Origin of the sequence: Streptomyces sp. NPDC002328 (assembly GCF_042890065.1) — a bacterium.
GTDB lineage: Bacteria > Actinomycetota > Actinomycetes > Streptomycetales > Streptomycetaceae > Streptomyces.
In genome coordinates this window covers 382303-479571 of record NZ_JBIARQ010000002.1, presented here as the reverse complement: position 1 = coordinate 479571, position 97269 = coordinate 382303, and the positions used below count along the sequence as shown (strand labels likewise).

Here is a 97269-nt window from a genome sequence, read left to right as displayed (position 1 = left end):
TTTGTTGTTGTTTGTGTTGTGGGTGGGGGGGGGGGGGGTGTTGGTGGGGGGGGGGGGGGGGGGGGGGGGGGGGGGCGGCCCCCCCCCCCCCCCCCCCCACCCGGGTGTGTCAGGACGTGGCGTACGAGGCGTCCTTCATCACGAAGCTGGCGAGCGAGGAGCCGTCGGCGGACGCCATCGCCGTGAAGGTGATGCCGAGCTGGGCCGCCGACTTGCGGGCCAGCTTGATGTCGTCCGCCGCCGTGACCTGGCCGCGCGGGATGCCGAAGCGGTAGGTCACCGCGGCGTCGTCGCCGGACCGGACGTCCGTGAACTCCAGGCCGAGGGCCCGCACGTCGGCGAACGGGCGGTCGGCGATGTCGTACTTGTAGACGCCGGTGGCACCGGTGACGGCCTCGACGTCGCCCCCGCCCATGAAGAACGGCAGCGTGGCCTCGTTGAACTGCAGCAGCGAGAACTTCAGGGTGAGGTCGCGGTCCGAGTACACGAAGTGCACCGGACTGACGGCCTGCCACACGTCGACCGGCTCCAGCTTGTCCTTCTTGCTGAAGGTGACGCCCTCGCCGGAGGTGAAGCCCAGGTCCTTCCATCCGGTCGCCCAGTCGTTGGCCGGGTCGGCGGAGAAGGTCGTCGGGATCTTGGTGTCGGCGGTGGCCACGTAGAGCCGGCCGACTCCGGCGATGCGGATCTCGGAGGAGTTGGTGCCTGCCATGGTTGGAGTCTCCTTATTGCAGAGGTGGTGCCTGGGGTGAGTGCCGTCCCGGCGGTGTCCGGGTACGGCGAAGGCCCCGCCGGGACGGCGGGGCCTTCGGTCTGTAGGGCGCGCTCGTGCGGGCCGGACCCGGCTGCGTCAGTGGACGTCCAGGTACACCTTGTGCACGCTCACGTAGCGGTTGGCCGCGGAGTAGAGGTAGTCGGGCAGCCAGCGCGGGCCGTCCTCCTCGACCACCTCGGTGATGAGGTTCGTGCCGTAGCGGTTGCCGGCGGCTGCCATCAGCGCGCGGCGGGCCGCGTTGGCCAGGGCGTGTGCGGCCTGCTTCGTCGGGCCGTACACCTCCATCTCGATCAGCGGCTGGTCGACGTGGAGTTCGCCGACCCAGGCGCCGCCGCGCCGGTTGACGAGGACGGCGGCGGTCGTGCCGTCGAAGCTCTCGGGCGGTTCGATGGCGACGAACGCCGAGGAGAGCGCGGGGTCGGCCTCCAGGACGTCGACGACCAGGGCCTCGACGTCCGGGAAGGCGCTCGGTGGGGTGGGTGTGGTCATGTGCCGGGGTCACCTCGCCGGGAAGAAGGGGAAGACCGCCGGGCGGGCGCCGCGAGGGACGGGGGAGGAGGCGGCGCCGCGGCCCGGCGTGCGGCGGCAGGTGCGGCCCGCGTCGCGGGCACAGCTTCGCCGCTGCACCAACTGTGACAGACGATCGTGCGCGCACGCAACTAATTCGGGAAGGTGATTGCGACGAGAGGTGCCAGAGGGATGGGAGCGCAGGGCGGGATGCCGGGATGCGCAAGGAGCGCCAGCAGGGCTACGGGTGCCCGTCGATCGGAAGCGTCCGCCAGGCGGAGCGCCGGTCAGTTGGTCGCGGGGGACGTGCCCGTCGCCGCCTTCGTCACCACTGACGCCCGTGCACCTTCATGCGCCTGGGCGGGGCCCGCGGTCACGGGTGCAGTCGCTGCCGCGGGCCTCGCTTCGGCTTCGGCCGGGAGGAACTGCTCCACGACTCTGACGAACATCTCCCGCCGGTCGGCGGGAACGCCCAGCAGGTCGGCCACCTCCTCCAGCGTCGGCCGGCGAGCGAATTCCGCGCTCGGGGCGGGGGAGGTCAGGTACTCGTGCGAATCGGCCAGTTCCTCGGCGGTCAGCCGACCAGAACGGATCAGCATGTCGCGGACCGGTACGCCCAGCACCCGCGCGAGGCGGCGTGTGGTTTCGAGGTCCGGCATGCTCTGGCGCTGCAGCAGGCGGGTGACGGCGGCGCGGTGGACGCCCGCCTCGTCCGCGATCCGGGACTTGCCGCCGCCGCGTGGACTGTCGATGTCGTAACCGCGTTCGCGCATGAGGTCTTCGACCCATGTCGCGAACGCGTCCAGGTCCTGGCTGGTCATCTCGGTGCTCACTTCCTTCGGGGGCGTCTGAGTTTAGCTTGCTTGCGCGCGCGGAATTACGCACTCTCGTGCAAGCAATTAGGAAAATCGGTGCGATATGACAGGGGGAAGATCCAAATTCGTTGCGAGCGCGCACGCAATATGTAAGCTGGGGGCCGTCCGTTGCCCGCACGGCTCGTCGCCGAACTTCAGGGGGTCCCATGTCCGTGGCCGACACTTGTCCACCGGCTCGCCTACGCCCGTCCCAGCCCCGCACACCGAGCGCCCGCCCCTCCGACTCGGCGGGCTGGCAGTCCGCGGCCGCCTGTGCCGGGCTGCCGCCGCGCGTGATCTTCTCCAAGAAGGCCAAGGAGGCTGCCCTGGCGCTGCGGGCCTGCGACGTATGCACTGTGCGCCGCGCCTGTGAGGAGGCGGTAGCCCCGGCGGAGAGCTGGTTCGACGGAGTCTGCGGGGGCCGCCTGTGGCGCTCGGGCCGCCCGGTCGCGGTGCCGGCTCCCCTCGCACCAGCACCTCGTCCGTCGACCGCCGCCCCGGGCACCCCGTCCTTCCTCCGGGGAGGTCCCCTTGGTTGACAACGACGCGAACACGAGCCGGCCGACCGCCGACCGAGTGCCGGTACCCCGTCCGACGACGAGCCGTCCGTCCGACGGTCGCCCGACAGCGGCCCACCCGACGGCAGCCCGCCCAGCCGCGCGTCACCCCGCCGACGGCGAATCCACGGCTTCTCGGCCGTCGACGAGTCGCCCGCCCGCCGCCGACACCCGGTCCTCCGGCGCGGCCCACCCGGCGGACGCCCACGGAGCCCGGAGTCACCCGACGGCAGCCCGCCCGCTCGACACCGACCGCGCCGCGCCCCGCCTCGACCGCACCGAATCTCGACCGGCCGACCTCCCGCCCACGTACCCCACTCCCACTGCCACCACCCAGTCCGCCCTCTGGATCACCCAGCTCCTCCAGCAGCTCCCCGAGTTGTCCGCCGAGCTCGTCCCTGGCCGCTCCGCCCCCGCCCACCGCCCGGCGCCGCCCCCGCCGCCCGCCGACCTCGCCGCGCGCCTGTCTGCGGAACGGGACGAGGCGCTGCTGCTCCAGCAGCGGAACGGTCTCGTCGCCCCAGGACACAGCGCCGCCCCCCTCCGTCTGTACGTCTCCGACGCCCTCCGGGACATCTCCGATGGTGTCGTCGAGCTTGAGGAAGCCGTCCGGGACCGGCTTGGACTGCCCCGCCCGCGCCGGGCGCCCGTGCCCGAGCGGCTGAAACGGATCTCCTCTCTCCTCCACGACATCGCCGCCGACCCCGTCCTGGCCGCGCATGTGCGGGACGAGACACGGCGGATGGCGCGCCGGTGCGCCCGCACGCTGGGGGACACCGAGACGGTCGTCCGGGTGTCCGGGCGCTGCCCCTGGTGCGACTCGGTGTCGCTGCGGGCTTTCCCCGACCGCGGGGCCGTCCTGTGCATCAACCCGGCCTGCCGCTGCCTGGAGCCGGGCTGCGGCTGCCACGACGATCCCTCCTACCGGCACACCTGGGACGAGGGCGAGTGGGAGGCGGCGGCCCGATGAGCAACCCAGACAACGGCTCCGACGGCTCCAACCGCTCTGCGAGCGGTCCCCGCAGCGGGGCGGAGCGGCCGGCGCTCATCCCTGGCCCGCTTGCCGCGCGGGAAGTCGGGGTGGCCCCGGCGACCATCCGCAAGTGGGTCCAGCTCGGTCACCTGAAGCCGGCCGGCAAGGCTGTCCGGGCTCAGCTCTTCCGGCTTGAGGACGTGTTCGCCGCCGAACGCGCGGCCCGCAGAGCGACCCGCCGGGGCCGGTGAGCGGCCCTGTCGCCACCTAGGTATCGATGGTTCAGGAGGGGGGAACCATCGCGGTGCGCCGTGCGTAGGTGAATGATGGAGGCATTCACGCCGTCCGGGGGAGGTGAGGGGTCCGTGTCGTATCCGACGCCATGGCAGCCGTGGCAGGGGCAGAGCAATCCGTCGATGCTCGCCTCGCATGCGGACCGGGAGCGCACCGTCGATGTGCTCAGAGCCGGTTTCGCCGAGGGACGCCTTCAGCAGGCCGAGTTCGACAGGCGGGTGACGCGGGCCTACGAGGCCCGTACGGTGGGCGAGCTGACCCTCGTCGTCGCCGACCTGCCGCAGGGGCCCGTGACGGCCCAGCCGGCCCTCCAGGCGTATCCCGTCCAGGTGCCGCGCACGTTCCTGCCCGCCCCGCCGCCGCCCACGAACGGCAAGGCGGTCGGCGCCATGGTCTGCGGCGTGCTCACCACGATGACGATGGGCATCACCGGCATCCCCGCGGTGATCCTCGGCCACACCGCCCGCGCGGAGATCCGCCGAACGGGCGAGGGCGGCGACGGCTTCGCCCTGGCCGGCCTCATCCTGGGCTGGCTCTCGGTAGCGGGCTGGGCCCTGTTCGTGATGTTCCTGGTCCTGGCGTCTTCATCGTCCTCGGGCTGAGGGACGCCTACGGCCCTCCCGGCTACGGGATGCCCAGTTCGAACATCACGTAGTGGGCGTACCAGCCCGATGCCAGCGCCACCGTCGTGAAGAAGACCGTCAGGCTGGGCCACTTCAGGCGGCTCATCGCGGCCGCGGGGCCCAGGAGGAGGGGGAAGACGGGGAGCAGGTAGCGCGGGGTGTTGCCGAACATCTGCTGGGTGCCCAGCACCGTCACGATGCTTGCCAGGGTGTACGCGACCAGTACCAGCGGCGGCTTCTTGCGCAGCATCAGGGCGATCAGGAAGGGCAGTGCCAGGACCAGCTGGACGGCGATGAGGTCGGAGGTGGTGAAGGCGAACAGGTACTTGTCGTGCCCGACCGCCACATTGCCCAGGACGTCCAGCGTGTAGGCGCCGAAGTCGAAGTAGTGCGCCCAGCCCTCCCGCTGGAGCGTGAAGTACGCCGTGAAGTCGCCCATGCTGAGGCTCACCCAGGTGATGTAGGTGATCAGGCCGAGCGGCGCCGCGAACATGGCGTACACCGGCCCCGCCACACCGTGCTCGCGTCTGCTCTCCCGCCGCGCCAGCGTCACCAGCGCGGCCAGTCCCACGGCCCCGATGAGCGCGGCGGACGTCGGCCGGTTGAGCCCGGCGACGAAGGCGAGCAGCCCCGCCGCCACCCAGCGGCGCTTCATCACGCAGTAGCAGCACCAGGTCGCGATCGCCACGAACAGCGACTCCGAGTACACCGCCCACTCGACGCCCGCGCCGGGCGCCACGGCCCACAACCCGGCCGCGATCGTGCCGGCCCGCACGCCGGCCAGCGTCGAGATCACGGCGTAGATCCCGGCCGCCGCGACGAAGGACGCGATCACCGAGATCAGGATCCCGGAGCCGAACAGACCGAGCCCCGTGACCTCGGAGACGCCCCTGATCAGGCCCGGGTAGAGCGGGAAGAAGGCCACGGAGTTCTGCTTCACCGTGAACAGCCCGCCGGGGTCGAGCCGCTCCAGGGGCTTCGGGTCGTACCCCTTCTCGGCGACCTGGAGGTACCACCAGCCGTCCCAGGTGCCGAGCACGTCCCACCAGTGGGCGCCGCCGCCGAAGCGCGGCTCCTTCTTGCGGAAGTCGTCGGCGGCCTCCAGCAGGACGGCGAAGACGGTGAGCCCGACCAGCTTCGTCACGCCGTACAGGAGCAGCGGAGCGAGGTACGGTCGTACACCGGCCGGCAGGGTGAGGCGGCGGAATCTCCCGGTCCGCGCGTCCTGCTCGCCGGGCACGGCGGGATCCGTCGCCGTGCTGCTGGAAGCCGTGCTCATGAGTGTGGACCCCCCTCGGCCCCGACCATCGGATCCCCGAGGAACCACTGTCCGGATGGTCGTAAGTGTCAGTCGTAAGATCACACCAGAGTCGCACATTCGCGCCGCAACCCGGGGGAGGGGCGGATGCCTGAAGCGACGGTCCTGTCGGTCGTCGTACCGATGTACAACGAGGAAGAGGTCCTTCCCGCGCTGGTGACACGGCTGCGCCCGGTCCTCGCCTCGCTCGGCGTCGCCTACGAGGTGGTCGCCGTCGACGACGGCAGCACCGACCGCACCGCCGAGCTGCTCACCGCGTTCCGGCTGGGCTGGCCGGAACTGCGGGTGATCGGCCTGCGCCGCAACTCCGGCCACCAGGCGGCCCTGACCGCCGGCCTCGACCGGGCGCTCGGCGCGTACGTCGTGAGCCTGGACGCGGACCTCCAGGACCCGCCCGAGAAGATCCCCGACATGCTCGCGCTCGCCCGCGGCGAGAACCTCGACATCGTCTACGGCATCCGCGCCGACCGGGCCAGCGACACCGGGTTCAAGCGCTGGACCGCCGGCCTCTACTACCGCCTGGTGCGCCGGCTGGCCGGGCCCTCGGTGCCCGCCCACGCCGGCGACTTCCGGCTGCTCAGCCGGGCCGCCGTGGACGCCCTCAAGGCCCTGCCGGACCAGCAGCGCGTCTATCGGCTGCTCGTGCCCTGGCTCGGCTTCCCCAGCGGCCGGGTCACCTACGAGCGCGCCCCGCGCCCGGCGGGCGTCAGCAAGTACCCGCTGGGCCGGATGATCCGGCTCGCCGTGGACAGCGTCACCGGCTTCTCCGCGGCCCCGCTGCGCATCGCGACCTGGCTGGGCGGCTTCGCCTTCCTGGTCTGCCTCGGGCTGATGGTCTACACCCTCGGCGCCCACGCCTTCGACCACACCGTCCCCGGCTGGACCTCGCTCTTCACCGGCGTGCTGTTCATCGGCGCGGTGCAGCTGATCTGCGTGGGGCTGCTCGGCGAGTACGTGGGCCGCATCTACACGGCCGTGCAGAACCGCCCGACGTACTTCGTGGGCCACGACACGGCCGGCGGGACCGGCGGGGCCGACACGCCCGGCAGGGCTGAGACGGCCGGTAGGGCTGAGACGGCCGACAGAGCCGGCGCGGCCGACGCGGAGACCCGTGTACCACAAAGATCATCCGGGCCGCGAACGTAACCGCGGCATGTCGGGCGTACTGCCTTTGTTTTGACCGGAGTGATTGCGCTCGGTACGCTCATACCTTGTGCCTGGGGTGTGCCCTGGCCCCCGTGCGTGCCTTCAACCGCAGCGGGGTCCGTGCGCGGCCACCGTGATCTGCGCCTCTTTCTGCCTCGCGGCGGAAGTCCGCGGGATTCGACACACCCGACCGCGTGGGTCGGCGAAGTTCCAGGTTAGCTGTACACATCGGCACACAGAAACCGGAGAAGTAGTGCCTACGATCCAGCAGCTGGTCCGTAAGGGCCGGCAGGACAAGGTCGAGAAGAACAAGACGCCCGCACTCGAGGGTTCCCCTCAGCGTCGCGGCGTCTGCACGCGTGTGTTCACGACCACCCCGAAGAAGCCGAACTCGGCCCTGCGTAAGGTCGCGCGTGTGCGTCTGACCAGCGGGATCGAGGTCACCGCTTACATTCCGGGTGAGGGCCACAACCTGCAGGAGCACTCCATCGTGCTCGTGCGCGGCGGCCGTGTGAAGGACCTGCCGGGTGTTCGCTACAAGATCATCCGCGGTTCCCTCGACACCCAGGGTGTCAAGAACCGCAAGCAGGCCCGCAGCCGCTACGGCGCCAAGAAGGAGAAGTAAGAAATGCCTCGTAAGGGCCCTGCCCCGAAGCGCCCGGTCATCATCGACCCGGTCTACGGTTCTCCTCTGGTGACCTCCCTGATCAACAAGGTGCTGCTGAACGGCAAGCGCTCGACTGCCGAGCGGATCGTTTACGGCGCCATGGAGGGTCTGCGCGACAAGACCGGTAACGACCCGGTCATCACGCTGAAGCGCGCCCTCGAGAACATCAAGCCGACCATCGAGGTCAAGTCCCGCCGCGTCGGCGGCGCGACCTACCAGGTCCCGGTCGAGGTCAAGCCCGGCCGCGCCAGCACGCTCGCGCTGCGCTGGCTCGTCGGCTACTCCCGCGCCCGTCGCGAGAAGACCATGACCGAGCGCCTGCTCAACGAGCTTCTCGACGCGTCCAACGGCCTCGGCGCCGCTGTGAAGAAGCGCGAGGACACGCACAAGATGGCCGAGTCCAACAAGGCCTTCGCGCACTACCGCTGGTAGTCGCTACCCACATCGAGACCGAGAGAAGACTGAAGCCTTATGGCTACCACTTCACTTGACCTGGCCAAGGTCCGCAACATCGGGATCATGGCCCACATCGACGCGGGCAAGACGACCACCACCGAGCGGATCCTGTTCTACACCGGCGTCTCGTACAAGATCGGTGAGGTCCACGACGGCGCTGCCACCATGGACTGGATGGAGCAGGAGCAGGAGCGTGGCATCACGATCACCTCTGCTGCCACCACCTGCCACTGGCCGCTGGAAGACGTCGACCACACCATCAACATCATCGACACGCCGGGCCACGTCGACTTCACCGTCGAGGTGGAGCGTTCGCTGCGCGTGCTCGACGGTGCCGTGACGGTGTTCGACGGCGTCGCCGGTGTCGAGCCGCAGTCCGAGACGGTGTGGCGTCAGGCGGACCGCTACGGCGTCCCGCGTATCTGCTTCGTCAACAAGCTCGACCGCACCGGTGCCGAGTTCCACCGCTGCGTCGACATGATCAGCGACCGCCTGGGCGCGCAGCCGCTCGTCATGCAGCTGCCGATCGGCGCCGAGGCCGACTTCAAGGGTGTCGTCGACCTCGTCACCATGAAGGCGTTCGTCTGGTCCGCCGAGGCCACCAAGGGCGAGATGTACGACATCGTCGACATCCCGGACACCCACACCGAGGCTGCCGAGGAGTACCGCGGCAAGCTCGTCGAGGCCGTGGCCGAGAACGACGAAGAGATCATGGAGCTGTACCTGGAGGGCGAGGAGCCTTCCGTGGAGCAGCTGTACGCCGCGATCCGTCGCATCACCATCGCGTCCGGCAAGTCCGCCGACACCACGGTCACCCCGGTGTTCTGCGGCACCGCGTTCAAGAACAAGGGCGTTCAGCCCCTGCTCGACGCGGTCGTGCGCTACCTCCCCTCCCCGCTCGACGTCGAGGCCATCGAGGGCCACGCCGTCAACAACCCGGAGGAGGTCGTCAAGCGCAAGCCGTCCGAGGAAGAGCCGCTGGCCGCCCTCGCGTTCAAGATCATGAGCGACCCGCACCTCGGCAAGCTCACCTTCGTCCGGGTCTACTCGGGCCGCCTGGAGTCCGGCACCGCCGTGCTGAACTCCGTCAAGGGCAAGAAGGAGCGCATCGGCAAGATCTACCGCATGCACGCGAACAAGCGTGAGGAGATCGCGTCGGTGGGCGCCGGCGACATCGTCGCCGTGATGGGCCTGAAGCAGACCACCACCGGTGAGACGCTGTGCGACGACAAGTCGCCGGTGATCCTGGAGTCCATGGACTTCCCGGCGCCGGTCATCCAGGTCGCCATCGAGCCCAAGTCGAAGGGCGACCAGGAGAAGCTGGGCATCGCGATCCAGCGCCTGGCCGAGGAGGACCCGTCGTTCCAGGTCCACTCGGACGAGGAGACCGGCCAGACCATCATCGGCGGTATGGGCGAGCTGCACCTCGAGGTGCTGGTCGACCGTATGCGCCGTGAGTTCAAGGTCGAGGCCAACGTCGGCAAGCCGCAGGTCGCCTACCGCGAGACCATCCGCAAGGCGGTCGACCGGGTCGACTACACGCACAAGAAGCAGACTGGTGGTACCGGCCAGTTCGCCAAGGTGCAGATCGCGATCGAGCCGATCGAGGGCGGCGACGCCTCGTACGAGTTCGTGAACAAGGTCACCGGTGGCCGTATCCCGAAGGAGTACATCCCTTCGGTGGACGCCGGTGCGCAGGAGGCCATGCAGTTCGGCATCCTGGCCGGCTACGAGATGACGGGCGTCCGCGTCACGCTCATCGACGGTGGCTACCACGAGGTCGACTCCTCCGAGCTCGCGTTCAAGATCGCCGGCTCGCAGGCCTTCAAGGAGGCCGCGCGCAAGGCCAGCCCCGTGCTGCTCGAGCCGATGATGGCCGTCGAGGTCACCACGCCCGAGGACTACATGGGCGAGGTCATCGGCGACATCAACTCCCGCCGTGGCCAGATCCAGGCCATGGAGGAGCGTGCGGGCGCCCGCGTCGTCAAGGGCCTCGTGCCCCTGTCGGAGATGTTCGGCTACGTCGGCGACCTCCGCAGCAAGACGTCGGGTCGCGCAAGCTACTCGATGCAGTTCGACTCCTACGCCGAGGTTCCGCGGAACGTCGCCGAGGAGATCATCGCGAAGGCCAAGGGCGAGTAACGCACTCCGTTCACACGCTTTAGGCTTGACTCCGGAGCCTCACGGGGCAAACAGCCGCATTCCCGGATGTTTGCCCCTGGGACCGGGCTTCCCAGCAAAGATCACCTGGCGCCGATGAAGTAAGGCGTACAGAACCACTCCACAGGAGGACCCCAGTGGCGAAGGCGAAGTTCGAGCGGACTAAGCCGCACGTCAACATCGGCACCATCGGTCACATCGACCACGGTAAGACGACCCTCACGGCCGCCATTACCAAGGTGCTGCACGACAAGTACCCGGACCTGAACGAGGCTTCGGCCTTCGACCAGATCGACAAGGCTCCCGAAGAGCGCCAGCGCGGTATCACCATCTCCATCGCGCACGTCGAGTACCAGACGGAGGCGCGTCACTACGCCCACGTCGACTGCCCGGGTCACGCGGACTACATCAAGAACATGATCACCGGTGCCGCGCAGATGGACGGCGCGATCCTCGTGGTCGCCGCCACCGACGGCCCGATGCCGCAGACCAAGGAGCACGTGCTCCTGGCCCGCCAGGTCGGCGTTCCGTACATCGTCGTCGCCCTGAACAAGGCCGACATGGTGGACGACGAGGAGATCCTGGAGCTCGTCGAGCTCGAGGTCCGTGAGCTCCTCTCCGAGTACGAGTTCCCGGGCGACGACGTCCCGGTCGTCAAGGTCTCGGCGCTCAAGGCGCTCGAGGGCGACGCCGAGTGGGGCCAGTCCGTCCTGGAGCTCATGGACGCCGTCGACAGCGCGATCCCGGAGCCGGAGCGCGACGTCGACAAGCCGTTCCTCATGCCCATCGAGGACGTCTTCACGATCACCGGTCGCGGTACGGTCGTCACCGGCCGTATCGAGCGTGGTGTCCTGAAGGTCAACGAGACCGTCGACATCATCGGCATCAAGACCGAGAAGACCACCACCACGGTCACCGGTATCGAGATGTTCCGTAAGCTGCTCGACGAGGGCCAGGCCGGTGAGAACGTCGGTCTGCTGCTCCGCGGCATCAAGCGCGAGGACGTCGAGCGCGGCCAGGTCATCATCAAGCCGGGTTCGGTCACGCCGCACACCGACTTCGAGGCCCAGGCCTACATCCTGTCCAAGGACGAGGGTGGCCGCCACACGCCGTTCTTCAACAACTACCGTCCGCAGTTCTACTTCCGTACGACGGACGTGACCGGCGTGGTGACCCTCCCCGAGGGCACCGAGATGGTGATGCCGGGTGACAACACCGAGATGAAGGTGGAGCTCATCCAGCCCATCGCCATGGAAGAGGGCCTGAAGTTCGCCATCCGCGAGGGTGGTCGCACGGTGGGCGCCGGCCAGGTCACCAAGATCACCAAGTAAGTTCCCTTGCTTGAGGGTCACTTGACCTGAAAGGGCCCGTACGACTCCGGTCGTACGGGCCCTTTCGCGTTGCCGGGGCCGACTTCACGGCGGTTGCGGCAGTCACGGCAGTAGGCCCCCGGCTGCGGGGTACGGATCGCGCGCTCGCAGCCCTCGCAGCTGTGGAGCCGTGCGGGGGCGGCGGGGTTTCCGTGGCCGGGCCGAAGGCCGCCGGGCTCAAGGGTGCCCGGCGATGGCGATGGCGCGGCCGGCGGCAGCAGCTCGGTGAGGCGGTGGGCGAGGAGGGCCGCCGGGTTGCGGAGGGGCTCGGGGAGATCCGCGGTCAGGGCATGGCGTACGGCCTCCGGGCGCGCGCCGCGTTCGAGCCAGGCGGCGACGGCCGGTGCGAGGTGCCGGACGGCGCGCTCGGCCAGGAGCAGGCGGGGGTCGCGGTGGTGGAGCGTGGCGAGAAGGGCGGTGGCGCTGCGCTGGCGAGCGAGGTCGGGATCGGGGGTGTGGGGCGCGGGGAGCGGGGGTTTGGACGGCTGGGGCTGGGGCTGGGGCTGGGGCTGGGGCGCGGTGTCGGGGGCTGCTTGGGGTGTGGGTGCGGGCGCGGGTGTGGGAGTTGGTGCGCGTGCTGGCGCGGGCGTGGGCTTCGGCCTGGGCGTCGGGGCAGATCCGGGCTCGGGCGTCGGGGTGGGGCCGGGCTGGGGGTGTGGGGCCGCGGGCGGTGGTGGTACGGCTGCGGCTGCCGGGCCTGGGGGCCGCTGGGGAGCGGGCGCGGTGTCGGGCTGAGGCTGTAGGGCCGCGGGTGGTGGCGGTGCGGCGGCTGTCTGGTTCGAGGGCCGCTGGGGAGCGGGCGCTGGGCCGGGCTGGGGCTGTGGGGCCGCGGGTGGTGGCGGTGCGGCGGTGGATGCCGGGTTCGGGGGCCGCTGGGGGGCGGGCGCGGGGCCGTTGGCGGGGTGAGCGGCCTGGGGCTGGTTGTACGAGACCGTGTGCGTCACGATGCGGCCGTTGGGGAGGCGTTTGCGGATCTGGGCCAGGTAGCCGTGGGCCTTCAGCTCGCGCAGGGCGGCGGCGATACGGGTCTCGCCCTCGGGGAAGCGGTCGGCGAGGGTCTTGATGTCGACGCGGGCCTGGTCGGGCAGCGACTGGATGTGCAGCGCGAGGCCCATCGCGACGAGGGAGAGCTGCCGGTGCTGGGCGAGATGGTTGCCGACGACCGTGTAGCGCGTGGTCTGCGCGGTCTTGATGTGGGTGATGCCGCGCGGATTGAGCGCCTGCGCGCACGAGGGCGCGCTAAGGTTCTGGGTATCCATCGGGAAGGTCTCGCTTCCTCGGTGGTCAGGCCCTCGCACTGGGATTGCCGTCCCGGCGGGGGCCGACGCATGTCTGCGGTGGTGTGATCGCGGCGAGCATATGCCAGCGAACCGGTCGGAAAGCCAGCCGAGTTGAGGATCATCACGGTATTCGTCCCGAAGTCATGGAAAAGCTTTGATCACGCGCCGGGCCGGTCGGTGGAGCACCGGGGCGTGGCGGGCCGCGATCCGGTGGGGCGGAACTCGACTTCGGCCCAGACGGTCTTGCGCGGGGTGCGGCCCGGGGCGAATCCCCAGCGGTCGGCGAGCGGCGTCCACGAGCAGGAGTCCCCGGCCGGACTCGCCGTCCGGCGCGGGCTGTTGAGCCCGGGGCATCCGGTCACCGCGTGTGTCGGTGACCTCGATGCGGAGCGTGTCGCCGATGACGTAGAGGGTGAGCCGGAAGTCCCTGCCGGGGACGCGGCCGTGGGTCACCGCGTTGGCGGCGAGCTCGGCCACGATGTGCTCCGCCGGGTGCGTCGGCAGCCCCCAGGACCGGAGTTGCTCGGTGGCCAGCAGGCGGGCGAGGCGGGCGCCGCGGGGGGTTGCCGACAGGAGCTGGGTGAAGTCACGGCTGCGGCCGTCGAGTTGGGCCGTGGGGGCAGCGGCGATTTCCTGATTCATGTCACTCAGCGTGGCTGGTTCCGCCTACCGTGATGAGTGACGATGCCATTGCGTACGGTTACTGTCCGAGGCTTGTCCGGTGGTGTCCGGGCTGTCGGAGCGGGGCGGACGGGTAGGGGCGTGGCGGACGGCGAGGTACGACGGAGGGGTTCGCGCGATGTCGGTGGACGCGGAGCCGGGGCGGCTCAGGACCGAGGCGGACGAGCCGGGCTGGGAGGTGGACCCGGACGATGAGTGGGGAGTCGCGGTCATCGCCACGGTGGGGCGGCAGTTGAGGCTGCGGCGCGAGGCGGCGGGGATGCGGGCGGCCGAGTTCGGGCAGGCGGTCGGGTACGGGGAGGACCTCGTCTACAAGATCGAGGGCGGGAAGCGGATTCCCCGGCAGGAGTATCTGGACAGGGCCGACGAGGTGTTGGACGCGGGCGGCATGGTCTCCGCGATGTGGGAGGACGTGAAGAAGGTCCGGTACCCCAAGCAGGTACGGGACTTGGCGCAGATGGAGGCCAGGGCGGTCGAGTTGGGCGTCTACGTCGGGCTCAGCATCCACGGTTTGTTGCAGACGCCGGACCACGCTCGTGCCCTGTTCGAGGCCTGGCAGCCGGCGTACTCGCCGGAGGAGGCGGAGCAGATGGTCGCCGCCCGCATGGCGCGGAAGGCCATTTTCGAACGCTCGCCTGCCCCGGCGCTCAGCTTCGTGCAGGAAGAGGCGGCGCTCCGTCGTCCGGTCGGAGGCACAATGGTGTGGCGTCGGCAGTTGGAACATCTGCTGGAGGTGGCGCGAATGCGCAACGTCACGCTCCAGGTGATGCCGACGAAAGCCGAGGCTCACCCGGGACTGAGCGGCAGGATCGAGGTTCTGAAGTTCGCGGACGGCGCTGCGGTGGGCCGTTCCGACGGGGCGTTCAACGGACGGCCGATCACCGATCCGAAGCAGCTGCGCATCCTTGAGCTGCGGTATGGCACCATCCGAGCGCAGGCTCTCACCCCACGGGAGTCGCTGGCCTTTGTCGAGCAAGTGCTGGGAGAGACATGACCCGCAAGACGTCCGCCGACCTGGTCTGGTTCAAGAGCAGCTACAGCGACGGCCCTGACGGCAACTCCTGCGTCGAACTCGCCCTCACTCCCGAAGCCGTCCACGTCCGTGACTCCAAGGTCGTCGAAGGACCCCAGTTCACGGTCGCCCCCACCGCATGGGCACGCTTCCTGCCGTACGTGTCCGAAGGCTGAGCCACCGCCGGCTCACGGCAGCAAGGTGAACGACGCGACGTGCGCGGGCCGCACCGCGCCGAAGTGCTTGCGGTCGACCGTGGCCACCTCCTCGACTCCGAGGCGCTCCGCGCAGGCGATCACCGAGGCGTCGACCATGCCCAGGGGGAGATCGACGTAGCGGGCGGTCAGCTCGGCGATGCGCAGCCAGTCGCCGGGATGGACGGGCTCGACGGTGAACAGGCCCTCCGCGAAGTCCTGGGCGAGCAGCAACTCGGCTCTGGGTCCGAGGCGGCGCTCGGCCAGGTGGGCCACTTCGGCGATGACGAGGCTGGGAACGAGGAGCGGGCCGGGATGCGATTCGAGGAGCCGGCGGCAGGCCGTGTGCCAGGAGTCGCGCCGGTCGAGCAGCGCATAGAGGGGACCTGCGTCGACGATCAGAGCGCTCATGCGCTGAGCCGTCGTCGGCCGGTTCCCTCCTCTTCGGCGACTATGTCCCGCCCCTCGGCGAGCCCGGCCAGCAGTTCCTCCATGCGCTCGGAGATGTCCGTGCGGCCGCTGTCACCTGCGCCCGCGGAACGGAAGGTCCGGCGCGGCACCGCTTCATGGCGGTCGTCCCCGCCCGGCAGATGGGCCGCGATGGCCTCCCTGGTCCACTCGGAGACCGTCATGCCCCGCCGCGCCGCCTCGTGGCGCATCCTCGCGTCGAGGGCGTCGTCGACCTTTACCGTGGTCCGCTTCACGTATGCCAGCATACCTCCGTCGACCGGGCCGGCTCAGGCGGTTTCGCCGCGTACGGAGGTCGGTCAGGTCCACCCGCCAGGTCCACCCGCGCGGTGGACGAGCGGATCGGCCGTCGGCTGGACGCCACCGCCAGGCGTCAAGGGAGCGCCTGTTTGACCTACGTCACCTTCGGGGTATTCTCTCCGGCTCGATTGGCGGAGGCCGTGTCCTGTATGGCAGACTAGCGGGGTTGCTCGGTCGAGTGTTGATGCTGCGCGCCTCCCGCCGGGAGGACCGGAAGCGAGTCCCACAGTACTCGTCGCCCCAACTGCCTTACGGCAGCGCTGGAGCGGACGTACGGGAATCTTTCGGGAAGTGTCAGTGCGGCACTGGCCAGGCACCCGGTGGGCCTCCGCCCCCGGCCTGCGGTTCCGGAAGGGCCGCGTTTCCCGGACGAGGGATGTTCGAACAAGGGGCATCTGTGTCAGCGGGGGCGCGACACACCCGACCGCGTGGGTCGGAGGAGCGGGTGACGGAACACCGGGTTCCAGAGCGTTAAACGAGACAAAGGACTACTGAGTAGCCATGGCGGGACAGAAGATCCGCATCCGGCTCAAGGCCTACGACCACGAGGTCATCGACTCCTCGGCGAAGAAGATCGTCGAGACGGTGACCCGCACTGGTGCGTCGGTCGCGGGCCCGGTGCCGCTGCCCACTGAGAAGAACGTGTACTGCGTCATCAAGTCGCCGCACAAGTACAAGGACTCGCGCGAGCACTTCGAGATGCGCACGCACAAGCGCCTGATCGACATTCTCGACCCGACCCCCAAGACCGTTGACTCTCTGATGCGACTCGACCTCCCGGCCGGTGTCGACATCGAGATCAAGCTCTGAAGGCCGGTGATCTGAGAATGGCTAAGCAGATCAAGGGCATCCTGGGCGAGAAGCTCGGCATGACGCAGGTGTGGGACGAGAACAACCGCGTTGTTCCCGTCACCGTCGTCAAGGCCGGCCCCAACGTCGTGACCCAGGTCCGCACGAACGACGCCGACGGCTACGAGTCCGTCCAGATCGCGTTCGGCGAGATCGACCCGCGCAAGGTGAACAAGCCCCTCAAGGGCCACTTCGCCAAGGCCGACGTCACTCCCCGCCGCCACCTCGTCGAGATCCGTACCGCCGACGCCGGCGAGTACACCCTCGGCCAGGAGATCACCGCTGAGGTGTTCGAGGCCGGCATCAAGGTCGACGTGACCGGCAAGAGCAAGGGCAAGGGCTTCGCCGGTGTCATGAAGCGTCACAACTTCAAGGGCCTCGGCGCCGGTCACGGCACCCAGCGCAAGCACCGCTCGCCCGGTTCCATCGGTGGCTGCGCCACCCCGGGCCGCGTGTTCAAGGGCCTCCGCATGGCGGGTCGCATGGGCAACGAGCGGGTCACCACCCAGAACCTGACCGTCCACGCCGTTGACGCGGAGAAGGGTCTGCTGCTCATCAAGGGCGCTGTCCCCGGTCCGAACGGCGGCCTCGTCCTGGTCCGCACCGCGGCCAAGGGGGCCTGAGGTAACCGATGAGCACTGTTGACATCCTTTCGCCTGCCGGCGAGAAGACCGGTAGCGTCGAGCTCCCCGCGGAGATCTTCGGCGTGGAGAAGGTCAGCATCCCGCTGATCCACCAGGTCGTCGTCGCGCAGAACGCGGCTGCCCGCCAGGGCACGCACAAGACCAAGACCCGCGGTGAAGTCCGTGGTGGTGGCAAGAAGCCGTACCGCCAGAAGGGCACCGGCCGCGCCCGTCAGGGCTCGACCCGCGCCCCGCAGTTCGCCGGCGGTGGCGTCGTCCACGGCCCGCAGCCGCGCGACTACTCGCAGCGGACCCCGAAGAAGATGAAGGCTGCCGCCCTGCGTCACGCCCTCACCGACCGGGCCCGCCACAACCGCATCCACGTCGTCTCCGGCGTGATCGAGGGCGAGACCCCCTCCACCAAGGCCGCTCGCACGCTGTTCGGCAAGATCTCGGAGCGCAAGAACCTGCTCCTGGTCGTCGACCGCGCCGACGAGGCCGCGTGGCTGTCCGCCCGCAACCTGCCCCAGGTCCACATCCTGGAGCCGGGCCAGCTGAACACGTACGACGTGATCGTCTCTGACGATGTGGTCTTCACCCAGGCCGCCCTGGAGTCCTTCGTGTCCGGCCCGAACAAGGCCAACGACACCGAAGGGAGCGAGGCCTGATGGCTACGCGTCACCCGAGCATTGCCTCCAAGGCCGCGAAGGCGGCCAAGGCCGCGCGCGTCGCCAAGGCGCGCCGCCACGAGGCCGAGGGCAAGAACACCGTCGTCACCGCGCCCAGCAAGGCGTACACGGACCCCCGTGACGTGCTGCTGAAGCCGGTCGTGTCGGAGAAGAGCTACGCGCTCCTCGACGAGAACAAGTACACGTTCATCGTCGACCCCAACGCCAACAAGACCCAGATCAAGCAGGCCGTCCAGGCGGTCTTCTCGGTCAAGGTCACCGGGGTCAACACGATCAACCGCCAGGGCAAGCGCAAGCGCACCAAGACCGGTTTCGGTCAGCGTGCCGCCACCAAGCGCGCGATCGTGACCCTTGCCGAGGGCGACCGTATCGACATCTTCGGCGGTCCGACCGCCTGAGGGCGGTCCGGATCGTCCGATATCGGACGAGGACTGAGAAATGGGAATCCGCAAGTACAAGCCGACTACGCCGGGCCGTCGTGGTTCCAGCGTCGCCGACTTCGTCGAGGTCACGCGGTCCACGCCGGAGAAGTCGTTGGTCCGCCCCCTGCACAGCAAGGGTGGCCGTAACAACTCCGGTCGTGTGACCGTCCGCCACCAGGGCGGTGGCCACAAGCGCGCCTACCGCGTGATCGACTTCCGTCGTCACGACAAGGACGGCGTGCCGGCGAAGGTCGCGCACATTGAGTACGACCCCAACCGCACCGCGCGCATCGCGCTGCTGCACTACGCCGACGGCGAGAAGCGCTACATCCTCGCCCCGCGCAACCTGTCGCAGGGCGACCGCGTCGAGAACGGCGCTGGGGCCGACATCAAGCCGGGCAACAACCTGGCGCTCCGCAACATCCCGGTCGGTACCACGATCCACGCGATCGAGCTCCGTCCCGGTGGCGGCGCCAAGTTCGCCCGCTCCGCCGGCGCTTCCGTGCAGCTGCTCGCGAAGGAGGGCTCGATGGCCCACCTCCGCATGCCGTCCGGTGAGATCCGTCTGGTCGACCAGCGCTGCCGCGCCACGGTCGGCGAGGTCGGCAACGCCGAGCAGAGCAACATCAACTGGGGCAAGGCCGGCCGCAAGCGCTGGCTGGGCGTCCGCCCGACCGTTCGCGGTGTGGCGATGAACCCGGTTGACCACCCCCACGGTGGTGGTGAGGGCAAGACCTCCGGTGGTCGCCACCCGGTCAGCCCCTGGGGTCAGAAGGAGGGTCGTACTCGTTCGCCGAAGAAGGCTTCGAACAAGTACATCGTCCGCCGCCGCAAGACGAACAAGAAGCGCTAGGAGCGGGTTTAGATGCCGCGCAGTCTCAAGAAGGGGCCCTTCGTCGACGACCACCTGATCAAGAAGGTGGACGCACAGAACGAAGCCGGTTCCAAGAACGTCATCAAGACCTGGTCCCGTCGCTCGATGATCATCCCGGCCATGCTGGGCCACACGATCGCGGTGCACAACGGCAAGACCCACATCCCGGTGTTTGTCACCGAGTCGATGGTCGGCCACAAGCTCGGCGAGTTCTCGCCGACGCGCACCTTCCGGGGTCACGTCAAGGACGACCGGAAGTCGAAGCGCCGCTAAGCGCGGGGTGGAATGACCATGACAGACACTGGAAGGACAACCATGGAAGCCAGGGCCCAGGCGCGGTACATCCGCGTCACGCCCATGAAGGCCCGCCGCGTGGTGGACCTCATCCGTGGCATGGACGCCACGGAGGCTCAGGCGGTCCTGCGTTTCGCCCCGCAGGCCGCGAGCGTGCCGGTCGGCAAGGTGCTGGACAGCGCCATCGCCAACGCCGCGCACAACTACGACCACACCGATGTCGACAGCCTCTTCATCTCCGAGGCCTACGTCGATGAGGGCCCGACCCTGAAGCGGTTCCGTCCGCGCGCCCAGGGCCGTGCCTACCGGATCCGCAAGCGGACCAGCCACATCACCGTGGTCGTCAGCAGCAAGGAAGGAACCCGGTAATGGGCCAGAAGGTAAACCCGCACGGGTTCCGGCTCGGCGTCACGACCGACTTCAAGTCGCGTTGGTACGCCGACAAGTCCTACAAGGAGTACGTCGGCGAGGACGTCGCCATCCGTCGGATGATGACGTCCGGCATGGAGCGCGCCGGCATCTCGAAGGTGGAGATCGAGCGCACCCGTGACCGCGTGCGCGTCGACATCCACACCGCGCGTCCGGGCATCGTCATCGGCCGCCGCGGCGCCGAGGCCGACCGTATCCGCGGCGACCTGGAGAAGCTGACCAAGAAGCAGGTCCAGCTCAACATCCTCGAGGTCAAGAACCCGGAGACGGACGCTCAGCTGGTGGCCCAGGCCGTCGCCGAGCAGCTCTCCTCCCGCGTCTCCTTCCGTCGCGCCATGCGTAAGAGCATGCAGTCGGCGATGAAGGCCGGCGCCAAGGGCATCAAGATCCAGTGCGGTGGCCGCCTCGGTGGCGCCGAGATGTCCCGCTCGGAGTTCTACCGCGAGGGCCGTGTGCCCCTGCACACGCTCCGCGCGAACGTGGACTACGGCTTCTTCGAGGCCAAGACGACCTTCGGCCGCATCGGCGTGAAGGTCTGGATCTACAAGGGCGACGTCAAGAACATCGCCGAGGTCCGCGCCGAGAACGCCGCTGCCCGCGCCGGCAACCGCCCGGCCCGTGGTGGCGGCGGCGCCGACCGCCCGGCCCGCGGTGGCCGTGGTGGCGAGCGTGGCGGTCGCGGTCGTAAGCCGCAGCAGGCTCCGGCTGCCGAGGCCCCCAAGGCCGACGCTCCCGCCGCCGCTCCGGCTGAGAGCACCGGAACGGAGGCCTGACCGAAATGCTGATCCCCCGTAGGGTCAAGCACCGCAAGCAGCACCACCCGAAGCGCCGTGGCATGGCCAAGGGCGGTACGACGGTTGCGTTCGGCGAGTACGGCATCCAGGCGATGACCCCGGCCTACGTGACCAACCGCCAGATCGAGGCGGCCCGTATCGCGATGACCCGCCACATCAAGCGTGGCGGCAAGGTCTGGATCAACATCTACCCGGACCGTCCGCTGACCAAGAAGCCTGCCGAGACCCGCATGGGTTCCGGTAAGGGTTCGCCGGAGTGGTGGATCGCGAACGTTCACCCGGGTCGGGTGATGTTCGAGCTGTCCTACCCGAACGAGAAGATCGCCCGTGAGGCCCTGACTCGCGCCGCCCACAAGCTGCCGATGAAGTGCCGGATCGTCAAGCGCGAGGCAGGTGAAGCGTGATGTCGGCCGGTACCAAGGCGTCCGAGCTGCGCGAGCTGGGCAACGAGGAGCTTCTGGCGAAGCTCCGCGAGGCCAAGGAAGAGCTGTTCAACCTCCGCTTCCAGGCGGCGACGGGCCAGCTCGAGAACCACGGTCGGCTCAAGGCCGTCCGTAAGGACATCGCGCGGATCTACACCCTGATGCGTGAGCGCGAGCTGGGCATCGAGACGGTGGAGAGCGCCTGATGAGTGAGAGCAACGTGACTGAGCAGACTGCAGAGGCCCGCGGCTTCCGCAAGACCCGCGAGGGTCTCGTCGTCAGCGACAAGATGGACAAGACCGTCGTCGTCGCCGTCGAGGACCGCGTCAAGCACGCGCTGTACGGCAAGGTCATCCGCCGTACCAACAAGCTCAAGGCCCACGACGAGCAGAACGCCGCCGGCGTCGGCGACCGCGTCCTCCTGATGGAGACCCGGCCGCTGTCCGCGACGAAGCGCTGGCGCGTCGTCGAGATCCTCGAGAAGGCCAAGTAGGTAATTCCCGCAAGGGAATTCCGGTAAGTACGCCTGCGGGCAAACCCGCAGGACGGTTCCGCCAGGCTCCAACGGGGCTGAGTGATCAGCCCCGTTGGGGAACCGGCAGACAAACAGGAGATAGACGTGATCCAGCAGGAGTCGCGACTGCGTGTCGCCGACAACACTGGTGCGAAGGAGATCCTTTGCATCCGTGTGCTCGGTGGCTCCGGTCGCCGCTACGCGGGCATCGGTGACGTCATCGTCGCCACCGTCAAGGACGCGATCCCCGGTGGCAACGTGAAGAAGGGTGACGTCGTCAAGGCGGTCATCGTTCGCACCGTCAAGGAGCGCCGCCGTCCGGACGGCTCGTACATCCGCTTCGACGAGAACGCCGCCGTCATTCTGAAGAACGACGGCGACCCTCGCGGCACCCGCATCTTCGGCCCGGTCGGCCGTGAGCTGCGCGAGAAGAAGTTCATGAAGATCATCTCGCTCGCGCCGGAGGTGCTGTAAGCATGAAGATCAAGAAGGGCGACCTGGTCCAGGTCATCACCGGTAAGGACAAGGGCAAGCAGGGCAAGGTCATCGCGGCCTTCCCCCGCGAGGACCGCGTCCTGGTCGAGGGTGTCAACCGGGTCAAGAAGCACACCAAGGCCGGGCCGACCGCTCGCGGTTCGCAGGCCGGCGGGATCATCACCACCGAGGCGCCGATCCACGTCTCCAACGTCCAGCTGGTCGTTGAGAAGGACGGCAACAAGGTCGTGACCCGCGTTGGTTACCGCTTCGACGACGAGGGCAACAAGATCCGCGTTGCCAAGCGGACGGGTGAGGACATCTGATGGCTACCACCACGACCCCGCGTCTGAAGCAGAAGTACCGCGAGGAGATCGCGGGCAAGCTGCGTGACGAGTTCAAGTACGAGAACGTCATGCAGATCCCCGGCCTCGTCAAGATCGTGGTCAACATGGGTGTGGGCGACGCCGCCCGCGACTCCAAGCTGATCGAGGGCGCCATCCGCGACCTCACCACGATCACCGGTCAGAAGCCGGCCGTCACCAAGGCCCGCAAGTCCATCGCGCAGTTCAAGCTGCGCGAGGGTCAGCCGATCGGTGCCCACGTCACGCTCCGTGGCGACCGCATGTGGGAGTTCCTGGACCGCACCCTGTCGCTCGCGCTCCCGCGCATCCGCGACTTCCGTGGTCTGTCCCCCAAGCAGTTCGACGGCCGTGGCAACTACACCTTCGGTCTCACCGAGCAGGTCATGTTCCACGAGATCGACCAGGACAAGATCGACCGCGTCCGGGGTATGGACATCACCGTGGTGACCACGGCGACCAACGACGCTGAGGGCCGCGCGCTCCTTCGTCACCTCGGCTTCCCCTTCAAGGAGGCGTGAGCGAGATGGCGAAGAAGGCTCTGATCGCGAAGGCTGCTCGCAAGCCCAAGTTCGGCGTGCGTGGCTACACGCGCTGCCAGCGCTGCGGCCGTCCCCACTCCGTGTACCGCAAGTTCGGCCTGTGCCGCGTGTGCCTTCGTGAGATGGCTCACCGTGGCGAGCTGCCGGGCGTGACCAAGAGCTCCTGGTAATCACCTAATTCAGGGATTACCCGGGCTCTCGGTAAGCATCTGGGTCGGCAGGGGCTCACCTCCGCATGCCTTAGGCTTGTGGGGTTGGGCGTCTGCCGCCCGTACGACTTACTACGCCGTAGGTCCACCGCGCCGCACCCGTCCCGTCTCGGATCGGGGAGAGGGATGGCGCACCAGGAAACCCCGGCGAGAGAGGCCACAGGCCAATTCATGACCATGACTGATCCGATCGCAGACATGCTGACGCGTCTGCGGAACGCGAACTCGGCGTACCACGACTCCGTGACGATGCCGGCGTCCAAGATCAAGTCTCACATCGCGGAGATCCTCCAGCAGGAGGGCTTCATCACGGGCTGGAAGGTCGAGGACGCCGAGGTCGGCAAGAACCTCGTCCTGGAGCTGAAGTTCGGCCCCAACCGTGAGCGCTCCATCGCGGGGATCAAGCGCATCTCCAAGCCCGGTCTCCGGGTGTACGCGAAGTCCACCAACCTGCCGAAGGTGCTCGGCGGCCTCGGCGTGGCGATCATCTCCACGTCGCACGGGCTCCTCACCGACAAGCAGGCCGGCAAGAAGGGCGTAGGCGGAGAAGTCCTCGCCTACGTCTGGTAGCAGAAGGGAACGGAGGAAACAGCTATGTCGCGCATCGGCAAGCTCCCCATCGCGGTTCCCGCCGGCGTGGACGTCACCATCGACGGCCGGACCGTGTCGGTCAAGGGTCCCAAGGGCTCGCTGACTCACACCGTCGTGGCACCGATCGACATCGCCAAGGGTGAGGACGGCGTCCTGAACGTCACCCGCCCCAACGACGAGCGTCAGAGCAAGGCCCTGCACGGCCTGTCCCGCACGCTGGTGGCGAACATGATCACCGGCGTGACCCAGGGTTACGTGAAGAAGCTCGAGATCAGCGGTGTCGGTTACCGCGTGACCGCCAAGGGCTCGAACCTCGAGTTCGCGCTCGGTTACAGCCACCCGATCCTCGTCGAGGCCCCCGAGGGCATCACCTTCAAGGTGGAGAACCCGACCCGTTTCTCGGTCGAGGGCATCGACAAGCAGAAGGTCGGCGAGGTTGCGGCCAACATCCGCAAGCTGCGCAAGCCCGACCCGTACAAGGCCAAGGGCGTCAAGTACGAGGGCGAAGTCATCCGCCGCAAGGTCGGAAAGGCGGGTAAGTAAGCCATGGCATACGGGCAGAAGATCCTGAAGGGCGACGCCTACAAGCGCGCCGCGATCAAGCGCCGTCACATCCGGATCCGCAAGCGGATCAACGGTACGGCGGAGCGTCCCCGTCTGGTCGTGACCCGCTCCAACCGCCACATCGTGGCGCAGGTGATCGACGACCTGAAGGGCCACACCGTGGCTTCGGCGTCCACGCTGGACACGTCCATCCGCGGTGGCGAGGGCGACAAGTCGGCGCAGGCCAAGCAGGTCGGCGCCCTGGTCGCCGAGCGTGCCAAGGCCGCCGGTGTCGAGGCCGTCGTGTTCGACCGTGGTGGTAACCAGTACGCCGGGCGCATCGCCGCCCTGGCGGACGCCGCCCGCGAGGCCGGACTCAAGTTCTGAGTCCTGGTTCCGTAGCTAGCGGAGACAGAGAGAGGTAATTCCAATGGCTGGACCCCAGCGCCGCGGTGGCGGTGCCGGTGGCGGCGAGCGGCGGGACCGGAAGGGCCGTGACGGCGGCGCAGCTGCCGCCGAGAAGACCGCGTACGTTGAGCGCGTCGTCGCGATCAACCGCGTCGCCAAGGTTGTGAAGGGTGGTCGTCGCTTCAGCTTCACCGCGCTGGTCGTGGTGGGCGACGGTGACGGCACCGTGGGTGTCGGTTACGGCAAGGCCAAGGAGGTGCCGGCCGCCATCGCCAAGGGCGTTGAGGAGGCCAAGAAGCACTTCTTCAAGGTCCCCCGTATCCAGGGCACCATCCCGCACCCCATCCAGGGTGAGAAGGCTGCCGGCGTCGTCCTGCTCAAGCCCGCGTCCCCCGGTACCGGTGTTATCGCCGGTGGCCCGGTGCGCGCCGTGCTCGAGTGCGCCGGTATCCACGACGTGCTGTCGAAGTCGCTCGGCTCCGACAACGCGATCAACATCGTGCACGCGACCGTGGAGGCCCTGAAGGGTCTTCAGCGTCCCGAGGAGATCGCGGCCCGCCGCGGTCTGCCGCTCGAGGACGTCGCCCCCGCGGCCCTGCTGCGTGCGCGTGCCGGGGCGGGTGCGTGATGGCTCAGCTGAAGATCACGCAGACGAAGTCCTACATCGGCAGCAAGCAGAACCACCGTGACACCCTGCGTTCCCTGGGCCTCAAGCGCCTCGGTGACGTGGTCGTCAAGGAGGACCGCCCCGAGTTCCGCGGCATGGTGCACACCGTCCGCCACCTCGTGACGGTCGAGGAGGTCGACTGATCATGGCGGAGAACAACCCGCTCAAGATCCACAACCTCCGTCCCGCCCCGGGCGCCAAGACCGCCAAGACCCGTGTGGGTCGTGGTGAGGCGTCGAAGGGTAAGACGGCCGGTCGTGGTACCAAGGGCACGAAGGCCCGTTACCAGGTTCCGGAGCGCTTCGAGGGCGGCCAGATGCCGCTCCACATGCGCCTCCCGAAGCTGAAGGGCTTCAAGAACCCGTTCAAGACCGAGTTCCAGGTCGTGAACCTCGACAAGCTGGCGGCGCTGTACCCGGAGGGTGGCGAGGTCACCGTCGAGGGGCTCGTCGCCAAGGGCGCGGTTCGCAAGAACAGCCTCGTCAAGGTCCTCGGCCAGGGCGAGATCTCCGTGGCGCTCCAGGTGACGGTCGACGCCGTCTCCGGTTCCGCCAAGGAGAAGATCACCGCCGCCGGCGGTACCGTCACCGAGCTCGTCTGAACACATCAGGCGTCTCGATGACTTGAGCGATCCCGACCGGGGATGCCCCACAAATGGGGTATCCCCGGTTGGTCGTTCCTAGGGCGGCTGTGTCGCCGGTAAGGTGGCCTGCACTGCCCACTTTCACAAGGTGCGCCCGGACGGGCACCTTGAGCGGCAGTCGCCCGTTACACATGTCGTTGTTCTTATTGGACCTTCAAGACCGTCACCCTTGACGCACTTGCGCGGGGGTCGCAGGAGGCACCGTGCTCACCGCGTTCGCCCGGGCGTTCAAGACGCCCGACCTGCGCAAGAAGCTGCTCTTCACGCTCGGCATCATCGTGGTCTACCGGGTGGGTACCCACGTACCGATCCCCGGCGTCGACTACACGTCCGTCCAGCGCTGCGTGGACGAGGCGTCCGGCAACCAGGGCCTCTTCGGGCTGGTGAACATGTTCAGCGGCGGTGCGCTGCTGCAGATCACGGTCTTCGCGCTGGGCATCATGCCGTACATCACGGCGAGCATCATCCTTCAGCTGCTGACCGTGGTCATCCCACGCCTGGAAGCCCTCAAGAAGGAGGGCCAGGCCGGCACCGCGAAGATCACGCAGTACACCCGTTACCTGACCGTGGCGCTCGCGATCCTCCAGGGCACCGGCCTGGTGGCCACCGCCCGCAGCGGCGCCCTCTTCTCCGGCTGCACGGTCGCGAGCCAGATCGTCCCCGACCGCGCGATCTTCACCACCGTCACCATGGTCATCTGCATGACCGCCGGCACCGCCGTCGTGATGTGGCTCGGTGAGCTCATCACCGACCGCGGCATCGGCAACGGCATGTCGATCCTGATGTTCATCTCGATCGCCGCGACCTTCCCGGCCTCGCTGTGGGCCATCAAGAAGCAGGGCACCCTGGCGGGCGGCTGGATCGAGTTCGGCACGGTCATCGCCGTCGGCCTCGTGATGATCGGCCTCGTGGTCTTCGTCGAGCAGGCCCAGCGCCGCATCCCGGTCCAGTACGCGAAGCGCATGATCGGGCGCCGGTCCTACGGCGGCACCTCGACGTACATTCCGCTGAAGGTCAACCAGGCGGGCATCATCCCTGTGATCTTTGCCTCCTCGCTGCTCTACATTCCGGCGTTGGTCGCGCAGTTCGCCGGTGGAACCGCGGGCTGGAAGACCTGGATCGAACAGAATCTCGCAAAGCCGGACGCGCCCGCGCACATCACGCTGTACTTCTTCCTGATCATCTTCTTCGCCTTCTTCTACGTGGCCATCTCGTTCAACCCCGAGGAAGTCGCGGACAACATGAAGAAGTATGGTGGCTTCATCCCGGGCATCCGGGCTGGCCGACCGACCGCTGAGTACCTGAGCTACGTGCTCAACCGGATCACCTGGCCGGGTTCGCTGTACTTGGGTCTGATCGCTCTCGTCCCGACAATGGCGTTGGCTGGTTTCGACGCGAACCAGAACTTCCCGTTCGGCGGTACCAGCATCCTGATCATCGTGGGTGTCGGCCTCGAGACGGTGAAGCAGATCGAGAGCCAGCTTCAGCAGCGCAATTACGAAGGGTTCCTCCGCTGATGCGAATCGTCCTCGTCGGGCCGCCGGGTGCCGGAAAGGGTACGCAGGCCACGCGCCTTGCCGAGAAGCTGCGCGTTCCGCACATCTCCACGGGCGACCTTTTCCGCACCAACATCAGCCAGCAGACGGAGCTCGGGAAACTCGCGAAGTCCTACATGGACGCCGGCGACCTCGTCCCCGACGAGGTGACCATCGCCATGGCCAAGGACCGCATGGGCCAGCCGGACGCCAAGCGCGGCTTCCTGCTGGACGGCTTCCCGCGCAACGTCTCGCAGGCCGAGGCGCTGGACGAGCTCCTCACCACCGAGGGCATCAAGCTGGACGCGGTACTGGACCTGGAGGCCCCCGAGGAGGAGGTCGTCAAGCGGATCGCCGGCCGGCGCATCTGCCGCAACGAATCCGCCCACGTCTTCCACGTGACGTACAAGAAGCCGGCGAAGGACGGCGTGTGCGACGTGTGCGGCGGCGAGCTGTACCAGCGCGACGACGACTCCGAGGAGACCGTGCGCACGCGGCTGGAGGTCTACCACACGCAGACCGAGCCGATCATCCAGTACTACGAGTCGCAGGGCCTGGTCACCACCATCTCCGCGATGGGCGAGGTCTCCGAGGTCACCCGCCGCGCGATGGCGGCCCTGCCCCAGCTGGAGGACTGAGCGCACTCGCACTGAGCGCCCGCGGTCCCGTAGTACCGAGGAACTCGAGGAACCACGAAGAGGCCCCCGCCGTCCACCGGACGCCGGGGGCCCCTTCGTTTCCCGGCGCTTCGGCGTGCGTCTGTGCGTGCGCGTATCCTGGAGGGCCGCGATACCAGTGGCCAGGAGGCGCAAGCGAGCATGGTGCAGATCAAGACCCCCGAGCAGATCGCCAAGATGCGTGCGGCGGGGCTGGTCGTCGCCGCGATCCACGCGGCCACCCGTGAGGCCGCGGTGCCCGGGGCCACGACGAAGGACCTGGACGAGGTCGCCCGCAAGGTGCTCGCGGAGAACGGCGCCAAGTCGAACTTCCTCGGGTACGGCGGCTTCCCCGCCACCATCTGTACCTCCGTGAACGACGTCGTCGTCCACGGCATCCCCTCCGACGAGGTCGTGCTGAAGGACGGGGACGTCATCTCCATCGACTGCGGCGCGATCATCGACGGCTGGCACGGCGACGCCGCGTACACCGCGTTCGTCGGCTCGGGGCACGCCCCGGAGCTGGTCGAACTCTCCCGGGTGACCGAGGAGTCGATGTGGGCCGGCATCGCGGCGATGAAGCAGGGCAACCGGCTCGTCGACGTCTCCCGCGCCATCGAGACGTACATCCGTCGCCAGCCGAAGCCCGGCGGCGGCCGGTACGGCATCATCGAGGACTACGGCGGCCACGGCATCGGCACCGAGATGCACATGGACCCGCACCTGCTGAACTACGTCGACCGGCGGCGGGGGAAGGGGCCGAAGCTCGTCCCCGGGTTCTGTCTCGCCATCGAGCCGATGGTCTCCCTGGGCACCCCCAGGACGGAGGTCCTCTCGGACGACTGGACCGTCATCACGACGGACGGCACCTGGTCCTCCCACTGGGAGCACTCGGTCGCGCTGACCGAGCAGGGTCCGCTCGTCCTGACCGCCCCGGACGGCGGCAAGGCCAAGCTGGCGGAGCACGGTGTGGAGGCCGCGCCGGATCCGCTTGCTTAATGATCTTCGTCGTGGGGCAGGCTTTCCCGATTCGTGTTTCTGGGGGCGCTGACGTAGACTGAATCGTCGGCTCTTGTGCACCCGCATGTCTGCATGCGCCCCTAGGGAATCCAACGGGAACGCCCAGGAGTCGATCAAGGTAGTCGATTCGAAGGGCGAAGCGTGGCCAAGAAGCAAGGTGCCATCGAGATCGAGGGCACTGTCGTCGAGTCTCTTCCGAACGCCATGTTCAAGGTCGAGCTCCAGAACGGCCACCAGGTCCTGGCACACATCAGCGGCAAGATGCGCATGCACTACATCCGCATCCTCCCTGACGACCGGGTCGTGGTGGAGCTGTCTCCGTACGACCTGACGCGTGGCCGGATCGTCTACCGCTACAAGTAGATCTTGCCCACGCCCCGTGCGCCTCTGGTGCCCGGGGCGCCGGCAACTGACCCGGAGAACCTCATCACATGAAGGTCAAGCCGAGCGTCAAGAAGATCTGCGACAAGTGCAGGGTGATCCGCCGTCACGGTCGGGTCATGATCATCTGCGACAACCCGCGCCACAAGCAGCGCCAGGGCTGATCGCACACTGATCACACCCTCTGCATCGATATCGCAGAGACTTCGCGCGACGCGAGCTGAATATGTTCATACGCAGGACCCAGGCGACCTCGACACTCGTCTGACACCCCCGGTTCGGAGGCCGGGGACCCAGTTCGTACCTGGTACGGCGGCTGGGAGCAGGTTCTGCGGAAGACCTCCGAAGATCACCAGGAGCCATTGAAATGGCACGCGTTTCCGGTGTTGACATCCCGCGCGAAAAGCGCGTGGAGGTCGCCCTCACCTACGTGTTCGGCATCGGCCGGACCCTCTCGCAGGAGACGCTGGCTGCGACCGGCATCGACCCGAACACCCGTGTTCGGGACCTGACCGAAGAGCAGCTGGTCGCCATCCGCGAGTACGTGGACAACAACATCAAGACCGAGGGTGACCTCCGTCGCGAGATCCAGGCCGACATCCGCCGCAAGGTCGAGATCGGCTGCTACCAGGGTCTTCGTCACCGTCGTGGTCTGCCCGTCCGCGGTCAGCGCACCAGCACCAACGCCCGCACCCGCAAGGGCCCGCGTCGCGCCATCGCCGGCAAGAAGAAGCCGGGCAAGAAGTAGTCCGCAGCGGACTCGCCGTCCAGCGGTCTTCGCTGTAGGACCGACCACCTCCAGTAGGAGTTTTCCACATGCCCCCCAAGGGACGTCAGGGCGCTGCCAAGAAGGTGCGCCGCAAGGAAAAGAAGAATGTCGCGCACGGCCAGGCGCACATCAAGAGCACGTTCAACAACACGATCGTGTCCATCACGGACCCGGCCGGCAACGTGATCTCCTGGGCCTCCGCCGGCCACGTCGGCTTCAAGGGCTCCCGCAAGTCCACGCCGTTCGCCGCGCAGATGGCCGCCGAGTCGGCTGCCCGCCGCGCTCAGGAGCACGGCATGCGCAAGGTCGACGTGTTCGTCAAGGGTCCGGGCGCCGGTCGTGAGACCGCCATCCGTTCCCTCCAGGCCACGGGCCTCGAGGTCGGCTCCATCCAGGACGTCACCCCGACCCCGCACAACGGCTGCCGTCCGCCGAAGCGCCGCCGCGTCTGACGCACGGCTCACGGCGGCTCGGCTTCCGGCTGGGGGTGTGGGGGTCGTCCCCCACATGTCGCAGTACGGCTGCCGTCCGCCGAAGCGCCGCCGCGTCTGACGCACGGCTCACGGCGGCTCGGCTTCCGGCTGGGGGTGTGGGGGTCGTCCCCCACATGTCGCAGTACGGCTGCCGTCCGCCGAAGCGCCGCCGCGTCTGACGCACGGTCGTCTCAGGTTTTTCCGGGTTGCGGGCGGTACGTCTCGTTCAAGGCGTACCGCCCGTACCCTTGCAGTACAGAGTCGGGCGTCAAATAGCGGGCGCCCCTGACTGAAGGACTCACATCCATGCTGATCGCTCAGCGTCCCTCGTTGACCGAAGAGGTCGTCGACGAATTCCGCTCCCGGTTCGTGATCGAGCCGCTGGAGCCGGGCTTCGGCTACACCCTCGGCAACTCCCTGCGTCGTACGCTCCTGTCGTCGATCCCCGGTGCGGCTGTCACCAGCATCCGGATCGACGGCGTCCTGCACGAGTTCACCACCGTGCCGGGCGTCAAGGAGGACGTCACCGACCTGATCCTCAACATCAAGCAGCTGGTCGTCTCCTCGGAGCACGACGAGCCCGTCGTGATGTACCTGCGCAAGCAGGGCCCGGGTCTGGTCACCGCCGCCGACATCGCGCCCCCGGCCGGTGTCGAGGTGCACAACCCCGACCTCGTCCTCGCCACGCTCAACGGCAAGGGCAAGCTGGAGATGGAGCTGACGGTCGAGCGCGGCCGCGGTTACGTCTCCGCCGTGCAGAACAAGCAGGTCGGCCAGGAGATCGGCCGTATCCCGGTCGACTCCATCTACTCGCCGGTCCTCAAGGTCACGTACAAGGTCGAGGCGACCCGTGTCGAGCAGCGCACCGACTTCGACAAGCTGATCGTCGACGTCGAGACGAAGCAGGCCATGCGTCCGCGTGACGCCATGGCGTCGGCCGGTAAGACGCTCGTCGAGCTGTTCGGTCTCGCCCGCGAGCTGAACATCGACGCCGAGGGCATCGACATGGGTCCGTCCCCGACGGACGCCGCCCTCGCCGCCGACCTCGCCCTGCCGATCGAGGAGCTGGAGCTCACCGTTCGGTCGTACAACTGCCTCAAGCGTGAGGGCATCCACTCCGTGGGTGAGCTCGTGGCTCGTTCCGAGGCCGATCTGCTCGACATCCGCAACTTCGGTGCGAAGTCGATCGACGAGGTCAAGGCGAAGCTGGCGGGTATGGGCCTGGCGCTCAAGGACTCGCCTCCCGGGTTCGACCCGACCGCCGCGGCGGACGCCTTCGGCGCGGACGACGACGCGGATGCCGGGTTCGTCGAGACCGAGCAGTACTGAGCGCTCCGCGGGGAGGCCGTACTACCGCTGCGGGCCGGTTGTGGCTGGTCGCGCAGTTCCCCGTGCCCCTTCGGGGGCGCGGACCCTCCAGGCGTCTGAAAAGGCGCCCGGATCTCCGACAGGCGGCCGCCTGCTCGGATACTGACTCCGGTACCTGACACGGCCGGGGCAGACACCTAGGAGAGACATCATGCCGAAGCCCACCAAGGGTGCCCGTCTGGGCGGCAGCGCCGCGCACGAGAAGCTGCTCCTCGCGAACCTCGCGAAGAGCCTCTTCGAGCACGGCCGTATCACCACCACCGAGGCGAAGGCCCGCCGCCTGCGCCCGTACGCCGAGCGTCTGGTCACCAAGGCGAAGAAGGGCGACCTTCACAACCGCCGTCAGGTGCTCCAGGTCATCACGGACAAGAGCGTCGTCCACACGCTCTTCACCGAGATCGGCCCGCGCTACGAGAACCGTCCGGGTGGCTACACCCGCATCACCAAGATCGGTAACCGCCGTGGCGACAACGCGCCCATGGCCGTCATCGAGCTGGTCGAGGCGCTGACGGTGGCGCAGCAGGCGACGGGCGAGGCCGAGGCCGCGACGAAGCGCGCGGTCAAGGAGGCCGAGGAGACCAAGGCCGACGAGACCGCCGAGGCTCCGGCCGAGGAGTCCAAGGACGCGTAAGGCGTCCGCGGAGTCCTGTTGAGGGCGTTGCGGGCCCGTTCCTTTCGAGGAGCGGGCCCGCTTTCGTGTCGCTGAGAGGATCTGTGCGTGAGTGATGAAGTGGCACCCGGTGAGGTCCGTGTCCGGCTGGACCTCTCCTACGACGGCTCCGAGTTCTCCGGGTGGGCCAAGCAGGCCGGCGGGCGGCGGACCGTGCAGGGGGAGATCGAGGACGCGCTGCGGACCGTCACGCGGTCCCGGGAGACGTACGAGCTGACCGTGGCGGGGCGGACGGACGCCGGGGTGCACGCCCGGGGGCAGGTCGCCCATGTCGATCTGCCGGAGGCGGTCTGGCGCGAGCACCACGAGAAGCTGCTGAAGCGGCTCGCCGGGCGGCTGCCCAAGGACGTGCGGGTGTGGGCGCTGCGGGAGGCGCCGAGCGGGTTCAACGCGCGGTTTTCGGCGGTCTGGCGGCGGTACGCCTACCGGGTCACCGACAACCCGGGCGGGGTCGACCCGCTGCTGCGGGGCCATGTGCTGTGGCACGACTGGCCGTTGGACGTCGACGCCATGAACGAGGCCGCGGGCCGGCTGCTCGGCGAGCACGACTTCGCGGCCTACTGCAAGCGCCGCGAGGGCGCGACCACCATCCGGACCCTCCAGGAGCTGAGCCTCGTGCGGGGCGACGACGGGATCGTCACGGCGACCGTCCGGGCCGACGCGTTCTGCCACAACATGGTGCGCTCGCTCATCGGGGCGCTGCTGTTCGTCGGCGACGGCCACCGGGGGCCCGAGTGGCCGGGCAAGGTGCTCGCCGCGGGCGTGCGGGACTCGGCGGTGCATGTCGTGCGGCCGCACGGGCTGACGCTGGAGGAGGTCGGCTATCCCGCCGACGAGCTGCTCGCCGCCCGTAACAAGGAGGCGCGCAACCGGCGGACGCTGCCCGGTGCGGCCGGGTGCTGCTGACCCCGGACGGGGTTCCGGGTCAGCGGATCACTGGTTCGCCGCGGCCGAGGCCTGGGCCGCGCCGCGGCGGCTGATCTGCTGGAACGCGAAGTCGGCGAGGCCGTCGCCGGTGGTGAAGATCTGCGCGTCCTTCTCCGTGACGTCCTTGCCGTCGGTGAAGCCGGTGATCGTGAAGTAGGCGTACCGGCCGTAGGAGTTGGTCGTCGAGCGGCAGATCGCGCCGTTGCAGAAGGGCTTGACGCCGTTGCCGGTGAGGGCCTTGACGATGCTGCCCTTGTCCGCCTGGCTCTTGGCCTTGAGGGCCTGCGCCTCGGTGTCGAAGACGGCCACGCCGACCGTGGCCGCGATGCCGTCCTTGACATAGGTGACGCGCATCACCCGGGTGCAGCCGTTGGCGGTGAGGACCTTGGGCAGGGTGCCCTGGACGGCGCCGGCGCAGGTGGTGGTGTCGGCCTTGGCGGCCTTCTTGTACACCGCCGAGCCCATCGTCAGCTGGGTGCCGGGGAAGAGGATGTCCGGGCCGTTGGGCGCCGTGTCCTTGGCCTTGCTGGAGACGAACTCCTTCGGGTCCAGCGGCGGCGGCGCGCTGGTCGGGGCGAAGGAGGGGGTGCCGGACGCGCTCGGCAGGCCGGCGCTCGCGGGCAGCGAGGAGGTCGGTCTGTTCGACTCCTCGCCGTCGTTGGCCGAGACCACGGCCATCGCCACGGCGGTGCCTATCGCGAGCGTCGCGACGGCGCCGCCGCCTATGAGGAACAGACGGCGGCGTCTGCTGCGCGTTTCGGACGCCTCGGCGAGCGCGGCCCAGTCCGGGGTCGGATCCGTGGCGCCGCTGGTCCACGGCTGCTCGGAATTCGGTTTCCAGGGATCCCACTGGGACTGAGGTCCCCCCTGCCCATAGCTCATGGGGCGCATCTTAGACGGGGCGCGGGCGGTGCTGTTCCGCCTCGGCGGGCTCCGCTGCCCCCGGCGTCCCAGGGGTGAGTGCGGGCAAAGGTGACATGTCCGGGTGGTTGGTGCGGCGTTCTCCCTGGTCGCCGAGGTGAGACGGTCATTCGGCCGGCGTACGGGTTTCCGGGAGGGCGGGGCCGCCCGGCGTCGGCAGGGCTCGTTTTGACCTGACTCCCGCGCCTTGGGTATCCTGCATCTTCGTTGTGTATTGGCTTGCTCATTCTCACGGGACGGGCCCTTACACCGGTCCACCGGGCCGATGACCAGCGACCTGCACGCGGTATGCGTCACCGCAGTGCGGTCTGGGCTGTCGTGATCGTCTTCGGTGACCTGTCAGGACCACTCACTCGAAGCGAAGGCTACGAACCGTGCGTACGTACAGCCCCAAGCCCGGCGATGTGACGCGCCAGTGGCACGTCATCGACGCTCAGGACGTTGTCCTGGGCCGTCTCGCCAGCACCGCCGCCTCCATCCTGCGCGGCAAGCACAAGCCGATCTACGCCCCCCACGTCGACACCGGTGACTTCGTCGTCATCATCAACGCCGACAAGGTGCACCTGTCGGGCAACAAGCGGACCCAGAAGATGGCGTACCGCCACTCCGGCTACCCGGGTGGTCTGCGCTCCGTCCGCTACGACGAGCTGCTGGACAAGAACCCCGAGAAGGCCATCGAGAAGGCCGTCAAGGGCATGCTCCCGAAGAACACGCTGGGCCGTCAGATGCTCTCGAAGCTGAAGGTCTACAAGGGTGACCAGCACCCGCACGGCGCGCAGCAGCCGCAGCCGTTCGAGATCACCCAGGTCGCGCAGTAACACCGGCCAGACCAAACCAAGCCAAGAGAATCTGAGGAATCACCGTGGCCGAGACCACTGCCGAGCAGCCGCTCGAAGAGCTTGACATCGACAGCTACACCACCGAGTCGGACGTGCCCGTCGAGGGCGAGTACACCTCGGAGTCCCTGGCGTCCCGCTTCGGCGAGCCGCAGCCGGCCGCCGGCCTGGGCCGTCGCAAGAACGCCATCGCCCGCGTCCGGATCGTCCCGGGCACCGGCAAGTGGAAGATCAACGGTCGCACCCTCGAGGACTACTTCCCGAACAAGGTGCACCAGCAGGAAGTCAACGAGCCGTTCAAGGTCCTCGAGCTCGAGGGTCGTTACGACGTCATCGCCCGCATCGCCGGTGGCGGTGTCTCCGGTCAGGCCGGTGCGCTCCGTCTCGGTGTCGCCCGCGCGCTGAACGAGGCCGACGTCGACAACAACCGCGGCCCGCTGAAGAAGGCCGGCTTCCTCAAGCGCGACGACCGTGCGGTCGAGCGCAAGAAGGCCGGTCTGAAGAAGGCCCGCAAGGCCCCGCAGTACAGCAAGCGCTAATCTCAGCTGCCTGCACGTACGTCGAACGCCCCGGCGGCACGCCATTGTGCCGCCGGGGCGTTCGTTTTATCGCAGACCTGGGCGTATAACGGCACAAGGTGCTCAAAGGCTTGTGTGATCGGATGTTCAGGGCATCAAATGCCTGGGTGCGGGAGCCGGCGCCGACCAACCGAGGCACCCGTGACGTACTACCGAAACTGAAGCTTCCTCAGGAGGACACGTGGGACGACTCTTCGGCACGGACGGCGTGCGCGGTGTGGCCAACGCGGATCTCACGGCCGAGATGGCGCTCGGCCTGTCCGTGGCCGCGGCGCACGTACTGGCCGAGGCGGGCTCCTTCGCGGGCCACAGGCCGACGGCCGTGGTCGGACGGGACCCGCGCGCGTCCGGGGAGTTCCTGGAGGCCGCCGTGGTGGCCGGCCTGGCGAGCGCCGGCGTGGACGTGCTGAAGGTGGGCGTGCTGCCCACGCCCGCGGTGGCGTACCTGACCGGCGCGCTCGGCGCCGACCTCGGTGTGATGCTCTCCGCCAGCCACAACGCCATGCCGGACAACGGCGTCAAGTTCTTCGCCCGCGGCGGCCACAAGCTGGCCGACGAGCTGGAGGACAAGATCGAGGCCGTCTACGAGGAGCACCGCACCGGCGCTCCCTGGGACCGGCCGACCGGCGCCGGCGTCGGCCGCGTGCGCTCCTACGACGAGGGGTTCGACCGGTACGTCGCCCACCTCATCGCCGTCCTGCCCAACCGGCTCGACGGGCTGAAGATCGTCCTCGACGAGGCGCACGGCGCCGCCGCCCGGGTCTCGCCGGAGGCGTTCACGCGGGCCGGCGCGGAGATCGTCACGATCGGCGCCTCGCCGGACGGGCTCAACATCAACGACGGCTACGGCTCCACGCACCTGGACAAGCTGAAGGCGACGGTCGTCGAGCACGGGGCCGACTTCGGCATCGCGCACGACGGGGACGCCGACCGCTGTCTCGCCGTGGACCACACCGGCGAGGAGATCGACGGCGACCAGATCCTGGCCGTGCTCGCCCTCGCCATGCGGGAGCGGGGCGCACTGCGCTCGGACACCGTCGTCGCCACCGTGATGTCCAACCTCGGCTTCAAGCTGGCCATGGAGCGGGAGGGCATCCACCTCGTCCAGGCGTCGGTCGGCGACCGGTACGTGCTGGAGGAGATGAAGCAGCACGGGTACGCGCTCGGCGGCGAGCAGTCCGGGCACGTGATCATCCTCGACCACGCGACGACCGGCGACGGCACGCTGACCGGGCTCATGCTCGCGGCGCGCGTGGCGCAGAGCGGGAAGTCGCTGCGCGAGCTGGCGTCCGTGATGGAGCGGCTGCCGCAGGTGCTGATCAACGTGCCGGACGTGGACAGGACCCGGGTCTCCTCCTCGGCGGAGCTGGCCACGGCCGTGGACGAGGCGGAGCGGGAGCTGGGATCCACCGGGCGGGTGCTGCTGCGGCCCTCCGGGACGGAACCGCTGGTGCGGGTGATGGTGGAGGCGGCTGATATCGAGCAGGCTCGGGCTGTGGCGGGGCGGTTGGCTGATGCGGTGAAGTCTGCGCTTGGCTGAGCCGGGGGCGGGTTCGGGGTGGGGGGTGCGGTGCGTTGCGGGCTTGCGGGTCCGTTGTGGTTTCTCGCGCCCACGCGGCGGAGCCGCAAATCGACAGAGCCCCGCGCCCCTTCAGGTGGGTCTCGTCCCGCCCCTTTCAAGTCCCCCTAGAGCTTGCGGAGGCTCAGGCGTTGGACTTTGTGGTCCGGGCCCTTTCGGACCACCAGGGTGGCTCGGCCTCGGGTGGGGGCGATGTTCTCGACCAGGTTGGGCTTGTTGATGGTGCGCCACATCGTGCGGGCGTAGTCGAGCGCCTCCGCCTCGGAGACCTGGGTGTACTTCCTGAAGTACGAGGACGGGTCCTGGAAGGCGGTGGCGCGCAGCTTGCGGAAGCGGTTGAGGTACCAGCGTTCGATGTCCTCCAGGCGCGCGTCGACGTACACGCTGAAGTCGAAGTAGTCGGCGAGGCCGACGCGCGTGCGGCCGTCCTGGCCGGGCAGGGCGGGCTGGAGGACGTTCAGGCCCTCGACGATCAGGATGTCCGGGCGGCGGACGGTGAGCCGCTGGTCCGGGACGATGTCGTAGATGAGGTGCGAGTAGACGGGGGCCGTGACCTCGTCCTTGCCGGCCTTGATGTCGGCCACGAAACGGGTCAGGGCGCGGCGGTCGTACGACTCGGGGAAACCTTTCCGCGACATCAGACCGCGCGACTCCAGCTCCCGGGTGGGGAGCAGGAAGCCGTCGGTGGTGACCAGTTCGACGCGGGGGTGCTCCGGCCAGCGGGACAGCAGGGCCTGGAGGAGGCGGGCGACGGTCGACTTGCCGACGGCCACCGAGCCGGCGACCCCTATGACGAACGGGGTGCCGGCCTGGGAGCCCTGTTCGCCGAGGAAGGTGTTGAGCGCGCCTCGGAGACCGTCGGTGGCGCCCACGTAGAGGTTCAGGAGGCGGGACAGCGGGAGGTAGATGTCACGGACCTCGTCGAGGTCGATGACGTCACCGAGACCGCGCAGTCTCTCGACCTCGTCGGCGGTCAGCGGCAGCGGCGTCTTGTCGCGCAGCGCGCTCCACTCGCAGCGGGTGAGGTCGACGTAGGGAGTCGCCTCCGGCCTGTGCCGGTGGGCGCTCCGGGGCATCGGGGAGACCGGAGAGATCACAGTCCATTGTTAACGGAGTTTGAACGGCGTGGTGGGTGGGGTGCGTCACGCCGTCCGGCGGGCCCGGGGGTGTCTCATTCGCCGCGCAGGGCGCTCAGGACGGCCGCGCCGGTCAGCTCGACGACGACGGCGTCCCGTCGGAGGTCGTCCGGCAGGCTCGCGCGGTGGAACTCGCTGGTGACGAGGACCGAGAACCCCGGCAGGATCAGCACGGCGTCCAGCTGTTTCACCAGGTCGGCGACGATGTCCAGGACGACGCCCGGTCGCGGCCGGTCGACCATGATGCCCTTCGGGTCGACGTACACCTCGATCTCGCTGTCGTCGGATGCCCGGATCAGCAGGGGCTGGTGGGTCGCGTCCCCGGCCACGACGTGGGGGCGGAGGACGCGGTAGGCCAGTTCCTCGTCGAGTGTGAACGGCAGGCTGTACCCGAAGCACTGAACGAGCATGCAGTAGCTCATGCCTGATGGTGGCACGTACGACCGTGGGAATATCCGGAATCGGGCACGCAGAGGCGTGTTCGGGCGGCTTGCCGAGCCTAGGCTGCCGCTCATGTGCGGAATCGTGGGATACGTGGGGGCGCAGTCGGCGCTCGAGGTCGTGACGGCCGGACTGAAGCGCCTGGAGTACCGGGGGTACGACTCGGCGGGCGTGGCCGTCCTGGCGGACGGCGGGCTCGCCGCCGCCAAGAAGGCGGGCAAGCTCGTCAACCTGGAGAAGGAGCTGGACGAACGGCCGCTGCCGGCCGGCACGACCGGCATCGGGCACACGCGGTGGGCCACGCACGGAGGGCCGACGGACGCCAACGCGCATCCGCATCTGGACAACGCCGGGCGCGTCGCCGTCGTGCACAACGGGATCATCGAGAACTTCGCCGCGCTGCGGGCCGAGCTGGCCGAGCGCGGGCACGAGCTGACCTCCGAGACGGACACCGAGGTCGTGGCGCATCTGCTCGCCGAGGAGTTCTCCGCGTGCGCGGACCTCGCCGAGGCGATGCGGCTGGTGTGCCGGCGGCTGGAGGGGGCGTTCACGCTGGTCGCGGTGCACGCCGACGAGCCGGAGAAGGTCGTGGGGGCGCGGCGGAACTCACCGCTGGTGGTGGGCGTGGGGGAGGGCGAGGCCTTTCTCGCCTCGGACGTCGCCGCGTTCATCGCCCACACGCGGTCGGCGATCGAGCTGGGTCAGGACCAGGTGGTGGAGCTGCGCCGGGACGAGGTGACGGTGACCGGCTTCGACGGCCGGCCGGCGGAGGTCAGGTCGTACCACGTCGACTGGGACGCGTCGGCGGCGGAGAAGGGGGGCTATGACTACTTCATGCTCAAGGAGATCGCCGAGCAGCCCAAGGCGGTCGCCGACACGTTGCTGGGGCGCGTCGACGCGGCGGGTTCGCTGACGCTCGACGAGGTGCGGATCCCCGCGGGGGTGCTGCGGGAGGTCGACAAGGTCGTCGTGGTCGCCTGTGGGACGGCCTTCCACGCCGGGATGATCGCCAAGTACGCCATCGAGCACTGGACGCGGATCCCGTGCGAGGTGGAGCTGGCGAGCGAGTTCCGGTACCGGGATCCGATCCTGGACCGGCAGACGCTGGTGATCGCGATCTCGCAGTCCGGCGAGACCATGGACACGCTGATGGCGCTGCGGCACGCCCGTGAGCAGGGGGCGAGGGTGCTGGCGATCTGCAACACCAACGGCTCGACGATCCCCCGGGAGTCGGACGCGGTGCTGTACACGCACGCCGGGCCGGAGGTGGCGGTCGCCTCGACGAAGGCGTTCCTGACGCAGTTGGTGGCCTGCTATCTGGTGGCGCTGTACATCGGCCAGGTGCGGGGCACCAAGTGGGCGGACGAGATCCGGGCCGTGGTGCGGGACCTCGCGCGGATCTCCGGTGAGGTCGAGCGGGTGCTGGAGACCATGGAGCCGGTGCGGGAGCTGGCGCGGTCGCTCGCCGGCAAGGACACCGTGCTGTTCCTGGGGCGGCACGTCGGGTATCCGGTGGCGCTGGAGGGGGCGCTGAAGCTGAAGGAACTGGCGTACATGCACGCCGAGGGGTTCGCCGCGGGGGAGTTGAAGCACGGGCCGATCGCGCTGATCGAGGAGGATCTGCCGGTCGTGGTGGTCGTGCCGTCGCCCCGGGGGCGGTCCGTCCTCCACGACAAGATCGTGTCCAACATCCAGGAGATCCGGGCGCGGGGGGCGCGGACGATCGTGATCGCGGAGGAGGGGGACGAGGCGGTCGTGCCGTACGCCGACCACCTCGTACGGATCCCCGCCACACCGACGCTGCTGCAACCGCTGGTGGCGACGGTGCCGTTGCAGGTCTTCGCCTGCGAACTGGCCACGGCCCGAGGCAACGAGGTGGACCAGCCGAGGAACTTGGCGAAGTCGGTGACGGTGGAGTAGGGGCGCGTGTCGCAGTGGGGGCGGGAGCGCCTACCGAAGTGGGGGGCGGGGGTGGTCGCGCGAGTACCGGCGCGTCGTGGCCGTTCGCGCAGTTCCCCGCGCCCCTGATCGCCTCCGGCGATCCGGGCACGCCACACGAGCTTGATCGCGCGCGGCGACCCTGTGGCGCGCCCCACGGCCCTGATCGGGCGCGGCGATCTCGGGCCCGCGCTCGCGCCCGGAGATCGCCGGAGGCGATCCAGGGGCGCGGGGAACTGCGCGACCAGCCACGACGGGCCCGCGGTCGCCCGAGAACCCATCACCCCCACCCCCGTGGGCGCCCCTCACAACCCCCGGCGGACCTTGCGGGCTGTTCGTAGTTTCCAGGTGATCAGGAGGAGGGGAGCCGCCAGGATCCAGACCGCGACGACCGTCCCCCAGTCCGGCGCAGCCGCAGCCGCTTCGTCCGCGGTGATCAGCGCGCACAGCAGCGTCCACACCGCGGCCAGCAGACCGACCGTCCACAGGCCGGCGGTCCAGGCCCAGGTCGAACGGCCCGTACCGGTGGGGGCGGCGGTGCGCGGGCGGGGCCGGGGGATCCGGTCGGGGGTGCGGGGCGGCATCCGGACCACCGCCTGGGGCGGCACCGCCGCGTCCAGCGCCGCGAGGCGCTCCGGCGTGACCCCCTTGTAGAGCGTCGGCTCCACGGTGACGGAGAACCCGTCGTGGCCGGTGAGGACACGGCCCCCGTCCGGCCGGGCGGACATCGCCGCGCACGCGTCGTAGCGGACGGTGACCGGCCCGCGCGGCGTCGTGAGGCTGACGCCCTCCGCGCCGATGAGCAGGGTGACCTGGTCGTCCTCCAGGGACCGGTGCCGGGTGCCGGCGACGGACGTCGCGGAGAACTGCGGCGCGGCGCTGAAGCCCGCCCAGTCGACCCCGCGGCCCGGGGCCTGGAACAGCCCGTTGTCCCAGGCCTCGCGGGCGACCGCGTGCAGATCGGCGAGGGTGACCGCGTTCAGCTCGGCCTTGTGCTGCTCGGGGGAGAGGATCCGGTGCCCGAGCAGCAGGCTCAGCGCGTACGACGGCAGCGCGACGGCCCCGAGGTCCTGGACGTCGTACTGCTTGAGGGCCTTGGCGCGGGCGGAGTCCAGCTCGGACTGCTCGATACGGCCGGCCCGCAGCCGGGCGAGGGTGTCGACGAACCCGCCGATCACCGCGTCCTGCTTCTGCGGCAGCGCGTCGGCGTACGCGGTGAGCGTGGCGAAGTCGGCGTCGCGCGGGGAGTAGTCGGCCTCCGCGGAGTACGAGTAGCCGCCCTCCTGGCGCAGGTCCTGGAAGAGCGCCCGGCCGAGGACGTCCGCGAAGACGGAGGCCGCGGTGGAGCGGGGCAGCACCGACGTGAACGCGACATGACCGTCGTCGCCCTGGATGTAGGCCGGGGTGACGGGCAGCGCGCTGGTGGGCGCAGGGGCGGGGACGCGGGCGCCGACGGGCAGCGTGAGGTCCAGCCCGTCGGGTATCCGGTCGCTGGTGATCCACAGCACCGCGTTGTCCCGGGTGAAGCGGGTCTGCGCCCAGTGCCGCACCTGATCGGGGGTCAGGCTCCAGGTGCCGAGCTCGCTGTAGCTGGACAGGCCGTAGCCCTGGGCGCCGTAGCGCCACAGCGGGAGCTGGGAGAAGGGGCCGCCGCCGCGGCCCGCGGCCTCGGTGCGCAGGATCTCCTTCTCGGTCTCCAGCCGGTCCATCGGCAGGTCCCGCAGTCCCGCGCACACGCTGTTGAGGTAGGAGACGACCTCCTCCTCGCTGCCGGTGACGTGGAAGAGGGTGTACGCGTTCGCCGTCGCGCCGTTGTAGTGCAGGTCGGACAGGCCGATGCGGTGCAGGGCGAGGTGCTCGACGAGGTGGGTGATCCCGGAGGTGGCCAGGGTCTCGTCGGCGCGCCCCACCCGGAAGAACAGCCCGGCGGTGATCTCGTTGCCGGAGGCCGGCGCGTAGAGGGCGGGGACGCCCTGGACGGCGGTGTGGGAGATCAGGCCGTCGAGGGCGGCGAGGCCGCCCCGGTCGTGCAGGTCGGTGGTCACCGGCGGCCGCCCCCTCGGGTTTCCAGCGCGGACTTGCGGTACTTGCGGAAGGACGCCTTCGGGTCGGGCAGGTAGTCCCACGGGGACTCCGAGGCGCGGTCGCCAAGGAAGGCGAAGTGCGGGGCCGCGTCCTCGAGGTGGCCGCCGAGCGAGAAGGCGAACGCGAACAGGCTGTGCGCGCCGATGGAGTTCCACGCGACCTGGTGGGCGGGGTGCAGCACGGAGGCCTGGGCGGCGAAGCGCAGGTCGTCGCGGACCGGAACGCCCCGCAGATAGGCCGCGCCCTCGCGGTCCCCGAGGTCCAGCCAGTGCTCGATGTGGGCGTCGGCGACCAGGGCGCCGTTGACGGAGCCGTCGGGCGCCGTCCTCGCGCACTCCTGGGCGAAGCCGTGCGCGGCCTCCCAGGAGCCGCCCCACTTGGGGCACAGCTGCTGGAGCAGGCTCGTCTGGGCGTGGTAGTGGTGCGGGTGGTGCACGGACAGCCGGTCGTAGCGGCGGCGGGCCTCGGACTGCCCCAGCTCCAGGCCGCGCGCGGTGGTCAGGCGGGCGTTCCAGGCGGGGGCGTAGGCCGGCTGTTCGGCGCAGACCTCGATCAGCAGCTGCTCGGCCCGGCGCAGCCAGGCGTGGAACTGGTCGAACTGCTCGCGGGAGACGTGCTGGGCGCGATAGCTGCTGCGGATCTCCCAGCCGATGTACACATAGCGCTGGGCGAGCACGGTGCGCGGCAGCGGGTCGCCGGGCTGCTCCCGGACCGCCCGCTCCAGCATGTGCTCGGCGCCGGGGACGTCCGCGACCAGGTACACGGCCGAGTTGAGCTTGGCCGTCGAGTCCAGTCCCGCGATGTAGGCGCGCACGGACGGCCAGTCGCCGGCCCGCGCGGCGGCGCGCAGCGGGATCAGCTCGGGTGTGTTGTCGTACGGGTCGAAGGTCGGCCCCGACGAGCCCCAGGGGCCCGTGGGTCCGCCGTAGGTGGTGCTGCTCATTCCTCCGCCCCCGTGGCCTGCGACAGGCCTGTGTGCTTGTGTGGCTGATGTGATCGATGTGATCAATGTGACGAGACGCCGCAGGCTAGCAGCACGGTCCGACAGTCGCGTGGGCGACCGGTCGCGGCGCGGCCCGGTCCGGGGCCCTGGTCGGCAGAGCCTAGGGTGCTCGGCATGAGCATCATCGGGGTCGGCATCGACGTTGCCGAGATCGACCGGTTCGCGGCGTCGTTGGAGCGGACGCCCGCGCTGGCCCAACGCCTCTTCCTGGACAGCGAGTTGCTGCTGCCGAGCGGCGAACGGCGCGGGATCGCCTCGCTGGCGGCCCGGTTCGCGGCGAAGGAGGCCCTGGCCAAGGCGCTGGGTGCGCCGGCGGGGCTGCTGTGGACCGACGCGGAGGTGTACGTCGAGGACAGCGGGCAGCCCCGGTTGCGGGTGCGGGGCAGTGTCGCCGCGCGGGCGGCGGAGCTGGGGGTGCGGGGCTGGCACGTGTCGCTGAGCCACGACGCGGGGGTCGCCTCGGCGGTGGTGATCGCCGAGGGGTGAGGCGGTGTCAGGCGGTCGGTGTGAGACTGGGGCTCATGCGTACTGCCTACTGTGTGGACACCGTCAGGGCCGCCGAGCGGGAGTCGATGGCGCGGCTCCCGGAGGGCGCGCTGATGCAGCGGGCCGCCGCCGGACTCGCCGCCGCCTGCGCCGACGCGCTGGGCCGGGTCTACGGGCGCCGGGTCGTGCTGCTGGTCGGCAGCGGGGACAACGGGGCCGACGCCCTGTACGCCGGGGCCCGGCTGGCCAGGCGGGGGGCCGGGGTGACCGCCGTCCTGCTCGCCCCCGAGCGCACCCACGCCGGCGCGCTCGACGCCCTGCTGCGCGCCGGGGGGCGCACGGTGGCCCCGGGGGACGCGGGCGAACCGGTCCGCCGGGCCGACCTCGTGCTCGACGGCATCGTCGGCATCGGCGGCCGGGGCGGGCTGCGGGGCGACGCGGTGGAACTGGCCGCGCTCGTCGCCGAGTCGCGGGCGGTCGTCGTCGCCGTCGACCTGCCGAGCGGGGTCGAGGCGGACACGGGCGAGGTGCGCGGCGCGGCCGTGCGCGCCGATCTCACGGTGACGTTCGGGACGCACAAGCCCGGCCTGCTGATCGATCCCGCGCGGGAGTACGCCGGGTCGGTGCGGTTGGTCGACATCGGGCTCGAACTGCCGGACGCGCCCGAGTTGGAGGCGTTGCAGCACGCCGACGTGGCGCGGCTGCTGCCGACGCCGGCGGCGGAGAGCGACAAGTACCGGCGGGGCGTGGTGGGGATCGCGGCCGGGTCCGCGCGCTATCCGGGGGCGGCCGTGCTGGCGGTGGCCGGGGCGCTGCGGGGCGGGGCCGGGGCCGTCCGGTACGTCGGGCCCGCCGGGGAGGCCGTGCTCGCGCGGTTCCCCGAGACGCTCGTGTCCGACCAGGGCCCGAAGGGGGCCGGGCGGGTGCAGACGTGGGTCGTCGGACCGGGGGCCGGGGACGACGCGGGCGTGGTGGCGCAGGTGCTGGCCTCCGAGGTGCCGGTGCTGGTGGACGCGGACGGGCTGCGGCTGGCGGAGGCGGGGGCGGTGCGGGGGCGTACGGCGCCGACGCTGATGACTCCGCACGCGGGGGAGGCGGCGGCGCTGCTCGGGGTGTCGCGGGAGGAGGTCGAGGCGGGGCGGCTGGCGGCGGTGCGGGAGCTGGCTTCGCGGTACGGGGCCGCGGTGCTGCTGAAGGGTTCGACGACGTTGGTGGCGGAGGCGGGGGGCGGGGGTGTGGTGCGGGTGAACGCCACGGGGACGGGGTGGCTGGCCACCGCCGGGAGCGGGGATGTGCTGTCGGGGCTGGCGGGGTCGCTGCTGGCCTCGGGTCTCGGTGCGGTGGACGCGGGGAGCGTGGGGGCGTATCTGCACGGTTTGGCGGGGCGGTTCGCGGCGCAGGGCGCGCCGGTGGGGGCGGGGGACGTGGCGGGCGCGGTGGGGGAGGCTTGGCGGGATGTGGTGCGGGGGGATTGAGCGGACCTCTCCTTGGCCTTGATCCCAACCGAGTCGGGTGGTGGGTGGGCATAGGACGGGGGTCTGGGGGCGGAGCCCTCAGGGGAGGCGGAGCTCCCAGGGGGCCTCGGGGCGACTCCTGCCCGCGCCGGCCGACCGTGTCCGCTCTGGGGCGTCCGCGTGCTCTGAGACACTGGGCGCGATGAGTGAGACTGCACTGCCGACCGCCACCCCGCCGCGCGCCCGCGCCGAGATCGACCTGGGCGCCGTGCGGGCCAACGTGCGCGCCCTGCGGGCCAAGGCGCCGGGCGCGGCGTTCATGGCCGTCGTGAAGGCCGACGGCTACGGCCACGGCGCGGCCCCCTGCGCCCGCGCCGCCGTCGAGGCGGGCGCCACCTGGATCGGCGCGGCCACGCCGGAGGAGGCCCTCGCGCTGCGCGCGGACGGCGGGCTGCCGGCGGACGTGCGGATCATGTGCTGGCTGTGGACGCCGGGCGGACCCTGGCGGGCCGCCGTGGAGGCCGGCCTCGACGTCTCCGTGAGCGGGCTGTGGGCGCTGCGGGAGGCGGTGGAGGGCGCGCGGCTCGCCGGGCGGACCGCGCGCGTGCAGCTCAAGGCCGACACCGGCCTCGGACGCAACGGCTGCCAGCCCGCCGACTGGCCCGACCTGGTCGCCGAGGCGCTGCGCGCCGAGAACGAGGGGCTGATCCGGGTCACCGGCCTGTGGTCGCACTTCGCCTGCGCCGACGAGCCCGGCCACCCTTCCATCACCGCGCAGCTCGACAGCTTCCGTGAACTGGTGGCGTACGCCGAGACGCGCGGCCTGCGGCCCGAAGTGCGGCACATCGCCAACTCGCCGGCCACGCTCACCCTCCCGGAGAGCCACTTCGACCTCGTCAGACCGGGCATCGCGATGTACGGCGTCTCGCCCGGCCCCGAGATCGGCTCCTCGGCCGACCTCGGACTGCGCCCGGCGATGACGCTCGCGGCGACGCTCGCCCTGGTGAAGCACGTCCCGGGCGGGCACGGCGTGAGCTACGGCCACCACTACACGACCCCCGGCGAGACCACCCTCGGCCTGGTCCCGCTCGGCTACGCCGACGGCGTCCCCCGGCACGCCTCCGGTGCGGGGCCGGTCCTGATCGGCGGCAAGTGGCGCACGGCGGCGGGGCGGATCGCGATGGACCAGTTCGTCGTGGACCTCGGGGGCGACGAGCCGGGGGAGGGCGCGGAGGCGGTGCTGTTCGGTCCCGGCGACCGCGGTGAGCCGACGGCGCAGGACTGGGCGCAGGCCGCGGGCACCATCGGCTACGAGATCGTCACGCGCATCGGAGCGCGCGTTCCTCGCGTCTATGTGAACGAGGGGCCCGAAGACACAGGCACACGGACGAAGACCGGTGGTTCCCGGGCGGAGCGGTAGTCGTCGCGTCGCCGGGTATCTGGATCACCCGGCGGGCAGCGGACGGCGTCACACGCGGCACCACCCGGCATCCGGCGAAGAGGAGCGGTACGTGAGCGAGAGCAGTGCGGAGGCAGTGGCGAACGCCGCCTCGGCGGCCGTCGCCGCCGCCTCCGCGACGGGGGCGGCCGGAGGGTGGCGCCGGGCGACCGGCATCGCCGGCGCGGCGATAGGCGTGATCGCCGCGGGCGCGGCGGCCGGGGTCGCCCTGGAGCGGATGACCGTGGGGCGCGGGATGCGCGCGAAGGCCAGGCTGGCCCTCGACGCGGCCGGTCCGTACGGCGCGCTGCGCGGCACGCCGGGCAGGGCCGTCGCCGACGACGGCACCGAGCTGTACTACGAGGTGGACGACGCCGAGCCGGAGGGCGGCCCCGCGCCCCGACGCCGGCGGCTCTTCGGCCGCAAGGCCCCGCTGCCCGTCACCGTCGTGTTCAGCCACGGCTACTGCCTCACCCAGGACTCCTGGCACTTCCAGCGGGCGGCCCTGCGGGGCGTCGTGCGGACGGTGCACTGGGACCAGCGCAGCCACGGCCGCTCCGCGCGCGGGGCCGCCCAGCTGACGGACGGCGAGCCGCTCACCATAGACCAGCTGGGCCGCGATCTGAAGGCCGTCATCGACGCGGCCGCGCCCGAGGGGCCGATCGTGCTCGTGGGGCACTCCATGGGCGGGATGACGGTGATGGCGCTGGCCGCGCAGTTCCCCGAGCTGATCCGCGAGCGGGTCGTCGCCACCGCCTTCGTCGGCACGTCCTCCGGGCGGCTCGGCGAGGTCAACTTCGGGCTGCCGGTCGCCGGCGTCAACGCGGTGCGGCGGGTGCTGCCCGGCGTGCTGAAGGCGCTGGGGCAGCAGGCGGCGCTGGTGGAGAAGGGGCGGCGGGCCACCGCCGATCTGTTCGCCGGGATCATCAAGCGGTACTCGTTCGCGTCCCGGGACGTCGATCCGGCCGTGGCCCGGTTCGCCGAGCGGATGATCGAGGGCACGCCGATCGACGTGGTCGCCGAGTTCTACCCGGCCTTCACCGACCACGACAAGACCGAGGCGCTCGCCTGCTTCACGGACAAGCCGGTGCTGGTGCTGGCCGGCATCGGAGACCTCGTCACGCCGAGCGAGCACAGCGAGGCCATCGCCGACCTGCTGCCGGACGCGGAGCTTGTCCTCGTCCCGGACGCCGGGCACCTGGTGATGCTGGAGCACCCCGAGGTCGTCACCGACCGTCTCGCCGACCTGCTCACCCGCGCGGGCGCGGTGCCGGCAGGGGCTACCGTGGGGGGCTATGGAAGCACCAGCGGCACCGCACAACCCGGCTGACCCGGTTTCCTTGGAGATCACCGTCAACTCCCCCGAACAGATGCGGGAGTTGGGCCGACGCCTGGCCAAGCTGCTGCGCGCCGGCGATCTCGTGATGCTCAGCGGGGAGCTCGGCGCGGGCAAGACCACGATGACCCGGGGGCTCGGCGAGGGGCTCGGGGTCCGGGGCGCGGTCACCTCCCCGACGTTCGTGATCGCCCGGGTCCATCCCTCCCTCGGCGGCGGTCCGCCGCTCGTCCACGTCGACGCGTACCGCCTGGGCGGCGGGCTCGACGAGATGGAGGACCTGGACCTGGACGTGTCCCTGCCGGAGTCGGTGATCGTCGTGGAGTGGGGCGAGGGCAAGGTCGAGGAGCTGACCGACGAGCGGCTCCAGGTGCGCATCCACCGGGCCGTCGGCGACACGACGGACGAGGTGCGCCACGTCACGGTGACCGGCCTCGGCGAACGCTGGGCGTCGGCCGACCTCAGCGTGCTGGCGGCCTGAGCGGACGGACGGCCCGAGCTGACGGACGGCCCGAGCCGGCGGACCGCCTCAGGGAACCGGCGGCGCTACGCCGCTTCCCGGTGGTCCACCCGCCGTTCCCGCGGAGCCGCCTCCGGGCCGGGTGCGCGCGGCGGGCGGGACACCGCCTCGGCGGCGGCGCAGGACGCGAGCAGGTCCGCCATGGACACCCCGGCGAGCGTGAACGGCCGCGGCGGCTGGGCCTGGGGCTCGGTGGGCGGCATGGACGCCTCCTGGTGGCCGGGGCGGACCTGGTTAGGTTCACCTAACCAAGGGCTGGCTACCATGTGACCACGCACGGGACGCCGAACGCAACATCTTGCCGACGTCTTGTCGGAACGTTCATACGATCAGCCCGGATCGCGACCGGTGACCTACCGGACCACCACGATCCGCTGGCCGATCGTCGCGAACCGCCACATCGCCTCGCCGTCCGCCCGCCCCTCGCGGATCCCGCCCGTCTGCACCTCCGGATCGGGCACCGGCGCCGAGCCGTCCAGCGTCGAGCTGAAGCCGATCACCACGTCGCCGACGTGCGTGAAGCGCACGACGTGCTCGACCGGAGCGCCGTCGGTCCCGGTGGCCGCGCTGGAACGGGAGGTCACGGCGTAGGCGCCCGGCGCGGGGTCGACGGTGCCCGGGGAGACCGGGAACGTCCGCTCGACCCTGCCGCTCGGCCCCACCAGCCACACCCGGTCCTCGTCCAGCGCGTACACCACCCGCTCGCCCGCGCCCGAGGAGGACGGCAGCGCGGTGGAACCCGTCCGGGCGCGGGGGACCTTCCGCGCCGCGACGGCGGCGTCCGCGCGCGGCTCGGCCAGTTCGGGCGGCACGGTCGCCGCCGCCTGGAGGGCGAGCAGCCCCACGGTCGCCAGGGCCGCCGCGGTGAGCCCGGCCACGATCGTCGCGCTGCTGCCTGACACCGGCATCCACCTCTTCGCCCTGTTCGCTCTGATTCGCGCTCTTTGTCACGGATCATGCCCGGCCGCGACGTTAGCAGCCGCGGCGACCGCCGCCCGGGTCGCCGAGCGCGGCACGCGCGCTCGCCGGGGAGCCGTAGGCTGTTTGTGTGCTCTTGCTCGCTCTGGATACCGCCACCCCCGCCGTCACCGTCGCCCTGCACGACGGCGCGGACGTCATCGCCTCGTCGAGCCAGGTGGACGCGCGCCGGCACGGTGAGCTGCTGCTGCCGGCCGTCGACCGTCTGCTCGCCGACGCGGGGTACCGGCTCGACGCCGTCACCGGGATCGTCGTCGGCGTCGGCCCCGGCCCCTACACGGGGCTGCGCGTCGGTCTGATGACCGCCGACACCTTCGGTCTGGCGCTCGGCGTCCCCGTGCACGGGCTGTGCACGCTCGACGGCCTCGCCTACGCCGCCGACCTGCCCGGCCCCTTCGTCGTGGCGACCGACGCCCGGCGCAAGGAGGTCTACTGGGCGCGCTACGCCGACTCCCGCACCCGGGTCGGCGGCCCGGCCGTGGACCGCCCGGCCGACATCGCCGACCAGGTGGCGGGACTGCCCGCCGTCGGCGCGGGCGCGCTGCTCTACCCCGAGGCCTTCCCCCACGCCCACGAGCCGGAGCACGTCTCCGCCGCGGCGCTCGCGAGCCTCGCCGCCGAGAGGCTCGCCGCGGGGGAGGAGCTCCCGGAGCCCCGTCCGCTGTACCTGCGCCGGCCGGACGCCCAGGTGCCCAAGAACTACAAGGTGGTCACCCCGAAGTGACGGAGCCCGTCGCCACCGAGTCCGTCCTGCCCGCGCTGCGCGAGATGCGCTGGTGGGACATCGAACCCGTGCTGGAACTGGAGAAGGACCTCTTCCCCGAGGACGCCTGGTCACGGGGCATGTTCTGGTCCGACCTGGCCCATGCCCGCGGCCCCGGCGCGACCCGGCGGTACGTCGTCGCCACCGTCGACGGCCGCATCGTCGGCTACGCCGGGCTGGCCGTCGCCGGCACCGCCGCCGAGGGCGAGAGCGAGAGCGAGGGCGGCTCCGGGACGGGCGCCGACATCCAGACCATCGCCGTCGCCCGCGAACGCTGGGGCACGGGCCTCGGCGCCCAGCTGCTCACCGAACTGCTGCGGGCCGCGAGCGAGTTCGACTGCACCGAGGTCATGCTGGAGTGCCGGGTCGACAACGTCCGCGCGCAGAAGCTGTACGAGCGCTTCGGCTTCGAGGCCATCGGCTTCCGGCGCGGCTACTACCAGCCGGGCAACGTGGACGCGCTGGTGATGCGCCTGACCGACCCCTCCACCACCCTGAACGGCGTACAAGGAACCGAGATCAATGGCTGACGAACCGCTCGTCCTGGGCATCGAGACCTCCTGTGACGAGACCGGCGTCGGCGTCGTCCGCGGCACGACCCTGCTGGCGGACGCCGTCGCCTCCAGCGTCGACGAACACGCCCGCTTCGGCGGGGTCGTCCCGGAGGTCGCCTCCCGCGCCCATCTGGAGGCGATGGTCCCCACCGTCGACCGCGCGCTGAAGGAGGCCGGCGTCTCCGCGAAGGACCTGGACGGCATCGCGGTCACCGCCGGTCCCGGCCTCGCGGGCGCGCTGCTGGTCGGCGTCTCGGCGGCGAAGGCGTACGCGTACGCGCTCGGCAAGCCGCTGTACGGGGTGAACCACCTCGCCTCCCACATCTGCGTGGACCAGCTGGAGCACGGCCCGCTGCCCGAGCCGACGATGGCCCTGCTGGTGAGCGGCGGCCACTCCTCCCTCCTGTTGTCCTCCGACATCACCTCCGACGTCCGTCCGATGGGCGCGACGATCGACGACGCGGCCGGCGAGGCCTTCGACAAGATCGCCCGCGTGCTGAACCTGGGCTTCCCCGGCGGCCCGGTCATCGACCGGTACGCGCGCGAGGGCGACCCGAAGGCGATCGCCTTCCCGCGCGGCCTGACCGGCCCCCGCGACCCCGCCTACGACTTCTCCTTCTCCGGTCTGAAGACCGCCGTGGCCCGCTGGATCGAGGCCAAGCGGGCGGCGGGCGAGGAGGTCCCGGTGCGGGACGTGGCGGCCTCCTTCCAGGAGGCGGTCGTCGACGTCCTCACCCGCAAGGCCGTACGGGCCTGCAAGGACGAGGGCGTCGACCACCTGATGATCGGCGGCGGCGTGGCCGCCAACTCCCGGCTGCGGGCCCTCGCCCAGCAGCGCTGCGAGTCCGCCGGCATCCGGCTGCGCGTCCCGCGCCCCAAGCTGTGCACGGACAACGGCGCGATGGTCGCCGCCCTGGGCGCGGAGATGGTCGCCCGCGGGCGCGCCGCCTCCGGCTGGGACCTCTCGGCGGACTCCTCCCTCCCGGTGACCGAGCCGCACGTGCCCGGCCATACGCACGACCACGTGCACGAGGTCAGCAAGGAGAACCTGTACTCGTGAGGATCCCGGCATGACGGTCGCGTTGATGTGGGAGGCCCGCGCGGTCGCGGGACGCGGTGACGAACTGCTGGCCTGGGCGCGCGCACAGAGCCTCGCTCACACGCCGCTGCGCCGGGAGACCCTCCGGGCCCCCCAGGACCGGGTGCTCGTCATCACCTGGTGGGACGCCGAGTACGACGCTGAACTCCCCGAACTGCCGGAGCCGGACGGGGAGTTGGTGACCCGGGCGGTGCACCGCTGGCGGTTCGAGTCGGTCGCGGACGACAGCTGACCCGACGGGCCTTCCTCACTGCGGAGAGGTCAGCGTCCACGTCGACGTGAGCACCGTCGCCCCGGTCAGCGCGCAGGCCACCGCCCCGATCAGGGACGCGTCGAAGGCGAGCCCCGTCGCCAGACCGACCGCGACGCCGGTCACGCCGAAGAAGACGCTTCGACGCCACCAGACGCGGCCGGGGCGGGCGGGGCGCACGACCGTGTCGGCGGGGAGGACGAAGGCGTCCCGCAGATCGCTGCGCACGGCCTCGCGGTCCTCGAACTCCGTGCTGAGCGGCGGCTGTTCGCGCAGCCGGCCGAGCGGGACGAGACGGGTGCCGTCCGCCAGCGCCACCACGGCGGACCGGCGTCGGCCGGGGCCCGCGTGGTGCACGGTGACCGGGACGGGGCCGGTGACCTCGTCCAGCGCCGGATCCCACATGACCCGCTGCCAGCGCGCGCCGGCCCCGGTCTCGCCCCCGGCCCCGGTCTCGCCCTCGGCCCCGGTCTCCTCCTCGGGCGGAGGCAGCTTCAGCCACGTCGTCATCGGCTCCCGCCAGCGCGCCGGACGCCGGCCGAGGTGCACGGTGGCCGTCACGGCGCGGCCCGGCCCGCGCGACGTCCACAGGAAGCGCAGCCCGCGCCGGGCCCAGACGCCGGTCAGGACCAGGGCCACGGCGGCGCCGAGGGCGATGGGGACGAGGAGGTCGTCCTCGACGAAGGTCTCGTTCGGGTCGGCGGGGAAGCCCTGTGGGTAGGCGGAGGCGGGGTCGTAGGCGACGGGGAAGGGGCGGTTCTCGGCGTAGCGGTCGACGTCGTAGACGCCGAAGCGCTGCACATGCTCGCGGCCGGCGCCGTCCGTCCAGCGCACGCGGATGTCCTCCATGTCGCCGATGCGGTCCTCGACGACCACTCCGGCCGCCGTCGCCGTGGCCCGGTCGCGGGCGTCGAGGTAGCGCTCGGCGTGGAAGCCGAGCCAGGCGGCGAAGAGGGCGAAACCGACGAGGGTGACGGCCACGCCGAACAGCCCGACGCGCAGGGCGGATCCCGGGCGGCTCATACGTTCTGCTCCTCCTTCGGCGCGGCCGACGCCCACAGGGCGCGGAGCGGCGCGGGATCGCCGTTCTCCACGGCGTCGTGCACGAGTTCGTTGAGGTCGACGACCGTGGCGTCGTCGTCCGGCGAGGTGAGGACGGTGTTCAGCCAGCGGCTGGAGTACGTCCAGCCGGCCGCGCGCAGCACCTCGGCGAAGGGGCCGCTGACGGCGGCGGCCAGGACGGTGCGGGTGAGCGCGGGGCGGACGGTGTCCGGGGCCCGGCGCAGGTGAGGTTCGAGGCGGTTGGCCAGCTCCTCCAGGGCGCCGTCGGCGAACGCGTCCAGGGCCGCCGCGACCGCCTCCGCCGGGGTGTCCTTGCGGGTCGCCTCCAGGAGGTGGCGGCTGATGTCGTCGTTGAGTTCATGGAGGCGCTCGGCGGGCAGTTCGAGGAGGCGGACCGGCTGCACGCCGTCGCCCTGCTCCTCCGTGTCCTCGATGCGGGGCCATTCGAGCAGACACAACTCCCCCGTGCACCACCGCTCCACGGCCGCGGCGGTGCGCAGCGGCAGCGGGGCGGCGGCGTACGGGCTCCCGGGGTGGGAGGGCAGTGCGGCCGTCCGCCGGTCGAACGGCGGGTGGTCGGCGGCGTGGTAGGGGTCGAGGGCGTCCTCGTCGGCCGCGGCGCGGACGGCGCGGCGCAGGACGTAGGGGTCGCTCAGAGCGGCGTCGAGGGCGTCGTAGAAGTCCTCGGGGTACTGCTCCTCCTCGGCCAGATCCGACACCCAGGAGGCGCCGAGGCCGTCGAACGCGGAGTCGAGCACGCTCGTCGTGTGGAGGGCCTGGCCGGTGGCCTCGGTGCCCGCGACGCGGGCCGCGTCGGCGTCGGCGGCCGTCTCCGCCTGCCAGAGCAGCGGTTGGGAGGCACGCAGCAGGCGTGCGGCGAGGGGCGCGAGCGGGCGGAGGCTGCCGTCCAGGCGTTCCGCGAGTGTGGCGTGGGCGGACCGCAGCAGGATCGCGCGGCGGTCCCGCAGATGCCGCTCGTGTCCGAGTTCGTGCGCGATCACGGACGCCAGCTGCGCCTCGGTGAGCCTGCGCAGCAGGGGCAGACCCAGCAGGAGGGTGTACGCCTGCCTGCCGTCGACCCGGGCGCGGCCCAGGGCCGCCTGGACGCCGGGCACGATCCGGACGAGGAGCGGATCGCGGAAGCCGAGCCGCTCGGCCACGTCCCGCACCAGGGCGGCCAACTCCGGTTCGTCGGCGGGCCGTACGGCACGGCCGGGCTGCGGCTCGCGGTTCACGACCGATCTCGCGGCCTCACCGGCGATCAGGAACAGCGGCACCACGATCGACCACGGCGGGCCCCAGAGCAGCAACGCGAGAAGCAGGGCCGAACCGACGGCGGCCCGCGGGAGCCACGCCAGCCCCGCCATGGCCACGATGAGCGACCACTCGCGCAGGGCCGACGGCCGCCGTATGTCCATGGGGTGGGGATTCCTGTCACTCGCGCGAGGGGTGGTCGAACAGACCTTCGGCGGATTCTGGCACAGCGTGTGGACGGGACGTGGCCGGATTTCACGCGACCGCCGCCGGTCATGCGCCCTTTGCCCGCATATCCCGTCAAGGGTTCGGAAACTCGCGCTTTGCCGAGTCGAGGGCGAGCGCGGGGAACGGATCGGGCGAAAGGGGCGGCGGAGGCCGGCGACGGCGCCCGTCAACTGCCCCCCTTGGCGCACGCTTTGTCGTTCGCGGGGACGGCGTTGACGTCCTCCGGGGCCGCCGGCGGTCCCCTGGCCATGATCGTCGGACATGCGTCACAGACACAGACACAGAGGGCATCCCCGACCCGTGCGCCGATCCGTGCGCCGCACCGCCACGGGCGTACTGCTCGTGCTCGCCGCCCAGCTCGCCCTGGTCGACCAGGGCAGCGGCCTGGCCTTCGCCGCCGGCTCGACCACCAAGGCTACCCAGGCCGCCAAGGCCGCCAAGGCCGCCAAGGCCGCCAAGGCCGCCAAGGCCGCCAAGGCCGCCAAGTCCGCTGCCGCCGGCTCCGCTCAGGCCCAGGACGAGGCGTCGGCGATGCTGACGGCCCGGCTGCGGCACCGCAGGATCGAGGTGCTGTCCGACCGGACGGCCGACTCGTCGACGTACGCCCTGCCGAACGGGCAGGTGCAGACCGAGGCGTACGCCGGTCCGGTGCGCACCAAGACCGACGGCGGGTGGAAGGACATCGACACCTCGCTGTCCGACACCGGAGCGGACCTCACGCCCGCCGCGGCCGCCGCCGACATCGCCGTCTCCGACGGCGGCGACACCGGGCTCGCCTCGGTCAGGAAGGGCAGGCAGTCCTTCGGCCTGGGCTGGAGCAGCAGGCTGCCCGCCCCCCAGGTGCGCCGCAACACCGCCTCCTACGCGCTGGGCGGCGGGCAGACCCTGTCGGTCACCGCGCTCGCGCAGGGCTTCTCCGAGGACATCGCGCTCGCCCGCAAGCCCGCCGGGGGCTCGGTCTCGTACCGCATCCCGCTGCGGCTGGACGGGCTGACGCTGTCCCGGGCCGCGTCCGGGCACCTGCTGCTGAAGGACACGGGCGGCAAGCTCGTCGCCGAGGCGCCCGCGCCGATGATGTGGGACGCGAGCCGGGACCCCCGCTCCGGCGAGTCGGCCCACCAGGAGCAGGTGACGACGAGCGTCGAGACCGCCGCCGACGGCTCCCAGACCCTCGTCCTCACCCCCGACCCGACGTTCCTGGCCACCGCCTCCTACCCGGTGACCGTCGACCCGACCACCACCCTCGCCGTCACCACCGACACCTGGGTGCAGAACCCGGACTACACCGACTCGCAGATCTCCTCCGAGGAACTGAAGTCGGGCACGTACGACGGCGGCACCGACACCGCCCGCTCCTACCTCAAGTTCGACGTGTCGAAGTTCGCGGGCAAGCACGTCACCGCCGCGACGATGTCGCTGTACAACTACTACTCGGCGACCTGCTCGACCGCGGGCGCGGCCACCCAGGCCCGCCGGATCACCTCGACCTGGTCGTCCTCGTCGGTCACCTGGGGCGCGCAGCCGTCGACCACCACGACCGGCATGGCGACCAACACCGGCCACTGGGGCTACGACTCCTCCTGCGCCGCCAACTGGTCCAACTGGAACCTCCAGTCCATCGTCCAGGCCTGGGCGGACGGCTCCACGAACTACGGCCTACAGATCCGCAGCGCCGACGAGGCCGACTCCACCACCTGGCGGCGCTTCCGCTCGGCGAACTACTCGACCTCCGGCTACGCGCCGAAGCTGGTCGTCACCTACAACTCCTACGCCGTCGCCTCCGCGCCGGCCGTCTCGCCGTCCCAGGTCAACGCCTACAACGGCAAGCGGTACGTGACCTCGCTGACGCCGACGCTGTCGGCGAAGGCGACGGACGCCGACGGGGGCAACGCGCAGGCGCAGTTCGAGATCACACCCGACCCGTCCTACGCGGACACGACGTACACGTACACCGCGTACGGCAAGACGGTCGCCTCCGGATCCACCTCCACCCTGACGATCCCGTCGGCCTCCGCCTTCCCGGCGGGCTCCCACCTCCGCTTCCGCGTGCGCGCCTACGACGGGACGGACTTCGGGGCGTGGTCGGGCTATACGACGTTCGTGCTGAACACGGCCCTGCCTGCCGCGCCGACCGTCTCCTGCGACCCGTACACGGCCGACACCTGGACGGCGCAGGCGTCCGGCGGCGCCACCTGCACGTCGGACACCTCCTCGACCGACGGCATGGGCTTCGCCTGGGGCCTGGACGACTCCTCCGTGCCCAACCGCGTTTACGACACCACCGACGGTTCGGGCGGCGACCCGCTGACCGTCTCCATCAGCCCCGCCAACGGCTGGCACACCCTGTTCGTCAAGACCGTCGACTCCGGCGGCAACGTCTCCACCAGCGCGACGCAGTATCACTTCGGCGTCGGCATCGACGGCGCGGCCCTGCTCAGCCCGAACCCGGGCGACTCCGTCGCCCGCCGGGTCAGCCTCGTCTCCAAGGGCAAGAGCAGCTACACCGGCGTCACCTACCAGTATCGCCGTGGTGAGACGGACCCCTGGCAGACGGTCCCGACCAGCGCCGTGACCAAGTCCTCCGACGGGTCGGCCGTCACCTCCTGGCCGATCGCGGTCACCGGCGGCAGCCCGGCGGCTCTCACCTGGGACGTCACCACGACGCTCGCCGACGACGGCGCGATCGACATCCGTGCCGTGTTCACCGACGGCACCACGACCGGCTACAGCCAGGCCAACACCGTCACCGTGGACCGCAACGCGGGCACCGCTCCCACCGAGCAGGTCGGACCCGGTGATCTGAACACGCTGACCGGCGACTTCACCCTCGACGAGACCGACGCCTCCAACCTCGGCATGGCCGTCTCACGCACCGCCTCCTCACGGCGGCCCACCGCAGGGTCGGACGCCGACGGGCAGGTGGCGATCTTCGGCCCGCAGTGGACCTCCGGCGCCTCCGAGGAGGTGACCGGCTCCGACTGGGCGTACATCCACAGGACCTCGGCCACGTCGTCCGTGTCACTCGTCGACGCCGACGGGGTCGAGACCGGGTTCACGGCCACCTCGTCGGGCGGCTGGAAGGCGCAACCCGGCGACGAGGACCTGACCCTGACCCACACCTCCTCGCCGGACACCTTCACGCTGAAGGACGAGGAGGGCGCCACCACGACGTTCACCAAGGTGGACCCGGCCGCGGCCACCTGGCAGGCGACCAGCACGTTCCTGCCCACCGACGACTCCACCACGACGGTCGTGTCGGAGAAGGACCCCGACAGCCCCCCGACCGCTCCGCTGGCCCGCCCGAAGTACGTGATCGCCTCCACCTCGGCGGCCACGGCGACCACGTGCGCGGCGACCCCGGCCACGGCCGGCTGCCGCGTGACGCAGTACGTCTACGCCACCTCCACCACCGCCACGTCGAGCGCGTTCGGCGACTACAAGGGCCGGGTGTCGCAGATCAAGGAATGGGGCACCGCCCCGGGAGCCTCGGCGGCCACCGCCACGGTCGTCGCGCAGTACTCCTACGACGACTCCGGCCGCCTGCGCGAGGAGTGGGACCCGAGGATCAGCCCCGCGCTGAAGACGACGTACGCCTACGACTCCGCCGGACGCGTCACCACGCTCACCCCGCCGGGCGAACTGCCCTGGACGTTCGCCTACGGCAAGGCCGGCAACGCGGCCACCGCGGGTGACGGCATGCTCCTGTCGACCTCCCGGCCGAACCTCGCCGCAGGCAGCAAGAGCACCACCGACGGCACGACCGCCACCACCGGAGTCGTCTACGACGTCCCCCTGTCGGGCAGCGGCGCGCCCTACGCCATGGGCACGGCGAACGTGACCGGCTGGGGACAGACCGACGTCCCGACCGACGCCACGGCGATCTTTCCGACCACGTCGACGCCCGCCTCCCACACGGGTGGCGACCTGTCGGCGACCGACTACACGCAGGCCAGGATTCTGTACTCGGACGCGTCCGGCCGTCAGGTGAACACCGCCGAACCCGGCGGACACATCACCACCAGCGAGTACGACCAGTTCGGGAACACTGTCCGGGACCTGACCGCGGCCAACCGCGAACTGGCCCTGGCCACCAGCGGCTCCGGACTGGCGGAACTCACCCGACTGGACATCGACGGCCTGTCCACGGCCGACCGGGCCGAGCAGCTGTCCACCGTGTCGGTGTACTCCTCCGACGGTCTGCGCGAGACGGACGAGTACGGCCCGCTCCACGAGGTCACCCTGGCGTCCACGCTCACCGCGGGCGCCGGCGGCGTCGACCAGCCGGCCGGGACCATCCTGCCCGCACGGCGCCACACCGCCACGAGCTACGACGAGGGCCGGCCCACGGACGGCACCGCCACCGTGTCCGACCAGCCGACGACGGTGAAGGTCGGGGCCTACGTCACCGGCTACCCCGCCGACGCGGACGTGCGCACCACGACGACCGGCTACGACTGGGCCAAGGGCCTGGTCACCAGGACGGTCACCGACCCGAACGGACTGGCACTCGCCCGGACGACGACCTACGACGCGCAGGGCCGGGCCATCCGGACCACCCAGCCCGACTCCGGCGGAACCGACGCCGACACCACGGTGACCACCTACTACACGGCCGGCGGCACCGGCACCTGCGGCGGCCGCCCCGAATGGGCGGACCTGGTGTGCACCGTCGCACCGGCCGGCGCCATCACCGGCGGAGGGTCCAATCCCGCGCAACTCCCCACCAAGACCATGCAGTACGACCGGTGGGGCGACACCACGAAGGTCAGCGAGGTGAGCGGCAGCTCGACCCGCACCACCACGCTCGGCTACGACGGCGCGGGGCGCATCACCCAACGGTCCGTCACGTCCACGACCGGCACCACGGTCCCGGACATGACCGTGACCTACGACCCGACGGACGGTCAGCTCGCCACGATGAGCAACGGCACGGCGACCGTCACCCACGTCCACGACGACCTCGCCCGGGAGATCTCCTACAGCGACGGCGCCGGCAACACCGCCACGACGGCCTACGACGCCGCCGGCCGTCCCGTGCGGACCACCGACTCCGCTCCGTCCACCACCACCTACACCTATGACACCGGCAAGGACCCGCGCGGGCTCCAGACCTCCCGCTCCGACTCCGTCGCCGGCGCCTTCTCCGCCACCTATGACGCCGACGGCGACCTGACCGGCGAGTCCCTGCCAGGCGGTTACTCCCTCACCGTCGGGTACGACGAGACCGGGGCCCAGGTGTCGCGGACGTACACCCGCGACAGCGACGGCACCGTCGCCGCCTCCGACACCGTCGACCAGTCCGTCCAGGCGGAGACGGTCGCCGACACCGACACCAACGGCCAGACACGCGCCCGCGGGTACGGCTACGACGCGGCCGGACGTCTCGCCCTGGCCGACGACGCGGCGCCCGACGGTTCCTGTACCCGCCGCGGCTACACCTTCGACGCCGACTCGAACCGCACGGCCCTGGCCACCTCCACGTCCACCGCGGGTTCGGCCTGCACGTCCACCGGAGCCACCACCACCTCGTACACCTACGACAGCGCCGACCGGCTGACGACGGGCGGCACCGTCTACGACGCCCTCGGGCGCACCACCACCCAGGCAGGCGGCAGCGCCGTCGACTACTACGCCAACGACCTCGTCCACCGGCAGACCTCCGCCGACGGCACCAGCCGGCAGACCTGGACGCCGGACGCGGCCGGCCGCCTCGCCGCCTGGACCACCGAGACGAACAGCGGCGGCACCTGGAGCCAGACGGCGGCCAAGAGCAACCACTACGGAGCCGACGGCGACATCCCCACCTGGATCCAGGAGACGTCCGGCACGGAGACCCGCAACGTTCAGGGCATCGACGGGGAATTGCGGGCCACCACCGGCGCCACCGACGGCACCGTCCTGGAGCTGACCGACCTCCACGGGGACGTCACCGTACAGCTCCCGCTCGACACCGCCCAGTCAGCGGTGTCGTCGGCCTACGACGAGTACGGCAACCCCGAGGACAGCACCCCCGCCACCCGCTACGGCTGGCTCGGCGGACACCAGAGGTCGGGCGAGACGCTCACCGGGGCGATCCTCATGGGCCTGCGTCTCTACGACCCGACCACGGGCCGGTTCCTGTCCACCGACCCCATCGCGGGCGGCAGTGCCAACGCCTACGACTACGCGGGCGCCGACCCGGTCACCGACACCGACCTGAACGGCACGATGATCGTCTGCGGCAACGGCCGGACGGGAAGCCAGTGCAAGGCCCACCCGCGCAACACCAGGTGGACCCGCCAAGGGAGGTACACGTCCACCACCAAGTGGCACGCCTCCCTCTACAGCAGCATGCCCGGCCGCCTGAGGGCCTTCTTCCAGACCATCGAGGCCCTCTTCATGGCCGGGGTCTACGTCGACGGCTGCTGGTGGCGTTACCGCTACCACTACACGCGCTACGGACGCTGGCACAACGGAAAGTGGCAGACGAAGACGGCTAATTGGGATCTGTACGCTGAACAGCCCAGAATCAGGATCTGGGTCAACTTCGTCGGCTACTTCACCAAGACCGGGCCCTGGGACTACTTCGAGTACTACAACTAGCTGTCGACCGGCTTCCCGGGTTTCGATCTCCAAGAACGGTATGCGTCGATGACCTTCCTACAGATAGCGCTGGGGATCACGGAGTTCCTCTGCGCGTGGGTCGCGTACTGGCAGGTGCGCGGCCGCTGGGATCCGCTGCTCATCCCCCTCGCGGTGATCGTGGCGGCGGCGGGCGTCGCCGTGCCGCTGCTGTATCCCCTCGGTCACCCGACCGTGCTCTCCCTGTCTCTGCAGGCACTCGCGGTGATCGCGCTCCTCCTGATCGCCACGCTTGGCCGCAGCCGCGGCCGTGCCCGCACCTGAGACGGGCGGTCGGCGCACGGACGGTGGGGCCTCCGCGGTTGCGGGGGCCCCACCGGGCGTTCCGGCTCCTCGGCCGTTCGGACCCTCAGGCGTCCGGCGCTTCAGGCGTCCGGCCCCTCAGCCGTCCGACACCTCCGTCTCGCAGTGCAGGCGCCGGTCCGTCCCCAGTACGCGCAGCGGTCCCGTCAGGCGCAGGCGGGCCGTGTGGCGGTGGTCCGCGCTGGAGGCGGACAGGCGGAGTTCCAAGGCGCCCGGTTCCACCACGCGCCGGCCCTCGCGGTCCGTGAACGCCGACAGGTCCGGGTGGAAGCGGAAGGTCACCCGGCGGGACCGTCCCGGGTCCAGCTCCAGACGCCGGTAGCCGATCAGGCGGACGTCGGGGCGGGTCACGCTCGCCACCGGGTCGTGCAGGTACAGCTGGACGACCTCCGCGCCGGGGCGGTCGCCGGTGTTGCGGACGGTGACGGCGGTTTCGTAGAAGCCGTCCGTGGAGATCTCGGTCTCCGCCGCGCCTGCCCCAGCCGCGCCTGCCTCGCCCGCCCCGCCGGCCGCCCCCGCCTCGAAGTTCTCCCACACGAACGTCGTGTACGAGCGCCCGTGGCCGAAGGCGTACAGCGGGGTCGGGTCCAGGTTGCTGACCTCGCCGGCCAGGCCCAGCGGGGGCTGGAGGTACGTCCACGGCTGGCCCCCGGGGACGCGCGGCACGCTCACCGGCAGACGGCCGGACGGGTCGACGCGGCCCGACAGCACTCCCGCGACCGCCGGCCCGCCCTCCTCGCCGGGGAAGAAGGCCTGCACGACCGCGCCCAGCCGCCCGTGCCAGCGGCCCAGCGCGTAGGGGCGGCCGGTCAGCAGGACGAGGACGACCGGCACGCCCGTGGCCACCAGCGCGTCGAGCAACTCGCCCTGGACGCCGGGGAGTCGGAGGTCCGTGACATCGCAGCCCTCGCCCGAGGTGCCCCGTCCGAACAGGCCCGCCCGGTCGCCCAGGACCGCCACGCAGACGTCCGCCTCCGAGGCCCGCGCGACCGCCTCCTCGAAGCCCGTCCGGTCCGGCTCCGACACCCCGCACCCCTCGGTGAACGTCACCTTCGCGTCGGGGAGTTCGGCCCGCAGCGACTCCAGCAGCGTGGGGATCTCGATGCCCGTCTCCACCCCGGGATGGTGGGTGAGGACATGGGAGGGGAAGGAGTAGCAGCCGAGCATGGCGAGCGCGTCCGCCGCCCGCGGGCCGACCACCGCGACCCGGGTGCCGGAGGCGAGGGGGAGCAGCCCGTCGGGGTTGTCCAGCAGGACCACCGACTCCTCCGCCAGCCGCCGGGCCAGCGCGCGGTTCGCCGCCGAGTCGAGCCGGACCCGCTCGGGGACCTCAGGCCGCCACTCCTCGTCGAGGAGCCCGAGTTGGCACTTCTGGAGCAGCACACGCCGGGCCGCCCGGTCGACCAGCTCCTCGGGGACGCTCCCCTCCCGCACGGCCGCCGCCAGCGCCTCGCCGTAGTACTTCACCGTCGGCAGCTCGACGTCGACGCCCGCCTCCAGGGCCAGCCGGGCCGTCTCGGCGGGGGTGCCCGCCACCCGGTGCAGGGTCTGGAGGAAGCCGATGCCGAAGTAGTCGGCGACGACCGTGCCGGTGAAGCCCCACTCCTCGCGCAGCAGCCCGGTCAGCAGCTCCGGGTCGGCGGAGGCGGGCACGCCGTCCCGTTCGGTGTACGCGGCCATCACCGAACGGGCCCCGCCCTCGCGCAGCGCCATCTCGAACGGCGGCAGCGTCACGTCGGCGAACTCGCGGACGCCCGCCCGGACGGGAGCCAGATTGCGGGCGCCCGCCGAGGAGGCGTACCCGGCGAAGTGCTTGAGCGTGGCGACGACCCCCGCCGACTCCAGCCCGCGGACGTAGGCGGCGCCGACGGTGCCGACCAGGTACGGGTCCTCGCCGATCGTCTCCTCGACCCGCCCCCACCGCGGATCGCGGACGACGTCGAGGACGGGCGCGAGACCCTGGTGCACGCCCACCGAGCGCATGTCCTGCCCGATGCGCCGGGCCATCTCCTCCACCAGCGGCGGATCGAAGGCCGCGCCCCAGGCCAGCGGGACCGGATAGGCGGTGGCCCGCCACGCGGTGAACCCCGCCAGGCACTCCTCGTGCGCCACGGCCGGGATGCCGAAGCGGCCCGCTTCGACGATCCGGCGCTGGGCCCCGGCCAGGGCGCGCGCGCCGACCGCCGGGTCCACGGGAGCGGTGCCGAAGGAGCGGGTCAGCTGGCCGAGCCCCCGGGCGATCAGCTCGTCCCAGTCCTGCTCGGAGGGGTCGGCGGTCATGTCGTGCTGGTGCGGGGCGACTCCCTCGCCGTCCGTCGCCGCGCCGACCCACACGCCGTACAGCTGCGCGGTCTTCTCCTCCAGGGTCATCCGGGCGAGGAGGTCGTCGACACGGGCGGCGGCGGGCAGAGCGCGGTCGCGCCAGGGGGCGGTGGTCATGAAACTCCTGTCCCGGAGACGTCCCGGAGCCTTCCCGGACGGTCCCAGTCCCGAAGGGTTCGAATGCTCGAATGTTTCGTAAGACACTTCGAATGTTCCGGGAACCTATGGTGCCGTACAAGGTTCGTCAAGAGGGGGCGCGGGGATACGATCGCCGCCATGACTTCCCCGGATCCCGCTGGAACGCGGACAGGAGCGCGGCTGACACAGACCGCCACGCTCGCGGAGATCGCCCGCGAGGCCGGCGTCTCCGCCCCGACTGTTTCGAAGGTCCTCAACGGCCGTGCCGACGTGGCTCCCGCGACCCGCACCCGCGTCGAGGAACTCCTGCGCGCCCACGGCTACCGGCGCCGCCGCGCCGAGGCGACCCGCTCGCCCCTGATCGACCTGGTCTTCCACGAGCTGGAGAGCGCCTGGGCGATGGAGGTCATCCGGGGCGTGGAGAACGTCGCCCGGGACGCCGGGCTGAGCGTGGTGCTCAGCGAGAGCGCGGGGCGGCCGACCCCGGGGCGGACCTGGGCCGACCAGGTCGCCGCCCGCCGCCCGCACGGGGTCGTCCTCGTGCTGTCCGGGCTCGACGAGTCCCAGCGCGCGCTGCTGACCAGCCGCTCCATCCCGTTCGTGGTGATGGACCCGGCGGGCGACCCGGGCGCGGACGTGCCGTCGATCGGGGCCACCAACTGGCAGGGCGGGCTCGCCGCCACCCGGCACCTGGTCGAACTGGGGCACCGGCGGATCGGCGCGATCAGCGGACCCCCGCAGATCATGTGCAGCCGCGCCCGGATCGACGGCTACCGGGCCGCGCTGGAGACGGCCGGGCTGCCGGTCGACCCGGCGCTGATCAAGACCGGCGACTTCCGCCACGAGACCGGCCACCGGCTCGCCCGCGAGCTGCTCGGCCGCCCCGACCGGCCCACCGCCGTCTTCGCCGGCAACGACCTCCAGGCCCTCGGCTGCTACGAGGCCGCGCGCGAGCTGGGGCTGCGCATCCCGGAGGACGTCAGCGTGGTCGGCTTCGACGACCTGCCGGTGGCCCGCTGGGTGGGCCCGCCGCTGACGACCGTGCGGCAGCCGCTCACCGAGATGGCCGAGGCGGCGGCCCGGCTGGTGCTCGAACTCGGGCGGCCGACGTCCGAGGAGGCCCAGGCGGCGACCCGGGTGGAGCTGGCGACCAGCCTGGTGGTGCGCACGAGCACGGCGCCGCCGCCGACCGAGGGGACGGGGTCGGCCGGGGCCTGAGTCGCCCGTGGCCGGAAGTTGACGTATTGACGGGTATGGAGGGCGCCTCCACACTCCTCCGAAGTCAATCGGCTGCACGACCGAAACTTTCGGAGGCCCCGCCATGAGAACCTCCAGTTCATCGTTCCGTGCACGACTCACCGCCCTGCTCACCGCCCTGCTCGCCGGAGGGGCACCGGGACCGGGGCGGGGCAGCGGGTCACTCAGGCCTGGAACGCGAGCTGTGCGCAGTCGGGTGCGGCGGTCACAATCCGGTGCCGGCGGTGACGCTGGGATCGTGAGATTTTCCGAAGAAATCCACCCCGGGGCCCGCTTCCTAACAGGCTGCTCATAATTCGGACTTACGTTCATCATGTGACGGGACAACAGGACAGACAGCGGGGCCGACGGTCGAGGGCGTTCAAGGCCGTCGGCCTCACCCTGGCGGGCGCGCTGGTGCTGGGCGTGGCCGCCCTCGGCTGGGCCTACCGGCATCTCAACGACAACATCACGAGCGTCGACATCGACAACGCGCTCGGCGACAACCGCCCGCCCCGCGCGGTGACCGTCCCGACCCCGTCCGGCACGGCGTCGGCGACCCCGCTGCCGACCACGGCGCTCAACATCCTCGTCCTCGGCTCGGACTCGCGCAGCGGCGCGCAGAACCAGGAACTCGGCGGCGGCGACAGCACCGGCGCGCGCTCCGACACCGCGATGGTCGTCCACATCGACGCCGGGCGCACCGGCGCGACCGTCGTCAGCATCCCGCGCGACACCCTCGTCGACCGCCCGTCCTGCCCGCTGCCCTCCGGCGGCTCGACGGCGCCGGCGTACGGGGCGATGTTCAACACCGCCTATTCGGTGGGCGGGCCGGTGTGCGCGGTGAAGACCGTCGAGTCGATGACGGACGTCCGTATGGACCACTACGTCGAGGTCGACTTCTCGGGCTTCGCGAAGCTGGTAAACGCGCTCGGCGGGGTCACCGTGACGACCGCCGAGGACATCGACGACGAGGACAGCCATCTGACCCTCGCGGCCGGCACCCACCACCTCGACGGCACGCAGGCCCTCGCCCTGGCCCGCACCCGGCACGGCATAGGCGACGGCAGCGACCTCGGCCGCATCGGCCTCCAACAGACGCTGGTGAAGGCGCTCCTCGAACAGATCGCCGCCACCGACCTGCTGACCAGCCCCACCCGCCTGTACGAGGTGGCCGACGCGGTCACCGGCAGCCTCACCACCGACACCGGCCTGGACTCCCTCACCGAACTGACGGAACTCGCCCGGAGCCTGAAGTCCCTGTCGTCCGAGCGGCTGACGACCGTGACCATGCCGGTCGTCCCGGCCCCCTCGGACCCCAACCGGGTGGTGGCCCGGGAACCGGCGGCGAGCCAACTGTGGGGGTCGCTGCGCCGCCCCTGAATCCGACCGATGCTCGAGCAACTGAACGGCGACAGATCTTGCCCCACCGCCCCTGATCATCTACGGCTTCGGCGGTGTGCTGCTCACCATCGCCACGCGGGTGCTCCAGGTCTTCCTCTACGGTCCCACGTGGTACCAGCGAGGTCCGCGCGGCTGAACCGGCGCCGGGTGAGGAGGGGCGCTACCGGCCGGGTCCGCCCCCGGACGGCCCCTCGGCCGCCGGCCGGCCGACGAGCATCGTCGGGGCCCCCGCGACCCGGGTCAGGAACACCGTCGCCGCGTTCGGCCCCTGCGGCTTGACCTTCTTGCGCAGTTCCTCCGGCTCCACCGCCGACCCCCGCTTCTTCACCGTGAGGACGCCGACCCCGCGCTCCCGCAGCAGTGCCTTCAACTTCTTCACGTTGAAGGGGAGTTGATCGGTGATCTCGTACGCGGCGGCGTACGGCGTGGGGCGCAGGTCGTCGGCGGTGACGTAGGCGATCGTCTCGTCGACCAGGCCGCCGTCCAGGTCCCGGGCGACGTCCGCGACCAGGTGGGCGCGGATGACGGCGCCGTCGGGCTCGTACAGGTAGCGGCCGACGGGGCGGACGGGCGGGTTCGGCAGACCGGCGCTCAGGAGGGTGCGCGGGCCGGGGAGCAGCGTGGCCCGGACGGCGCCCGGCGTCGTCCCGAACCACAGCACCGCCTCCTTCACGTCCCCGCCGTCCGAGATCCACTCCGCCTCGGCCTCGGCGGGCACGGCCTCGTGGGGGATGCCGGGGGCCACCTTCAGCGCGGCGTGCGCGGCTACCCGCGCGGCCTCGACGGCCCAGGACAGGGGCGGCGAGTACGCCTCCGGGTCGAAGATCCGCCCCCGCCCGCCCCGCCGGGCCGGGTCCACGAAGACGGCGTCATGGCCGGCCGTGTCGACGTCCGTGACGTCCGCCTCCCGCACCTCGACGAGGTCGGCGAGGCCGAGCGCCTCCATGTTCGCCCGCGCCACCGCCGCCGTCACCGGGTCCCGGTCCACCGCCAGCACCCGGATCCCCGCGCGAGCCAGCGCGATCGCGTCGCCGCCGATCCCGCAGCACAGGTCGGCGACCGAGGTCACGCCCAGCCCCTTGAACCGCTCGGCGCGGTAGGCGGCGACCGTCGCCCGCGTCGACTGCTCGACCCCGTTCGGCGTGAAGAACATCCGCTCGGCGTCCCGCGCCCCGAACTTCACCGCCGCCCGCTGCCGCAGCCGCTCCTGCCCGAGGGCGGCGGAGACGAGCGCGGCGGGATGCTCACGGCGCAGCCGGGTGGCGACGGCGAGTTCGTCGGCCGCGGCGGTGCCGCGCACGGCGTCGAGGAGGGCGCGGCCCTCGGGGGTGAGGAGGGGGGCGAGGTCGTTCACCGGGTCATTGTGGGCCAGTCGGTGGATGGTGCGCCTCCGGCCGCGGTGTCGGGCGGGGGTTGACCGGCGGGGCTGCGAAGATCCGGCGCCATGGGATCAGTCGTACGAAATGACAAATGCCGGGCGAGGTGGACGGCGTACCGGGGCGGCTTCGCGGTTCTCGCCCTGGCCGCGATCGTCTCGGGCTGCGCGGAGGGCGGCGGCGGTGCCGGCGGGGTCGGTCCCGCCCCCGGCCAGCAGCCCGACGAGACGCCGCCGTCCGGCTCCCTCCGCTCCTACGCGGCCGGACTGCGCGCCGAGCACGCGGCGAGGGTCGCGGCGGCGAAGCGCTGGGGCCTGGAGAAGGTCCCCCTCACACCTCCCGCGCCCCCCGCGAAGAAACCGAGGATCACCACCCGCAAGGGCTTCGAGGTCGACGGCCACGAGGAACTGGACCTCCCGCCGGTCTTCACCACCGTCCCCACCGAGGACAAGGTCGTCTTCCTCACCATCGACGACGGCGCCGAGAAGGACCCGGCGTTCCTGCGCATGACGGCCGAGCTGAGGATCCCGTACACCGCATTCCTCAGCGACTACCTGGTCAAGTCGGACTACGGCTACTTCAAGAAGATGCAGGACGGGGGAGTGGGCCTGAACAACCACACCCTCCACCACCCCTATCTGCCGGGCCTGTCCTACCAGCGGCAGAAGCGCGAGATCTGCGGCATGCAGGACGTGATCGAGGAGCGCTACGGCACCCGCCCCACCCTCTTCCGCCCGCCCTTCGGCAACTACAACGGCGCCACCCTGCGGGCCGCGAAGACCTGCGGGGTGAAGCACGTGCCCCTGTGGAGCGAGGAGGTGTTCGTCGACCACTGGGAGTACCGCGAGTGGGACCGCGCGCTCCACCCCGGCGACATCGTCCTGAGTCACTTCCGCGGCCCGGACGACTGGAAGGGCACAATGCCCGACATGATCCGCAAGTTCCTGAACAAGGTGACGGAAGAGGGGTATGCGGTGGCCCGCCTGGAGGACTACCTGTGAGAAGGGGGCGGGGGCGGGCGCTCCTGTGCGCGTTCGCGTCGGCGGCGGTCGTGCTGGCAGCGGCGGCCGGCTGCGCCCGCGACGGCGGCACGGCCGCCCGCCCGGGGGACGCGGGCCCCGTCCGGGCGCACCCGACGCCGCCCCACGCCGGCTCGCGGCCGGCCGCGGGGCCCGCACGAGCGCACCCGACGCCGCCCCACGCCGGTCCGCGGCCGGCCGCGGGGCCCGCACGAGCGCACCCGACGCCGCCCCACGCCGGTCCGCGGGCGTCGGACGAACCGCTGTACCGCCGCTGGGGCCTGCCCTCCCCGCTGGCCCCCGCCCCCACCCCCGCCGCGAGACCCACGGCCGCCGCCCGGCCCCCGTCCCTCCCCCCGGTCGTCGACAGCGTCCCCACCCGTGACAGGGTCGTCTTCCTCACCTACGACGACGGCGCCGAACGCGACCCCCGCTTCATCGACATGGTCCGCGAACTGCGCCTCCCCGTCAGCATGTTCCTCACCGACAGCGTCGCCGGCCCGGCCTACGCCCACTTCGCCCGGCTGCGCGCGGTCGGCGCGAGCCTCCAGAACCACACCCTCGACCACGCGGCCCTGCGCGGTCTGCCCTACGCCGGCCAGCGCGCCGAGATCTGCGGCCAGCAGAACAAGCTCAGCGCCCGCTTCGGCCTGCGCCCCCGCCTCTTCCGCCCGCCCTACGGCACGTACGACACCACCACCCGCCGTGCCGCCGCCGACTGCGGCATCTCCGCGATCGTCCTGTGGCGCGCCTCGATGGGCCCCACCGACCTCGCCTACACCCACGGCTCCCCCCGCCTCCGCCCCGGCGACATCATCGCCGTAGACCCCGACGAGGCCCTCGGCCCCACCCTCCGCACCCGCACGACCCGCCTCCTGCGCCAACTCCAGCAGCAGAACCTGACGGTGGGCCGCCTGGAGGACTACTTGTGATCCGGGGACTTTCGAACGCCGGCCGGTGAAACCAGCCCGTCCGGCGTTTGAGGACGAGGCCCGTCCAGGGCCGAAGCGGGGGCCTGGGGGCGGCAGCCCCCAGAGAACGCCCACACGGACACCGCCCACCGAAAAGCCCACGCAAGCTGAAAATTTCGGCCGACGCGCCGCAGGCATTGGCACTCCGCTTGACCGAGTGCTAACCCCGGTCATAGTCTCGGCTCTGGCACTCCCCACTGGAGAGTGCCAACAACGCGACGGGCAGGTCCGGCACCCGCGACGACGGATCGACCTGGTCGCCACCTCAGACAGTTAACCCCGTGAGATCTCCGAAGGGGGAGGTCGGATCGTGACGACCACCAGCTCCAAGGTTGCCATCAAGCCGCTCGAGGACCGCATTGTGGTCCAGCCGCTCGACGCCGAGCAGACCACCGCCTCTGGCCTGGTCATCCCGGACACCGCGAAGGAGAAGCCCCAGGAGGGGGCCGTCCTCGCCGTGGGCCCGGGTCGCTTCGAGAACGGCGAGCGCCTGCCGCTCGACGTCAAGGTCGGCGACGTCGTCCTGTACAGCAAGTACGGCGGCACCGAGGTGAAGTACAACGGCGAGGAGTACCTCGTCCTCTCGGCTCGCGACGTCCTCGCGATCATCGAGAAGTAAGTCACCCCGGACATTTCCGGAAGCACATTTGATGCCTGACGCTGCGCCCCTGGCCCCCGCGACCGCATAAGAAGCCGGGCGCCCAGGGGCGCAGTGCCGTTTACACCCACAGATCTCCGAGAGGGCTCCCGCTGTCATGGCGAAGATCCTGAAGTTCGACGAGGACGCCCGTCGCGCCCTCGAGCGCGGCGTCAACAAGCTGGCCGACACGGTCAAGGTGACGATCGGCCCCAAGGGCCGCAACGTCGTCATCGACAAGAAGTTCGGCGCCCCCACCATCACCAACGACGGTGTCACGATCGCCCGCGAGGTGGAGATCGACGACCCGTACGAGAACCTCGGCGCGCAGCTGGTGAAGGAGGTGGCGACCAAGACCAACGACATCGCGGGCGACGGCACCACCACCGCCACCGTGCTCGCCCAGGCGCTGGTGCGCGAGGGCCTGAAGAACGTCGCCGCCGGCGCGTCCCCCGCCCTCCTCAAGAAGGGCATCGACGCCGCGGTCAAGGCCGTCTCCGAAGACCTGCTCGCCTCGGCCCGCCCGATCGACGAGAAGTCCGACATCGCCGCCGTCGCCGCGCTGTCCGCCCAGGACCAGCAGGTCGGCGAGCTCATCGCCGAGGCGATGGACAAGGTCGGCAAGGACGGTGTCATCACCGTCGAGGAGTCCAACACCTTCGGTCTGGAGCTGGACTTCACCGAGGGCATGGCCTTCGACAAGGGCTACCTGTCGCCGTACTTCGTGACGGACCAGGAGCGCATGGAGGCCGTCCTCGAGGACCCCTACATCCTCATCAACCAGGGCAAGATCTCCTCCATCGCGGACCTGCTGCCGCTGCTGGAGAAGGTCATCCAGACCAACGCCTCCAAGCCGCTGCTGATCATCGCCGAGGACCTGGAGGGCGAGGCGCTCTCCACCCTCGTCGTCAACAAGATCCGCGGCACCTTCAACGCGGTCGCGGTCAAGGCCCCCGGCTTCGGCGACCGCCGCAAGGCGATGCTCCAGGACATGGCCGTCCTCACCGGCGCCACCGTCATCTCCGAGGAGGTCGGCCTCAAGCTCGACCAGGTCGGCATCGACGTCCTCGGCTCCGCCCGCCGCGTCACCGTCACCAAGGACGACACCACGATCGTCGACGGCGCCGGTGACTCCTCCGAGGTCCAGGGCCGCGTCGCCCAGATCAAGGCCGAGATCGAGAACACCGACTCCGACTGGGACCGCGAGAAGCTCCAGGAGCGCCTCGCGAAGCTGGCCGGCGGCGTGTGCGTGATCAAGGTCGGCGCCGCCACCGAGGTGGAGCTGAAGGAGAAGAAGCACCGTCTGGAGGACGCCATCTCCGCGACCCGCGCCGCGGTCGAGGAGGGCATCGTCTCCGGTGGCGGTTCCGCGCTGGTCCACGCCGTCAAGGTCCTCGAGGGCAACCTCGACAAGACCGGCGACGAGGCCACCGGTGTCGCCGTGGTCCGCAAGGCCGCCGTCGAGCCGCTGCGCTGGATCGCCGAGAACGCCGGCCTGGAGGGCTACGTCATCACCTCCAAGGTCGCCGAGCTGGAGAAGGGCCAGGGCTTCAACGCCGCCACCGGCGAGTACGGCGACCTGGTCAAGGCCGGCGTCATCGACCCGGTCAAGGTCACCCGCTCCGCCCTGGAGAACGCCGCCTCCATCGCCTCCCTCCTGCTCACGACCGAGACCCTGGTCGTCGAGAAGAAGGAAGAGGAAGAGCCGGCCGCCGGCGGTCACGGCCACGGCCACGCCCACTGAGGCACGTCAGCACTGACGAACGCTGACCGTCGTCAGCACTGAGGCCCGGCGTCCCGGATGGGGCGCTGGGCCTTCACGTCGAAGTGCCGAGCGTCAGGCGTCGCGCCGTACGAGGAACCGGACGGCCCCATCGAGCGCTGCCCGGACTGACGCCTGCGGGGTTGAGGCGGTCCGGTGATCGGCGCCGAGTACGTCATGCCCCGGCGGGGTGACTCTCCACGGGCACGGCCACGACCGCCCACACGGTCTTGCCGGGCGCGCCGGCCCGAGGAGCGACGCCCCAGTCCTCGGCCAGCGCCGCCACGAGCGCCAGCCCGCGTCCGCCGTCCGCGTCGGGTCGGCCGTCCCGTACGGGGTCGGGCAGCCGTTCGCCGCGCATGTCACTGACCTCTACCCGGACAAGGCCGGTGCCGTCGAGCCGGGTGAGACACAGACCGGCGTCCCGGCCGGGCACCCGCCCATGGGTGACGGCATTGGCGGCCAGCTCGGCGACGACCAGTTCCACGGTGTCGTTGACCGGGCTGCCGTACGGCCACCCCCAGGCGTCCATCTGCTGCGCGGCGAGCCGTCGGGCGAGGCGGGCACCGCGCGGGGTGGCGGTGAACCGGAGGGTCAGCGCCGCCCCGCGGTCGTGGCCGGGAGCGGCGGCGACGAGGGTGTGGGCGCTGCCGGGAGGGGTCGTCATGGCCCGACGATCTCGCGTTCGGGCCTGCCGTCACCAGGCGTGACGGCGGTACGGACCGCGTCTGTCGGGGTGCGGTGCCGTCCTGTGGGGGTTGTCGGGCGGCGAGGCTTCTGCCGAAGCGGCCTCACCGAACTCCAGAAGGCGATGGACGCAGGAGAAACAGCCGCCTTCGACATCAAAGCGGTGCAGGACGCGCACGGCGTCAGGGCGCGGGATCTTGAGCATGTCCCGCTGGGCGTGCGGCGTGAAGCGAGTGACGTACCCCATCGTCAGCCCAGGCGCTGGTACTCCTGAATGTCGATCACGACAGCTTCCTGCCTGCCGCGTCGCGTGATGATCGTCGGAGTCTCGTCCCGGCGCGCGCGGTCGATCACGTCGGCGAGGTGGCTACGGACCTCGGCCATGGATTCAACCACCGGATCACTCATGTCATGAATGTGGCAGATGTGCATGAAGGCTCCGTGCGGCGCATCGCGGGCAAAGGGTCTCGTCGCCGGTCGGGCGGAAGAGGGTCGGCTGGATGTGGTCGCCCTGGCACTCGATGGCGCTGGTCAGGCGGGCGGAGAGGCGGGGACCCGCGGGTTGCGTCGGCGGGGGCTCCGGCGCGGGCGTCGGCGGTGTGGTGGCGGGGAGGGGCGGGACCTCGCGGAGGAGATGGCGCAGGAGGCCGCCGGGGCGGTGGACGGGGGTGCCGTCGTCGGGGAGGCCCCGGAGGATGTGGATGCGGACGGCGGTGGGCGGATGCCCGGCTTCCAGCCAGTGGGCGGTGAGGCGGGCCAACTCGGCGTGCATGGGGCGGGGGATGTGGCGCAGGGCGGGGGAGAGGTTGGGGAAGCCGGCGACGAGAGCGGTGGCGGCGGCGAGGGATTCCGGGGCTGGGTGTGGCTCTGAGCCCGGCCGGACGGGGGGTTCGGGGGGACGGTGGGAGGTGTTTACCCGGGTGTTTTCTCTTGGATGACCGTCGGCGGGCGGGGGAGTCGGCTCACCGACGGCCGGAACGGGGGGACTCGGCGTGAGCTGCGGTGACGCGGGCTCGTGCTGTACGGCCGCCACGGGCATCCGCGCGAGGATCTTGGCGGCCTCGGCGGCGGTCAACGGCACGTTGGAGACGAGCTGTTGGGTGGCCCAGTGGCCGCCGGAACCCTGAACGCGCCGCTCGTGCACGAACCCCTCGTCCTTCAGTTGGCGTTTGGCGCGGGTGAAGGCGCAGGCGCCGATGTTGGCGCGTTCGGCGGTGCGGGAGAGGGACTCGCGCGCTCCCTGCGGGAGGGAGAGCTGCCAGGTGAGGAGACGGACGGCATCGGAGGAGAGCCGGGGGTGCCGGATGATGTCGTGCGAGAGCTGGGTGTAAGCGCGCGGGGGCGCGATATGGTGCCGATAAATCACGGTGGAGTTCCGTTCCACTGGTGGTTCAGGCCCTCGCGAGCGGTTGCAGCCGCTGCGGGGGCCGTTTGATGGGGTGCCGTTCGCGGTGAATGTGCCGCACGGAAAGTGTGCGGGGGGACGCGTTGGGCGAAGAGGGTTTTGGGCTGCGTTCACTCACACGGAGCAACCTGCCTGATTGGAGGCATGGTTGACGCACAGTCGCCCTAGCCTGCCGTCACCGACGAGTGGTGGGAGCGGGGATGGACACGGGCGCGGACTCGGGCATGGGTGGCGTGGAGCCGGACTGCAACGTGGAGTTCCTGCGCAGCTTCGGACGCCAGATGAAGCTCCTGCGGGAGATCGCCGGACTCACGCAGGCGCAGCTGGGGGACCTGGTCGGGTACGGCGAGGCGCAGATCGCGGCGGTGGAGCAGGGACGGAGGATCCCGAAGCCCGAGCTGATCGATGCGGTGGACCGGGCGGTGGGGGCGCGGGGTGTGCTGAGCGCGATGAAGGGGGAGGTGGCGAAGGCTCGGTATCCGTCGTTCTTCCGGCGGTACGCGGGGCTGGAGGCCGAAGCTGTTGAGCTGCACGCCTACGTCAACCATGTGGTCAAGGGCCTGTTGCAGACCGAGGAGTACGCGCGGGCGGTTTTCCGTATGTGGCGCCCGCTGCTGGACGAGGAGGCGATCGAGCAGGGCGTGTCCGCGCGGATGGAACGGCAGAAGTTGTTCTCTAGGCGTCCGGCGCCCCTCCTGAGCTTCGTCATCGACGAGCACGTGTTGCGGCGGCCGCTCGGCGGTCGCGAGGTCATGCAGGGGCAGCTGGAGCAGCTTCTGATCTACGGGCACCAGCGCAACGTCGAGATGCAGGTCATGCCGACGGAACGAGACGAGCACGCCGGCCTTGCCGGGCCCTTTACATTGATCCAGCTCAAGGATCAGCGCAGGATGGCTTACATGGAAGTACAGGACACAAGTGCCCTGTACGCGGAGCCAAAGAAGGTCAGCCCGATGGAAGCGACGTACGGCGTTCTCCGGGCGCAGGCGCTGACCCCCCGGGAGTCGCTGACCTTCATTGAGAAGTTGTTGGGAGAACTATGAAGACGGGTAGCCCCGCGCCTGCCGCTGGTGAACCGCAGTGGTTCAAGAGCAGCTACAGCGCGGGCAATGGCGGCGACTGCGTCGAGGTCGCGGACGCCGGTACGGCCGTGCTGGTCCGCGACTCCAAGCGGTCGGAGGACGGGTTCCTCACGGTCGGTGCCGACGAGTGGACGGCGTTCGTACGGATGGCCGCGCGCGGTTGACGCGACGCGAAGGAGGGGCGACCGGAGACCGGCCGCCCCTCTCTCATGCGCGGACTACCGGCCCAGCGCCCCCAACTGCTCCAGCAGCCCCGCCCGGTCGTACTGCCACCAGCTCTCGCAGATCATGCCGTCGTGGAAGCGGTGCCAGGTCATGCCGGTCATGGTGACGTTCTGGCCGGTGGCCGGGATGCCCAGGAAGTCGCCGTGGTGGCGGCCCGCGAAGGTCCAGCGGGTGCAGACGCGGTCCTCCTCGGAGAGCTGGTCGTCGACCCGCATCGAGAAGGCGAAGGACCGCCGCCAGCCCGCGACCTCCTCGCGCGCCGCCCGCACCCCCGTGTCCCGCGCGTTGGCGGGGTCGTGATCGACGTAGTCGTCCGAGATCCGCTCGAACAGCCGGTCGATGTCACCCCGCCCGAGCCCCTCGAAGAACTCACGGGCCATGACCCGGTTGAGCTGCTCGTCCCGGATCACGTCCAGATCGGTGAAGGTCGGCATCTCGTCGCACAGGGCGACCATGTCCCGGAAGATCCGGTCCGTCTCCGGAAGGTTCGAGTTCCGCATCGCCTCCTCGTACGACGGGAACTCCACGATCTCGATGAAGTGCGACGCGTCCGACCGGTCCTTGCCGAGCAGCGCGTGCGTGGCGGTCCGCTTCCCCTTGGTCTGTTCGACCCACGTGTCCAGCAGCCGGTTCATCTCGTCGAACCGGCTGGTCCTGCAATCGATGAGCTGTACGAACGTCATGGCGTCGCCTCCGGCCCCCCTGGGTCCGGTTCCGTCACGCCCATTTTCCCACCGGAGCCACGGCGGCGGGCGCCTACCGGGGCCCGTACTTCCGGCCCGTCTTCGAGCTGATCCCGCCCAGCAGGCCCCTCGGCGTCACCTTCACCAGGCCCATCAGCGCCTTGTAGCGGGCGTCCGGGATCGACACCGACTTGCCGCGCGCCAGGTCGTTCAGCGCCGACGCGACCAGCTTGTCCGCGTCGAGCCACATCCAGCCCGGGATGTTGTCCGTGCCCATCCCGGCCCGCTCGTGGAACTCCGTGCGCACGAACCCCGGGCACAGCGCCATCAGCCGCACCCCGCTGCCCGCCAGGTCCTTCGCCGCCCCCTGAGTGAACTGCACGACCCACGCCTTGGACGCCCCGTACGTCCCGCGCGGCACGAAGGCCGCCACCGAGGCCACGTTCACGACACCGCCCCGCCCCCGCTCCCGCATCGCCGCCGTCGCCGCCGAGGTCAGCCGCAGCACCGCCTCGCAGTGCACCTTGAGCATCCTCAGCTCGTCGGCCATCGACACGTCGAGGTAGCGGCCCTTGTTGCCGAAGCCCGCGTTGTTGACCAGCAGGTCCACCGGGTTCTTGCGGTCGCCGAGGCGGGCGGCCACCGCCTCGATGCCCGCCTCCTCGGCGAGGTCGGCCGTCAGCACCTCCGCCTCGATGCCGTGCCGGTCGTGCAACTCGGTGGCCTGCTCGCGCAGACGCTTGGTGTCCCGGGCGACGAGGACCAGGTCATGCCCGTCCGCCGCCAGCCGCCGCGCGAACGCGGCGCCGATGCCCGCGGTCGAACCCGTAATTAGAGCCGTTGTCATGGCGCAAGGTTAATGACCCGGAGTGCGCGCGTCCGGTCCCTGCACGCGGTCCGCGCATATGAAGGACCCGTGTGCGCCCTTGCCGTGACGTCGGTTCAGTTGCTCTGCTCCGCCACGCACTTCCGGGCCGCCGCCAGCGCCTCGGGGTGCAGCGCCTCGCCCGCCGCCAGCAGCCGCGGCAGCAGCTCCCGGTGCGTGGTGACCGCCTGGAACTCCATCCGCGCCGTCACCTCGTGCTCCGGCACGTGGACTCGCTCCACCGGATCCCCGGCGCGGATCTCGCCCGGCACGATCACCCGCAGATACGCGCCCGTCGCGGCCTTGCGCGTGAACCGCTTGACCCACCCCTTCTCCCCCACATGGCCCTGGAAGGTGAGACAGGGGATCCGGCCCGACGTCACCTCCAGCACCACCTCGGGGCCGATCCGCCAGCGCTCGCCGATCCGCGCCCCCGAGACGTCCAGGCCGGTGGTGGTGAGGTTCTCGCCGAACGCGCCGTTCGACAGCGCGCGCCCCAGCTCGCGCTCCCAGTCGTCGAGGTCCTCGCGGGCGACGGCGTACACCGCCTGGTCGTTGCCGCCGTGGTGGCGCAGGTCGCACACCGCGTCCCCGGCCAGGCCGCTGCCGGCGGCGCCCTTCGGGCCGGGCGCGGTCACCCGCACCGGCCCGTCGACCGGCCGCTTGTCGATCCCGGTGACGCTGTCAGGGTGGTTCGAGTACGGCACGCTCTTCGGGCGGCCCACGTTGACTGACAGAAGCCTCATGAGCGCAGGCTAGAGGCGGACGGTCAAAGCGTCGACGCATTATTCGCAGCCGTACCCAAGGCTCGCTTATGCGACGGCTATCCTCGAAGGGTGATCGAGGCCCGTCATCTCCGCGTGCTGCGCGCCGTCGCCGCCACCGGCTCCTTCTCGGCGGCCGGGCGCGAGCTGGGCTGCACCCAGCCGGCGGTCAGCCAGCAGATGAAGGCGCTGGAGGCGTCCGTCGGCACGCCCCTGCTCGTGCGCAACGGCCGCGAGATGCGGCTGACGCAGGCGGGCGAGGCCCTCGTGCGGCACGCGGCCGGAATCCTCGCGGGGCTCACCGCCGCCGAGGAGGAGGTCGCCGCGATCGCCGGACTGCGCGCCGGCCGGGTCCGGCTCGTCTCCTTCCCCAGCGGCAGTTCCACCCTCGTCCCCACCGCCCTGGCCGCCCTGCGCGCCGCCCACCCCGGCACCCGGGTCTCCCTGGAGGAGGCCGAGCCGCCCGAGTCGGTGGACAAGCTGCGCGCGGGCGACTGCGACATCGCGCTCGCCTTCCGCTACGAGAGCGCGCCGGGCGTAGAGGAGTGGGCCGACCTGGTCGTCCGGCCCCTGCTGACGGACCGGCTCGTCGCCCTCGTCCCGGAACGGCACCCCCTCGCGCGCGCGGAGTTCCTCGCCATAGGCGAACTCGCCCGGGAACCCTGGATCGCGGGCTGCCCGCGCTGTCGCGGCCAGCTGGTGGAGGTGTGCGCGGAGGCGGGCTTCACGCCCCGGATCGACTTCGCGACCGACGACTATCCGGCGGTCGCCGGACTGGTGGGCGCGGGCCTCGGCGTCGCGGTCCTGCCGCAGCTCGCGATCGAGTCCGTCCGGCCCCGTGGGGCGCGGGCGGTGACGCTGGAGCCGGCGGTCCGGCGGGAGATCGTCGCTCTCACGCTCCCCGACCTGGAGCAGGTGCCGGCGGTGGCGGCGACGCTGGAGCAACTGGGCCGGGCGGCGGCGCGCTGAGATTCGCGCGCAAATGACACAAGGGCACGCGCGAGGGTGCCCCTTCCCTGTGCAGAAACGTTCCTTCAGTTGTCGGGTCCCTCGGTGGCTCAGTCGTCCGGCGGGGTCTCCCCACCGGTCGACGCCGACACCAGGCGATGGCGCGCCCGGCCCATGAGCTCCTCGCGCTCGTCCTCGGTCAACCCGCCCCACACGCCGTACGGCTCTCTCACCGCCAACGCGTGCGCCGCGCACTGCGCGCGGACCGGGCACCTCATGCAGACCTCCTTGGCCGAGTTCTCGCGAGCGCTCCGCGCCGCCCCGCGCTCACCCTCCGGATGGAAGAAGAGCGAACTGTCCACCCCGCGGCAGGCGGCCAGGAGCTGCCAGTCCCACAGGTCCGCGTTCGGTCCGGGAAGGCGGGAGAAATCTGCCATTGCGTGACCCCTTGTAGCCGTTTCGAGCGGATACGGTGCCAACGACCGTACAACTACGATCTAAGGAGATGAAAATATGACTCATTGCGAATCTAGCCTCAGACACCAGTAAATGGGAAGAAATAGGGCTGATCGGGGCATCGCTTGTGGTGAAAGCTTGAGGGACCGCGCGGCTGCCCCCGCCGTGTCCGTCCCCTCACGTAGAGTGCCGAAGACTGCACGCAGCCCCGTAACTCTTTCGAGTGACCATCGTTGAGAGTGCGGTGGCGGTTGAAAACACAAACGCTCGGGCAGGCGTCCGAGACGGTCGACCGCACAGGTGACGATTCGTACCAGCCTGGAGGCACAAGGTGACGCGCATCAGCTGCGGAGGGCGGCCATGACTTCCGTCCTCGTCTGCGACGACTCCCCGCTTGCCCGAGAGGCGCTCCGCCGCGCGGTCGCGACCGTGCCCGGCGTCGAGCGCGTGACGACGGCGGCCAACGGCGAGGAAGTCCTCCGCCGCTGGGGCGCCGACCGCTCGGACCTCATCCTGATGGACGTGCGCATGCCCGGACTGGGCGGTGTCGAGACCGTCCGGCGGCTGCTGTCCGCCGACCCCGGCGCGCGCATCATCATGCTGACCGTCGCGGAGGACCTCGACGGAGTCGCCCTCGCGGTCGCCGCCGGCGCCCGGGGTTATCTGCACAAGGACGCCTCGCGCGCCGAACTGCGCGCGACCGTCACCCAGGCCCTCGCCGACCCGACCTGGCGGCTCGCCCCGCGCCGGCTGCGCTCGGCCGAGATGGGCGCGGCACCCACGCTCACCGCCCGTGAGATCCAGGTGCTGGAGGGCATGAGCCACGGCCGCTCCAACGCGGAGATCGGCCGTGAGCTGTTCCTCTCCGAGGACACCGTCAAGACCCACGCCCGCCGGCTCTTCAAGAAGCTCGGCGCCTCGGACCGCGCGCACGCCGTGGCGCTCGGCTTCCGCTGGGGACTGGTCCGCTGACGCCTGCGGGCGACCGTGCCGAGGGGTGAGCGGCTCGCACGTCCTTCGGGCGTGCGGTGATCCAGGCCGCTCCCCGGGCGGCCTGCGGTGCTCATGTCGTACGCGTCGGCACGTGAAACGTGAGCGATGTTCATCACGTGAGTGGAATGCCACGCGTGCGCGTACTCCGTTGTGGACGCGGTTCTCTCGTGGACGCGGTTCTCTCGTGGGCGCGGGCTTCTCGTGAACGCGGTCTGCCGGCGGACGCGCTCCTCTCACGGGCGCGGGTCCGCGTCGCTGTGCGCGAGCACGGGGCGGCGGATCCGGCGGGCACGCGGAGGGCCCGGCGGGCGCGGTGGGTCCGGCGGGCGCGCGGAGGGCCGGGCGGGCGCGCGGAGGATCGCGCGCCCGGACTGCTCCATCGCACGTGACTGCTCCACCGCACGTGACTGCTCCACCTCACGTGCGTCGGCTTCCCCACCTCGGGATCCCGGCTGCGTGGACGCGGGGCACCCGCGTGCGTGCGGGACGTCTCTCGAAGAACGATCGGGGCGGGGACGAGGACGGGGACAGGTCGAGCGCGGGATGGCCGGCGTGGGCAACCCGCGACGCCGACCGCGGGGTCTTCCCCCGGGAAAGCCCGGGTCGGACTTCACTGACATGGGCACGGCATGGGTACGTACCTTTCTGAGCGAGCCGACTTCGGCGGAGGGGAGCGGGGGTATGCGGGAACGTCCCTGCTCAGGCGGGCGGCACCGGGCCTCGTCCGGCGGCCGCTGCTCGTTTCGCGGCGGATGCCGCATCCTTGAGGTGTGGAGTTCCTCGGGGACGAGTCGGTCGAGCGGAAGGGGAGGGCGCAGGGGATGAGTTCCGGCGCACCTGCTCATAACGCTTCGGTGCACAACGACGGGCACGGTGCCGCGGCCGGTCCGGCCGCAGGGCACCATGGACCGATGCGCGAAGACGAGGGTGTCCGTGCCCAGGGGGCGATCGGCGGCCTCGTGCACCGCGCAGTCGACGGCGACGAACAGGCCACCCACGACCTGCTCGCCCACGTCCACCCCCTCGCGCTGCGCTACTGCCGCACCCGTCTGTCCCGGCTCCCCGGCGACGCCCGCCACTTCGTGGAGGACCTCGCGCAGGAGGTCTGCGTGGCCGTCCTGCTGGCCCTGCCGCGCTACAAGGACACCGGCCGCCCCTTTGAAGCCTTCGTCTTCGCCATCGCCGCCCACAAGGTCGCCGACCTCCAGCGCGCGGCGATGCGCCACCCCGGCTCCACGGCGGTCCCCTCCGACGAGATGCCGGAACGCCCCGACGACTCGCTGGGCCCCGAGGAGCGGGCCCTGCTGAGCAGCGACGCCGAATGGGCGAAGAAACTGATGGCCAACCTGCCCGAGAACCAGCGGGAGCTGCTGCTGCTGCGCATCGCGGTGGGCCTCACGGCGGAGGAGACCGGTCAGATGTTGGGAATGTCACCCGGCGCGGTCCGCGTGGCTCAGCACCGCGCGCTGAGCAGACTGCGCGCCCTCGCCGAGCAGTAGTCCCTTCGGCGGCGGCCCGGGTGAACGGGCCGCGAGCCGGTTCCGTACGAACATACGAAGCCCGGAGTCGCTCCGGACCGTGGAATCAGGGAAGCGCGCTTCCCGTTAGCATGGACATCCGCACCGATCAAGGCCATTTGGGGAAGGTGTCATGACTGCCAACGTCGACGGAGTGCCCGACAAATTCGCGACGCTCGGGCTGACCTACGACGACGTGCTGCTGCTGCCGGGCGCATCCGAGGTGCTCCCCAACGCGGTCGACACCTCGTCCCGCATCTCGCGCAACGTCCGGGTGAACATCCCGCTGCTCTCGGCGGCGATGGACAAGGTGACCGAGTCCCGTATGGCGATCGCCATGGCCCGTCAGGGCGGCGTCGGCGTGCTGCACCGCAACCTCTCCGTCGAGGACCAGGTCAACCAGGTCGACCTGGTCAAGCGCTCCGAGTCGGGCATGGTCACCGACCCGATCACGGTGCACCCCGAGGCGACGCTCGCCGAGGCCGACGCCCTGTGCGCCAAGTTCCGCATCAGCGGCGTCCCGGTCACCGACCCGGCCGGCAAGCTGCTCGGCATCGTCACCAACCGCGACATGGCCTTCGAGTCGGACCGCACGCGCCAGGTGCGCGAGGTCATGACGCCGATGCCGCTGGTCACCGGCAAGGTCGGCATCTCCGGCACCGACGCCATGGAGCTGCTGCGCCGCCACAAGATCGAGAAGCTTCCGCTGGTCGACGACGCGGGCGTCCTCAAGGGCCTGATCACGGTCAAGGACTTCGTCAAGGCCGAGAAGTACCCCAACGCGGCGAAGGACGCCGAGGGTCGGCTGCTCGTCGGCGCGGCCGTCGGCGCCAGCCCCGAGGCGCTGGAGCGCGCCCAGGCGCTGGCCGAGGCCGGGGTGGACTTCCTGGTCGTCGACACCTCGCACGGCCACAACAGCAACGCCCTCAGCTGGATGTCCAAGATCAAGTCGAGCGTCGGCGTCGACGTGATCGGCGGCAACGTCGCCACGCGTGACGGCGCCCAGGCCCTGATCGACGCCGGTGTGGACGGCATCAAGGTCGGCGTCGGCCCCGGCTCGATCTGCACCACCCGTGTCGTCGCCGGCATCGGCGTCCCGCAGGTCACCGCCATCTACGAGGCCTCCCTCGCGGCCCGCCCGGCCGGCATCCCGCTGATCGGCGACGGCGGCCTCCAGTACTCCGGCGACATCGGCAAGGCGCTCGCCGCCGGCGCCGACACGGTGATGCTGGGCAGCCTCCTCGCCGGCTGCGAGGAGTCCCCGGGCGAGCTCCAGTTCATCAACGGCAAGCAGTTCAAGTCGTACCGCGGCATGGGCTCGCTCGGCGCGATGCAGTCCCGGGGCCAGGGCCGGTCGTACTCCAAGGACCGCTACTTCCAGGCGGAGGTGGCGACCGACGACAAGCTCGTGCCCGAGGGCATCGAGGGCCAGGTGCCCTACCGCGGCCCCCTCGGCAACGTGCTGCACCAGCTCGTCGGCGGTCTGCGCCAGACCATGGGGTACGTGGGCGCCGCCACCATCGGGGAGATGGAGTCCAAGGGCCGGTTCGTCCGGATCACCTCGGCGGGCCTGAAGGAGAGCCACCCGCACGACATCCAGATGACGGTCGAGGCGCCGAACTACAGCAGCAAGTAGGGCCTGTCCGGCGCGCCGGCCCGAGAGCAGAGCCGAGCAGGGCGGTCCCGGAACGGTCCGGGGCCGCCCTCGTCGTGCCCGTCGGCGATACTGGAAGACGCTGAAACGCATCAGGGAAAGGCCACAGACGTGACTGAGATCGAGATCGGGCGCGGCAAGCGCGGCCGCCGGGCGTACGCCTTCGACGACATCGCCGTCGTCCCCAGCCGCCGTACGCGGGACCCGAAGGAGGTCTCGATCGCCTGGCAGATCGACGCCTACCGCTTCGAGCTGCCGTTCCTGGCCGCTCCCATGGACTCGGTCGTCTCCCCGGCCACCGCGATCCGCATCGGCGAGCTCGGCGGGCTCGGCGTGCTCAACCTCGAAGGCCTGTGGACGCGGCACGAGGACCCGCAGCCGCTGCTGGACGAGATCGTCGGCCTGCCCGTCGAGTCGGCGACGCGCCGCCTCCAGGAGATCTACGCGGCCCCCATCAAGGAGGAGCTGATCGGGCAGCGCATCAAGGAGGTGCGCGACTCGGGCGTGGTCACCGCCGCCGCGCTCTCCCCGCAGCGCACCGCCCAGTTCTCCAAGGCCGTCGTGGACGCGGGCGTGGACATCTTCGTCATCCGCGGTACGACGGTCTCGGCGGAGCACGTCTCCGGCTCGCACGAACCGCTGAACCTGAAGCAGTTCATCTACGAGCTCGACGTCCCGGTGATCGTCGGCGGCTGCGCCACCTACACCGCGGCCCTGCACCTCATGCGCACCGGCGCGGCCGGCGTCCTCGTCGGCTTCGGCGGCGGCGCGGCGCACACCACCCGCAACGTGCTCGGCATCCAGGTCCCGATGGCGACGGCGGTCGCCGACGTCGCCGCGGCCCGCCGCGACTACATGGACGAGTCCGGCGGCCGGTACGTGCACGTGATCGCGGACGGCGGCGTCGGCTGGTCCGGCGACCTGCCCAAGGCGATCGCCTGCGGCGCCGACTCGGTGATGATGGGCTCGCCGCTCGCGCGCGCGAGCGACGCGCCGGGCCAGGGCCACCACTGGGGCATGGAGGCCGTCAACGAGGAGCTGCCGCGCGGCAAGAAGGTCGACCTCGGCACGGTCGGCACCCTCGAGGAGGTCCTCACCGGCCCGTCGCACACGCCGGACGGCTCGATGAACTTCTTCGGCGCCCTGCGCCGCGCCATGGCCACCACCGGCTACAGCGAGCTGAAGGAGTTCCAGCGCGTCGAGGTGACGGTGGCGGACTCGGTCCACCGCCGCTGAGGGCTCCGCCGGTGGGCGGTGTGTCGCTCCAGGTCCGGTGTGTCGTCTGCGGGTTTGTTGTGGCTGGTCGCGCAGTTCCCCGCGCCCCTGAAGGGCGAGGGCCCGTCCGCTGGAAGCGGACGGGCCCTCGCCCTTTTTCGGGGCGTTCTACGCCGCTGCCTTCTTCGCGCCGGAGAACGCGGCGAACGCGCCGATGCCGAGGAAGAGGTAGGTCATCGCGTCGGCCTCCTCGCTCCAGCCCTTGGTCACGACGTCGAGGTGCTCGGTGAACACCTCGGTCACGGAGACGCCGCCGAGGTCGGCCAGGAGCACGCCGATGCCGATGATCTGGCCCAGGTAGACCGCGCCCAGCGACAGCACGGCGCTCACCACGGGCAGCGCCGGGTTGGCGCCGCCGACCTTGCCGGCCGCGAAACCGACGAGGAAGCCGACGCCGACGGCCGCGTAGCCGATCTCGTACTCGGTGGCGCCCACGATGGCGCCGTAGATGCCGGCGGTGACCAGGGCCACGACGAGGGCCGTGAGCAGGCCGAGGGCGACGTTGCCGCGCGCGGGGGCCGGCGGGGCCGGGGGAGCGAAGGCCGCGGGGACGGGGCCGGGCGGGACCGCGCCGGGCGGGACGGGGCCGGGCGGGACGGGGCCGGGCTGCTGGGCGTACGGGTTGCCGCCGGCGGGCTGCTGGGCGTACGGGTTGCCCTCGACGGGCTGAGGCGGTGGCGTTGAGTCGGACATGACAGGTTCCCCCCATGGGACCGGTGAACAAGAGCGGAGCGGTGTCCGCACGCACGCGCGTGCGGGAAGTCGCCGCACAGTAGCAGGCGCCCGGCGCTCTCTTCACCGGTGATTTCGCGGGGGTCCGGTGGGCGGTTCCGTCAGAGTCGGTGCGCGGCTCCCGTGGGCGTGGCTCCCCGGGTGTCCAGGAGGAGTTGGGCCTTCACCGAGAGGCCCTGGAGGTCGTAGGTGCGGTGCTGCTGGAGCAGGATCGTGAGGTCGGCGTCGGCGGCGGCGTCGTAGAGGGATTCGGCGCGGGGGACCGGGCGGTCCAGGACGCTCCAGGACGGGACGTGGGGGTCGTGGTAGCTGACCGCCGCGCCGAGCTCCGTCAGGCGGATCGCGATCTCGCGCGCGGGGGTGTTCCGCTGGTCGGCGAGGTCGGGCTTGTAGGTGACGCCGAGGAGCAGGACGCGGGCGCCGCGGGCGGACTTGCCGTGCTCGTTGAGGAGGGCGGCGGCGCGCTGGACGACGTAACGGGGCATGCGGCTGTTGACCTGCTCGGCCAGCTCCACCATGCGCAGGGGGCTGCCGAGGTGGCCGGTGCGGTTCAGCGGGACGGAGTGGCCGCCCACGCCGGGGCCGGGGCGGAAGGCCTGGAAGCCGAAGGGCTTGGTCTCGGCGCAGCGCACGACGTCCCACAGGTCGACGCCCAGGTCGTGGCAGAGGACGGCCATCTCGTTGACGAGGGCCATGTTGACGTGCCGGAAGTTGGTCTCCAGCAGATGCACGGTCTCCGCCTCGCGCAGGCCGCGCGCGCGGACGACCTTGTCGGTGAGCCGGCCGTAGAACGCGGCGGCCGACTCGGTGCAGGCCGGGGTGAGGCCGCCGATGACCTTCGGGGTGTTGACCGGGGTGAAGTCGCGGCGGCCGGGGTCGACGCGGCTCGGGGAGTACGCGAGGTGGAAGTCGCGGCCCGCGCGGAGGCCGGACATCTCCTCCAGGAGCGGGCGCAGGAACTCCTCCGTCGTCCCCGGGTACACGGGCGATTCGAGGATCACGGTGGTGTGCGGGCGCAGATGCCCGGCCAGGGTGCGCGCGGCGGCCTCCACCTGGCTCAGGTCGAGTCCACCGTCCGCGTCGCGCGGGGTGGGGGCGCAGATGACCGCGGTGCGCACCCGGCCCAGCTCGGCCGGGTCGGTGGCGGGCCGGAAGCCTCCCGAGAGCATCCGGCGCAGTTCGGCGGGGCTGAGGGAGCCCGCCTCGGGGCCGGTGCGGTAGCCGAGCGTCGGGATGCCGACGGCCACGGCGGCCTGGGCCAGGGGCAGGCCGAGCGGGCCGAGTCCGATCACGGCGAGATCTGCGGGCATGGCGTGGGCCGTCCTTCCCAGTAACCGAAGCGGGACAGGTGCGCAAGCCCTGTGGACAGGACGGGCGAGCGCAATGTCAGACTAGGAGTAAATATGACCGATTTGCGGGATTGATCGGCTGTGTTCGGCGGTGTTTTCCGCTGGTCCCGGGCGCGTCCGCGGCCGCTCCCGGGTCGGGCCCGCACCTCTCCCGCGACTCTCCCGCGACTGTCCCGCGCCTCCCCTGCGGCGATCCCGTGAGAGTTATCCACAGGCTGAGGGTGCGTGGTGGCTGAAGTCGGGCAACACCGTCAGAATTTGGGCATGGGGGAAAGGGACCGGGCCTCGCCCTGAGCGGCGCGGCCCACGGACCGACAGCGGGAGGCAGCGGTGAGGACAGCGACACTGGGACCGGCGCAGCGAGCGGAGTCACTGGCGGCCATGGCCGAGCGCGAGCTGGACGTGCTGGTCGTGGGAGGCGGCGTGGTCGGCGCGGGCACCGCGCTCGACGCCGTCACGCGCGGCCTGTCGACCGGCCTGGTCGAGGCGCGGGACTGGGCCTCGGGCACGTCGAGCAGGTCCAGCAAGCTGATCCACGGCGGTCTGCGCTATCTGGAGATGCTCGACTTCGCCCTCGTCCGGGAGGCGCTGAAGGAGCGGGGCCTGCTGCTGGAGCGGCTCGCCCCCCACCTGGTCAAGCCCGTCGCGTTCCTCTACCCGCTCCAGCACAAGGGCTGGGAGCGGCTCTACGCCGGCTCGGGCGTCGCGCTCTACGACGTGATGTCCATGGCCCGCGGGCACGGCCGGGGCCTGCCGATGCACCGTCACCTGAGCCGCCGTCACGCCCTGCGTGTCGCGCCCGCCCTCAAGAAGGACGCCCTGGTCGGCGCGCTCCAGTACTACGACGCCCAGATGGACGACGCCCGCTTCGTCGCCACGCTCGTGCGCACCGCGGCGGGGTACGGCGCGAAGACGGCCAACCGCGCGCGCGTGACGGCCTTCCTGCGCGAGGGCGAACGGGTCGTCGGCGCGCGCGTGCAGGACGTCGAGGGCGGCGGCGAGTACGAGGTGCGCGCCCGGCAGGTCGTGAACGCCACCGGCGTGTGGACCGACGACACACAGGCGATGGTCGGGGAGCGGGGACAGTTCCACGTCCGCGCCTCCAAGGGCATCCACCTCGTCGTGCCCAGGGACCGCATCCACTCCACCACCGGGCTGATCCTGCGCACCGAGAAGTCGGTGCTGTTCGTCATCCCCTGGGGCCGGCACTGGATCGTCGGCACCACCGACACCGGCTGGGAGCTCGACAAGGCCCACCCGGCCGCCTCCAGCGCGGACATCGACTACCTGCTGGATCACGTGAACTCGGTCCTCGCGGTGCCCCTCACGCGCGATGACGTCGAGGGCGTCTACGCCGGTCTGCGACCCCTCCTCGCGGGCGAGTCCGACGCCACCAGCAAGCTGTCGCGCGAGCACACCGTCGCCCACCCCGTGCCCGGCCTGGTCGTCGTGGCCGGCGGCAAGTACACGACGTACCGGGTCATGGCCAAGGACGCCGTCGACGCCGCCGTGCACGGACTCGATCTGCGGGTCGCCGAGTGCGTCACCGAAGAGGTCCCGCTGCTGGGCGCGGAGGGCTACCGGGCGCTGTGGAACGCGCGGGCGCGCACGGCCGCCCGGACCGGGCTGCACGTGGTGCGGGTCGAGCACCTCCTCAACCGGTACGGCTCCATGGCCGAGGAACTCCTCGAACTCGTCGAGGCCGACCCCTCGCTCGGCGAACCGCTCCAGTCGGCCGACGACTACCTGCGCGCCGAGATCGTCTACGCCGCCTCCCACGAGGGGGCGCGCCACCTCGACGACGTGCTGACCCGCCGCACCCGCATCTCCATCGAGACCTTCGACCGGGGCGCGCGCAGCGCCCGGGAGGCGGCCGAGCTGATGGCGCCCGTCCTCGGCTGGGACAAGGACCAGATAGAACGTGAGGTCGAGCACTACCAGAAGCGGGTGGAGGCCGAGCGGGAATCGCAGCGCCAGCCCGACGACCTCACCGCGGACGCGGCGCGGCTCGGAGCGCCGGACATCGTGCCCCTGTGACGAGGGAAGCGGAACTCGGCTCTGTGCAGGGGCGGTTCGCGCGGGCCGGGATCCGAGCCGTCCCATCTGGCCGGAATGCGTCGGTGCTCATGTGCCGTCAGGGGCACCCTGGGCGTCGGGCACTTGTCGGGTAGGGGACAATGGAGGCTCTGTCAGGGCGGGTTGCATGAGGGGACGCATGTCGGAGGCGGAGCGGGCGGGGACATCCCGTCAGGACAAGAGTGCACGTCTCCTCGCCGGGCGGTACCGGCTGGGAGACGTACTCGGCCGCGGCGGCATGGGGACGGTGTGGCGCGCGGAGGACGAGACGCTCGGCCGGACGGTCGCCGTCAAGGAGCTGCGGTTCCCCGGGAACATCGACGAGGACGAGAAGCGCCGACTGATCACGCGGACGCTGCGCGAGGCCAAGGCCATCGCGCGGATCCGCAACAACAGCGCGGTGACCGTCTTCGACGTGGTCGACGAGGACGACCGGCCGTGGATCGTGATGGAGCTCGTCGAGGGCAAGTCGCTCGCCGAGGTCATCCGTGAGGACGGCGTGCTGGAGCCTCGGCGCGCGGCCGAGGTCGGACTCGCGATCCTCGACGTGCTGCGCTCGGCGCACCGCGAGGGCATCCTGCACCGTGACGTGAAGCCGTCGAACGTGCTGATCGCCGAGGACGGCCGGGTCGTGCTCACCGACTTCGGCATCGCGCAGGTCGAGGGCGACCCCTCCATCACCTCCACCGGCATGCTCGTCGGCGCGCCCTCCTACATCTCGCCCGAGCGCGCCCGCGGCCACAAGCCCGGACCGGCCGCCGACCTGTGGTCGCTCGGCGGTCTGCTGTACGCGTCGGTCGAGGGCTCGCCCCCGTACGACAAGGGCTCCGCGATCGCGACGCTCACCGCGGTGATGACCGAGCAGCTGGAGGAGCCGAAGAACGCCGGCCCGCTGAAGGACGTCATCTACGGGCTGCTCAACAAGGACCCCGAGCGGCGGCTCGACGACGCCGGGGCGCGGGCGAAGCTGAACGCGGTGATCCACGCGCCCGAGCCGAAGGAGGCGGAGCCGGCCGACGCGACGAAGCTCGTGCCGCTGCCCATCCAGCCGGACGGCCCGGACGGCAGGGGAAGCTCATCGGGCTCGGGCGGCTCGGGCTCGGGCGGTTCGGGGGGTGCCGAGGCGGCCGAGAAGCTGCGCGGGGCGTTCCGTTCCGTGCGCAAGGCCGCCGTCGCGGCGGGGGCGGCCACCTCGGCGGCCGCGGCCGCGGCGCGCGCCAAGTCGGCCAACGGGTCGACGGACAGGGCGGGTTCACCGGGTTGGGCCGACTCCTCGGGTTCTTCGGGGCCGGGAGCCGTCAGGGCGGGGGAGTCCGCCGAGGGCGGGCGAGGGGCCGGTTCCGGTTCCGCTTCCGGTTCGGGGGCCCGTTCGGGGGCCGCCGGTTCCGCCCCGGCTGCCTCTTCTCCGTCGTCGGCTGCCGCGCCGGGCGCCAAGGCCGGTGCGAAGTCCGGCGCCGCCGCGGGGGCGTCCGCGTCCTTGTCGGCTCCGGCGCCCCGATCCGGGTCCGGTGCCGGCACCGGCACCGGCACTGGTAGCGGTACCGGCACCGGCACCGGCACCAGTGGTTCGGTGAACGGCGGTACGGGCGGCCGCAGTTCCGGGTGGCCCGTGATGACGCCGCCGGACCTGCCGCCGAGGCCCGTCCCCAGGGCGCCGATCACCGACGTCGTCCCGAAGCGGACGCTGGTCATCATCGCCGTGGTCGTCGTGCTCGCGGTGCTCGGCACCGTGCTGGCCATCACCTTCGGCGGGGACGACAGCAAGACGAACGGCGCGAAGTCCGGCGGCGGCACGACCGGCGCCAGTGCGAGCGCCGGCGCCGACCCGGGCGCGAGCAAGAGCACGGGCACGGACACGAGCCCCGACACCAAGGACGACGAGGCCGGCGGGACCCGCACCGACGGGACGGCGGGCCAGTCCGCCTCCCAGGGCTCGTCCTCCGCCACCCCGAGCGGCAGCGCCGGCACGGCCGGTGACGCCGGAACCGGCGCTTCCGCGGGCGGGGCCGCCCAGGCGGTGTCGACGCACACGGGCACGCAGGGTTACTCGATAGGACTGCCCGCCGGGTGGAAGTACCAGCGCGCGAGCGCCGCGGGCGACCGGTTCACCGGGCCCGACGGACAGCGGCTGCTCGTCGCCTGGACGACCACGCCCAAGGACGACCCCGTCGCGGACTGGAAGGCCCAGGAGCGCACCATGGTGCGCTCCCAGTACCAGAAGATCCGCATAGAGAAGGTGGACTACCGCGGCTGGAACACGGCCGACTGGGAGTTCACCTACACGGAGGGCGGCACCGGCTACCGCTCGATAGACCGCGGTTTCGTTGTCAACGACAGCCAGGGGTACGCGCTGATGTACTCGGCGAAGTCCGCCACCTGGGACGGCGAACTGCGCCAGAGCACCTGGAAGACGCTGACGGAGACGTTCCAGCCGAAGAAGTAGGACGCGGGTCCGCCGTGTGCGGTGCGTGAGATCTGGGCATCCCTCTCTGCGAGTTGCCTCCGGCACGTATCGTGAGTGCTCGCGGACCGTACGCATCCGGCCGAACAGCCGGTTACGGCCGGAACGGGCCGCAGGACGAACGGAATTGATCGACCGGGCGGCCGGGGGAGGCATCGTGGACGACTACGCGGGGCGAGTGCTCGCCGACCGCTACCGCCTGCCGCTGCCGCCCTCCGACGAGTACGAACTCACCGAGTCCCGGGCGTTCGACACCTACAGCGGACAGGAAGTCCTGGTCCGTCAGGTGCCGTTGCCCGAGGTCGTCGAGGCGGAGGTGCTCGACGCGGAGGGGCTGCCCGACGGGTTCACGGCGCGGACGCCGGGCGCGCGACGGCCGACGGGGCGCGCGGGGGCCAGTACGCGCCGGCCGGCCGATCCGGTCGTACGGCGCGCGGTCGAGGCGGCGCAGGCCGCGGCGAGCATCCCCGACCATCCCCGGCTCGACCAGGTCTTCGACGTGTTCGCCGAGGGCGGCTCGCTGTGGATAGTGAGCGAACTGGTGGCGGCGCGCCCGCTGGCGGCACTGCTCGCCGAGAAGCCGCTGACGCCGTACCGGGCGGCGGAGGTCGCCTCCGACGTGCTGATGGCGCTGCGGGTGCTGCACGCGCACGGCTGGGTGCACCGCAACATCACCGCACGCACCGTCCTGGTCTGCGACGACGGCCGGGTCATGCTGACGGGCCTCGCGGTGGGCGCGGCGGAGGAGGCGCTCTGCGGGTACGACCCGGTGCCGGCGGAGGAGAACGAGGATGCCGGTTCGGGGGCCGGCGGTACGGGGTTCGGGAGTCTGTCGGGCGCGGCGATCGGCGGCCCGGGCGCCGGTGGGGCCGGCTTCGGCGGACCGACGGGTCCTGCCGGCAGCGGCGGTAGTGACGTCGGCTTCGGCGGGCCGGCCGGCGGCGGCGGTTTCGGCGGGGCGGCGGGTGGCGGCACGGGTTTCGGCGGGTCGACGGGCGGTGGCGCGGGCTTCGGCGGGGCGGCGGGCGGTGGCCCCGGGTACGGCGGGGCGGCCGGTTCGGGTGCCGGCGGAGTCGGTCATGCGAGGCCCGTCGGGCCGGGGGCCGGTGCGGGACGCGGCGGTGCCGCGGGAGCGGGGTTCGCGGACGCGGGCGGGCGTGGGCCCGGTGAGTTCGGCGGCGGGGCCGGTGGCGGCGGTGGGGCCGGTGGGGCCGACCCCGAGGCGGCGCGGCGGGCGGCGATCGAGGCGCGGGCGGCCGGAGGCCTCCCGGCGGCCGGCGCGGAGCCCGCCGACCCGGAAGGGGCGTCCGGCGGATCGGCTTCCGGAGCCGTGGAGACCGGCGGGGACATCCGTGCCGCGCGGGCCGGGGCGATCGCCGCGTACCGGGCGGGCGCGCGGGCGGCGGCCCGGGTCCAGGAGGCCCAGCAGAGCGGGCGGGCGGCGCTGCCGGGCGCCCGTACGTCGTCCGAGGGCAGCACCGGAGTCGTGGGCGCGTCGGGATCGCCGTACGCCATCGGGTCCGGGCGCGAGCACGCGCACGGGAGCGCGGGCGGCGGTACCGCGCCGGGGCAGATCGCCGACCCCGACGGGGTGCGCGGCGCGCCCGTGCCGGGCATGGGGGCGGTCGGACCGGTGCCCGTGCCGCCGCAGGGCGTCGCGGCCGGGGCCGAGCCGCGCACGGGCGCCCGTTGGGACGAACTCGCGGCCGGAGCCGGGGTGCGGCGGGGGCCGGCCACCGCGCTGGCCGCCGAGCGGGCCCGGCAGGCACGGATGGCCGTCGTCGGTCCCGTCACCGAACGCTGGGCGCCGGAACAGGCAGGCCCCGTCCACGAGAACTGGCAGCTGGCCGCGCCCATCGGGCCCGCCACCGACCTGTGGGCGCTCGGCGCGCTGCTCTTCCGGTCCGTCCAGGGCCACGCGCCCTACCCGGAGGAGTCGACGGCGGAGCTGGTGCAGATGGTGTGCGCCGAGCCGCCCGCCTTCGCCGAGGAGTGCGGCCCGCTCAGGCCGGTCGTGGAGTCGCTGCTGCGTCAGGACCCCACCGAGCGCCTCGACTTCGAGGAACTGCGCGGCTGGCTGCGCTCGCTGGTGCGCTCGGCGCCCGAGCCCGAGGCGGGTACGTACGTCGTCGCCGCGCCGCCCACCGACCCGCGCCGGCTGCCGATCGTCCGCCGCAGGGGCGAACTGGTGCGCAGGCGGCGCGCCGGGCTGCCCGCGACCAGCGGACGGCACAAGCGGGCCCGCAAGGAGACGAACCGTTCGCCCCGCAGCCTGGGCCGCACGCTGCTGCTGCTGATACTGCTGGCGATGGCCGCGGTGATCGCGTACGCCGTGCTGTTCATGCCCAAGGCCGGTGAGGAGAACTCGGGAGCGCCGGGGGCCGAGCGGACCGGGGCCGCGGGGCAGACCGGACAGGCGCCCGACGCGAGCGGCGCGCCGGGGTCCGACGGCCGGAACACGCCGTCGCCCGACAGCAGCGCCTCCGCGTCGGCCTCCGGCGGCTCCGCGACGAGCGGGTCCGGTTCCGACGGGTCCGGGACCGAGACGCAGTCCGGTTCCGGCGGTTCCGGCACGGCGGAGGCCGCCGACGGGTTCACCGTGCGCAAGGACGCGGAGGGCTTCCAGATCGCCGTCGCCGACGGCTGGGAGCGCACGCCCAAGAACGGGCGCGGCCAGGTGGTCTACTCGCGCAGCGGCTTCGAGCTGATCGTCGTCCCCGGCCGGGACACCGCCGCTCGGTACGGCAGCGATCCGATGGCCTACCAGCGGGAGCGGGAGAGCGAGCTCCAGCCGTACCGCGACTCCAGCTGGGCCACCGCGTCCGGGCTGCGCACCATCCAGGTGGGCGGACGGGTCATGGCCGAGGGGCAGTTCACCTGGACCGCCGCCGACGGGCGCGAGCTGTTCGTGCGCAATCTCGCGATGCTCCTCGACGGGCGCTACCACGTCGTACAGCTGCGCGGTCCGGAGGCGGAGCGGGACGAGGTGACGCGGCTGTTCGAGCAGGCTTCGGCGAGTTACCGGTACACCCGCTGAGCGGGTCGCGACTCGTGCGCGGCGCCTCCGGTTCCCCTTCCGCCCCAGAAGCGACAACCGTCACAGTGCGGTTTCCTTGCCACCCCGCTTGTTCCCCGAAAGGGGGACGGTCTTTACGCTGGCCCTGTCAAGAGCATTGCGGGGCAACGTGAATCAGATGCAGGGCTCGCTCGTCGCGGGCCGCTACCGGCTCGCCGACGCGATAGGCAGCGGCGGCATGGGCCGTGTGTGGCGTGCGCACGACGAGCTGCTGCACAGGGCCGTCGCCATCAAGGAACTGACCGCCGCGCTCTACGTCTCGGAGAGCGACCAGACCGTCCTGCTGGCGCGCACCCGGGCCGAGGCCCGCGCGGCCGCGCGGATCAACCACTCCGCCGTGGTCACCGTGCACGACGTGCTCGAACACGACGGCCGGCCGTGGATCGTGATGGAGCTGGTCGAGGGCCGCTCGCTGGCCGACGCGGTCAAGGAGGACGGGCGCGTCGAGCCCACCGAGGCCGCCCGGATCGGCCTGTGGGTGCTGCGCGCCCTGCGCGCCGCGCACTCCGCCGGCGTCCTGCACCGTGACGTCAAGCCGGGCAACGTGCTGCTCTCCCACGACGGGCGGGTCCTGCTCACCGACTTCGGCATCGCCCAGATCGAGGGCGACGCCACCATCACCCGCACCGGGGAGGTCGTCGGATCCGTCGACTACCTCGCCCCCGAGCGGGTCCGCGGCCAGGACCCCGGCCCGTCCTCCGACCTGTGGGCGCTCGCCGCGACGCTGTACACGGCGGTGGAGGGGCGCTCGCCGTTCCGCCGCACCACGCCGCTGACCACCCTTCAGGCGGTGGTCGAGGAGGAGGCCGCGGAGCCGCACCACGCCGGCCCGCTCGGCCCCGTCATCGCCGCGCTGCTGCGCAAGGACCCGGCCGACCGGCCCGACATGACCGAGGCCGAGCACCTGCTCGCCGAAGCGGCGGAGGGACGCCGGCCGAACGACGCCCAGGCGTACGTACCGACGCAGTTCACGGGGCCCGGCGGCGGGGCGGGGGGCCGCCCGGCGGCCGGTTCGGGTACCGGCGGGCACCCCTCGGCCGGTGCGGGTACGGGGGGCTATCCCGGGTCCGGTTCGGGTACCGGCGGGCACCCCTCGGCCGGTGCGGGCACGGGCGGCTATGCCGGGTCCGGTTCGGGTACCGGCGGGCACCTCGCGGCCGGTGCGGGCACTGGCGGGCACTCCGCAGCCGGTGCGGGTACCGGCGGGCGCCCCTCGGCCGGTGCGGGCACGGGTGGCTATCCCGCGGCAGGTTCGGGTGCCGGCGGCTACCCCGGGTCCGGTACGGCGGCGACCTCGTACGGCGTCGGCGCGTCGGAGGCGGCGACGCCCGTCCCGGGCTCCGCCGAGGCCCCCTTCGGGTACCCGCAGGGGCATCACCTGTCGCCGCTGACCGTCCCGACCGCCGTCGGGCCGCCGGCCGGCTCGGGTCAGGGACAGCCCCCGGCACCGGCCCATTCCTCCCAGCCCGCCCAGGGCCCCGCCGCGCCCACCCGCTCCGCCCGCCGCCGC

The 97269-nt window shown here is 71.3% G+C and carries 100 protein-coding genes and 2 pseudogenes (1 of these 102 only partly in view); 74 read left to right on the top strand and 28 right to left on the bottom strand.

The window, feature by feature from the left end; translation table 11 throughout:
• Window positions 1–109: 109 nt before the first annotated feature.
• From ACFYX4_RS08535 to ACFYX4_RS08525, 3 genes are all read right to left on the bottom strand, one after another.
• Window positions 110–712: a phage tail protein gene (locus ACFYX4_RS08535; RefSeq protein ID WP_389327993.1), complete on the bottom strand. Its 603-nt coding sequence runs from the start codon at window positions 710–712 to the stop codon at window positions 110–112.
• 138 nt (window positions 713–850) lie between these two features.
• Window positions 851–1264: a hypothetical protein gene (locus tag ACFYX4_RS08530; protein WP_389327990.1), complete on the bottom strand. Its 414-nt coding sequence runs from the start codon at window positions 1262–1264 to the stop codon at window positions 851–853.
• Window positions 1265–1569: 305 nt separating this feature from the next.
• Complete coding sequence (locus ACFYX4_RS08525) at window positions 1570–2103, bottom strand: helix-turn-helix domain-containing protein (protein WP_389327987.1); 534 nt, start codon at window positions 2101–2103, stop codon at window positions 1570–1572.
• Between the two features lie 200 nt (window positions 2104–2303).
• On the opposite strand from ACFYX4_RS08525, the gene ACFYX4_RS08520 reads away from it, so the two are divergent.
• From ACFYX4_RS08520 to ACFYX4_RS08505, 4 genes are all read left to right on the top strand, one after another.
• Window positions 2304–2675 carry a WhiB family transcriptional regulator gene (locus tag ACFYX4_RS08520; protein ID WP_389327984.1) on the top strand — a complete coding sequence of 124 codons (372 nt, stop codon included), beginning with the start codon at window positions 2304–2306 and terminating at the stop codon, window positions 2673–2675.
• The gene (locus tag ACFYX4_RS08515) at window positions 2668–3663 is read left to right on the top strand and encodes a hypothetical protein (protein ID WP_389327982.1); all 996 of its coding nucleotides are present in this window, start codon (window positions 2668–2670) and stop codon (window positions 3661–3663) included. The genes ACFYX4_RS08520 and ACFYX4_RS08515 overlap by 8 nt, the downstream gene beginning before the upstream one ends.
• The gene (locus ACFYX4_RS08510) at window positions 3660–3917 is read left to right on the top strand and encodes a hypothetical protein (protein ID WP_389327979.1); all 258 of its coding nucleotides are present in this window, start codon (window positions 3660–3662) and stop codon (window positions 3915–3917) included. The genes ACFYX4_RS08515 and ACFYX4_RS08510 overlap by 4 nt, the downstream gene beginning before the upstream one ends.
• 165 nt (window positions 3918–4082) lie before the next feature.
• Entirely contained in the window at window positions 4083–4562 is a 480-nt protein-coding gene (locus ACFYX4_RS08505) for a DUF1707 and DUF4190 domain-containing protein (RefSeq protein WP_389328652.1), read from the top strand.
• Between the two features lie 22 nt (window positions 4563–4584).
• Here the strand turns inward: ACFYX4_RS08505 and ACFYX4_RS08500 are convergent, their stop codons facing one another.
• Entirely contained in the window at window positions 4585–5862 is a 1278-nt protein-coding gene (locus ACFYX4_RS08500; protein WP_389327976.1) for a hypothetical protein, read from the bottom strand.
• A gap of 126 nt (window positions 5863–5988) precedes the next feature.
• Here ACFYX4_RS08500 and ACFYX4_RS08495 point away from each other — a divergent pair, with 126 nt between their 5' ends.
• The 5 genes from ACFYX4_RS08495 (at window position 5989) to tuf (ending at window position 11661) form a co-directional block, all read left to right on the top strand.
• Window positions 5989–7047 carry a glycosyltransferase family 2 protein gene (locus ACFYX4_RS08495; RefSeq protein WP_389327973.1) on the top strand — a complete coding sequence of 353 codons (1059 nt, stop codon included), beginning with the start codon at window positions 5989–5991 and terminating at the stop codon, window positions 7045–7047.
• 253 nt (window positions 7048–7300) lie between these two features.
• The gene (rpsL, locus tag ACFYX4_RS08490) at window positions 7301–7672 is read left to right on the top strand and encodes a 30S ribosomal protein S12 (RefSeq protein ID WP_003948652.1); all 372 of its coding nucleotides are present in this window, start codon (window positions 7301–7303) and stop codon (window positions 7670–7672) included.
• 3 nt (window positions 7673–7675) lie between these two features.
• Entirely contained in the window at window positions 7676–8146 is a 471-nt protein-coding gene (rpsG, locus tag ACFYX4_RS08485; protein WP_389327970.1) for a 30S ribosomal protein S7, read from the top strand.
• A gap of 39 nt (window positions 8147–8185) precedes the next feature.
• Window positions 8186–10312 carry an elongation factor G gene (gene fusA, locus ACFYX4_RS08480; protein ID WP_389327966.1) on the top strand — a complete coding sequence of 709 codons (2127 nt, stop codon included), beginning with the start codon at window positions 8186–8188 and terminating at the stop codon, window positions 10310–10312.
• Window positions 10313–10467: 155 nt separating this feature from the next.
• Complete coding sequence (gene tuf / locus ACFYX4_RS08475) at window positions 10468–11661, top strand: elongation factor Tu (RefSeq protein WP_389327963.1); 1194 nt, start codon at window positions 10468–10470, stop codon at window positions 11659–11661.
• A 17-nt stretch (window positions 11662–11678) separates the two neighbouring features.
• On the opposite strand, the gene ACFYX4_RS08470 is transcribed toward tuf, so the two are convergent.
• Both ACFYX4_RS08470 and ACFYX4_RS08465 read right to left on the bottom strand, forming a co-directional pair.
• The gene (locus ACFYX4_RS08470; RefSeq protein ID WP_389327960.1) at window positions 11679–12959 is read right to left on the bottom strand and encodes a hypothetical protein; all 1281 of its coding nucleotides are present in this window, start codon (window positions 12957–12959) and stop codon (window positions 11679–11681) included.
• Between the two features lie 179 nt (window positions 12960–13138).
• Window positions 13139–13622, bottom strand: a pseudogene (locus ACFYX4_RS08465) (ATP-binding protein).
• Window positions 13623–13779: 157 nt separating this feature from the next.
• Here ACFYX4_RS08465 and ACFYX4_RS08460 point away from each other — a divergent pair.
• Together ACFYX4_RS08460 and ACFYX4_RS08455 are read left to right on the top strand one after the other, a co-directional pair.
• Complete coding sequence (locus ACFYX4_RS08460) at window positions 13780–14655, top strand: helix-turn-helix domain-containing protein (protein WP_389327957.1); 876 nt, start codon at window positions 13780–13782, stop codon at window positions 14653–14655.
• Window positions 14652–14849, top strand: coding sequence for a DUF397 domain-containing protein (locus ACFYX4_RS08455; RefSeq protein WP_389327954.1), 198 nt, complete (start codon window positions 14652–14654; stop codon window positions 14847–14849). Before ACFYX4_RS08460 ends, ACFYX4_RS08455 begins: the two co-directional genes overlap by 4 nt.
• 12 nt (window positions 14850–14861) lie before the next feature.
• Here ACFYX4_RS08455 and ACFYX4_RS08450 read toward each other — a convergent pair whose 3' ends face one another.
• On the bottom strand, window positions 14862–15278 hold the full coding sequence (locus tag ACFYX4_RS08450) for a type II toxin-antitoxin system VapC family toxin (protein WP_389327951.1): 417 nt from the start codon (window positions 15276–15278) through the stop codon (window positions 14862–14864).
• Window positions 15275–15571, bottom strand: a complete 297-nt coding sequence (locus tag ACFYX4_RS08445; RefSeq protein ID WP_389327948.1) for a CopG family transcriptional regulator — start codon at window positions 15569–15571, stop codon at window positions 15275–15277. The genes ACFYX4_RS08450 and ACFYX4_RS08445 overlap by 4 nt, the downstream gene beginning before the upstream one ends.
• A 565-nt stretch (window positions 15572–16136) precedes the next feature.
• On the opposite strand from ACFYX4_RS08445, the gene rpsJ reads away from it, so the two are divergent.
• The 31 genes from rpsJ (at window position 16137) to truA (ending at window position 33762) form a co-directional block, all read left to right on the top strand.
• On the top strand, window positions 16137–16445 hold the full coding sequence (gene rpsJ / locus ACFYX4_RS08440; protein ID WP_003948644.1) for a 30S ribosomal protein S10: 309 nt from the start codon (window positions 16137–16139) through the stop codon (window positions 16443–16445).
• A 17-nt stretch (window positions 16446–16462) separates the two neighbouring features.
• The gene (gene rplC, locus ACFYX4_RS08435; protein WP_385387545.1) at window positions 16463–17107 is read left to right on the top strand and encodes a 50S ribosomal protein L3; all 645 of its coding nucleotides are present in this window, start codon (window positions 16463–16465) and stop codon (window positions 17105–17107) included.
• An 8-nt stretch (window positions 17108–17115) separates the two neighbouring features.
• Window positions 17116–17775, top strand: coding sequence for a 50S ribosomal protein L4 (gene rplD, locus ACFYX4_RS08430; protein ID WP_389327945.1), 660 nt, complete (start codon window positions 17116–17118; stop codon window positions 17773–17775).
• Window positions 17775–18194 carry a 50S ribosomal protein L23 gene (gene rplW, locus ACFYX4_RS08425; protein WP_385066698.1) on the top strand — a complete coding sequence of 140 codons (420 nt, stop codon included), beginning with the start codon at window positions 17775–17777 and terminating at the stop codon, window positions 18192–18194. Before rplD ends, rplW begins: the two co-directional genes overlap by 1 nt.
• 40 nt (window positions 18195–18234) lie before the next feature.
• Complete coding sequence (rplB, locus tag ACFYX4_RS08420) at window positions 18235–19071, top strand: 50S ribosomal protein L2 (RefSeq protein ID WP_389327941.1); 837 nt, start codon at window positions 18235–18237, stop codon at window positions 19069–19071.
• A gap of 12 nt (window positions 19072–19083) precedes the next feature.
• Window positions 19084–19365 (top strand): 30S ribosomal protein S19, encoded by a 282-nt coding sequence (rpsS, locus tag ACFYX4_RS08415; RefSeq protein WP_010986346.1) that lies wholly within the window; start codon window positions 19084–19086, stop codon window positions 19363–19365.
• A 42-nt stretch (window positions 19366–19407) separates the two neighbouring features.
• On the top strand, window positions 19408–19755 hold the full coding sequence (gene rplV, locus ACFYX4_RS08410) for a 50S ribosomal protein L22 (RefSeq protein WP_006130776.1): 348 nt from the start codon (window positions 19408–19410) through the stop codon (window positions 19753–19755).
• The gene (rpsC, locus tag ACFYX4_RS08405) at window positions 19755–20588 is read left to right on the top strand and encodes a 30S ribosomal protein S3 (protein WP_389327937.1); all 834 of its coding nucleotides are present in this window, start codon (window positions 19755–19757) and stop codon (window positions 20586–20588) included. Before rplV ends, rpsC begins: the two co-directional genes overlap by 1 nt.
• Window positions 20589–20593: 5 nt before the next feature.
• Window positions 20594–21013, top strand: coding sequence for a 50S ribosomal protein L16 (gene rplP, locus ACFYX4_RS08400; RefSeq protein WP_358800135.1), 420 nt, complete (start codon window positions 20594–20596; stop codon window positions 21011–21013).
• Window positions 21013–21237: a 50S ribosomal protein L29 gene (gene rpmC, locus ACFYX4_RS08395; protein ID WP_003974259.1), complete on the top strand. Its 225-nt coding sequence runs from the start codon at window positions 21013–21015 to the stop codon at window positions 21235–21237. The genes rplP and rpmC overlap by 1 nt, the downstream gene beginning before the upstream one ends.
• Entirely contained in the window at window positions 21237–21524 is a 288-nt protein-coding gene (gene rpsQ / locus ACFYX4_RS08390; protein ID WP_003992363.1) for a 30S ribosomal protein S17, read from the top strand. The genes rpmC and rpsQ overlap by 1 nt, the downstream gene beginning before the upstream one ends.
• A 126-nt stretch (window positions 21525–21650) precedes the next feature.
• Window positions 21651–22019: a 50S ribosomal protein L14 gene (gene rplN, locus ACFYX4_RS08385; protein ID WP_003998823.1), complete on the top strand. Its 369-nt coding sequence runs from the start codon at window positions 21651–21653 to the stop codon at window positions 22017–22019.
• A gap of 2 nt (window positions 22020–22021) precedes the next feature.
• On the top strand, window positions 22022–22345 hold the full coding sequence (gene rplX / locus ACFYX4_RS08380; protein ID WP_389327932.1) for a 50S ribosomal protein L24: 324 nt from the start codon (window positions 22022–22024) through the stop codon (window positions 22343–22345).
• The gene (rplE, locus tag ACFYX4_RS08375; protein ID WP_016434630.1) at window positions 22345–22902 is read left to right on the top strand and encodes a 50S ribosomal protein L5; all 558 of its coding nucleotides are present in this window, start codon (window positions 22345–22347) and stop codon (window positions 22900–22902) included. Before rplX ends, rplE begins: the two co-directional genes overlap by 1 nt.
• Window positions 22903–22907: 5 nt before the next feature.
• Window positions 22908–23093 (top strand): type Z 30S ribosomal protein S14, encoded by a 186-nt coding sequence (locus ACFYX4_RS08370; RefSeq protein WP_003948630.1) that lies wholly within the window; start codon window positions 22908–22910, stop codon window positions 23091–23093.
• Between the two features lie 210 nt (window positions 23094–23303).
• Entirely contained in the window at window positions 23304–23702 is a 399-nt protein-coding gene (gene rpsH, locus ACFYX4_RS08365; RefSeq protein ID WP_007384075.1) for a 30S ribosomal protein S8, read from the top strand.
• 24 nt (window positions 23703–23726) lie between these two features.
• On the top strand, window positions 23727–24266 hold the full coding sequence (gene rplF / locus ACFYX4_RS08360) for a 50S ribosomal protein L6 (RefSeq protein WP_389327929.1): 540 nt from the start codon (window positions 23727–23729) through the stop codon (window positions 24264–24266).
• A gap of 3 nt (window positions 24267–24269) precedes the next feature.
• On the top strand, window positions 24270–24653 hold the full coding sequence (gene rplR, locus ACFYX4_RS08355; RefSeq protein ID WP_355741603.1) for a 50S ribosomal protein L18: 384 nt from the start codon (window positions 24270–24272) through the stop codon (window positions 24651–24653).
• A 43-nt stretch (window positions 24654–24696) separates the two neighbouring features.
• Entirely contained in the window at window positions 24697–25302 is a 606-nt protein-coding gene (rpsE, locus tag ACFYX4_RS08350) for a 30S ribosomal protein S5 (protein WP_009190144.1), read from the top strand.
• Window positions 25302–25484, top strand: a complete 183-nt coding sequence (gene rpmD, locus ACFYX4_RS08345; protein WP_009190145.1) for a 50S ribosomal protein L30 — start codon at window positions 25302–25304, stop codon at window positions 25482–25484. Before rpsE ends, rpmD begins: the two co-directional genes overlap by 1 nt.
• A gap of 2 nt (window positions 25485–25486) precedes the next feature.
• Window positions 25487–25942, top strand: a complete 456-nt coding sequence (gene rplO, locus ACFYX4_RS08340) for a 50S ribosomal protein L15 (RefSeq protein WP_003974249.1) — start codon at window positions 25487–25489, stop codon at window positions 25940–25942.
• Window positions 25943–26187: 245 nt separating this feature from the next.
• A complete protein-coding gene (gene secY / locus ACFYX4_RS08335) occupies window positions 26188–27501 on the top strand; it encodes a preprotein translocase subunit SecY (RefSeq protein WP_389327926.1) in 1314 nt (437 codons plus the stop codon).
• Window positions 27501–28157 (top strand): adenylate kinase, encoded by a 657-nt coding sequence (locus ACFYX4_RS08330; RefSeq protein ID WP_389327923.1) that lies wholly within the window; start codon window positions 27501–27503, stop codon window positions 28155–28157. Before secY ends, ACFYX4_RS08330 begins: the two co-directional genes overlap by 1 nt.
• 180 nt (window positions 28158–28337) lie before the next feature.
• Complete coding sequence (gene map, locus ACFYX4_RS08325) at window positions 28338–29174, top strand: type I methionyl aminopeptidase (RefSeq protein WP_389327920.1); 837 nt, start codon at window positions 28338–28340, stop codon at window positions 29172–29174.
• 162 nt (window positions 29175–29336) lie between these two features.
• Window positions 29337–29558: a translation initiation factor IF-1 gene (gene infA / locus ACFYX4_RS08320; RefSeq protein ID WP_003948620.1), complete on the top strand. Its 222-nt coding sequence runs from the start codon at window positions 29337–29339 to the stop codon at window positions 29556–29558.
• Window positions 29559–29626: 68 nt separating this feature from the next.
• Complete coding sequence (gene rpmJ, locus ACFYX4_RS08315) at window positions 29627–29740, top strand: 50S ribosomal protein L36 (RefSeq protein WP_003948619.1); 114 nt, start codon at window positions 29627–29629, stop codon at window positions 29738–29740.
• Window positions 29741–29943: 203 nt separating this feature from the next.
• Window positions 29944–30324, top strand: coding sequence for a 30S ribosomal protein S13 (gene rpsM, locus ACFYX4_RS08310; RefSeq protein ID WP_389327917.1), 381 nt, complete (start codon window positions 29944–29946; stop codon window positions 30322–30324).
• Between the two features lie 68 nt (window positions 30325–30392).
• Complete coding sequence (gene rpsK / locus ACFYX4_RS08305) at window positions 30393–30797, top strand: 30S ribosomal protein S11 (protein WP_010354218.1); 405 nt, start codon at window positions 30393–30395, stop codon at window positions 30795–30797.
• A 327-nt stretch (window positions 30798–31124) separates the two neighbouring features.
• Window positions 31125–32147, top strand: a complete 1023-nt coding sequence (locus tag ACFYX4_RS08300; protein ID WP_003966937.1) for a DNA-directed RNA polymerase subunit alpha — start codon at window positions 31125–31127, stop codon at window positions 32145–32147.
• A gap of 190 nt (window positions 32148–32337) precedes the next feature.
• The gene (rplQ, locus tag ACFYX4_RS08295) at window positions 32338–32817 is read left to right on the top strand and encodes a 50S ribosomal protein L17 (RefSeq protein WP_389327914.1); all 480 of its coding nucleotides are present in this window, start codon (window positions 32338–32340) and stop codon (window positions 32815–32817) included.
• 87 nt (window positions 32818–32904) lie between these two features.
• Entirely contained in the window at window positions 32905–33762 is an 858-nt protein-coding gene (gene truA / locus ACFYX4_RS08290; protein WP_389327911.1) for a tRNA pseudouridine(38-40) synthase TruA, read from the top strand.
• A 27-nt stretch (window positions 33763–33789) separates the two neighbouring features.
• Here truA and ACFYX4_RS08285 read toward each other — a convergent pair whose 3' ends face one another.
• A complete protein-coding gene (locus ACFYX4_RS08285; RefSeq protein WP_389327908.1) occupies window positions 33790–34665 on the bottom strand; it encodes a hypothetical protein in 876 nt (291 codons plus the stop codon).
• A 413-nt stretch (window positions 34666–35078) separates the two neighbouring features.
• Here ACFYX4_RS08285 and rplM point away from each other — a divergent pair, with 413 nt between their 5' ends.
• From rplM to glmM, 3 genes are all read left to right on the top strand, one after another.
• Entirely contained in the window at window positions 35079–35522 is a 444-nt protein-coding gene (gene rplM / locus ACFYX4_RS08280; RefSeq protein WP_389327905.1) for a 50S ribosomal protein L13, read from the top strand.
• Window positions 35523–35566: 44 nt separating this feature from the next.
• Entirely contained in the window at window positions 35567–36079 is a 513-nt protein-coding gene (gene rpsI / locus ACFYX4_RS08275; protein WP_020941689.1) for a 30S ribosomal protein S9, read from the top strand.
• Between the two features lie 220 nt (window positions 36080–36299).
• Window positions 36300–37658 (top strand): phosphoglucosamine mutase, encoded by a 1359-nt coding sequence (gene glmM / locus ACFYX4_RS08270; protein WP_389327901.1) that lies wholly within the window; start codon window positions 36300–36302, stop codon window positions 37656–37658.
• 146 nt (window positions 37659–37804) lie between these two features.
• Here glmM and coaA read toward each other — a convergent pair whose 3' ends face one another.
• Together coaA and ACFYX4_RS08260 are read right to left on the bottom strand one after the other, a co-directional pair.
• The gene (gene coaA / locus ACFYX4_RS08265) at window positions 37805–38773 is read right to left on the bottom strand and encodes a type I pantothenate kinase (protein ID WP_389327898.1); all 969 of its coding nucleotides are present in this window, start codon (window positions 38771–38773) and stop codon (window positions 37805–37807) included.
• 95 nt (window positions 38774–38868) lie between these two features.
• Window positions 38869–39243, bottom strand: a complete 375-nt coding sequence (locus ACFYX4_RS08260) for a hypothetical protein (protein WP_389327895.1) — start codon at window positions 39241–39243, stop codon at window positions 38869–38871.
• Between the two features lie 103 nt (window positions 39244–39346).
• Here ACFYX4_RS08260 and glmS point away from each other — a divergent pair, with 103 nt between their 5' ends.
• The gene (gene glmS, locus ACFYX4_RS08255) at window positions 39347–41194 is read left to right on the top strand and encodes a glutamine--fructose-6-phosphate transaminase (isomerizing) (RefSeq protein ID WP_389327892.1); all 1848 of its coding nucleotides are present in this window, start codon (window positions 39347–39349) and stop codon (window positions 41192–41194) included.
• A gap of 323 nt (window positions 41195–41517) precedes the next feature.
• Here glmS and ACFYX4_RS08250 read toward each other — a convergent pair whose 3' ends face one another.
• Together ACFYX4_RS08250 and ACFYX4_RS08245 are read right to left on the bottom strand one after the other, a co-directional pair.
• Window positions 41518–43257, bottom strand: a complete 1740-nt coding sequence (locus ACFYX4_RS08250; protein ID WP_389327889.1) for a M16 family metallopeptidase — start codon at window positions 43255–43257, stop codon at window positions 41518–41520.
• Entirely contained in the window at window positions 43254–44240 is a 987-nt protein-coding gene (locus ACFYX4_RS08245; RefSeq protein ID WP_389327886.1) for a hypothetical protein, read from the bottom strand. The genes ACFYX4_RS08250 and ACFYX4_RS08245 overlap by 4 nt, the downstream gene beginning before the upstream one ends.
• A gap of 174 nt (window positions 44241–44414) precedes the next feature.
• Here ACFYX4_RS08245 and ACFYX4_RS08240 point away from each other — a divergent pair, with 174 nt between their 5' ends.
• The 5 genes from ACFYX4_RS08240 to tsaE all read left to right on the top strand — a co-directional run bounded on the left by ACFYX4_RS08240 (window position 44415) and on the right by tsaE (window position 49495).
• Complete coding sequence (locus ACFYX4_RS08240; RefSeq protein ID WP_389327883.1) at window positions 44415–44786, top strand: holo-ACP synthase; 372 nt, start codon at window positions 44415–44417, stop codon at window positions 44784–44786.
• A 35-nt stretch (window positions 44787–44821) separates the two neighbouring features.
• Complete coding sequence (locus tag ACFYX4_RS08235; RefSeq protein ID WP_389327880.1) at window positions 44822–46261, top strand: NAD(P)H-hydrate epimerase; 1440 nt, start codon at window positions 44822–44824, stop codon at window positions 46259–46261.
• Window positions 46262–46442: 181 nt separating this feature from the next.
• Window positions 46443–47660, top strand: coding sequence for an alanine racemase (gene alr, locus ACFYX4_RS08230; RefSeq protein WP_389327877.1), 1218 nt, complete (start codon window positions 46443–46445; stop codon window positions 47658–47660).
• A 91-nt stretch (window positions 47661–47751) separates the two neighbouring features.
• A complete protein-coding gene (locus ACFYX4_RS08225) occupies window positions 47752–49008 on the top strand; it encodes an alpha/beta fold hydrolase (RefSeq protein WP_389327874.1) in 1257 nt (418 codons plus the stop codon).
• Window positions 48974–49495, top strand: coding sequence for a tRNA (adenosine(37)-N6)-threonylcarbamoyltransferase complex ATPase subunit type 1 TsaE (tsaE, locus tag ACFYX4_RS08220; protein ID WP_389327871.1), 522 nt, complete (start codon window positions 48974–48976; stop codon window positions 49493–49495). Before ACFYX4_RS08225 ends, tsaE begins: the two co-directional genes overlap by 35 nt.
• Window positions 49496–49560: 65 nt before the next feature.
• On the opposite strand, the gene ACFYX4_RS08215 is transcribed toward tsaE, so the two are convergent.
• Window positions 49561–49737, bottom strand: coding sequence for a hypothetical protein (locus tag ACFYX4_RS08215; RefSeq protein ID WP_389327868.1), 177 nt, complete (start codon window positions 49735–49737; stop codon window positions 49561–49563).
• Between the two features lie 150 nt (window positions 49738–49887).
• Entirely contained in the window at window positions 49888–50436 is a 549-nt protein-coding gene (locus ACFYX4_RS08210; protein ID WP_389327865.1) for a hypothetical protein, read from the bottom strand.
• 146 nt (window positions 50437–50582) lie between these two features.
• On the opposite strand from ACFYX4_RS08210, the gene tsaB reads away from it, so the two are divergent.
• From tsaB to ACFYX4_RS08190, 4 genes are read left to right on the top strand one after another with little or no spacing between them, the layout of a single operon-like run.
• Window positions 50583–51236, top strand: a complete 654-nt coding sequence (gene tsaB / locus ACFYX4_RS08205) for a tRNA (adenosine(37)-N6)-threonylcarbamoyltransferase complex dimerization subunit type 1 TsaB (RefSeq protein ID WP_389327862.1) — start codon at window positions 50583–50585, stop codon at window positions 51234–51236.
• A 44-nt stretch (window positions 51237–51280) separates the two neighbouring features.
• Window positions 51281–51805, top strand: a complete 525-nt coding sequence (gene rimI / locus ACFYX4_RS08200; protein WP_389328650.1) for a ribosomal protein S18-alanine N-acetyltransferase — start codon at window positions 51281–51283, stop codon at window positions 51803–51805.
• A complete protein-coding gene (gene tsaD / locus ACFYX4_RS08195) occupies window positions 51798–52889 on the top strand; it encodes a tRNA (adenosine(37)-N6)-threonylcarbamoyltransferase complex transferase subunit TsaD (RefSeq protein WP_389327859.1) in 1092 nt (363 codons plus the stop codon). Before rimI ends, tsaD begins: the two co-directional genes overlap by 8 nt.
• A 10-nt stretch (window positions 52890–52899) precedes the next feature.
• Window positions 52900–53160 carry a hypothetical protein gene (locus ACFYX4_RS08190; RefSeq protein WP_389327856.1) on the top strand — a complete coding sequence of 87 codons (261 nt, stop codon included), beginning with the start codon at window positions 52900–52902 and terminating at the stop codon, window positions 53158–53160.
• A 15-nt stretch (window positions 53161–53175) separates the two neighbouring features.
• Here ACFYX4_RS08190 and ACFYX4_RS08185 read toward each other — a convergent pair whose 3' ends face one another.
• Both ACFYX4_RS08185 and ACFYX4_RS08180 read right to left on the bottom strand, forming a co-directional pair.
• Complete coding sequence (locus ACFYX4_RS08185) at window positions 53176–54201, bottom strand: hypothetical protein (RefSeq protein WP_389327853.1); 1026 nt, start codon at window positions 54199–54201, stop codon at window positions 53176–53178.
• A complete protein-coding gene (locus tag ACFYX4_RS08180) occupies window positions 54198–55658 on the bottom strand; it encodes a M48 family metalloprotease (protein WP_389327850.1) in 1461 nt (486 codons plus the stop codon). Before ACFYX4_RS08180 ends, ACFYX4_RS08185 begins: the two co-directional genes overlap by 4 nt.
• A 364-nt stretch (window positions 55659–56022) precedes the next feature.
• Between ACFYX4_RS08180 and ACFYX4_RS08175 the strand changes: the two genes are divergently transcribed.
• Window positions 56023–62304, top strand: a complete 6282-nt coding sequence (locus ACFYX4_RS08175; RefSeq protein ID WP_389327847.1) for a DNRLRE domain-containing protein — start codon at window positions 56023–56025, stop codon at window positions 62302–62304.
• Window positions 62305–62352: 48 nt separating this feature from the next.
• Entirely contained in the window at window positions 62353–62607 is a 255-nt protein-coding gene (locus tag ACFYX4_RS08170) for a hypothetical protein (RefSeq protein WP_389327844.1), read from the top strand.
• Window positions 62608–62724: 117 nt separating this feature from the next.
• Here ACFYX4_RS08170 and ACFYX4_RS08165 read toward each other — a convergent pair whose 3' ends face one another.
• A complete protein-coding gene (locus ACFYX4_RS08165; RefSeq protein WP_389327841.1) occupies window positions 62725–65085 on the bottom strand; it encodes a glycoside hydrolase family 3 N-terminal domain-containing protein in 2361 nt (786 codons plus the stop codon).
• Window positions 65086–65244: 159 nt separating this feature from the next.
• On the opposite strand from ACFYX4_RS08165, the gene ACFYX4_RS08160 reads away from it, so the two are divergent.
• Window positions 65245–66324: a LacI family DNA-binding transcriptional regulator gene (locus ACFYX4_RS08160; RefSeq protein ID WP_389327838.1), complete on the top strand. Its 1080-nt coding sequence runs from the start codon at window positions 65245–65247 to the stop codon at window positions 66322–66324.
• Between the two features lie 354 nt (window positions 66325–66678).
• Window positions 66679–67725: an LCP family protein gene (locus ACFYX4_RS08155; protein WP_389327835.1), complete on the top strand. Its 1047-nt coding sequence runs from the start codon at window positions 66679–66681 to the stop codon at window positions 67723–67725.
• 181 nt (window positions 67726–67906) lie between these two features.
• On the opposite strand, the gene ACFYX4_RS08150 is transcribed toward ACFYX4_RS08155, so the two are convergent.
• The gene (locus ACFYX4_RS08150) at window positions 67907–69100 is read right to left on the bottom strand and encodes a methyltransferase domain-containing protein (protein WP_389327832.1); all 1194 of its coding nucleotides are present in this window, start codon (window positions 69098–69100) and stop codon (window positions 67907–67909) included.
• A gap of 90 nt (window positions 69101–69190) precedes the next feature.
• Between ACFYX4_RS08150 and ACFYX4_RS08145 the strand changes: the two genes are divergently transcribed.
• The 4 genes from ACFYX4_RS08145 (at window position 69191) to groL (ending at window position 73493) form a co-directional block, all read left to right on the top strand.
• Window positions 69191–70123 (top strand): polysaccharide deacetylase family protein, encoded by a 933-nt coding sequence (locus ACFYX4_RS08145; RefSeq protein ID WP_389327829.1) that lies wholly within the window; start codon window positions 69191–69193, stop codon window positions 70121–70123.
• The gene (locus ACFYX4_RS08140) at window positions 70120–71073 is read left to right on the top strand and encodes a polysaccharide deacetylase family protein (RefSeq protein WP_389327826.1); all 954 of its coding nucleotides are present in this window, start codon (window positions 70120–70122) and stop codon (window positions 71071–71073) included. The genes ACFYX4_RS08145 and ACFYX4_RS08140 overlap by 4 nt, the downstream gene beginning before the upstream one ends.
• Before the next feature lie 349 nt (window positions 71074–71422).
• Window positions 71423–71731 carry a co-chaperone GroES gene (gene groES / locus ACFYX4_RS08135; RefSeq protein ID WP_020132158.1) on the top strand — a complete coding sequence of 103 codons (309 nt, stop codon included), beginning with the start codon at window positions 71423–71425 and terminating at the stop codon, window positions 71729–71731.
• A 136-nt stretch (window positions 71732–71867) separates the two neighbouring features.
• A complete protein-coding gene (gene groL / locus ACFYX4_RS08130; RefSeq protein ID WP_389327823.1) occupies window positions 71868–73493 on the top strand; it encodes a chaperonin GroEL in 1626 nt (541 codons plus the stop codon).
• A gap of 193 nt (window positions 73494–73686) precedes the next feature.
• Here groL and ACFYX4_RS08125 read toward each other — a convergent pair whose 3' ends face one another.
• The 3 genes and pseudogenes from ACFYX4_RS08125 to ACFYX4_RS08115 all read right to left on the bottom strand — a co-directional run bounded on the left by ACFYX4_RS08125 (window position 73687) and on the right by ACFYX4_RS08115 (window position 75564).
• Window positions 73687–74178 (bottom strand): ATP-binding protein, encoded by a 492-nt coding sequence (locus ACFYX4_RS08125; RefSeq protein WP_389327820.1) that lies wholly within the window; start codon window positions 74176–74178, stop codon window positions 73687–73689.
• Window positions 74179–74453: 275 nt separating this feature from the next.
• A pseudogene (locus tag ACFYX4_RS08120) lies at window positions 74454–74582 on the bottom strand (type II toxin-antitoxin system Phd/YefM family antitoxin); the annotation flags it as partial.
• 25 nt (window positions 74583–74607) lie between these two features.
• A complete protein-coding gene (locus ACFYX4_RS08115) occupies window positions 74608–75564 on the bottom strand; it encodes a hypothetical protein (protein WP_389327817.1) in 957 nt (318 codons plus the stop codon).
• Between the two features lie 239 nt (window positions 75565–75803).
• Here ACFYX4_RS08115 and ACFYX4_RS08110 point away from each other — a divergent pair, with 239 nt between their 5' ends.
• Together ACFYX4_RS08110 and ACFYX4_RS08105 are read left to right on the top strand one after the other, a co-directional pair.
• Entirely contained in the window at window positions 75804–76646 is an 843-nt protein-coding gene (locus ACFYX4_RS08110) for a Scr1 family TA system antitoxin-like transcriptional regulator (RefSeq protein WP_389327814.1), read from the top strand.
• Window positions 76643–76849: a DUF397 domain-containing protein gene (locus ACFYX4_RS08105; protein ID WP_389327811.1), complete on the top strand. Its 207-nt coding sequence runs from the start codon at window positions 76643–76645 to the stop codon at window positions 76847–76849. The genes ACFYX4_RS08110 and ACFYX4_RS08105 overlap by 4 nt, the downstream gene beginning before the upstream one ends.
• Window positions 76850–76903: 54 nt before the next feature.
• Here ACFYX4_RS08105 and ACFYX4_RS08100 read toward each other — a convergent pair whose 3' ends face one another.
• The 3 genes from ACFYX4_RS08100 to ACFYX4_RS08090 form a co-directional block, all read right to left on the bottom strand.
• Window positions 76904–77593 carry an ester cyclase gene (locus ACFYX4_RS08100; RefSeq protein ID WP_389327808.1) on the bottom strand — a complete coding sequence of 230 codons (690 nt, stop codon included), beginning with the start codon at window positions 77591–77593 and terminating at the stop codon, window positions 76904–76906.
• A gap of 73 nt (window positions 77594–77666) precedes the next feature.
• A complete protein-coding gene (locus ACFYX4_RS08095) occupies window positions 77667–78440 on the bottom strand; it encodes an SDR family NAD(P)-dependent oxidoreductase (protein ID WP_389327805.1) in 774 nt (257 codons plus the stop codon).
• A gap of 95 nt (window positions 78441–78535) precedes the next feature.
• The gene (locus ACFYX4_RS08090) at window positions 78536–79204 is read right to left on the bottom strand and encodes an MOSC domain-containing protein (RefSeq protein WP_389327802.1); all 669 of its coding nucleotides are present in this window, start codon (window positions 79202–79204) and stop codon (window positions 78536–78538) included.
• Between the two features lie 90 nt (window positions 79205–79294).
• On the opposite strand from ACFYX4_RS08090, the gene ACFYX4_RS08085 reads away from it, so the two are divergent.
• Window positions 79295–80191 (top strand): LysR family transcriptional regulator, encoded by an 897-nt coding sequence (locus ACFYX4_RS08085; protein WP_389327799.1) that lies wholly within the window; start codon window positions 79295–79297, stop codon window positions 80189–80191.
• 89 nt (window positions 80192–80280) lie between these two features.
• On the opposite strand, the gene ACFYX4_RS08080 is transcribed toward ACFYX4_RS08085, so the two are convergent.
• Window positions 80281–80607, bottom strand: a complete 327-nt coding sequence (locus ACFYX4_RS08080) for a WhiB family transcriptional regulator (protein ID WP_130441147.1) — start codon at window positions 80605–80607, stop codon at window positions 80281–80283.
• Window positions 80608–80986: 379 nt separating this feature from the next.
• Between ACFYX4_RS08080 and ACFYX4_RS08075 the strand changes: the two genes are divergently transcribed.
• From ACFYX4_RS08075 to ACFYX4_RS08060, 4 genes are all read left to right on the top strand, one after another.
• Entirely contained in the window at window positions 80987–81598 is a 612-nt protein-coding gene (locus tag ACFYX4_RS08075; protein WP_003948568.1) for a response regulator transcription factor, read from the top strand.
• Between the two features lie 932 nt (window positions 81599–82530).
• A complete protein-coding gene (locus ACFYX4_RS08070; RefSeq protein ID WP_389327796.1) occupies window positions 82531–83118 on the top strand; it encodes a sigma-70 family RNA polymerase sigma factor in 588 nt (195 codons plus the stop codon).
• 151 nt (window positions 83119–83269) lie between these two features.
• A complete protein-coding gene (gene guaB / locus ACFYX4_RS08065; protein WP_389327793.1) occupies window positions 83270–84772 on the top strand; it encodes an IMP dehydrogenase in 1503 nt (500 codons plus the stop codon).
• Window positions 84773–84901: 129 nt separating this feature from the next.
• Window positions 84902–86026 carry a GuaB3 family IMP dehydrogenase-related protein gene (locus tag ACFYX4_RS08060; RefSeq protein WP_389327790.1) on the top strand — a complete coding sequence of 375 codons (1125 nt, stop codon included), beginning with the start codon at window positions 84902–84904 and terminating at the stop codon, window positions 86024–86026.
• Between the two features lie 147 nt (window positions 86027–86173).
• Here the strand turns inward: ACFYX4_RS08060 and ACFYX4_RS08055 are convergent, their stop codons facing one another.
• Window positions 86174–86758, bottom strand: coding sequence for a hypothetical protein (locus tag ACFYX4_RS08055; protein ID WP_389327787.1), 585 nt, complete (start codon window positions 86756–86758; stop codon window positions 86174–86176).
• A gap of 140 nt (window positions 86759–86898) precedes the next feature.
• A complete protein-coding gene (locus tag ACFYX4_RS08050; RefSeq protein ID WP_389327784.1) occupies window positions 86899–88107 on the bottom strand; it encodes a nucleotide sugar dehydrogenase in 1209 nt (402 codons plus the stop codon).
• A 369-nt stretch (window positions 88108–88476) separates the two neighbouring features.
• Here ACFYX4_RS08050 and ACFYX4_RS08045 point away from each other — a divergent pair, with 369 nt between their 5' ends.
• From ACFYX4_RS08045 to ACFYX4_RS08030, 4 genes are all read left to right on the top strand, one after another.
• Window positions 88477–90183, top strand: a complete 1707-nt coding sequence (locus ACFYX4_RS08045; RefSeq protein ID WP_389327781.1) for a glycerol-3-phosphate dehydrogenase/oxidase — start codon at window positions 88477–88479, stop codon at window positions 90181–90183.
• Between the two features lie 178 nt (window positions 90184–90361).
• Window positions 90362–92665 (top strand): serine/threonine-protein kinase, encoded by a 2304-nt coding sequence (locus tag ACFYX4_RS08040; RefSeq protein WP_389328647.1) that lies wholly within the window; start codon window positions 90362–90364, stop codon window positions 92663–92665.
• Window positions 92666–92840: 175 nt separating this feature from the next.
• On the top strand, window positions 92841–95720 hold the full coding sequence (locus ACFYX4_RS08035) for a protein kinase (protein WP_389327778.1): 2880 nt from the start codon (window positions 92841–92843) through the stop codon (window positions 95718–95720).
• 157 nt (window positions 95721–95877) lie between these two features.
• A protein-coding gene (locus ACFYX4_RS08030; RefSeq protein ID WP_389327775.1) for a protein kinase crosses the window boundary here: on the top strand, window positions 95878–97269 show its 5' portion. It continues 723 nt past the right edge of the window; 1392 of the gene's 2115 nt are visible here — the first part of the coding sequence; it begins with the start codon at window positions 95878–95880; the stop codon falls past the right edge of the window.

Excerpts from the sequence above, each read along its gene's own strand:
- ACFYX4_RS08535 (WP_389327993.1), bottom strand. The coding sequence starts at position 712 with ATGGCAGGCACCAACTCCTCCGAGATCCGCATCGCCGGAGTCGGCCGG.
- ACFYX4_RS08530 (WP_389327990.1), bottom strand. The coding sequence starts at position 1,264 with ATGACCACACCCACCCCACCGAGCGCCTTCCCGGACGTCGAGGCCCTG.
- ACFYX4_RS08525 (WP_389327987.1), bottom strand. The coding sequence starts at position 2,103 with ATGACCAGCCAGGACCTGGACGCGTTCGCGACATGGGTCGAAGACCTC.
- ACFYX4_RS08520 (WP_389327984.1), top strand. The coding sequence starts at position 2,304 with ATGTCCGTGGCCGACACTTGTCCACCGGCTCGCCTACGCCCGTCCCAG.
- ACFYX4_RS08510 (WP_389327979.1), top strand. The coding sequence starts at position 3,660 with ATGAGCAACCCAGACAACGGCTCCGACGGCTCCAACCGCTCTGCGAGC.
- ACFYX4_RS08505 (WP_389328652.1), top strand. The coding sequence starts at position 4,083 with ATGCTCGCCTCGCATGCGGACCGGGAGCGCACCGTCGATGTGCTCAGA.
- ACFYX4_RS08500 (WP_389327976.1), bottom strand. The coding sequence starts at position 5,862 with ATGAGCACGGCTTCCAGCAGCACGGCGACGGATCCCGCCGTGCCCGGC.
- ACFYX4_RS08495 (WP_389327973.1), top strand. The coding sequence starts at position 5,989 with ATGCCTGAAGCGACGGTCCTGTCGGTCGTCGTACCGATGTACAACGAG.
- rpsG (WP_389327970.1), top strand. The coding sequence starts at position 7,676 with ATGCCTCGTAAGGGCCCTGCCCCGAAGCGCCCGGTCATCATCGACCCG.
- fusA (WP_389327966.1), top strand. The coding sequence starts at position 8,186 with ATGGCTACCACTTCACTTGACCTGGCCAAGGTCCGCAACATCGGGATC.
- ACFYX4_RS08470 (WP_389327960.1), bottom strand. The coding sequence starts at position 12,959 with ATGGATACCCAGAACCTTAGCGCGCCCTCGTGCGCGCAGGCGCTCAAT.
- ACFYX4_RS08460 (WP_389327957.1), top strand. The coding sequence starts at position 13,780 with ATGTCGGTGGACGCGGAGCCGGGGCGGCTCAGGACCGAGGCGGACGAG.
- ACFYX4_RS08455 (WP_389327954.1), top strand. The coding sequence starts at position 14,652 with ATGACCCGCAAGACGTCCGCCGACCTGGTCTGGTTCAAGAGCAGCTAC.
- ACFYX4_RS08450 (WP_389327951.1), bottom strand. The coding sequence starts at position 15,278 with ATGAGCGCTCTGATCGTCGACGCAGGTCCCCTCTATGCGCTGCTCGAC.
- rpsJ (WP_003948644.1), top strand. The coding sequence starts at position 16,137 with ATGGCGGGACAGAAGATCCGCATCCGGCTCAAGGCCTACGACCACGAG.
- rplC (WP_385387545.1), top strand. The coding sequence starts at position 16,463 with ATGGCTAAGCAGATCAAGGGCATCCTGGGCGAGAAGCTCGGCATGACG.
- rplD (WP_389327945.1), top strand. The coding sequence starts at position 17,116 with ATGAGCACTGTTGACATCCTTTCGCCTGCCGGCGAGAAGACCGGTAGC.
- rplW (WP_385066698.1), top strand. The coding sequence starts at position 17,775 with ATGGCTACGCGTCACCCGAGCATTGCCTCCAAGGCCGCGAAGGCGGCC.
- rplB (WP_389327941.1), top strand. The coding sequence starts at position 18,235 with ATGGGAATCCGCAAGTACAAGCCGACTACGCCGGGCCGTCGTGGTTCC.
- rpsS (WP_010986346.1), top strand. The coding sequence starts at position 19,084 with ATGCCGCGCAGTCTCAAGAAGGGGCCCTTCGTCGACGACCACCTGATC.
- rplV (WP_006130776.1), top strand. The coding sequence starts at position 19,408 with ATGGAAGCCAGGGCCCAGGCGCGGTACATCCGCGTCACGCCCATGAAG.
- rpsC (WP_389327937.1), top strand. The coding sequence starts at position 19,755 with ATGGGCCAGAAGGTAAACCCGCACGGGTTCCGGCTCGGCGTCACGACC.
- rplP (WP_358800135.1), top strand. The coding sequence starts at position 20,594 with ATGCTGATCCCCCGTAGGGTCAAGCACCGCAAGCAGCACCACCCGAAG.
- rpmC (WP_003974259.1), top strand. The coding sequence starts at position 21,013 with ATGTCGGCCGGTACCAAGGCGTCCGAGCTGCGCGAGCTGGGCAACGAG.
- rpsQ (WP_003992363.1), top strand. The coding sequence starts at position 21,237 with ATGAGTGAGAGCAACGTGACTGAGCAGACTGCAGAGGCCCGCGGCTTC.
- rplX (WP_389327932.1), top strand. The coding sequence starts at position 22,022 with ATGAAGATCAAGAAGGGCGACCTGGTCCAGGTCATCACCGGTAAGGAC.
- rplE (WP_016434630.1), top strand. The coding sequence starts at position 22,345 with ATGGCTACCACCACGACCCCGCGTCTGAAGCAGAAGTACCGCGAGGAG.
- ACFYX4_RS08370 (WP_003948630.1), top strand. The coding sequence starts at position 22,908 with ATGGCGAAGAAGGCTCTGATCGCGAAGGCTGCTCGCAAGCCCAAGTTC.
- rpsH (WP_007384075.1), top strand. The coding sequence starts at position 23,304 with ATGACCATGACTGATCCGATCGCAGACATGCTGACGCGTCTGCGGAAC.
- rplF (WP_389327929.1), top strand. The coding sequence starts at position 23,727 with ATGTCGCGCATCGGCAAGCTCCCCATCGCGGTTCCCGCCGGCGTGGAC.
- rplR (WP_355741603.1), top strand. The coding sequence starts at position 24,270 with ATGGCATACGGGCAGAAGATCCTGAAGGGCGACGCCTACAAGCGCGCC.
- rpsE (WP_009190144.1), top strand. The coding sequence starts at position 24,697 with ATGGCTGGACCCCAGCGCCGCGGTGGCGGTGCCGGTGGCGGCGAGCGG.
- rpmD (WP_009190145.1), top strand. The coding sequence starts at position 25,302 with ATGGCTCAGCTGAAGATCACGCAGACGAAGTCCTACATCGGCAGCAAG.
- rplO (WP_003974249.1), top strand. The coding sequence starts at position 25,487 with ATGGCGGAGAACAACCCGCTCAAGATCCACAACCTCCGTCCCGCCCCG.
- ACFYX4_RS08330 (WP_389327923.1), top strand. The coding sequence starts at position 27,501 with ATGCGAATCGTCCTCGTCGGGCCGCCGGGTGCCGGAAAGGGTACGCAG.
- map (WP_389327920.1), top strand. The coding sequence starts at position 28,338 with ATGGTGCAGATCAAGACCCCCGAGCAGATCGCCAAGATGCGTGCGGCG.
- rpmJ (WP_003948619.1), top strand. The coding sequence starts at position 29,627 with ATGAAGGTCAAGCCGAGCGTCAAGAAGATCTGCGACAAGTGCAGGGTG.
- rpsM (WP_389327917.1), top strand. The coding sequence starts at position 29,944 with ATGGCACGCGTTTCCGGTGTTGACATCCCGCGCGAAAAGCGCGTGGAG.
- rpsK (WP_010354218.1), top strand. The coding sequence starts at position 30,393 with ATGCCCCCCAAGGGACGTCAGGGCGCTGCCAAGAAGGTGCGCCGCAAG.
- ACFYX4_RS08300 (WP_003966937.1), top strand. The coding sequence starts at position 31,125 with ATGCTGATCGCTCAGCGTCCCTCGTTGACCGAAGAGGTCGTCGACGAA.
- rplQ (WP_389327914.1), top strand. The coding sequence starts at position 32,338 with ATGCCGAAGCCCACCAAGGGTGCCCGTCTGGGCGGCAGCGCCGCGCAC.
- ACFYX4_RS08285 (WP_389327908.1), bottom strand. The coding sequence starts at position 34,665 with ATGAGCTATGGGCAGGGGGGACCTCAGTCCCAGTGGGATCCCTGGAAA.
- coaA (WP_389327898.1), bottom strand. The coding sequence starts at position 38,773 with ATGCCCCGGAGCGCCCACCGGCACAGGCCGGAGGCGACTCCCTACGTC.
- ACFYX4_RS08260 (WP_389327895.1), bottom strand. The coding sequence starts at position 39,243 with ATGCTCGTTCAGTGCTTCGGGTACAGCCTGCCGTTCACACTCGACGAG.
- glmS (WP_389327892.1), top strand. The coding sequence starts at position 39,347 with ATGTGCGGAATCGTGGGATACGTGGGGGCGCAGTCGGCGCTCGAGGTC.
- ACFYX4_RS08245 (WP_389327886.1), bottom strand. The coding sequence starts at position 44,240 with ATGAGCAGCACCACCTACGGCGGACCCACGGGCCCCTGGGGCTCGTCG.
- ACFYX4_RS08240 (WP_389327883.1), top strand. The coding sequence starts at position 44,415 with ATGAGCATCATCGGGGTCGGCATCGACGTTGCCGAGATCGACCGGTTC.
- ACFYX4_RS08235 (WP_389327880.1), top strand. The coding sequence starts at position 44,822 with ATGCGTACTGCCTACTGTGTGGACACCGTCAGGGCCGCCGAGCGGGAG.
- alr (WP_389327877.1), top strand. The coding sequence starts at position 46,443 with ATGAGTGAGACTGCACTGCCGACCGCCACCCCGCCGCGCGCCCGCGCC.
- tsaE (WP_389327871.1), top strand. The coding sequence starts at position 48,974 with ATGGAAGCACCAGCGGCACCGCACAACCCGGCTGACCCGGTTTCCTTG.
- ACFYX4_RS08215 (WP_389327868.1), bottom strand. The coding sequence starts at position 49,737 with ATGCCGCCCACCGAGCCCCAGGCCCAGCCGCCGCGGCCGTTCACGCTC.
- rimI (WP_389328650.1), top strand. The coding sequence starts at position 51,281 with ATGCGCTGGTGGGACATCGAACCCGTGCTGGAACTGGAGAAGGACCTC.
- tsaD (WP_389327859.1), top strand. The coding sequence starts at position 51,798 with ATGGCTGACGAACCGCTCGTCCTGGGCATCGAGACCTCCTGTGACGAG.
- ACFYX4_RS08190 (WP_389327856.1), top strand. The coding sequence starts at position 52,900 with ATGACGGTCGCGTTGATGTGGGAGGCCCGCGCGGTCGCGGGACGCGGT.
- ACFYX4_RS08185 (WP_389327853.1), bottom strand. The coding sequence starts at position 54,201 with ATGAGCCGCCCGGGATCCGCCCTGCGCGTCGGGCTGTTCGGCGTGGCC.
- ACFYX4_RS08180 (WP_389327850.1), bottom strand. The coding sequence starts at position 55,658 with ATGGACATACGGCGGCCGTCGGCCCTGCGCGAGTGGTCGCTCATCGTG.
- ACFYX4_RS08170 (WP_389327844.1), top strand. The coding sequence starts at position 62,353 with ATGACCTTCCTACAGATAGCGCTGGGGATCACGGAGTTCCTCTGCGCG.
- ACFYX4_RS08165 (WP_389327841.1), bottom strand. The coding sequence starts at position 65,085 with ATGACCACCGCCCCCTGGCGCGACCGCGCTCTGCCCGCCGCCGCCCGT.
- ACFYX4_RS08160 (WP_389327838.1), top strand. The coding sequence starts at position 65,245 with ATGACTTCCCCGGATCCCGCTGGAACGCGGACAGGAGCGCGGCTGACA.
- ACFYX4_RS08145 (WP_389327829.1), top strand. The coding sequence starts at position 69,191 with ATGGGATCAGTCGTACGAAATGACAAATGCCGGGCGAGGTGGACGGCG.
- groL (WP_389327823.1), top strand. The coding sequence starts at position 71,868 with ATGGCGAAGATCCTGAAGTTCGACGAGGACGCCCGTCGCGCCCTCGAG.
- ACFYX4_RS08125 (WP_389327820.1), bottom strand. The coding sequence starts at position 74,178 with ATGACGACCCCTCCCGGCAGCGCCCACACCCTCGTCGCCGCCGCTCCC.
- ACFYX4_RS08110 (WP_389327814.1), top strand. The coding sequence starts at position 75,804 with ATGGACACGGGCGCGGACTCGGGCATGGGTGGCGTGGAGCCGGACTGC.
- ACFYX4_RS08105 (WP_389327811.1), top strand. The coding sequence starts at position 76,643 with ATGAAGACGGGTAGCCCCGCGCCTGCCGCTGGTGAACCGCAGTGGTTC.
- ACFYX4_RS08100 (WP_389327808.1), bottom strand. The coding sequence starts at position 77,593 with ATGACGTTCGTACAGCTCATCGATTGCAGGACCAGCCGGTTCGACGAG.
- ACFYX4_RS08095 (WP_389327805.1), bottom strand. The coding sequence starts at position 78,440 with ATGACAACGGCTCTAATTACGGGTTCGACCGCGGGCATCGGCGCCGCG.
- ACFYX4_RS08090 (WP_389327802.1), bottom strand. The coding sequence starts at position 79,204 with ATGAGGCTTCTGTCAGTCAACGTGGGCCGCCCGAAGAGCGTGCCGTAC.
- ACFYX4_RS08080 (WP_130441147.1), bottom strand. The coding sequence starts at position 80,607 with ATGGCAGATTTCTCCCGCCTTCCCGGACCGAACGCGGACCTGTGGGAC.
- ACFYX4_RS08075 (WP_003948568.1), top strand. The coding sequence starts at position 80,987 with ATGACTTCCGTCCTCGTCTGCGACGACTCCCCGCTTGCCCGAGAGGCG.
- ACFYX4_RS08070 (WP_389327796.1), top strand. The coding sequence starts at position 82,531 with ATGCGCGAAGACGAGGGTGTCCGTGCCCAGGGGGCGATCGGCGGCCTC.
- guaB (WP_389327793.1), top strand. The coding sequence starts at position 83,270 with ATGACTGCCAACGTCGACGGAGTGCCCGACAAATTCGCGACGCTCGGG.
- ACFYX4_RS08055 (WP_389327787.1), bottom strand. The coding sequence starts at position 86,758 with ATGTCCGACTCAACGCCACCGCCTCAGCCCGTCGAGGGCAACCCGTAC.
- ACFYX4_RS08050 (WP_389327784.1), bottom strand. The coding sequence starts at position 88,107 with ATGCCCGCAGATCTCGCCGTGATCGGACTCGGCCCGCTCGGCCTGCCC.
- ACFYX4_RS08040 (WP_389328647.1), top strand. The coding sequence starts at position 90,362 with ATGTCGGAGGCGGAGCGGGCGGGGACATCCCGTCAGGACAAGAGTGCA.